Below are 92,257 nucleotides of genomic sequence, written 5' to 3'. Positions count from 1 at the left end.
AGTTCTTCTAATTTTCCCCATAAAAAATCCCCTCCATAATAAACAGTAAAGTAACTTTCTTTCAACTGTCTACTATAAGGGGATCATATCAATGAGGATCGGATTGCTGAAATGAAGGTGACTACAAAAGAAGAGCATTCTGTTATTCTTCGTCTAGTAGTTGATTTAGAAAGTAAAACTATTAGGGCGACGAGTGCGGAAATAGTGAATGGATTCTGCCCTCTGTGCAAACAGAAAAGGGACGAATGTAGTGAACTTAATGACTTGCAAAACAAAATGGAAATTTTAGAAGAAGCCTACGATTGGGTGAGAGAACATCCGGAATATCGTTTTCAATTATCTTTTTACGAGTACAATAAATTTGAAGTAGTAAAGTGAATTTTGCATCTTAACAACTTATAGAAGGACTTGGTCAACTAGAAATAAGCTTGTATAACAAGGAAGGGATGTATTTGATTCTGCAACAAATGTCATCTTGCATCAAAAAAATTTGAAAATAAACATGTTTTATTATAAAGCAGAAAAATCGATTCTTAGTAGAGTCGGTTTTTAATATAAATAAAAGAGCGCTTATTAAAAGCGCCCAGTAACAACAGTTATATGGAAGTATTTATCCCGTAAAAGCCCGATTGGTGAGGGTTAATAATTAGTGGGGGATGAACAAAACCCCACTGATTAAAGTTTCACTTTATTCAATACCGCTCGGATCAAACGAATACTGCTGCTTATTCTCAATCCGCTCAATCACATCTTGCAGCTCATCCGGCTTCAGAAACTCAATAGGAGAGAAGCCTTTTTCAAATGTAAGTGTGTCTGCTTCAATCATAAGTACATATCGATCATTTACCTTCGCAATATGTATTTGATCCCCGAAATCCGCAAGCAACGCCTTCACAGAGATATGATCGGCTTTTAGTTTTAATTCCACTTCAGGAGCATGCTCAACGATTTGAGCGGTAGCTTCCATTACTTCTTCGGTTGAAAATTGTTCCATAATTTCGCGTTTCGGACTGGCAGCCCATACTTCCATTGCTTGGTCGAATTGTTCGCGTTCTTCCGTACCTTCTTCAAATACATCTTCAATTTGGTCATATACCATGTCCATTACTTGTGTTTTCATAATTTCAGGCATAGAGCGTTCATACTCGACGAATTTTAAGAAGTCTTCAAAATAACGGGCGTGTGATGCTTGATGAATTTTTAGTTCGCCTACTTCAACCATCCCTTCTTCAGGCATGTACGGATATTGGATAGATTTCATATTCTTTGTTGTGATGGCCATTTCAACGTTACGAATCAGTGTTGATTCATCAGAAATAGAAGCAACCTTTGGTTCAAAGCCGCATTTCATTACGAATACGAATGGATCATCAAAGTATTTGCGTAGTTTTGCCTGAGCAATTAAAAATACACCACTACGTACAGCGCTTGTGTCAAGATATGTATAAACGAGAGGTTCGCTCATATCTTTAAAGTTTTCTTTTGTTTCTGCAAAGCGAATACGATTAAAAAGGTTGTAATGAGGGTTTGAATCAAGTTCGTGCCCTTCTTCTACAATAAAGCGACCAATTTTTGTTGGGGCTTGTTCTGTTTTTGCATGACGTTCTACTTTTCGCTTCGATATTTTTAATAACTCACCATTCAAAAATTCTTTTAAGGAGCTATCTTCATATTCTTCAGCGTCTAAAGTTTGAAAATGTTTGTAGCGTTTATCAACTGCTTCACCTTTTCCTTCTACTTGTACAACATAAAAGGAAAGATAATTTATTTCAAAATCCATATTTATCACCTTGTTTCATTTCATTAACTCTTATCAGTATAGAGATGGAAAAAACTTTCGTCAATTTATATAAGGAAGGGGGAGCCCCTTCCTTATATAATTTTTATTTTTTCAATTAAAATCCGTCTTCTAATGCTGCGAAAGGAATATTTAGTCTGTTTTCTACTGTGCGTAAACGTTGGTTTAAGCGGTTGAGTCTACGTGTATGGCGCTCAACTGTATTTTCTAGTTGACGTACTCTTTGTTCAAGCTCATTTACGCGTCTTTCTAATTGACGATTTCCAGTGCCAGGAAAAGAGATTGGAAGTTGGAATTGTCTATTTTGGTCGTATGGATTCGTGTGCTCTGCTTGATCTATATAAGATTGATATTGTGTTTGTAAGTCATACTGTGGTTGTTGGTACGCATATTGATTATATGGATCATATGGATTGTAGGGATACATAATAACATCCTCCATTTCTTTAAAATAGGTTGAATACACCATAATGTATGTGCAAAAGCGGAGCGGTGGCACGGCAAATACCTATTTATGTTGACGGGATTTCTCTTTATCCCGCTATTTGCTGGGCAATAAGACCCCCATGTCAAAATTCAGCAGAAACAAAGAAGGTCGGGATGCCCGTAAAACCCCCACTGATTACAATTTCACTTTATAAAAAATAGCTTGAGGGTTTTTGATTTGTATTTCTTTTGTTTAATGGTATATACTGGATAAAAGGGGGAGTTTACATAAAAGTTACAATTCTATCAAACTCAAACTTTTATGTAAATATGTATAGACATTTATAAAAGAAAAGAGTAATTTATATAGAGTGAAAAATAACTTGTAACATTTTATAAACATATTGTAAAATGATTGTAACAAAACATACATAAAAATGAAATAAATACATAATAGTGATGTTGGGGAAAGGGAGAGAGTATATTGTTCCGTAAAGTAAAGGGTATATTAGTTGGGGTGTTATGTGTAGCTATAATGAGTGGCTGTGGTGCAAAAGTAAGTGATGTTGCATTGGTAAGTGATATTGGTGGGCACACTGTAGAGGCTAAAGCAGAAGTACAGGATATTATTAGTTTAGTTGATGGTCGAACTGGTACTGAAGTGAAAAAATTAGATTTATCTGGTTTAGGCTATTTTGAAGATGAAGCGAAATTTAAAAAGTCTGTAACAAAGGTTGTTGGTGAGGTTGGAAAAAGCGTCGACAAAAAAATGGTTCCTTCACGTATAGCACCTGATGGAAGTTGGCAAGAAGGAAAACCTTCTTATGAATTAATGGAAAAAGAATTAGTAGATAAATTGTTAAACGTTGGTATGTGGGATGCTACGTATCAGTTGCCGATCGTGGAGAAAAAACCAGTCGCAACATTAAGTGATGCGCAAGGAAATGGTACGGTAATTGGTAGATATGAAACGAACTTAGGTGGTTCAACAGGTGGCCGTATTGAGAATATTCGTTTGTCAGCAGCGAGCATAAATGGAGTTGTGTTAGCAAAAGGAGACCGTTTCTCTTTTAATTCATTAATCGGTGATACAACACCAGATAAAGGATATCAATTAGGGAAAGAAATAGTTGATGGTAAATTAGTAGATGGATATGGTGGTGGTGTTTGTCAAACATCTTCAACTTTATACAATGCAGCAGATCAAGCTGGCCTGAAAATGGTGGAGAGAACTACACATTCTAAAACGGTAGGTTATGTTCCACAAGGAAGAGATGCTACAATTGCATATCCATATTTAGATTTAGTATTTGAAAATACGAATGATGCACCTGTGAAGCTTTATATGGGCATTCAGGGTGGAAAACTAGTTGCTGAAGTACATAAAATGAGATAAGAGTTATAAAGCCACCTTTTCTGAAATTTAGAAAAGGTGGCTTTTTTATTATGAAAATAAAAATGTATGTAAATTCTGACTTTTCTTATTTACATAGGATGATTTTAGTTGTATCCTTCATAGTAACGGTTATATGTAATGGAAAAATATAGGGATAAGGAGATGGAGTTATTCATGGTACAAATTCATCCGAAAACACGTATTGGTCATATTGAATTTAAAGTGAAAGATTTAGAGCGTCAAATTGCTTTTTATGAAAATGTTGTAGGATTAGAGGTAATTAAGCAAGAGGGGAATAAAGCATATTTATCTGGAAAAGGTGGAAAGAACGCGTTACTTGTTCTTGAAAAGTTAGAGGACGGGGTACTGCAAGAACCGCGTACGACTGGTATATATCATGTAGCCTTTTTAGTTCCGACTCGTGAAGCTTTTGCTTCTGCGCTATTTGGGGTTCTTCGTAATAAAAATGTAATTGACAGCCCGGATGAGCAAGAAGGGCGTTATACATATTCAAATGAAATTTTACCAATTTCAAGGTTTAATAGTGCAAGTGATCATACATATAGCGAAGCTTTTTATTTGCAAGATTTAGAGGGGAATGGTATTGAAATTTATGCAGACCGTCCGCACGATCAATGGGGAGAAGGGCCAGGAGGAAGTACACCACTTGATTTAAAAGAATTGGCAACACTCGTTGATTATGAGTTTGATGGTTTGCCTGCTAATACTGTCGTTGGGCACGTACATTTACGAATAGCTGATGTAGAGAAATCACATGAATTTTATGTGGAAACAGTAGGTTTTGAAGTACAACAGCGTGAAGAGGATTGCTTATTTATTTCAGCAGGGGGATATCATCACCATATTGGTGCAAATACGTGGAACGGAGTAAACAACCCACACCCACCAGTACATGCAACTGGGCTAAAAGTGTATACGATTGTACTACCGTATAAAGAAGCGTTAGATGAAGTGAAAGAAAGATTAATAGAAAAACAACATGAAATAAATGAAACTACAAATGGGTTTGTGGTGGTAGATCCAAGTGGTATTACAGTGCAGTTTGAAATAGAAGCAGTGTAAAATAAGCGAGAAAGTGTATAATCACTTTCTCGCTTATTTGTGATCATTCATAGCTCAATCCAATATCTTCTTACTACATTCCCATCTTCCTCAGTGAAATCATCATCACGAAGTCCGCCGTTATGTAAAATCGTTTTTTCAGAAGCGGTATTCACTGCGTCGCAAACGACAAGTACTTTCGTGATGTCTAATTCCTTCGTTTTTTCTAATGATAATGCTAGTAATTTCGTAGCATAACCTTTTCTTCTTTCAGAAGGGCGAATGCCATAACCGATATGACCGCCAGCGTTAAATAAATGTTTGGTTAAACTATGACGTATATTAACAGCTCCGACAATTTTATTTTCATCTGTAACAAGCCAATATGTAGAGTCTGGTACCCAATTTTTAGGGATATTTATTCCTTTATGCGCATCGAGAAGTTCTTGAACCATAGCTGGGAAGTTGGCAGGATTTTTTGAGATAACCCACGGGATCATTGTTTCACCGCTATCTTTCCATTCGTTATAGAAATCTAAGTATTCTTCTTGTAAATCAGTAGTAGGCGTAAGTAATGAGACGTTCATTGTTAGTAAGCTCCTTTGTTTATGTAGTATTTATAAAAAATTATGATACAAAATGAAAGCGTTTTCTGAAGTTTCTCAACCTAATTTCATGTAATCCATCTTTGTTTTTTTAGAAAATTAGTGGAGGTTTAAAATTAGAAGTTATTTATTTTATGTTAATATTTTAAATATTAACATAAAACAGTCGGAGTATTAAGTGTATTTTAGTAGTATTCCTTCATGTTGATAAATGGATATTTGTGATAATTTTTGTTTTATCTATCTATAATGAATGAAAGGGGGAAGTGCCCGTGAGTGTAGATTTTGATTTTATTATACGAATCGGTGTTGCTGGCTTGTTAGGAGCAATGATTGGTATTGAAAGAGAAATTCGATCGAAAGAAGCTGGATTAAAGACTCATTTCCTCGTAGCGGTAGGAAGTGCGTTAATAATGGTTGTTTCGAAATATGCCTTTTCAGATATTGTGTTTGAGGAGCATATGTCTCTAGACCCAAGTCGTATTGCAGCACAAGTCGTTAGTGGAGTTGGTTTTTTAGGTGCAGGCACAATTATTATTCAAAAGCAGGCGGTGAAAGGATTAACGACCGCGGCTGGTTTATGGGCTACTGCCGGTATAGGATTAGCAATTGGAGCGGGAATGTATGTAGTAGGCATTGGAGCGACGATTCTCGTTTTAATTGGTTTAGAAATTGTAAGTCGTATTTTTAAGGTGCAATTTTTATTTCCACAAAATATAACAGTGCAAATGTTTGTAAATAAACATGAAGCGGTACAACAAATATTAGAAACACTACAAGTGAAAGACATCCCAATACTCTCATATGAGGTGGAAGCTTCACAGCAAAGTACAGAAACTGTTTATAAGGTAGGGATGCAACTGAAAAATATATCGTCAGAAGAAAAGAATGAGTTTATTCAGCATATGCAAACATTACCGGAAGTTACGTTTATAAAGTTAAAATCATAGTGTTGAAAAAGAGGATAGATGTAGCAGAAATTTTGCTATTATCTATCTTTTTTTTGATATAAAATGCACGGAAAGTCAAGCGTTAATTTTACAGGGAATGGATACATGTGTGAACGTTACCTTGTTTTTTTCTCAATACAGGACAAAAAGTAAAAATAGTAAAATAATGGAGCGGGACACTAAAAATGTAAGGTAGGGGAGAGCATGAAAGGCTATTCAAAGAAAATGTTAGTAGGGGTAAGTTTTGCTAGTTTAATGTTAGGGAGTTTTCAAGGGGTAAGTTTGGCAGAAGATACTAAGGGAGAGCAAGTTTCTTATCGAAATGTGCTAAAAATGGAGCCAGTCGGTGTACAACTACCAGTACAAGAATTAGCTCATTCATCGAAAGTGCTCGAAAGCAAGTCTTTTGAGAAAAGGTTACAATTTGCCGATTTATCACAAAGACCACCTGAGGTGAAAAAAGAAAGTAAGCAATTAGCTGTAGCGAAAACTTATACAATTGCTGAATTAAATCAATTAAGCAATCAGCAGTTAGTAGATTTACTTGTAACAATTGATTGGGAGCAAATTACGGGGCTATTTCAGTTTAATACAGACAGTCTAGCATTCTATCAAAATGATAGTAGGGTGCAGGCGATTATTGATAAATTGAAGCAGCAAGGACAAGCCTATACGAAGGATGATTCAAAAGGGATTGAGACATTAGTAGAGGTATTACGTTCAGGATTTTATTTAGGATTTTATAATTCGGAACTTAGTAAATTAAATGAACGGAGTTATCATGATAAATGCTTACCTGCATTAAAAGCGATGGCTAACAATTCAAATTTCAAGCTGGGTACATTAGAGCAAAATAGAGTGGTATCATCATACGGAAAGTTAATAGGAAACGCTTCGAGCGATGTGGAAACGATAACATCGGCTGCAAAGATTTTTAAACAATATAATGATAATTTTTCTACATTAGCAGATAATCTTTCAGCTGGAAATGCTATTTACGATATTATGCAAGGTGTTGATTACGACATTCAATCGTATTTGTACGATACGAGGAAAGCACCGAAAGATACAGTATGGTATCAGAAAATAGATAGTTATATTAATGAATTAAGTCGTTTTGCATTAATGGGAACGATTACAGCAAAAAACGGTTGGCTTATTAATAATGGCATTTATTATACAGGTAGACTCGGTACGTTCCATAGTACAGGAACGAAAGGGTTACAAGTTGTAACAGATGCGATGAAAATGTATCCGTATTTAGGGGAGCAATATTTCGTAGCTGCTGAGCAAATTGCAACAAATTATGGCGGAAAAGATGCAAATGGTAAAGTGGTGAATTTAGATCAAATAAGAGAAGATGGAAAGAAAAAATATTTGCCAAAAACGTATACGTTTGATGATGGGGCAATTGTTTTAAAAGCTGGAGATAAAGTGACAGAAGAAAAAGTAAAACGTTTATATTGGGCGGCAAAAGAAGTAAAGGCACAATTCCATCGTACGGTTGAAAGTGATCAACCTTTAGAAAAAGGAAATCCTGATGATGTATTAACGATGGTTATTTATAATAGCCCAGCAGAATATCAATTTAATCGTCAATTGTACGGTTATGAAACGAATAACGGTGGTCTTTATATAGAAGGAACAGGTACGTTCTTTACTTATGAGCGTACGCCAGAAGAAAGTATTTATAGTTTAGAAGAATTATTCAGACACGAGTTCACGCATTATTTACAAGGTAGATATGAAGTACCAGGGTTATGGGGACAAGGGAAAATATATGAAAATGAAAGATTATCTTGGTTTGAAGAAGGAAATGCTGAATTTTTTGCAGGGGCAACGAGAACGGATAATGTTGTACCGAGAAAGAGTATTATAGGAGGATTATCTTCAAATCCAGCAGAGCGTTATACGGCAGAGCGAACGTTAAATGCAAAGTATGGAACGTGGGATTTCTATAATTATTCCTTTGCTTTACAATCATATATGTACAATAAGAGATATGATATGTTCGATAAAATACATGATCTTATTAGGAAAAATGATGTAACAGCATATGATGCATATCGCTCTACATTAAGTAAAGATGCGAATTTAAATAAAGAATATCAAGACTATATGCAAATGCTAGCTGATAATCGTGAGAAATATAATGTGCCATTAGTATCAGACGATTATTTAGCGAATCATGCATCGAAGCCAGTTTCAGATATTGCAGCAGAAATAACAGCGGAAGCAAAATTGAAAAATGTATCAGTGAAGAAAAATAAATCACAGTTCTTTAATACATTCACACTACAAGGAACATATACAGGAACTGCAGCAAAAGGAGAATATGAACATTGGAAAACAATTACACAAAACGTTAATGATACGTTAAAACGTTTAAGTGCAAAGGAATGGACAGGCTATAAAACAGTAACAGCATACTTCGTAAATTATCGCGTGAATACATCAGGACAATTTGAATATGATGTTGTGTTCCACGGTATTAATACAGAAGAAGGTGCAGAGAATAAAGCACCAGTTGCAGTTATAAACGGTCCGTATAGCGGAAATGTAAATGAAGCAATTTCATTTACAAGCGACGGATCAAAAGATGAAGACGGGAAAATTACTTCGTATAAATGGGAGTTTGGTGATGGAGCAGTAAGTAATGAGCAAAATCCAACTCACGTATATACAAAAGAAGGAACGTATACGACGAAATTAACGGTAACAGACGATAAAGGAGCAACTAATACTGCTACAGCGACTGTAACTGTTCAAAAGAAAGAAGATAACAGTGTAGAAAAAGAACCGAATAACTCATTCCAAACAGCAAACAAATTGCAGTTAAATCAAGTTTTACGTGCTAGTTTAGGAAATGGCGATACAAGTGATTTCTTTGAAATTAATGTGGAGACTGCTAAAAACCTTCAAATTAACGTAACGAATGAAAATAATATCGGAATGAACTGGGTACTTTATTCTGAAGCAGATTTAAATAATTATGTTACGTATGCTCAGCAACAAGGGAGTAAACTAGTAGGTAGTTACTATACGTATCCAGGGAAGTATTATTTACATGTGTATCAGTATGGCGGGGGGACAGGGAATTATACGGTGGAAGTGAAGTAGTAAAAGGGGAGTTGTCTTGTTCAATGAATGGAAAAGGGTCTGTACTTTAATGAAAAAACAACTGCAGGCAATGTCTCTAATGATAATAACAAATTAAGTGTCGCGAGATGTTATATTTATATTAAACCAATCTAATCAGTAAATAAGATAAAATTGATGAACTAGTATTTCATCACGATGTAAGAAAAGTTATAAATATTAAGTGTTTTTAATTGAATTAAACTAAAGGATCAGAGTGTATCTGTAACAATAGATAGGCTCTGATCCTTATTATATTTAATTAACGCATATGAATTTAAGATAATTAATAAATAAGCTAGCTAGCGGGATTCTTAAAATTCATTTATGTAATTAACTAAACAGAAAATTGTTATCACATTAGCAAGGGATACTAATAGAAAAGCGTGTCCCTTTACCTAATTCACTCTCTATTTCTATATCTCCGTTTAATTCTCTAATAATACTATAAGCAATCATAGTACCAAGCCCAGTTCCTTTTTCTGTTGTTGAATAGAATGGCAAAGCAATTCGTTTTATTTGTTGAGATGACATCCCAATTCCTGAATCAATAATATCAATTATGATATTTCCTTTTACTTTTTGTATATTTATTTGTAATAATCCACCATTTTTCATAGCCTCAATTCCGTTTTGGATGATGTTGTTTAGACAGAGTTTGAATTTTTCGGGGTCCCCATTTATATAAAAGGAATCTGTACTATTTTGTTTGATTTCAACTTTGTATGATAGAGCGAGTGGTGAAATAGTATCTTTCACCTGATTTAAAATGTGATTAATATCTATTTTTTCTTTTAGGGTGTTCTGTGGTTTGGTTAAAGATAAATAGTTATTAATAGTAGATTGTATTTGCTGCATTTCAATTAACATGATTTCTAAGTATTGATCCTGAGATAGCTTAGAGGCATGTTTTTCATTTAATAATTGAGTGAATCCATGTACCGTGGTTAGTGGATTGTGGATTTCGTGTGCAATTGACGCTGCTAGTTCGCTAGCTATATAAAATTTTTCAGCCCGTTGCAGTTTTTCTTTCATTTTATATTTCTCAATCATTTCCTCTATAAAATAAACTGATAATAATACTGTGAAAATATTAATGACTATATAATTTAATAAAAATTCTATGAGAGTAGAGTCTATTTTACCTCCTGTATTTATTTGAGTTACAATACCGCAAATAGAAAGGGAAGCTGTACATACTAAAATAAGAAGTAAGCTTAATAATATCTTTTTTTCTTTAAAATACATAGGTAATAAGTAACGAGAGAGCATTGTTATAACAGAAATGATAGTAAAGATAATAAATGATGGAAGAACGCCATTTCCGCCTAAGTAAAACCGGTAAGAAAGATATAAAATTCCTATAAAAACAATGTTTTTTGTATTTCCATATAGAAAAACTAATATTATAGGAATAAAACGTAAATCATAAATAAATCCCACATGTAAATGAAAAGGAAAAGTCATACAAAAAATAATAGCAATGGAGGAAAGGATAGAAAATAACATATTATTACATGTTATTTTTTCTTTAAACTCTAGCCAAAATACGTGATAGCTAAGGATACAAATTATTATAATAAAGGTATTTAATAAAAGAGTAGAAATTCCCATAGTTTTGCATCTCCGATAGTTTGTAAGTAGAATTATGTATGAGTTGGACATAGATGTTTAGTATTAGTAGACTTTTTATCTAAAAAAGGAAGGGTACTTGAAAAGTGCTGTCATATTACTCGTATTAAAATTGATAAGGAAAATAGAAAAAATAATAGATAAAAAATCTATTTAAATTTATGTACATATGAAATTATAAACTAACTTTTGTATAGGTGAAATTTGGATTGAGTTACTGATAAAATAAGTCTTTTTAAGTATGAATATTCTGTGAAAATGATATGCGTGGTGACTCCTGTTTTGTAGCCTTCGTTATATTAACATGGAATATATCAAATTACAAAGTGAAATTTTAGAAAAATTTTATTAGTACATTTTATCTGAAATAGAAATGCTATTCATTTGAGTATTTTGGTACTTACTCGTATAAAACTTTGTTAGAAAAAGACTTTAAAATTTACATGTTTTTTATGAAGTGTAATATTGTAGCTTTATCTATGTGGCTTTCTCAATAACTATTAAGGCGAAAAGTTAAAATATATAGGTTTATAGATATGAATTATTACATAAAAACGCACTTAAAAAAGGATGTATGATGGTAATAGAATACAAACATCAAGGGGGAACTTAAAATGAAGTTAAATAAACTAGTGCTTAGTTGTGGAGTAGTTTCAGCATTAACACTTGGTGTGTTAGGGAATAATACTTATGCTGAAGAAGTACACAAAACGAATGATCCAATTCATGTAGTTGAACATGTTTCTGCAGACTTATTATTAACCCAAACAATGAATTATAGTGGCGAGGCTGTAACTTCTTTCGTATATGATGGGAGTACTGACTTAAGCTTTTCTATGAAAAATAATGGTCAAAATACAATGGGATATAGTGTAAAAGGTCCAAATACAGAGCTAATTGTTGGTGGTTATATAAAACCTGGAGAACAACAAATTAATGTTACAAATGTACGGAATGCTTTATCTCCATTACCGAATGGAACATATAAAATTTACGTTTCAAATGATGATGGTTCTAAGGGGCAATTCCAAGTTTCAGTAAGATCTATGAATTAAATTTAAAACGCTTTGTTTTTAAGTTAATTTAATCTTTGCTTATTGGAAAGAAGCTAAAATGAATTGAGAATTACCGATAAAAATGAAAACGAGCACCTTATCTAATTGTGAGAGGGTGTTCGTTTTTTGCTATTAAACAGAAAATAATTATAAATATATTTTGATATCCCCATTGCTAACCTACTAGATTGTGTCAACGAGAGAATGTCTACTATAAAAGATATTAAAATAAAGATGATGTAACATTCCGCTAAATTATATGGGGAAATAGAAAAACCACCCTTATATGAGTGGTTTTTAGTAATTATTTTTAGGTTATACATTTAAAATTAGGCTAAGTTATAGAAATAATAAACATTTAATCCGTTGTTATTATTTTGGTTCTGGATAATGATTGTAGTATGAGATTCTAATAAATTCTTGGTAGACATTTGTTAATTTGGCATCTCTAAGAGCATCGTCGAATTTTTGCATACGTACACTCCCTTGAGCGTAGCCTCCACCTGGAGTATAAGGGTTTCTAGCTTCAAAGTCATCCAAAAATACTTTTAATTTTTTATAGTCTTGAGATTGATAGAAAGCCACGGCCTCTTCAGGAGTGACGTCAAAGTAAGAGGATGACGTTGAGTTATAAGAAGCTGCTTGAGCAGTAGGTGCCTCTAGCATAGTTGCAGCTCCACCGAACATAGTAAGCGCCATAGAAGATACAATAATTTTTTTAAACATAATAAAACCTCCATGTAGAATATTAGATTAATAGTAATCCTGTAATCATTATAGTTACAATTAAAATGATTATCAAATGCAATATTGCATAATATATCCCGTTATTTTTGGGCAGTAAGACTCCCGCCCAAAAATTCAATGAAAGCAAAGAAGTTAGGTGGGAATCGGGCGGATTAAAGTTTCACTTTATTATTTGAACGAGAAGTCACCTTTATATTTAAATGGAGGAGTGTAATAGATTAAAAGAGGTGTATAAATTACTCAGGTTAACAAGAAAATGAAAAGGCTATTTTTAATAGGGGAAAGCTTAATAACTGGAGTAAAGGAATTGCTATTTATATATTTAACATACATATTTGTCTTTTAAATTGTAGGCGTGTTTTAGAATTTGTATATAGTAAATTCGTTAAAAAACTTGATAAATAATAAAATGTGTAAATTTTTTGACTATTTCATTAAAATTATTTAATATTTGTAATTTATTGTTTTATAATGATAATTGGGTCGATCGTGAATGTTTTAGATATTGCGATATATACTCGGATTAATTTATTCTAGGGAGGTTACAAAATTGGGTAAGAGAGTCATTATAAGAGTTTTTACATTATTATCAGTACTGGCATTATTCCTTAATGTATTTTTACCTAGGGCTAGTGCAGAGGTTATGACGCATGAAAAATATTCAATGGACTGGAGTTATAGTAATAGTCTAGGTAAGTACATTCGCACTGAAATGATTAAAAATTCAAGTGGTCAAATTGCTTATTGCTTAACCCTTGGATTAAAATCACCAAATGGTGAAGATCTTCCTGAAATGGGGAAAACAGATAATGTAGTATATAGAGTCTTATTAAATGGTTTCCCGCAAAAAAGTGCTGAACAGCTGGGAGTAGCTAATAAAAATGAAGCGCATTATGCAACGCAACTTGCGGTTTGGAATGCATTAGGTCAACTCGATGTAAATGAATTAAAACATGAGAATAAAAATGTTGAAAAAGCAGCTAAGACAATTATTAATGCTGCTAATAATAGTGGGGATACGCAAGATATTTATATGAATGTTATCCCAGCTGAAAAACAAAAAGCAGAATTAAAAGGTGAATTCTTCGAAACGAATCTATATACAGTACAAACAAATGCTAAGAGTGGTTCTTATAAAGTAGTAGCGAAAAATGCACCTAATGGAGTTAGAATTGTTAGTGAAAATGGAGAAGTGAAAGATCAGCTTTCAGTTGGAGAAAAATTTCGTATCCAAATTCCTAAAAATACAAAAACGGGTGAATTTAATTTAAGTGTTGCTGCTAATTTAACTAAAGTTCAAGCAATTGCTTACCGTGGTACGGATACTGTTCAGAATGCTACAGTACTATTAGAAAGAAATGAAGAAAAGCTTAGTAGTGATCTTGCAGTAAATTGGGAAGCAGCTGGTTCTTTAAAAATTAAAAAAGTTGGAGAAAATGGAGAAGTTTTAGCTGGTGCAGTATTTGAGGTCTTTAATGCAAATAATGAATCAGTCGGAAAAATCACGACTGATGCTGATGGTATGGCAGAATTAAACAACTTACCAATTGGTACTTACACATTAAAAGAAATTAAAGCACCAACAGGCTATGTTTCAGATGATAAACCACAAACTATTGAAGTTAAGACAGGGGAAACAGGAGCTGTCCAAATAGTAAATAACAAAGTAAAAGGTAACATCGAAATTAAAAAGCTTAGTGATTCAGGAAAGATTTTACCAAATGTTGAATTCACAGTCTTCACTGAAGATGGAAAAGAAGTGAAAAAAGTAGTAACAAAAGAAAATGGAATTGCAAACGTTGAAGATCTTACGTATGGTAAATATTATTTCTTAGAGACAAAAACACCTAATGGATATATTGGAAATAAAACAAAGTATCCTTTTGAAATTAAAGAGCACAATAAAACACTTACTTTTACAGTGGAAAATACCGAAGTGAAAGGTAGTGTAAAATTACTAAAAGTAGATAATGAAGATAGTAGTAAAAAATTAGAAGGTGCAGCATTCGAGCTAAAAGATGCAAGTGGAAAAGTAGTTGGGGAATATAAGACAGATAAAAATGGTGAGATTAACGTCAAAGATTTAGCGTATGGTAAATATTCATTTGTAGAAAAGGCTTCTCCAAATGGTTACGTTCTTGTTAAAGAACCGATTACGTTCGAAATAAAGGAACATGGAAAGATTATTGAGTTATTGGCAGTTAATCATCTTATCAAAGGTGATCTAGAAATTACAAAGGTAGATGTAGCTGATGGAAATAACAAGCTTCCAAATGCAGAATTTACAATTTATAACGAAGCAGGAAAAGAAGTAGTAAAAGGTAAAACAGATGATAAAGGTATCGCTAAATTTGAAAAGCTACCATTTGGAAAATACACATATAAAGAAACTGTTGCACCAAACGGTTATATCTTAAATGAAGAGACGTTTTCTTTTGAAATTAAAGAGAATGGTCAAATCATTAAACACGTTGTCAAAGATGAGAAGATTCCTTCAATTAAAACAACAGCATCTGATAAAAAAGATGGTACAAAAGAAATGCACACTTCTAAGTCTGTAACAATCCAAGATAAAGTGGAATTCAAAGACCTACAAGTAGGTAAAGAGTACACTTTAAAAGGTAAATTAATGGATAAAAAGACTAATAAACCATTCGTTGTAAATGGTAAAGAAGTAACAGCTGAAACGAAGTTTACACCAAAAGAAGCAAATGGTTCTATTACATTAGACTTCACATTTGATGCAACTGCTTTAGAAGAAAAAGAAGTAGTAGTATTTGAAGAGTTACTGAAAGACGGAAAAGTTGTTACGACACATGCTGATATCAATGATAAAGGTCAAACAGTTAAGTTCGTTAAGCCATCAGTAAAAACGACAGCAACAAATAAAGCTGATGGTGGAAAAGAGATTCATTCAAAGGATTCTATCACTATTCAAGACAAAGTGGAGTATACTAACTTAGTTGTAGGTAAAGAGTACACTGTAAAAGAAAAGGTAAACTAATGAACAAAGCTATTAACAAACCATTATTAATTGATGGTAAAGAAGTAACAGCTGAAACGAAGTTTACTGCAAAAGAAAAGAATGGGTTTGTAACATTAGACTTTACTTTTGTTGGTGCTGAACAGCAAGGAAGAGAAGTAGTCGTGTTTGAAGATTTATTACATGAAGGTCAAGTAATTGCAACTCATGCTGACATTAACGATGTAGGTCAAACAGTTCGATTTGTAGAACCTTCTATTAAAACGACAGCAACAAATAAAGCTGATGGTTCTAAAGAGTTAGATGCTTCTAAATCTGTAACAATCCAAGATAAAGTGGAATACAAAGACTTAATCGTGGGTAAAGAATACGTAGTAAAAGGCAAACTAATGGATAAAGCAACCAACAAACCATTATTAGTTGATGGTAAAGAAGTAACAGTAGAATCTAAGTTTACTGCTAAAGAGAAAAATGGTTCTATCACACTAGATTTCACATTTAATGCTTCTGCATTACAAGGTAAAGAAGTAGTAGTATTTGAAGAACTGTATCAAGATAATATATTAGTAGCTATTCACGCTGAAATTGAAGATAAGGGACAAACAGTGAAATTTAAAGAGGGAAAATCGGAACAACCTAAACCAGAACAGCTAAATTCAGATGAAAATACGCCAACACCAGAGCAACCTAACGAGCAAGTAAAAGAACAACCACAACTTAAGAAAGAAATTCAATCTAAAATTGGATGGTTACCGCAAACAGGTACTAATCTTACAAGTTGGATTTCTATGGCTGCAGGAGCATTACTGTTAATTGCTGGTGGAGTTATTTTCTTAAAACGTAAAAACGCATAAAAACTAAAAAATAAGCACATCTGTTTTTATAACAAGATGTGCTTATTTTTATCATTTTAGCCAAGAAGACTCCTATATTTAAGCGTGAATGGCATTTAAAATAGCAACTTTATTTGTAGTAAACAATACATAATTTTGTTTTACTGTTTTAATTAAAATACGGTCTGTTGTCCCATAAGCTGTTCCAATACGTATTACATCTACTTCTTCAACACCAGCATAGGTAGCATCTTCGGTAACCTCAATCACATCACGTAATGGAATTGTAATCTCCGCCAATTGCCATGAAATAATTAACTCTTCATTTGTTTTTTTTACATTAATGCCTAGCATTATACCAAGACCTTTCAATAATAATAATATGCTACACTTCTAATCTTATTATATAAATTTTTAGATTATTTATCTATATATAGGAATAGAATTTATTTCTATTTGTGAGCATCTTAATGATGTCAAACAAATAGAAGGATATACAGTCTTTCTATTAAGAAATATGTTAAGAACAAAATTTTACTTCAAATTAATATGAATTTGATATGGTTGAGATATTATGAACGAGAAACAGTAAGAGTTGCAGGAAGGAAATGAATAATGAGACTTAAATTAGTAGGGATTTTCATTTGTGTAATTATGATGTTAGGTATCTTTATAATTTACACCAATCAATCTATTGGTAAAGAATCAGATAAGATGAACTATGAATCTCGTGAAAACTTCATAAATAAAGAGAAAGATAGTAGAGGAAAAAGGCAATCAAAATACAATGAAAGTTCTTTTGCTAGTATACAGGCTGTAGTTAATAAGGAATATGGATTACCCGAAGACTTAGTGGACAGGATTGTTACTGCATTAACAGATAAACTTAATGTGTAAATTATTCAGTGTTTATGAATTCTATTATTACTATTTAAAGCCTAATTTCTCAATGTATTGTAGAGAAATTAGGCTTTTTTTATCAATTCATTAAAGTTTTTATAATTCAAGGACTCAAGTTAATGATTATATTTTCAAGTATTCGTTTTGAGCTACATAGATATAGTTTTCGTTGCAACTGTTTGTTGAAATATTTTATCATGCTCAACAATAACCATTGTGGGATTAAATTGTTGAATAAGTTCTTCAATCTGCATGCGGGAATAGATATCTATAAAATTTAGTGGTTCGTCCCATATATATATATGAGCTTTTTCACATAAACTTTTAGCGATAAGCAGTTTTTTCTTTTGTCCACCAGAATAATGAGATATATCTTTTTCAAATTGAATTCGGTCAAAGTCCATCTTACTTAGGATGGACTTAAATAAGGTTTCATCAATCTTGTGCTCTTCAATAAAGCCTGATAGTGATCCCTTCAAATGAGAAGTATCTTGTTGGACATAGGAAATGATGAGTCCTGTACCTAAAGTAACTAAGCCTGTATGCTGTATCGGATGTCCTAGAATTAGTTTTAGGATACTACTTTTTCCGCTCCCATTCGTTCCATCAAGTACAATTCGGTCACCTTGTTCAACTATGAAGCTAATCGGCTCATTCACAATTTGATCATTGTACTTAACGGACACGTCAACTAAAGTAACCAATTCATTTGATTTAAATTGCAATTGTTCCAATTTTAATGACTCAGTTTTTTCCACATTTTTTAGTAATTTTGATTTTTCCTCAATAGCTTTTTGTTGCCTTGATTCAAGGTTTTTTGCTCTTTTCATCATCTTGGCTGCTTTATGTCCTACAAACCCCTTATCCAACTTAGAGCCTGAATTCCTCGTTCCATTTTTTGAAGCTTCCACGTCATTAGACCAACTTGCTGAACGTTTGGAAGACTGTTTTAATCGCCCTATGTCTTTTTGTAGACGCTCATTTGTAGCCTTCTCGTGTTCTTGCTGTCTATCAAAATTTAACTTCCAAGAAGAATAGTTACCACTTTGAACCTCAATATTTGCTCTATTAATAGATAGGATATGGTCAACGCACCCATCTAAAAAGATTCTGTCATGTGAAATTAAAATAAATCCTTTTTTCTTCCTTAGATAATCGGAGATTATCTTTCGTGCATCTGTATCTAAGTGATTTGTTGGTTCATCAATTAATAGAAATTGACCCGCATTTAAAAACAGTGCAGCAAGCAACACTTTTGTTTGTTCCCCATTTGATAATGTTTTAAATGGTCTGTACATGACCTCAGCATCAACATTTAAATAGGATATCTCACGTAGAAGTTCCCAATCTGCGGCTTGGGGACAAATTTCTTCAAGGATTTCATGAGTGAATTTGTTCTTATCTGAAACAGAGTAGGGGAAGTAATTGAATTCTACTGAAGCAAGGATTTTCCCGCTATACTCATAATTCCCTAACAATAAATTAAAGAATGTCGTTTTACCTCGTCCGTTTCTACCAATAAATCCTAGCTTCCAATCCGTATCTATTTGGAAGTTTACACTTTCAAAAATATTATCAAAGCTACCTGGGTATGAAAAAGTTAAGTCTTGGACCTTTATCATTGACATAATAATTCCTCCTTTATATATCGAAACGTTTCATATAAAGTCGGAACATCCATCCATTTTTTAATTCCTCTATATAAGTTTGATGGATATTAACGACTTATATAGAGCATTACATGTGTAACAATAGTATCTGAAGTACTCATTTTTCTCGCTCCTTTATTTGTGAAGTACATTTAACAATTAGTAAGTTTCAACTAAGACAAACGGGAATAAAAAAATCCCCCAATTTGTAATCGGAAGGATTAGTCTTTCGTCTATACTTAATAAGTACTTATTAATCATTTGAATCATGACAAATAAAGTATGAACTGAATTTTAAAAATGGATAGACTAACCCTATATTTTGTAGTTTGAAGTTATAAAATTCAACTTAAAATATAAATTAGTTAATCATTATTCATCCATCATTCCTTTCATAATTCTATTTTTAGAGTAACATTCTTTTTAGGGAGATGCAATATTGGCTTCAATTTCATCTAATTCTAAATCATTTATAATTCTTTGAGTAAGGAGATAAAACTTTACCGCCCTTTTTATAAACATCACATTTTTGTTCAATAGGTCATGTCTTTTGTCCGTTAAAAAGGGAGGATATGAAATTGACATCAACTTTTTGTGTAACTATAATAGTTACAGTTGGTTTCGTAAACTAATTTGAATTTCTATTTTAATGATAGTATATTTTCATTCCTTTTTAAGTGTGACAGATAGCAACTATAATCCAATAGAGGAGTAGATTCTATCTCATATGTAAAGAGTAGATAAGTTGTACCCGCCAAATTTACGATGCTCAAATACTTAAAAAATTACATTTTTCAGCTTATCCTTTTTAGAATCCTCAGTATTGATAATTGTAAACATCTACAAAAAGTTAATAAGATTGTTGTGTGTAGAAAGAAATCTTTTAAAAAGGTCATAATATGGATAATAGATAGCACACATTTTAATTAGTAGGACTTGTGCCACCATCAAGCCATTTTTTAATAAAAGTATAGAAAAATCAAGAAGGTGAATCCATTGCGTAAACATGTATATGTGCAATTTTATGTATTGATATTGGCTTTAATAACTTATATAAGCTTTTGCTTTATATTTTTATTTGTTTTTCCGAATCATTATTTCGTATCAGATTTTAATATCCGACTATCATCTTTAGTCGTTGAAACTACTGTATTTATCTCATTACTGTATTCTATATTATCCCAAAAAATTAAGTTAGGAGTATTCTGGGTTTGCATTACTATTGCAATAGGGTGTTTTTTGATAGGAAATTTCATATCCGATTTTCAAGTACTTAATGTAGAATTACCAATACAAAATTTTAATATTTCTGATGTATTTCTACTGTTTTTCTTATTCTTCTTTCTTTTTGCGTTCTTTTATAAAATTATGATGGAATGTAACAAATGGGAGAAAGCGTATTTACTTTGTGATTTATGCATTGTTGTTACTGCTATTTTTACATTAGAGTGGTACCTATTTAATAAACCATCTGCAAATATTTTATTCTTATCAATTGGAGATGTTTTTCTCTCATTTATTTTTCCGATTATAGATTTATTGCTTCTATTACTTGGAGTTACACTGATCTTTCGACCTGCTATTTTCAATGCAAAAAGTAAATTGTTTATTTTTATCCTAGTATTAACTGGATTGGCTATTACGGACTATTTGTATTTTTACTTACAAGGTGATTTGTCAGAGCGTTCAGTTATATTTTTAAGGTGTTTGTATAGAGTTTTCCTATTATTTATCGCTATTGCTGCTACAATCCCAAAGAATACTTCTTCTAAAAGAAATTATTTTATTATTAATCCGACATTTGGAGAGAAACTTCTTGGTATATTCCCTTATCTTGCAGTTGCAGTCTTAATTGGCTTTACTTTGAAAGAGCAAACTTCTTCAGCTACATTAATTACGGGAAATTGTATTGCTTTTGTATTTGTACTGATTCGTCATACAATCGTACGAATGCAAAACAAAGAGTTAACTAAAACATTAAAAGTGTTTAATAATCAATTAGAACAAACAGTATCTCAAAGAACAAGGGATTTAATAAATAAATCTAATGATTTAGTAAAAAATCAAGAGAGATTTAAGTCATTATATGAGTATCATCCGGATCCTATTTTAACGATTGATTCAAACGGTATCGTATTAAATATAAACCAGGCTGGAAGTATGTTATTAGGAAAAGAAAGTGCTGCATTGATAGGGAAAGAGTGCTTCTCTATTTTTTTAGATGAAGATAAATCTGAATTGGAAGCAGCTATAAAGAAAGGGAAACGATGTAGTTCATCTTCACTACAGTTACGTGTGAAAAATAACAATGAGAAAGATATACTCTTTTGGTATGTCACTATAGTTCCTATTATGATAGAAGGACAAACCTTTGGGAGCTATGTAATGGTAAAAGACATAACAAGGATGAAACAACAACAGGAAGAGATAAATTACCTTGCATTCCATGATACGGTGACGGAGATTGGAAATCGTATATTCTTCCAACAAGAATTAGATAGATCTATTAAGCGTGCACAAAAAACACAGGATAAGTTTGGGCTCCTGTATATTGATTTAAATCGCTTTAAGACTATTAATGATACATTGGGTCATTCGATTGGTGACAAGGTTTTAAAAGAAGTTGCCAAACGTTTTAGGACATGTCTGTCACCGACTATTCCTCTAGCAAGAATAGGTGGTGATGAGTTTGCGATCATTGTCCATAACCAAACAGAGCAACAGCTATTGGATTTGTGTAAAACTCTATTTCGTATAACTGAAGAACCATTTGTAGTAAATCAGCATAGTTTTTACTTATCTCTTAGTATAGGAATAGCAGTGTATCCATTTGGAGGAATAAATACTACTACACTTTTACAACACGCTGATATCGCTATGTATAGCGCAAAGGAAAAAGGTAACAATGCTGTTTGTATGTATGACGAGACATTATCTCAAAAAGTAACTCGTCGATTACGATTAGAACAGGATTTACCAAATGCAATTGAAAATAATGAGTTGTTTTTATTGTATCAACCACAAATTGATAGTAAGGCAGGTAAGGTTATTGGTGCAGAGGCTTTAATACGTTGGCAACATCCAGAGCTTGGGCTGATTTCTCCTTTTGAGTTTATACCTATCGCAGAAGAAACGGCGCAGATTATTTCAATTGGGAAGTGGACGTTACAGAAAGCGTGTCAACAACTGAAAGAATGGCATTCTGCGGGCTTTTCAAATCTAAAGATGGGGATAAATTTATCAGCTATAGAGTTTGAACAGAAAGATTTTGTTCAAACCATTATATCTACCATAGAAGAGATAGGAGTACCTGCTAATTCGATTGATTTGGAATTAACAGAGCGAATAGCAATGGTAGATGAAAAGGAAACCTTATCGAAGTTAAAAGCATTAAAATCATATGGTGTACATTTATCAATTGACGATTTTGGTACAGGTTATTCTTCATTAGCGTATCTGCCTCTTTATCCAATTGATACTTTGAAAATTCCAAGAGAATTTGTTAATAGGATTGGAACTTCTACTGATGGAGATGAAATTATACAAACCATTATTTCACTTGCTCATACTTTAAACATGAAAGTGATAGCAGAAGGGGTAGAAACGAAGGAACAATTAACAGTGTTACAACGTAATGCATGTTATCTAATTCAGGGCTATTACTACAGTAAACCTGTAAATGAAGATGAATTTATTGGTTTTTTAAGTACAATACAAAATGAATAAGTGAAAAATCAGTATATGTATGAAATAAAGTGAAAAGACGATCTATCCATATGGATTTGAACGTCTTTTCACTTTATTTTCAGTAGTTATGCAGCAAGGTTTCAGCCTTTGAAAGTAAAATAAGTATCTATATTCCTTGTATTTAGGGCTAATGGGATATGAGGTGAAAGTTGCTTCTTGTGAAACCGCATTAGGGACAGCTCGTATATTCTTAAAGCAATTTGAAAAAGCGGAAGAACATTTCAATCGGTCCATTGACCTTTTGCAAAAACATAATAAAGAAAAATTGATTTTAATAGTAAAGCATAATCTAGGACTATTATATGCAACTCAAAATTTATCTAAATTAGCAATTCGTCATTTATCAGAAGTGACAGAGAAGAATATTGTCCATTTTAAAGCATTGTTCTTACAAGCGCGTGAACACTATAAGCTAAGAAAAACAAATATTGTAAAAGAACTTATTGAAAAAGGATTAGCAGTTTGTATGGAATTAGGAAATGAAGAGTATGTATATCATTTCAATATTTTACGTTCTCTTAATGAAGATGAAGCAATTAAACTCTTAGAAGAAGTGAAAAAAGTATTTCTTACTTCGAAAAGCAAGGTTTATGGGATTTCGTAGAAGAATATGCAGATCTAAAAAAGGAAGAAATTATACAATAATCACATGCTATCATTTTTAATAGCTAATTAACAAAAGGACTCCAATTATGGAGTCCCTTTGTTAATGGGATAATGCTTTAGTTTATCTAATTATAACAATATTTGTAAAAAGTGTAAAGGGGTCCTAGTTTGGAGGGGGAATTATTTAATCTTTTTTATTTAATAAAGGGATGATATTTAGTTATCTGCGTTTCTTAATTATGTTTTTTATCACAATTTGAAGTAAATTTCAGTTAATCTTATTTATTTTATAGGAATTATAAGTTATACTAAAAGTAGGTGCAAAATGTACCATTTGAAAAAGAGTGCATTGCAAAAAGGAATCCGTAAAGGATTCCTTTTTTGTTTCTTTTAAAATGAAGCAACGTTCTAATTATCTCTTTCTTTTTTTATGAATGAACTACCAATGTATAAATTTAAAAGGTATTTTTGGAAAATTGCCATATTCCTGTAACAAAACAAAGGTATGTTATGTGTGTTAAATATAAAGAGAAAGAAGGAAAAGTTGTGAAAAAAGTTTTGCCAATTGTTGCGTTATTAGGCATGATGAGTTTTGGAGTACAGGAAATGAATGTAAGAGCTGATACATACCACAAGGGCGATTCAAAAATTAGTTTTTGGGATTCGAAAAGAAAGGGTACTAATTTCATGAATAGTACGTCATTACCTGAAAACTATAAAAGTGCAAAAGAAGCTAATATTGAATATGTACGTTTAGCACCTGATAAATGGGCAAAAGATAAAGATTTTCTATTTGAGGATAAACCAGATATTTCTGGAAAAGTTTATCTTATATAATGGTGGAGACAATAGGATATATGTATTACAAGCACTAAGTAATGGTAGATATATATCAGCAAATGGTGGTAGAGAATTAACAGCTACTAGTTATGTAGCTGGAAGCTGGGAAAGATTTGTTATTGTATACTTCTAAACTTTGAAGTGTTATATATCTAAATGATAATGGCATGTTTAGTTGGTATAAATACCTAATACAATAAAGTTTTAAGCATGTAATACAAGTGTATATTAACGTGTAAAAGGGCTGCAAATAATTAGCAGTCCTTTTTGCATGGACTTACTGAGGTTATAATGAGAAGAAAAAGAACCCTATAGGGTTCTTTTTCAAGGCATATTAACAGTAAGGAGAATCATGAAATGCTACTTCAAATCTTTATTAGGGGAAAGATTTTGAAAAAGCTTAACATGTATTTATTTTTACATAAATGTAAGATGTAGTAAATTGATAATGTTTATACTTACTATTACTAATATTCAATTAAGATAGTTAATACTATTTATATAGTGTTAACTGGTGTATAGTACAGTATAGATTTAGAAATTTAATATTAGATTACATTTGTTAAAAAAGTTAATAGATATATTATTTCAAATTTTAACTAACATTTAAACGGTTTTAATTGAAATTGGTTGTGTATTAACCCTTATAAGCCAATAAAAGTAAATAAAATAAACAAAGACCCTGTAATAAATACAGGGCCGGATACAGGGTTAAGGGAACGCATAGTTTCTTAATATCATAGTAGCATATATTCTTTGTATAGCTACATGAGGATTTTGACAGAATTAAGAACAAGACAGAAAATCTGTAGGAAAGCAAATATAGTGCTGGAAATGTGATTTTAAATTAAGCTATAGGTATATTGAAATGGATGAAAACTCTTGAGTACCATGATTAAATTGCCTTTAATTATGAGGTCTAGGTTAGAGGGATAATTGGATCTTACTGAAAAGAAAAAATATTTTTTAGATTAAAAGAAGAAAAGACACCTTTTGGGTGTCTTTTCTTTAGGTAAACAGTTCACATATTGCTGAATTAGATACGAAACCATAATTCGACTACGAAGTAAATCCTAACATAATCTGAACAGAAAAAATATGTAATATTACATTTTTAGTTTTTAATTATTTTATTCAATATAGAGAAACAACGTAAATAAAAGGGCATGCAGTCGTATCTGCAGCCCTTTTTAGGAGGAATTCAAGACACCATTAGGACACGTATTGGTAAACAGGTTCAAAAATAGTATGTGTGAAAAGAAAAAGTCCTATACCAAAAGTAGACAGGACCTCATCTTTTTACATTTTAAAAAATGAAATTCTGTCCTTTTGAAATCAGTACAGCACACACTTGGTTTGAAATGAAATTAGAAAAAGTATACATGAAAATGGCAGACAACTATTTTGTTGCCTGCCGGTGCCAGTGGGTTGAATGAGTTAGTCAATTCAATAAATTGTGCTATCCCATTACCAGAAGAGTGAAGCCGCTAGTTCAAACGGCTTAGACATAGTTTGTCTAATAAAGAAAAAATTATGAGTAAAGATTTTGTTTGCTCTATATGAAAAGATAAATAGATATTCATCAGACAAGGATAATTTAGCATATCTTGAATAGGGTGTAGGAACGAATTAAAGAAAGGGATATTTGTTTAGGAAGGGACTGACTCAGGAGTGGGACTTTCGGACAGGGTTTGGGGAGCGGTGATTGCCTTTGGCATTGCGACTAATATCGTTGCTTGTATAATGGCAGTATACATTCAAAAATATGAGCTAATGATAAATCATCTTACAAATATTTTATTTTTAATAATTATCTCTTTAACGTTTATAAAGATGAAAATTAACAGATGGGTGGCTTTAGGATTTACATTAGTTGTAATAGAGAAAGGTATTAAAGCGGGCTATGACTTCTACACACATAATTATTATAGTGTCAGTTGGAGTTTAGCTATCATTGTCTATTGCATATACGAGATGGAAAAGTATCATATTGAAATAAATGAATAGGCGCAACAAAAAGGTGTTAGTAGGTGGAATTCTTTTTAAAATACTATAAAAAAGACACTACAAGAGTGTCTTTTTTTTGAAAATACTCTATAATTAACTTTGGGGAAGGTAATGTTAGAGTATTCGTTTAGCATTATCTTTATATTTGATAAACCATGAAATCGAAAGATTTTGTGGTTTATTTTATGAACAATAGATATTACAGTATTGGCAGTGAGTTATTAACCATTTTAAGCATTAGGGGAGAATGGATTAAAAGTCTAACATCGAATAACGGTTCCGGAATATAGTGTTGCGAAATGATCTCCCATATCCCAAACGGTACTTGCCTGTATATAGCCCTTAAAGCCTTCTGAAGAATAATAAATCTCTTTTGGTATACTTTCTTTAGTTTGGAAATGTGCTTTAGAGTACTTTACATAATGGTCTTTAACAACTTTTGCTTCTGGAACAATAGTGTTTTTTTGTTCCAATTTTGGCCTAGCACTAGAAGGTGGTATGAATTTTATATTGTCTTGGTAATTAGGATCTAAGGTGTCAGCTTGTACACTGTGTGACGAAACAAAGGTGCTTAGACTACTTCCCGCGATTAAAGTTGCAAATACTAACTTTGAGAATTTTGTTAATCTACTCATTCTATAATCTCCTTTTTATTATTTTGTAAGGTATCTCCTTACACCTCACAGTCTATATCCACTACAAAAGGGTGTACATGTACATACATATTGATAGACAAAATTCTACAAAATACCGCATGTTTTTGGGATTTATGTATAATAATCCAATGTCTAATAATCTATTAAAAGTAAAAAGGTAGGTCTTATATAAAAGAAAATGAATAATTTATGCAGGTAATGTATATGGAATTATTGTTTAAATATTCTAAAATGAGTTGATAAAGATGTTGGTAGGTTTTTTGGAAAACAAATAATTCCCTAGGTGAAATTTGGAAGGAAGATTCTCTGTTAGAGTTTTTATAAGGGAATTCATTTTCGTAGATTCAAAATGTAAAAATAACTAAAAGAGCAAGTGTTTCAATGGGTAAAAAGCTATGTTGAATCTTTTTTCTCTGTCGGTGGTCGTCTAATCAATGAAATGACGGATGCTTATGATAGTTTGTGTCTAGCAACATTCGTGTATAAACGAATGAATTAAGAAAAGGGTGAAATATTGGATAACTCGAAATGGATGCCTTTAAGTAATGTTGATGATGATGAGGAAATTTGGGTAGGAGCAAGAGTTAGGTTGTACAATGTTGGTATGAATAGAGAAGATAAAGAAAATAATTTCTATGAATATATTATTTCTTATATCTACGACAACACTAACTACTTACAACTAACTAATTTAACAACAGGAAAAGCAGGTTATATTATTTGTGTCATTGAAAAAGAATTACCAAATAATTATGCTTTGGGCAGAACATTAAAGCAAAGAATAGGTTTAGAAAATACCTATTTTAGATTTGAATAATCAACAAATAAGGGAAGCACCAACTCTAAGGTGTCTTCCCTTATTTAATACTTTTTATCAATAATCAATATTAACAGAGCCTAAATAAAAAAGTGAGAAAAATGATAAACACTCTTCTCACTTTCATCAATTAGGGTGGCATATACATAAATATGCGTTTGGGTGGATTTTGGATGAAAAATCCACATGCATAGTATAACAAAAAAATTATGGCTTTTCGCATGTAATATTGCATATGAAAAATAGTAAAGTTTTAAATTTTAATATTAACAACTTATATATATGTGTTACAATGTAATTCTCTAATTTATTTTATTCTCCTATTTAGAATTTATAGTTTAGTGATTTAATAAAACAAAAGTGGTTGTAATAAATAGATAAAACGATGAAATAATACAGTTAGAATGGTTAAAAGGCAGTTAAATATAAGTATTAAAAGAAATAAATTTACTTATTTATGTTTAGTGAATGTATTATGGTAAGAATTTCATCCGATTGGATTAGCGCTAAACTAGATTTTTATCCAAACAAATCCAATAATTATTTTTTAAATGAAGTATTTGTTGCATCAAGTTTATTTGGAATAATTCGTAGTCTAATAATTGCTGAATCTAGAAAAATAACATATTCGAAAGGAGAACAGATAAAACTCTGTCTGTGAAAATTAAATCTTTAAATTATAAATTATGGATAATAGGATGTAATTGTGGTTTCATTTCGAATGGTACCATAAATGAATGTGGAAAAGTAAAGGAGAAAAATTTAAATAAACTATATAAGTAGTAAAAATGAAAAGGAGAAGTAGCTAGTGTTTAATATAAAAGAAAGATTGGGGCAAATAAAGCTTAAAACGAAGTTGTCTATGGCATTTATAGCAATATTAATTATACCAAGCCTTATCGTAGGAGTATCATCTTATAATAAAGCAAAAACAGATCTTAATGAAACAATTCTACAATCTGCAAAAGATAATATAAGTATTTTAGATAAGATTGTTGATGATGAATTAGAAAATAAGCATACAGATATCACGCATTTTGCAAAGGTACTCACACAAGGGGATTATAATCCTGAACAATCGCAAAATGTACAGAATAAATTTGATCAATATATACAGTTACATCCAGAGATAGAAACGATTTATACGGCATCCAGTAACAATCAATTTATTCATGCACCTGTTGGAAAAATACCAGAAGGGTTTAATCCGTTAGAAAGTAGTTGGTATAAGGATGCAGTAAAAGCAAATGGAGAGATTATTGTTTCATCTCCCTATAAATCAAAGTCTACAGGAAATATGGTAATTGCAATTGCAAAGCAGAATGCAGATAAAAGTGGTGTCATTGGCGTAGATTTGAATATTAAAGATATCGTAAAAACATCCAAAATGATAAAAATTGGGAAGCAAGGATTTGTATCTATAGTTAGTCAAGATAAAACTATAGTTGTTCATCCATCACTAAAACCTGGAGAGAAATTAGATAAAACTTTAGTGGATGAATTGTACAAGACAGAAGATGGAGTAATTACTTATAGCCTCAATGGTGAAGATCGAAACATAAGCTTTAAGACAAATAAAAAAACAGGTTGGAAAATAGCTGGCGTAATGCCTACGAAAGAAATTGAAGAAGCTACCAATCCTATTTTTTATAAAACGCTCACTATAATAGGTGCTTCATTATTGTTAGGTGGAATTGTAATTCTATTCATACTCAAATCTATAATTACTCCACTAAGACAATTAGTCATTTCAGCTCAAAGAATTAGTCAAGGAGATTTAACCGAGAAAATAGATATTCGTTCAAAGGATGAACTTGGTCAATTAGGTGGTAGTTTCAATACAATGGCAGAGTCGTTACGTAATATTATTTCTCAAATTAACACATCTGCAGGACATGTAGCTGCGTCTTCTGAGGAACTAACTGCTAGTGTAGAGCAAGCAAGTGTTGCGACAGAACAAATTACAAAAGAGATGGAAGAAATCTCGAACAGTGCAGAGGTTCAAAATAATGAAGTTGAGTCTGGAGCTGAATTAATTGGTGAGGTAACACGAAATATTCAATACGTAGCTGAGAATGCTTCTGAAGTATCGACTTCATCCATATACACTAAACAAAAAGCCAATGAAGGTGAACAATTAGTAGAACAAACTGTAACACAAATGCAGTCTATCCATCACTCTGTTTCTCAATCCGATAATGTCATAAAATTATTAGATAAGAAATCACAGCAAATTGGCAGTATATTAGAAGCGATTCAAAATATTGCGGAACAAACAAATTTATTAGCATTAAATGCAGCGATTGAAGCAGCTAGAGCTGGGGAACAGGGGAGAGGGTTTGCAATTGTTGCTGATGAAGTTAGAAAGTTGGCGGAGCAATCATCCGAATCTTCAATGGAAATTGGAAGTTTAATTAAGGAAATACAAGCAGACGTACATGAGACTGTAAAAGCTATGAATGAAGTAGGCGTAGAAGTACAGTCGGGAATTAAGGTTGCGAATGATACAAAACAAAGCTTTTATGAGATTTCAAAATCTGCAAATGATATTGTATCAAAAGTGCATGGTATGGTAGAACTATCAAATAAAATGACAACTGATGCAATGAAAGTTGATACATCGATTGATCAAATAGCTATGGCTGTAAAAGAAAATTCTTCAAGTATGCAAACGATAGCTGGTTCATCTGAGGAACAACATGCTTCTATGGAAGAGATAAATTCTTCAGCAATACAATTAGCACAGATGGCGGAAGAACTTCAAGAGTTAATTGGTGGATTTAAGATTTAAGTTGAGATTCTAGGAGAGAATGCTAGAATCTTGTTACAGAGTGGAAATGAAAAATCTTATAACATAGTAAATAAGTATAATATGTACTCTCTATGCGTATTGAACAGGCAGATAAGCCATTTACATTAAATTTGTGGTGGTGCACCACTATAATTGCCAACACTATATGAAGGAGCAGGATAATGCCCATGAGTAGCAAGCTGATCTGTTTTAGAAAACTGAAAAATTCCCACCGTTAATACCCCAATAAAAGCAATGCCTGATAATAATAAACTAATTTTTTTCATTATTTTAACACTCCTTTTGCGATTGATTTTTGTCTTGCTTGATAACAAATATGGAAATAGTCACTTACTTTTTGGTGGTTCTCTAATTGTCTACATTTTGTGGCAAATAATTCGGCGTATTCGACAACATATTCCCATAATTCTTCTTCCTCAAAGTATAAGATTCCTTCTTGAATGATTTTTTCTAATTCTTCCAATGGAATATTTTCGTTTAATTTTTTTAAAATAGAGAAGTGGTGTGTATATTCTTCGTTATGAATTTCTCTGCAAATCTGTAGTCCCTTATCAATGAGTTGGCTGGCCGTTGATTGTTCTCCTAACTTATAATGTTCCTTAGCTTGTAGGAAGATGGCCTTGAAGTGTGTAGGGATTTTCTCTGTTACTTCTGAAAGGTGACGAATAGCTAAAGTAGACATACTTTGATCAGAATACAGCCACCCCATAGTATTTTTTACGTATAACAAGGAATCTTCTTCCCTATTTTTTTGTAGTAAATCAATTGCACAATGTAGATATTCTTCTGCTTGTTCGTACTGTTTTAAATAGATGCAGCAACCACCTAGCAAACTATTACCAAAAGGCTGTTTTTACTTCATAACCTTCGTACTTTGAAAAGATTGCTCTCGATTTATTTGCGTATTCGATAGAAGCGAGATTGTTATAGGTATGGTGATAGAAAGTAGCAATTCTATAGTAAAATTCAGCATGTTCAATTTCATCTGGTATAGCTACCAATATTTTTTCTGCTAGTTTATAATGTTCCTCTGCCTCAGTATAATTTGATATAAAAGTGGAATGAATGGATTTGAAAAAATGATAATAGAATTGTAGAAATTGATCTGTAGGCATATCATAATCGCTAATAGTATCAAAACTATTTTGTTGAATACCAAGGCTATCTGTTAAGACCTTGTAACGAAATTCGAGTAGTGAATAGTATAGTAACAAATTTTGATCCTGATGCTCTTGATCCGGTTCAATGCTTAACTTATTAATTTTTTCATCAATTTTCTTTTTTAGATTAGTAGCTTTTATAACTTGCTGAGATAGCATAGATCGATACCAGTCGTTCAATAGAGAGGTTAATTGCTCATTTCCTTTTACTGAGACACTCATAATATACGCCCCCATTTTCTAAAAAAATCCTAATCCAATTTAATTATAAACATCATAACAAAATAGAAGAAAAAATGGAGTGATATTACAATATTTTTCAAGAAAATTCATAAAAAACAATCAATTTGTGTCGAATATACGTAGAATAAAACATCCAAAAATAATCAAAAGATGATATGAGTCTTTATACGTTCTATTAGGTGAACTAAGAAACTGTGATTGAAGATTTATGAAATCCCTTTTTCTTAAAACGATCAATTATGTGTTAATTTTTAGATTATTTTATCGGATAAATATAGTATGTATCACCACCAAATGTATAAATCTTGCGTATGTAAATAAGAAGAGAATAAAGGAAATAAAAAAGAACTTGTAAGAATTCCTACAAGTTCTTTTTTTAGATAATGTAAAAAGGTGAAACAGAACATCTCATTATTTGTAATAGTGAAATTATCTTACTTATGGTTTTGTTTTATAGAAGAGGTACTATATTGAAGATCTGTTCTTATTGTTGATTAAAGGCAAATTAAAGACTGATAGGGAAGAAGTGCATAAAAGAGAAATCCTTCTTTACTTATTCTGAAAAGATAATTCAAAAAGCAATTTGTGTATAGAATAAGCAATGCATGAATTCATCAACATTGGTGATAGTAAATTAGAGAATCAATATATAAGCATGAAGTTTAGTGGAATAGCTACAAGAAGGGGATAATTCTATAATAGTAGATATAATTATCAAAATTTTCATCTTAGTTACTTTTCAGGTAGGATAAGTAGAAGAAAATAGGAAGTTTTTCTTTGAAGAAAGCTCTTTTGACAGGAATAGATTTTTTTCATAACTAGAACAAATAAATTAATAATCGCATATACTGTATTGTCGTTAAAGCAAGACATTATTTTCTCAGAACAGGGAAATCACTAGAAAAATATGTGATTCCTTTATTCTTCAATATAATGTCAATAGTTGATTTGAAATAACCGAAGAAATAAAATTTTTGTTAATGGACAATCACATAATTTTAGGTATAGTAGGTTTATAATTTAGACTATAAAAATTAATGTATCTTTTATTATTTTAACCAAGAAGACTCCCTCCATAAGGAACTCACAGCAAGTATGGGTAAGTGGGAGTAGTTCAAAGCATGCAATATTGTTTGATTTGGCTAATACATAGATTTCTCATCTCAGAACTGGTGTAAGAATTATAATGTTTATACCATTCTATTGTATTTTCTAAAGTCTGTTGTAGGGACCATTTTGGCTGCCAATTAAGATTGAATTTTGCTTTGCTAATGTCAAGGTTTAGTAAATTTGCTTCATGAAAATTTATTGGACCTATATTTTCTGCTGTCCAATCCCCGCAGCTCCAAATATCTAGTAAACTGGTCACTAATTTTTCTACTGAAACAATATTGCTTAGGGATGGCCCGAAGTTCCATGCTCCTGAAAAAAGGATACCATTATTTATAATTTTTTCTGTAAGGAGTAAATACCCGCTTAAAGGTTCTAGTACATGTTGCCAGGGTCTAATAGCAGTAGGATTTCTAATAATAATCTTTTTGTTTGATTCTAATGCTCGTATACAATCGGGAATAATTCTATCTATTGACCAATCACCACCACCAATTACATTACCAGCTCGAACACTTGCAATTATTTTCTTGTGTTGAGAAAATTTTTCTTCTGAAAAGTAAGAATTACGATAGGAAGAAATTAAAAGTTCGCAGCATCCTTTGCTGGAGCTATATATGTCATGGCCGCCCATAGGGTCAATTTCACGATAACCCCAAGGCCATTCTTTATTCTCATAGCACTTGTCACTTGTCACCATAATTCCTATTTTAGCTGATTCATGTAATCGAATTGCCTCTAGTACATTCATAGTTCCTACAACGTTTACCTCGTATGTTTCTCTAGGATATTCATATGAATACTTAACTAGAGGTTGGGCAGCTAAATGGAATACAATTTCAGGTTTATAATCTGTAAAAACCTTATTTAATTTATTAAAATCTCTAATGTCTCCACGAATATCAATTATATTATTTTGAAGGTTAGTAATGTTAAAGTTATCATTTTTATTTTTAGGATCTAATGAATATCCGATTACAGCAGCACCTAATTCATTCAAGCATAGGGATAACCAAGAACCTTTAAAACCAGTATGTCCAGTAATTAAAATTCTTTTTCCGTAAAAAGCATTATTAAAGTTTCGGTTTAACAATTAGTCCACCTCCTTTAGTACCCTATTTTTAGGGGGTTAGGTATAAATGTTTATTATTTTTATACCAATTAATAGTTTTTATAATTCCTTCTTCAATATTAATTCTAGGTTCCCAGGAAAGAGAGTTTTTTATTTTTTGCACATCTGCTTCAGGAACCCATCTTTCATTTGTTCTAGAGGAAATTGCACCGTAATTTGGTCTGGAATTGGTTTTCAAATGTTTGAATAATAATTCTACATAATGTTTCAAGGGGTGAATAGTGCCGCTCCCAATATTAAAGATTTCATTTTGTACAGTAGTATTTTCTACTGCTAGGATACAGGCATCTATTACATTTTCTATATAACAATAATCTCTTAATTGATTACATAAAGTTAAATTTACATCTTTGTTTTGTAATACTCGCAAGATTATATAGCTAAAAATTTTATGCGGCTCTTCGCCTTCTCCGAATATGCCAAAAGGTCTTAATGTTATAAGATTAATATTGTTTTCGCTAGCAATTTGATGGGCGAGTATAGTAGCAGCAGCTTTGGTACTTCCATAGATGTCCACAGGAGTTAGTAACATATTTTCATGAATAGGTTCCATCTTGTTACCGTATTCAGAACTACTCCCAAAATTGATGATTTTTTTACAATTCACCAATTTTGCTGCTTGAATAATGTTACAAGTCCCTATAACATTTGTTTCTATAGCATGGATGTAATCTGTATGGGCAGAATTTACACCATAGGCTGCCAGGTGAAAGATATAATCGGGATTAATTTTCTTTATTGCATCTTGTACTTGTTTTTTATCTCGTATATCTATTTCATAGGTTTCAATATATTTTAGAATATCCTTTAGTCTCCAAGAATTTGATGGTGTTCTTATGAAAAGAACAATTTTTGCTTGTAAATTTAAAAGTCTTCGTGCCAAGTGAGAACCAATAAAACCGTATCCACCAGTAATAAGGAAAGTTTTATTTTTAAATGAAGCAATCATAGTGATAATCTATCCTTTATTAAGATGAATTTTTAGTTGCTGAAATAAATAGATTTATTTTTAAATAAGGAAAGTATCAGTCTTAATTGTGATGAGGGGAGGGGTATTTAAAATAATTTTTTATTGTTGTTGTATCAATTTGGTCAGCAAATAAAGAGGAGGGAGATTTTTGAAAAGTATTATGAAGGGTATGACATGTCTTGTTCAATTGTTCAATATAAGGAATGTATATATAATCTAAAACTGCTGGAGGTAATTCTAAAGTTTCTTGTTTCCATAAATCGAACTCATTTGGATTAATAATTTGCATACTTCCAAAATGAAAAGCTATTAATTCATCTTGATCAATAAAAACTTTATTATCTGTTTTGGATATAGAACTGCTATTTAAAATGACATTCCAAGGTGCTGCATCAATACCTTTATGAGTCATGATTTTTATATTAGAAAAGATGTTAGGAATGTGATTTAAATATTTTTGGTCACCCCATCTATTCATTTCAACATCATATTGATTATTGCAATATTCTAGGCATTTATCTTTCCACCATGTTAAAATTTCTTTACTATTTTGATCATTTTTGAAGCCTACTAAACCAGCTTGGTATATACCGTGTATGCTTTCAATTTCAGTAGAGCTTCTTTGAGGGCAAAGAAATACAGAGTACTTCCACCATTCATCAAGAATGATATTAGGTGCTGTAAAGAAATACATATCAGCATCACAATATATAATGTGATCAACTTCCGGATAAAGACTAAGGACATGTAGACATAGGGGCGCTTTTAATGTCCAACAATACTCTTGTAAACTTCTATCATTTTTTATACTGAGGAGTTCATGATTTTCAATTTCTTTTACCGGAATTAGTATGGCGTGCTTTAATTTTAATTTCTCTAATATTTGATAAGTTAAATCATCCATACAACAGATCCATACAGTAAATTTAGCGTTGAAATTTTCTAAGGAATAATAAGAGGTCAATCCTTGAATTAATCGTTCTTTACTTATAATCATGGAAAAGTTCATAAAATGATTGGATTGATTCATTTTTCTTCTTAATTGTGAATCTTTATATAAAGTTTGAGCTTTATTTATATCTTTTTTACTTAAAAATTGTTTAGTATCTTTATTGAATTTATCCTTTAATTGCTTTAAAACAAATTGAATTCTCTCTAAATATGGAGTGTAAATATGGTTTAATATATTATTGGGTATTGAAATTTCTCCCAAAGACCAAAGATCAAAATCATTTTCAGTAAAGATAGTAATACATGCAAAATGGTAAACAACTAGTTTGTCGTTTTCAATAAATATATCGTTTTTAGTCTTGTCAATTTTATAATCGTTATTATATATACAGTTCCAAGGCGCAGCATTTATACCTAAGTTATTTGAAATTTTTACTTTTGGAAAATATATAGGGATATAATCTAAATACTTTTGGTCTCCAAATTTCCCCTCCTCAGCCTCGGCACTGCACCAATCTATACATTTATTTTTCCACCATCTTACACTTTTTAATCCATAGAGATCATTCTTAAATCCAATTAGACCAGCCTGATATTTTCCATACATTTTTTCTACCCAATCACGATCTCTTTGGGGGGTTAGGAAAATAGAATGGTCACCCCATTCCTCAAAAATAATATTAGGGTCAGAGAAAAAGCATAAATCACCATCACAATATAGAATAGATGGTAAATCATAATTGACCAATAAATATTCTATCAAGACAGATTTTAAAGTCCAACAATATTCATTTACTTTTCTTTTTCTCTTAATTGCTTTTAATTCACGATCTTCCAATTCTTCAACTTGTAAAAGGTTTACATTAATTAAACTCATTTCTTTTAATAGTGAATATACAAAAGGATCTATACAACAAATCCACAATGTGAATTTTTCTGAGTACTGCATTAATGATTGCTGTAAAGCAATAATTTTCAAGACATACTCACTACCTACAATGACGCAGAAATGATTATTTAGATCATGTTGTTGATTATAGAATTGGGGATCAATTCTTTTTTGAGTATTTTTTTTGGAGAGATTTGAAGCTTTAATTCCTGTTGAAAGTGGGTTAACTATTTTCTCATTAGAGGGGATATACAATCGAGGTAAACTTATTTTTTTATCATTAGAGTTCAATGCTTATTCAGTCCTCTCCACTAAAATTTATTTGGATTCCAACTTTCATTTACAGTTTTTAAATCTTTAGGTGTATCGACACTAGCCCAAAAGTCATTGTGTTCATAGACTGCGAGCTCATTGTCTTTTATTAAATTTCGAAGAGGATCTTCTTCTAGAACACAATCATCATTATTACTTAAATAATCGAATATTTCTTTGTTAAATACAAAAAAACCGCCATTAATTACTTCATCAAGTAATGGTTTTTCTTTAAAATCAATAGCAATTCCATCTTCGACCGCCAATAGGCCGTATTGACTATTTTTTTTAATTCCAGTTAATGTAGCAATTTTTCCTTTTTCTTTATGGAATGCTATTAGTTGATCAATATCTATATTGGCTAATCCGTCACCATAAGTTAATAAAAAGGTTTCACCCTGTACAAAGGATTCAAGTTTTTTTAGTCTTGCCCCGGTCATTGTATCAATTCCTGTATCTATAAAGTGTATATTCCAATTTTCTAATTTCTGAAGTAGCGTATATTGACTGGTTTTAAAATTCAAACTAAAGTCATTCTCTTTCCAGCTAAAGTCCATAAAATATTCCTTAATTTTCTCACCTTTATATCCTAAGGGCAAAATGAAATCAGAATGTCCTCTAAAATCCCTTGCATCCGAAGCCCTTTTCCGCCACACAAAATTATGACTTTCATAGATTTATTTCCTTCCTCTCTATATATTTTACTAATTTAAACTATGTAATTTGTTTGGTAAATGTATACACGGTTGTACCATAATGACAATCAACTAAAAAAAATATGTTAGATTTATAATTCAGATGCTGATTAAACGTGGAGAATACACATTGTAGTTTATCATTAATTATATGTAAATTAGGTTCTTTTAAAATCTATGCTTTAGTTTATTTAATATTAATGAAAGAAATTGCTTGTTCTTAAGATAAAAGAAGGGGAAGGAAATCAAGGGAATTGAAGAAGCTTATAATGAAATATCCAAGAAGACAAAATATAAGATAAAGTATGGAAGTAAGTAGTCGTGAATGCACTACATAAGCAGAATATGCTGATCGCATAAATGATTATACAGAAATCAACAGAAGAATAACAAAGGGAATTAGCCATTTGAAGGAAAATGGAACAACTATTTTTACATTTTATAAATTCAAAAAAGAGCACCGCATAAAGGTGCTCTAGTGATAGAACTAATTTTGTAAAGAACTATTTATTCAATAAAGAAGGACTTACGAATTATTATATGAACGTTTTGTTAATTAAGTGTGTATCAATTAGACAGGAATTTTATTTCTCTACACCTATTTGATTTTACGGGCCAAATCATGTTAAAAGTAAGAAGAAAATTATTAAGTTAATGTTATTTTGTTTAAAATAACATCCCAATCGGAATCATCACCTTCCCATCTATCCTGATAACGTGGGAGTTCAATTGAACAAACCCGCGATATTCCCCAATTTTGTTCAACAATATTAGATATACCCTCCTTGAAATTAACAATAAGGATATTAAAATCCTTATTTGTAATTTTAGATAATACGTTTTGTAATTCAACCGCTTCATCTCGATTTCCCCAAATTCTAATGAATAAAATGGATCCACTACTATTTATTTTTTCAAGGAATTGATTAATTCTAGTGTCTAATTTAGCTTTAAAAGAAGGATAGGTTGATTTCAAATCCTTTTCTGAATTAATAGGAAAATCATGCATTGAAAAACAATTATAATAAGTGTCCTTTATACAGTAGGTAATTCGTTCTGCCCATTTAATTTGATTATCAAATTCTGATTCAATAAGACCGTAACTTTCTGAACCTTCTATAATCATATTTTCCAACTTCATAAATTTTTTAAATCGATTTTGAAGTAATCTGTTTACATCTGAAAGTGATGGATAATAAAACCAATCTAGAGGGCCAGAAAATGTTCTTAAATTGTGTCTTTTGATTTGGTTGGTGACTTGACACAATCCTCCTAAACTTACAATTACGCCATAGGATTTTTGTATATCTTCTAGGTTCATCCTCATCATCCTTTATAAAAGTAATTTAAATTATCTGTTCAGTATATGATGCAATAACATATTGATGTGGACCTATATATCACAGTACATAGAGCTAAGACATTTGTATAAATTTAAAAAGTCAAATACCTAAGTTGAGGGATTTCATCTTTGATGTTATATCATGGAGTTACTATTGGAATGAAAGCTGGTAGGGATATTGCGCCAGAGTTATATTTTCTGCAGTAACTTAATTTAGAAAACTGTTCTTGATTACTGTAGTAAAATTGTTGTTTTTTAAACATTACTTATCCGGATTCATGAAAAGTATTTTAATGTATTATTTTATATAACAATATTTAGTTTTAATATTAAAACTAAAATATGGAAGTAACATAGGGGATTCACGCATATAGTAATGTTAATGATAAAATTAACAAAATTTTCATTTAAATCAGATAAAACTATGATGTTTTTAACTTATAATAATGTTACTACGATGAAAAAATGGCTACTAATTAGTTAATTTAAAAATCAATTTTAGATAGGAAGAGGATAATGAAGACCAGAGATAGTTATAAAATTATTGTAATTGGTGCTGGGACAGCAGGACTATCTTCTACTGCACATTTATTACGAAATGTACCCCTATTGAAAGAAAGTATAGCAATTATTGATCCATCAAAAAAACATTACTTTCAGCCACTATGGAGTTTAGTGGGGGGAGGAATTGTTTCAAAGGAAAGTACGATGCGTAATCAGGAATCGCTTATTCCAAAAGGGGCAACGTGGATCCCTAAAAGTGTTGTTAAGTTATTTCCATCTGAAAATAAGATACTTTTAGATGACGGACTGCTACTTGAGTATGAAATTCTTATTGTAGCAGCTGGTATACAAATAAATTGGGACAGTATTAAAGGCTTAAAAGAGTCTATTGGCACTAATGGGGTATGTAGTAATTATTCTTATACATATGTTGATTCTACTTGGAGAGAAATCGAAAAATTTAAAGGAGGAAATGCGCTTTTTACCCACCCTAATACTCCTATTAAATGCGGTGGTGCTCCACAAAAAATTATGTACTTAGCAGAGGAGTATTTTTGTAATAGTGGTGTAAGAAACAGAAGTGAAGTAATGTTTTATTCTGCAAACAATAACATATTTCAGGTTCCACGATATGCAAATACTTTAGAACAAGTACTAGAAAGAAAGCAAATTATAACGAATTATAATAAAAATCTAGTGGAAATTATCGCCGAAAAGAGAGAGGCAATTTTTGAAGATACGCAAACACTAAAAAGAGAAACCGTACCATATAGTATGATACATGTTGTTCCGCCAATGGGGCCACCTAATTTTATTAAAGAGAGTGAGATAAGTGATCATCAGGGGTGGGTAGATATAAGCCCTTATACTTTGCAGCATGTGCAATATAAAAATATTTTTGGACTTGGAGATTGTACCAATTTACCTACCTCTAAAACTGGAGCAGCAATTCGAAAACAAATACCCGTCTTAAAACAAAATATTATGGACGTACTTAGCGGAAGAGATTTACAGGCTAAATATGATGGATATACATCATGTCCGATTGTTACAGGATATAAAAGTCTTATACTTGCTGAATTTAACTATGAACATGAGCCTCAAGAAACGTTTCCATTTAATCAAGCGAAAGAACGGTATAGTATGTTTTTACTTAAAAGATATATGTTGCCATATATGTATTGGAATTTAATGTTGAAAGGGATTCTATAGGAGAAGATAAAAAGTGGTTACAAAAATTGAAAATTAATTTGAAATAACTAATTGGAGGGAATAGCTATGCTTTTAAAATATTTTTATGATGAAAAATTAGCACATGCTTCCTATTTAGTCGGTTGTCAGAAAGAAGGCGTAGCAATCGTTATTGATCCCAGTCGCTATATAGAACAATATATAGAATTTGCTAAGAAAGAGGGGATGGAAGTAATTGCTGCGGCTGAGACTCATATTCATGCTGATTTTCTTTCTGGGTCTAGAGAACTTTCTAATCTTTACCATGCAAATTTATATGTATCTGATGAAGGAGATTGTGATTGGAAATATCAATATCTTAACGAAGGTCGATACAAATTGGTTAGAGAGGGCACAGAGTTTAAAGTAGGTCATATAAAATTTAATGTAATTCACACCCCAGGGCATACGCCTGAAAGTATTTCTTTTTTAGTAACGGATACAAGTCAAAATAATTATACGAATGATAAGCCGATAGGGATATTCACAGGTGATTTTATATTTGTAGGAGATATAGGAAGGCCGGATTTATTAGAAACTGCTGTCGGTATGAAAGATACTGCAAAAATAGGAGCGAAACAATTATTTGATTCTATACAAAAAATAAAAATACTTCCTGATTATTTGCAAATATGGCCATCACATGGTGCGGGAAGCGCATGTGGAAAAGCATTAGGAGCAATTCCAACTTCTACATTAGGTTATGAAAAGATGTTCAATTGGGCATTTCAGTGTAATGAAGAAAGTGATTTTATATCGACTTTATTGACGGGACAACCAGAGCCTCCAAAGTATTTTTCATTAATGAAGAATTTAAATAAGTATGGTCCGCCAATTCGTAAGAAGAGAAAAAGTACTGCTATTAATACAGTAGAAGAACTTCAAGAAATTTTGAAGAGTGTTCATCAAATAGTTGATATAAGGGATGTAGAGAGTTTTGCTGCAGGTCATATCGAGAAATCAATTAACATACCTTATAACAATTCTTTCACAACTTGGTGTGGATGGTTATTAGATTATAAAAAAGAAACTTTAATAATTCTAGATGAGGAAAAGGTTAAAGTAGAGGCGGTTATTAGAGAATTTGAATCTATTGGGTTAGATAATATTATTGCTTTTGCACCCTTAAAAGTAATACAAAGACTTGATAGATTTGAAAGTTACAAAGAAAAAACATCGATTGAATTATATCCGCATATAAAAGTTGGAAGCGTTAAGGTTATCGATGTGCGTAGTAAAAAAGAGTGGGAGGAAGGACACCTTCATGATGCAATACATATCACTTTAGGTAATCTATTTGAACAACTAGATTATATACCGAAAGATTTTCCAATAGTTTTGCAATGTCGAACCGGATTACGTTCCGCTATAGCAGCTAGTATTTTACAAAGAGCTGGTATAAAGGAAGTAGTGAATTTAAAGGGAGGATTTCTTGCATGGAAAGAAGAAGGGCTTCCTTATACAACATGCAATCTCAATGTGTAGGAAAATATTATATGCTAGGTAAGAATAATTAAAAGAAGTTATAGATGACGTGTTAGAAAAGGGAATCATAATTGTCGCAGATTCAGGAAATACATTAGGATTATTAATTGATTATCCAGTTAAATATGAAAATGTAATATTTGTTTTAGCATTAAATAATTTAACATTGGATCCATCTTTTATGGAATGGCAGTGTTGGAAGTACTTAGGTATTATCAATAAGAACCCAATTTAAAATTCTCTTGGATGCAAGAGAATTTTTTTATTGGGAATAGTAAGGGGGAGGGGAGGTGCATTACATATGGGAAAAGGTAGAAGTAATAATGCTGGTAAAAAGCAACCGAATTTTGATGATTCATCTAATTTTGCTAAACAAAGCCAACCGACAGAAAAGAAGAAGAAATAAGAACAGGAGCTCTCTTGATAAAGGGAGCTCCTGTTAAAAGTGGACTGACGTTTCAGAATAACATATCGATGGATTAACCCAATAGCCATAAATACAAGGTTTTAATTTTTACGAAGGGCACCTAATTTAATATTATTGTCCCGCTTTTTTATACGTATTGACGCGTTAAATCCATTTGAAATGCTCCTTAATGGCGTTGGGCGTGACCTTCATTAAAATTTTTTAAACCTAATGGGACTTACCATTAAGAGGGCGAGGATTAAAGTAATCCATGCATTACTATATGAAAACAATGCCATACCAGCCAATGATAATCCTGCAGCTGGAATAGGTAATCCCTTAAAATATCCAATAGTTGGTTTAATACTAAATTTAGCTAATCTTAAAGCACCCATTGTTGGGAATAGGATAAATGCCAAAGAAGTTAAAATAGAAGGTGTTGCTATCGTATGAAATAAAAGCGCAGGAGCGACGCCGAAACTAACAATATCAGCTAAGGAATCCAATTCTACGCCAAACTCACTGTTCACTTTTAATTTTCTCGCAATTCTTCCATCAAGAAAATCTAAAACAGCTGAAAAGAAAATGAGAATGGAGGCTGTTCCTAAATATTCACTCATATTCAAGGTGATTGAGAAAACACCGCACAATAAATTTCCAATCGTAAATAAATTCGGTATAATTTTTACAAGCTGATTAAACAAGTTTGTTCCTCCTAAATTAATTAAACTTCACATTTCTGTAGCAATTTCTATATATTCTTCCGTTATTCTTAAAAATATATGACCACTGTATTACTGTAAGCTAATTAAATTTCGATAAGAGAAAAATTGATTTCTTAAATGTTCCACTGGTTTATAAAAATGTTTAATCATTTTCAGTACGCGTTATTGAATATTAGCACTTGATAGTTGATATTTCGAGTAGTCAGGGATTTTCCGGTTCTGGTGCAAAAAATTCATGGTAATTAAAAATAATCTCTAAAAAGGAGACATAATGATACTATTATTTTAAAAAGGTTCGTGGTTGGTATCGAATATAAAAAAATAGAATTTTTATACAAAAATCACCCGAAAGGGTGCCTTTTGTACCTCTTAAAATGACTGAAGATGTGTTTACTTGAGTTCATTAGGTAGTTAGAGGTTGATAGACTATCTTTAACGAAAATGTTGAGTAGTTCATTTTCATTATATATCAATTTAATAATGATTTGGGATTTAGAAAGTTCCATGGAAAGTACATATCAACCTGATTGGAAGATTGGAAATTTAATAACTAGTGATACATTTTACTTAACGCAACATTTTGGTGCGCAAATGAAAACTTTTAAAGTCCACACAAATGGTACCCTAGAACGATTCCAAACAATAGAACCAGAATTAAAATAAAATTTTTGCAGGATCAATTAAATTCATTCCTTGTTATGCAAACACATTTTCAGCGGAAATAACTTCTTCACTATTTTGCGCTAGACATACTTTACAAAAAAATGGTTAAATTTCCTGGTCTTGAAATAATCCTTTCAAATTGCAATCCTACTTTTTCTACAAATTTTACTGCATCAACAATATTTATAGAAGTAAATGCTACAAAATTTTTTCAAATGAAATTTATAAAAGCTTGATAGGCAATACCAAGGGGAAAAGACCGTAGCTACCATATGTGCAGTCCATTTAGGAATATTTAAATTCAATACGGTATTGTACAAGATTCCATATACGATACAAATGATTAATACAAATGCAATGAATTGAAGAGCTAACAAAAATAGTGGTTGTTCCATCTATTCTCACTTTCTTTGTTTAATATATTAATATAATTTATTTGAAAGTGGAAGTTTTATTTCTATAAAGTTCCAAAAATGTGATATGAAAGGGATATTAGTAATCACAAGAATTGATGCAACTATAATGTAACTAAAAATAGTATTACAAAATCAGTAAAATAGTAAAGAAGGTCGCGATTCACGGCGACCTTCTTTACTATGCGTTATACCCAAATAATTTTAAATCTTCTCCTGAATCTGAAATGATTTTCTCAAATCGTAATCCTACTTTTTCTAAAAGCTTTCCTGAGGCGATATTATCTATAGAAGTAATTGCTACAATTCGTTTCATGCCGAGCTTTTGTATACCGTATTCGATTATTGCAGAAGCTGACTCGTAGCCATATCCTTTTGAACGGAATGTCTCTAAAAAGGCAAATCCGATATCAACGTCTTCTAATGAATCTCTTTTAATAAGGCCACACATACCAAGTGGAGTGAGATCTTTTTTTCGTTCTACTAAGTAAAGGCCAAATCCAAGTTTGTTATACATATCGATGGGACCGTTTACAATATAATTTTTTGCATCTTCTAAGTTACTAACTCCTTTGTCACCGATAAACTGAATCCATGCAGGATCGTTTACTAATTCAAGAATAAAAGGAGCGTCTTTTATATCAAACCAACGAAGATTAAGACGTTCGGTTTCAAGAACTATCAATAATTACACCACCTTTAAAAAGTTATAACAATTAGTATGGATTGTGTAAAACAAAAGTGCAACATATTTTAGTGGGGCTTTGTTTGTTCACATAAAGTTCGTTTGTTTTGTATAGAGAGATATTTTATAATTAGGATTGATTGTAAAGAGTGAGATGCTTATACAATGACTCCTAGGTGACTAGGAGTTTTTACTATATAACTATCATTATTACTAAATATGACACACTACACATTCTACTCAAGGAGGTACATAATGAAGAAATTATATAATGCATCGTTTACGTATTTGATTATCGGTTTATTATCAGGGATTTTCGCTAGGGAGTATGGTAAGTATAAAGGGATTTTAGGATCTACTTTGTTAAATCTTTTGCATACACATACACTTGTACTTGGCTTTTTCTTCTTTTTAATTGCTTTAGGATTAGCAAAAGTATTCGCGTTTCATGAAGTGCAAGGGTTTAATAAGTGGTTTGTTTTACATAACATTGCATTAACATTAATGTTAGGTTCGCTAGCAGCGAGAGGGCTTCTTCAGTTAAATGGAGCTGACTTTAAAGGGTTAACTTATATTGTAGGGTTTTCTCATTCGTTGATGGCAGTTACTTTAATTTGGTTTATGTTGTTAATAAAGAAATCGTTTAAAATGTAGTGAAAAAGAACTTGTAGCGTGTGCTGCAGGTTCTTTTTTGTATGTTCAGTTTTAATAATCTTATTTTTCTAATTATTTTGTATAAAGATGGTATACTTGTTTTAAAATTAAAAAGGAGAGTTGATTATGGAAATAACAATTGAACATGTAGTAAATGAATTAAAAGGTATACTTCCTGAAGATCGAGTAGTAATAAATATGACAGTACGAGAGTTACATAGTAAAGATGAATCTTACCACGTTAGTAGTTTACCTGATGTAGTTGTTTTTCCAAAAACGACCGAAGAAGTTAGCTCGATAATGAAAATAGCGAGTCAGCACGGAACAGCTGTCGTTCCATTTGGAGTAGGGTCCAGTTTAGAGGGACATGTAATTCCTTACGAAAAAGGAATTACAATGGACTTTTCTCTTATGAACAAAATACTTGAAATAAGAGAAAAGGATTTTCTTGTGAGAGTACAGCCAGGAGTGACGCGCTCTCAGCTTAATAAAGAATTGAAAAAGTATGGATTATTTTTTAGTGTAGACCCAGGAGCTGATGCAACGTTAGGAGGAATGGCTGCTACAAATGCGAGCGGAACGACAGCGGTAAAGTATGGGGTAATGCGTGATCAAGTTCGAGATTTAGAAGTCGTTCTTGCTGATGGAGGAGTAATACATACCGGGAATTTAGCGGCGAAGTCATCATCAGGTTATCATTTAAATGGTATTTTCATAGGCTCAGAAGGAACACTTGGATGTTTCACGGAGTTAACTTTAAAAGTATACGGTATACCAGAACATGTTATGGCTGCGAGGGCATCGTTTCCAACTATAAATGATGCAGTAGAAGCTGTAATTAACATATTACAAGCAGGTATTCCAATCGCGAGAATTGAACTCGTTGATGAATTATCTATGAAACAAGTAAATTATTACAATGAAACAAGTTACAGAGAAGAACCGACACTGTTTTTAGAGTTTCACGGCAATGAAGCAGGGTTAAAGCAAGATATTGAATTTACGAAAGAAATCGTTCTTGATCATAAATGTATAGAAATTGCGTTTGAGATGGAAACAGCAGCGAGAAATAAGCTGTGGGATGCAAGACATAACTTAGCGTACTCTTACGTGCATAGTTATCCTGGTAAAAAGCTAATGAGTACAGACGTATGTGTACCAATTTCGGAATTAGCTGGAGCGATTCAACATGCGAAAGAGGTATTACATAAAGTAGGGCTTATTGGCGGTATTCTCGGTCATGTTGGGGATGGGAATTTCCATGTACTCTTAATGATTGACACAAATGATAAGGAGGAAGTGAAGAAGGCAGACGAAATAAATGAAAGTATCGTTCAGTATGCTCTTAAACGAGGAGGAACGTGTACAGGAGAACATGGCGTTGGAATCGGAAAACGAAAGTATCAAGAAGAAGAACATGGGGCGGCATTATTTGTAATGGAGAAAATAAAGAAAGCTCTTGATCCGCAAAATATTTTGAATCCGAATAAGGTGTTTCAATTAAAAGATAGGGGCTGAGTGGATGAAAGTACTAGAAGCGATAAGTAATATAGCTGGAAAGTATTTTGCATTTTGGACCGGTTGCTGCACTCCCAAGTGTATTAGCGGCAGTATGGCATAACATTGCAGGGCCAATATTAGCAACCATCTGGTCAAAAAATACAAAGAATACTTTCAGCGATGAAAATGTATCAATAAATATAGAAAAATAGGAATGATAAATAATGCAAAAACGTATTGTACATTTTGAAGGAATGGTTGTATTTTTAGCCACGATTTATATGTATTCGATATATGAGTTTAGTTGGATTATATTTTTTGTATTCCTTTTAGCGCCGGATCTATCAATGTTAGCATATGGGATTAATAATCACGTTGGTGCGAAAATATATAATGTATGTCATACATATATCATATCCATATTAATTGTTCTAATAGGTGTCTATTTTAAGATAGATACCGTTATAATGATTGGCTTAATATGGACAGCACATATTGGAATGGATCGAATGTTTGGATATGGATTGAAATATGAGACGGATTTTAAGGATACTCATATTCAGAGGTTATAATTTGTTTTGAGAAGAGGGGTACGTTGAAGCAGAGAATTGCTATCGAAGAATATAATGTCAAATGGGAAAGTGAATTTAATAAGCTACAAACTCTCATTAACGATGTGATGGAAGACAGTATTGTATCTATTGAACATGTTGGGAGTACATCTGTTAAAGGGCTTGCATCAAAACCAATACTAGATATTGATGTTGTAATAGAAGAGTACGAAATTTTTCATGAGGTAGTAAAAAAACTTGAGAAGATAGGGTACTATCATCAGTTAGAATGGAGCTTTAAAGGAAGAGAGGCGTTTGGAAGAAAGGATACGTTCGTTCCATGGAACGAGGGAAATACAGTTTGGATGGAACATCATTTATATGTGTGTGATAAAAATAGTGAAGAGTTGAGAAGGCATATAGTGTTTCGAGATTACCTTCGTGAACATACTGAAGTAGCTAATGAGTATGGAAACTTGAAGGAAGAGTTAGCAAGAGAGTCGAAAAATCGATCTAGTTATATTGAGGGTAAGACCGTATTTATTACAAATATATTAGAAAAAATAAACTAAAGCAGCATGGAATACATGCTGCCTATTGTTTTGAAATAGAAAGCTGCCATTATAAAACAAATACAAACTGGCCCTGTTGATTGATGCGGTTACTAAATATAATAGGAAATAAAATAGAAAAGAGCGGAAAAGAGGGAGCTTATGTACATACCAAAATATTTCGCAATACAAGATGAAGAGATGAAGTACGAAATAATGGAACAAAATAGCTTTGCGACATTATTTTCTCAACATAACGGAGAACCATATGCAACGCACTTGCCGTTGTTATTAAATAGGGAGACCCTTACTTTACATGGTCACTTCGCACGGCCGAATGAACAGTGGAAAGATATTGGGACTCAGCAAGTACTAGCTATATTTCAAGGACCACATAGTTACATCTCTCCGTCATGGTATGAAACAAACAATGCAGTACCAACATGGAATTACGTTGCAGTGCATGTATATGGTGAATTAGAAATTGTTGAAGATGAGAAGACATTAGTAGATTCTCTTCAAGATTTAGTAAATAAATATGAAGATCCAGAGAGCACCTACTCACTTAATGATGTAGATCCGAATTATATGGGAGGATTAAGTAAGGGAATAGTTGGATTCAAAATAAAGATAAATAAAATAGAAGGAAAAGCGAAGTTAAGTCAAAATCATTCTGTAGAGAGACAGAATTTAGTTGTGGAGAAACTTGAGAAAGTTGGTAGTGAGGAGAGTAAGAGGATTGCGGAGTTGATGAGAAAATAAAGCCTACATGAAAGGGAAATATTCTAAATAAGCGTATTTAAAAAGACCTTCTTAATTGAAGGTCTTCCGTTTTTTAAAGTGCTTTTTCAGTTGTTGTTGAGTTGTAGTCTTTACTTACGTCAACGGATTGAACAAGGTCAGGTCTTTGTGGTGCAGGGGTGTCCCCAATGTTTAATGCTACATATCCTAACTGTGTTTTCGGTGTTTCTGAGGTGAAGCTTAATCCAAGAGTTGTGATGCTAATAACAGCTAAGCCAATGATGCTCAATTTAATCTTTTTCATTATATCAAAGCTCCCTTTTCTTCATGTTTTTTTCTTGCTTGATTGGCCATGTAAAAGTATTGACTAGTTTTTATATGGTCTTCTTTTTCATAAAACATATTTGCTAGAACATCAGTGTACTCTTGTATACATTCCCAAAGGTTTTCTGTTTTAAAGTAAGAAATTCCTTCCAAAATTATCATTTCTAAATCATTTATAGAAGTTTTATTATTTAGTTCTCTTAAAATCATGAAACGATATTGAAACTCTTTGTTTTCTAGTTTATTTGAAATGTTTAATCCTTTTTTATAAGTTCTTTAGCCTGGGTATATTCTCCAAGCTTGTAGTATTCACGTGCTTCAACAAAAAGTGCTTTAAAGTGATTTGGTTGCTTAGTTGTAACCTCTGAAATATGACGCATTGCTAACTCTGAAAGGTTTTGACTTGCATATAGCCAAGCTAAATTATGTCGTACTCTTAATGATAAAGTCTCCTCTGAATACTTCTGTAGAATATTTAATGCTGAATCAAGTCTAATTTCAGCTTGTTCAAACTGTTTTAAATCAATACAAGATAAACCAAAGATGTTATCACACAAAGCAACATTAATTTCACAGTTTATATGTTTTGAAAAAATCGCTTTAGCTTCATTTGCAGATTGGATTGCTACTAATGGTTGATATGTTTGATAATAATAGGAAGCTAAGCGGTAGTTAAATTCAGCATTCTCTAGTTCGTCAGATACGTGTATTAGCAGCTTTTTAGCGTTCTCGAAAAGGTGTTTTGCTGCATTGTATTTTCCAATAATTGTATTGTGAATAGCCTTAAAAAAATGATAATAATAAGAAAATAGCCCATTCTCTGGAAGTGGGAAAGAATCAATTTTATTAAAATCATCTTTATTAATATTTAAACCATCTGTTAAAATTTTGTATCTGAAATTAAAAAGTGAATAATACAATTGTAGGTTTGTATCTTCTTCTGAATTAGAGATGATATTTTCAATATCTTTTTTTATTTTTGTTGCATGGGTAGTTTGATGCTGTAACATAGCTCTATACCAGTCATTAAATAATTTTGTAATTTGTTCATTACCTTGTAGTTGAACGTTCATGAAATCCCCTCACTTTTTGAATATTCTTATAAAATGTAGTATCAAAAATAAAAATATTTAGAAATGATGTTTTATATTTCTCAATATTTGTTTAACAAGCTTACGAGTAAGTCTATTGGAATAGTGTAGAATTTGTTTTGGATTAAAGAAATGGCATCGGGGGATGTGCATTTTAAAGTTTTAGTTGAGTGGGGGGATATAAAAAGGGTGCGTTCACACAATTTATATGAACGCACCTTTTTACATATTAAACAATCAAGTCCCACAAAAAGTACGATAAGGACGATTCGTCGGTGCAGGTGGAATGCAGTATTCTTCTTGATCTGTAGAATACGCATAAGGATTTGATAAAGCTTCAAGAAGTTTCTCCATTACGCTATAATCGCCATTTGTGACAGCTGCTTCTAGTGCTTCTTCTACACGATGGTTTCTTGGGATGATTGATGGGTTATTATTTTTCATCATTTCGTAGGCGTTTTCTTTCGATTGTTCTTGTCTTTTTAATCGAGATTGCCACAGTTTGTACCAATCTTTATAGTCAGGACTTTCAAATAGAGCTGTATTTTCGATAGCATCAAGAGTTAATGAACGGAATGTATTTGTATAATCCGCTTTATATTTCTCCATCATTTTTAAAAGTTGCTCAATAAGTGGTTGATCTTGTTCTTCGGTACTAAATAGTCCTAATTTCTTTTTCATTCCAAGGAACCAATGGTTTTCATACTGTACGCTAAATTTCGAAATTTCGTCTTGGGCGATTTTTAATGCTTCTTCTTCATCTTCGTGCAGAATTGGTATTAAAGATTCTGCTAATCGAGCGAGGTCCCATGCGGCCATATATGGTTGATTTCCATATGCATAACGACCTTGTGTGTCAATAGAGCTAAATACGGTTCCTTGATCGTAATTGTCCATAAATGCACAAGGACCGTAATCAATTGTTTCGCCACTAATCGTTATATTGTCAGTGTTCATTACACCGTGGATAAATCCAACAAGTTGCCATTTTGCGATAAGACTGGCTTGTCTTTTAATGACTTCTTGTAGTAATGCAGTATATCGGTTTTCATGAGCTTCAATTTCTGGGTAATGCCTTTTTATCGTATAGTCAGCTAGTGATTTCAGGTCCTCTATTGAACCACGAGCTGCAGCATATTGAAATGTACCGACGCGTATATGGCTACTAGCTACTCTAGTTAAAATTGCTCCAGGTAACTTTGTTTCACGATATGTTGCTTCACCAGTTGTGACAACTGCTAAACTGCGAGTAGTCGGAATATCAAGTGCATACATTGCCTCACTAATGATATATTCACGTAGCATCGGACCGAGTGCAGCACGGCCATCTCCTCGGCGTGAATAGGGAGTAGGGCCAGAACCTTTCAGTTGAATATCGAAACGCTCACCTGAAGGAGTAATTTGTTCGCCAATTAAAAGAGCACGACCGTCGCCTAACATATTAAAATGTCCGAATTGATGGCCAGCATATGCTTGAGCTAATGGATGAGCTCCTTCTGGGAGTGCATTACCAGCGAAAATAGCAATTTCAGCTTCCTTTTTCAGTTCTTCAGGGGTCAAGCCAAGAGATATCGCTAATGAATGGTTTAGTTTAACTAACTCCGGTGAACTTACAGGAGTAGGGGGGATTTCTGTATAAAATGATTGTGGTAAAGTCGTATAACTATTATCTAAATTCCAACCTGTTTCATTATTTTTAGTCATTGTATCTCCTCCTTTTTGTATTTTAAGTTATGTATTTGTACGTATGTATTCTTTGTAAAGTTAACTAAAAGTATAATATAATATTTCCCCTTGCAATCTATTGTAAGGACTTCATTGCACTATGTCTATTTAACAGCAAATTTAAAACCTCCATTTTAAGAAAATGGAGGTTTTTATTATTATTTAATTTTTACAATTATTTTTCCTTTTGCTCTTCCAGACTCTGAATATTCCATTGCTTTTTGAGCATCTTCAAAAGGGAAAACTCGATCGATTACCGGTTTGATTTTTCCGGCTTCAATATAGTTTGCAATAGTACGTAATTGATCCCCGCTTGGCTTCATAAATAAAAATGAATATTGAGCATTATGCTTTTTTTCAAGTGCAGTAAGTTTTTTGCTGGCTAATGAAAATAAGAGAGTTTTAAAGAATCCTGAACCAAATTCTTTACCGAAGCGAGCATTCGGCATACCTGAAACGGAAACAATGTTTCCTCCGCTTTTTATAATATTGAATGATTTTTCAAGTGTTGCACCGCCGATTGTATCAAATACCGCATCATAATTTTTTAGTATATCTTCAAATTTTTCTGTTTTGTAATTAATAATTTCATCTGCGCCAAGAGACGTTACTAAATTTGCACCAGCTTCACTAGCAGTCGTTGTAACAGTAGCACCCATTATTTTTGCTAACTGAATTGCGAAAGTACCAACACCACCGGATCCAGCGTGAATTAAAATCTTTTGTCCTTTTTGTAATTGCATGATGTCATGTAATGCTTGATATGATGTTAAGCCAACAAGTGGAATCGAAGCCGCTTCCTCAAAACTTAGATTTTTTGGTTTTAAAGCAATATCATCTTCATGAATGGCTATATACTCCGCAAAAGTACCAATCTTATTTTTTCTTGGACGAGCATATATTTCATCACCGACTTTAAAACGAGTCACTTTTGATCCAACCTTCGTGATGACGCCGGAAAAGTCATTCCCAAGGATTAGAGGCATTTCATATTTCAGTAACATTTTAACTTTTCCATCACGTATTTTAAAATCAATTGGGTTAATACTAGCTGCATGAATTTCTGCGAGCACTTCATACCCATTAATTTCAGGAGTAGGTACCTCTGCCATACGCATTGGGACTTTTCCATATCTATCAATTATCATTGCTTTCATTTCTTATACCTCCAAGTTTTAATAAAAGTTTTGCAATAGCTTCTCAATATCTAATACAAGATTTTTTAATAAACCTAATTTTGTACGTATATCAATATAATAAAAATTCTTTGTACCTTCTTTTCTCATTAAAATAATGCCAGCTTCTCGTAAAATCTTAAGGTGATGTGATACTGCTGGACGGGAAAGGTGTGTTTGCTTCGTAATTTCTCCTACACGTAATCCTGTTTGACATTCCGTTTCCATTAGCACTAATAAAATAGCTTGACGTGTTTCATCACCAATTGCCAATAATACTTTTTGAGAATCAATAAAATCTTTTTTTATAATATTTAATTGTTCTTGTTTATTCATTTCAATCACTTTGCCTCCAGGTAATTAGTCGAAAGGTTTAAGATGATGAACCATTACTTCGATACGGTAATGCTACATGATTGTTGCATGAGGTGCAATATTGAGAAAGAAAATCGAGACGAATGAATTTTTTATTGTTGAAAATTATAGGGAGATAGAAAAGGGATTGGAAGGATTACATAACACAATAGATGAAGTTTTAAAAACAAAAAATGATGTAACAATAAAATAAGCGGTCGTAACCTTGTATAATCCATAAGGTTACGACCGCTTATAATGTTTGTATTATTTTTGATTTTTACGATAGAACATGGTTCAACGTAAAGTACATTCTTTTGTTTTACACTTTCATACAGACACAATTCAGGTGGATTATAGATGTATGAAAAGGTAAAAGGAATTTTGGGGCGTAATCTATCTATATGATAATTCAAAATGAAATATAAGTCTATATTTTAATGTTTTTTTTGATTATATTTATGTCACTGAGCTCAGAACAATGATGTGGAGGGTAAATATATGAAATCGAATTATGTACCAGTTTTAATTGTTGGAGGGGGATTATCTGGGTTAGCGTCTGCGTTATTTCTTGCAAAACATAATATTGAGTACTTACTTATTGAAAGGCATCCGTCTACTGCCATTCATCCGAAAGCAGGCGGTCTTACTTTACGTACAATGGAGTTATTTCGAGAATTAGGCTTGGAAAAAAGAATTAAATTGGCAGGTAAAGCATTAGAGAACTGCAGAGGAAGAATAGCGGTTCATACAATAGCTGAGGCGAATAAAGAAGAATTGGAACAAATGAGAGCGACGCAATACGGAAACGATGAAGAGTTACTTCAAAAAATAGAAAAGATTAGTCCATCAAAACAAACTGCGTGTTATCAAATTATTTTAGAAGAGATGATGTTACAAGAAGCGAAAACATTAGGCGAGCAACTATCTTTTTATCATGAATTAGTTGCATTTGAACAAAATGAAAACGGGGTAAAAGCAACGATTCGAAATCGTGAAACAGAAAAAGAAAGTGTCATACATTGTGACTATGTAATTGCAGCGGATGGAGCGAAAAGTAAAATACGTGAGCAGTTAGGGATTAAAACTGAGGGTCGTGGAACCATTGGTGGCTATTATATGAATATTTATTTTGAAGCTGATTTAAGTGAGTTTATACAAGGAGATGCATTCGGTTTTTCGATGGTACTTCATCCGGAGGTTCTTGGTGCACTTATCCCGGTTGATAACGTAAAAAAATGGATTTATCATGTAGCCTACGATCCATTAAAAGGAGAGGGGCTAGAGGACTTCACTATAGAACGTTGTAAACAAATTATTCAAATAGCAATTGGAAGTACAAATGTTGAATCAAAAATATTAAGTGTTTTACCGTGGGAAGCAGCCGAAAGTACAGCGGTGAAATTTCAAGAAAATCGAATTTTTCTAGTTGGAGATTCAGCACATATTATGCCGCCAACAGGCGGATTCGGTTCAAATACAGGAATACAAGATGCGCATAACTTGGGTTGGAAATTAGCGGCTGTTATAAAAGGGAAGGCAAAACCAAAATTGTTAGAAACATATCATGAAGAGAGACACTCTGTTGCAAAATTAACGACCGCTTATGCAAGTAGTTTACTGTTTCGTGCTGCGAATAGAGAGGAAGGCAGTTTGAATAATATGGATGGTTTAGCTGTTACAGTTGGATATCAGTATTGTTCAGAGGCGATTATAGATGATTCAGTCACTCCGCATAGAATGGATAGCATAGAGTTGAACGGAAGACCTGGAACGCGAGCGCCACATTTATGGGGAACGTATGAAGGGAAGAAAGTTTCTACATTAGACTTATTCGGTAACAGTTTTGTATTACTTACAGGAGTAGAAAATAGTTCTTGGGCTGAGGCAGCACATACTGTTTCAGCTAAATTAGGAATAAATATAAAAGGGTATCGTGTTGGCTTAAGTGGAGACTTTGTTGTTCCAGAAGATATTTTTAGCAAATTATATGGTATAGAGAATGGAGGTGCTGTATTAATTAGACCAGATGGCTTTATAGGATGGCGTTCGGAAAAAACGGTAGTAAATCCAGATATAGTATTGGAAGAGGTAATGAGAAATTTATTATGTAATTTTTAAGTAACTACAGAAATATTGTTTTATGTGCTTCACTGTACTGAAAAAATATTCACAAATTTCAATAGGTTTGATATGATTAAATTCGACAAGTTAATAGAGGCCGGAGATATTTGAGAAAAGCCATAAATTTATTTAGGGACACAGGAGTGTATTCTAAATAATTTATGGCTTTTTTTATTGAATGAACCGTACAAAATAGGGAGTTACATGTGAAAAGGAGGGCTATAGGAATTAAATAGGATAATACTAGTTTTCTATATTAATAATATAGAGAAAGTATATTTGTAAGATTGGAATTTTAATATAGGTTTATAAAAATAATGAAAGTGTGTCTTCTATTTCGTGTAAATCTCATTAGCTTGTTGAAATTTACAACGTAGGAAGGGTTTGAAGGATGAGAAAGATTATTAGCGTTTTAGTTATTTTCTTTATGACGGGAAGCATCTTTGCTGGGGGAGCTGTTCATGCGAAAGCAGAAGGAAAGCATGAATGGAATACGAATAAGTTTTTAAATATTGCACATCGCGGAGCAAGTGGACATGCACCTGAGCATACTTTTGCTTCTTATGATTTAGTGAAAAAAATGAAAGCGGATTATTTAGAGTTAGATATTCAATTAACAAAGGATGGCCAATTAATTGCAATGCATGATACAGCAGTTGATCGCACTACAAATGGAACAGGCGAAGTACGCGATAAAACGTTAAGCGAAATAAAGAGTTTAGATGCTGGATCATGGTTTAATAAAGCGTATCCAGAAAAGGCTAAGCAAGAGTATGTTGGGCAAAAGGTTCCAACTCTTGAAGAAATCTTCCAAAAGTATGGGAGAAGTATGAAGTATTATATTGAAACAAAATCACCAGATGTGTATCCAGAAATGGAAGAGAAATTGTTGGCGTTGTTACAAAAATATAATTTAGTAGGTCAAAACATGTCTTCTAGCCGTGTTATGATTCAATCATTTAGTAAAGATAGTTTGAAAAAGATTCATAGTATGAATGAAAATATTCCGTTAGTTCAATTGCTTTGGTATTATCCAAATGAAAACAATGAAATTGTTGAATGGTCTGGCATTACACATGAACCGAAAAGTGTAACAAATGATGATTTTCAAGAAATTAAAAAGTATGCAGCTGGTATTGGACCAAACTTACGTAATGATAACGGGGAACTAATTATTGATGAGTCATATATGAAAATGGCTAGAAAAAATGGACTGTTAATTCACCCTTATACAATTAATGAGAAACCAGATATGAGACTGTTAATCAAATGGGGTGCTACAGGAATGTTTACAAATTATCCGGATCGATTACATAGTGTATTGAAGGAAAAATAAGTGAAAAAGGGTATACCAGTGTTTTAGGTATACCCTTTTTAATCTAACTCCCCGATAAACAGAATCTCTTTTTCATAGCATTCATCTGCATCATAAATAATTTCTTGAAAGTGAAGCGTTTTGAAGGAATGATAAACTGACATTTCCCATGTCTCCCAAAAATCAATTTCATTTGAAAGAAGAATCCATTTTTGAAATTCACTATCTCTATTAAAGAAATTATGAAAGTAGTCCTCATTTTTAAATATAATGATTTGCGAATCCCACAAATTATTTATAGAAATTAAAACAACAACTCGATATGTATGGGTATCGCTCGGTTTCATATTTATTAAATGATTTGCTTGGTTTAATAAGGTTTGAATACATAACCGTTTTACTTTTCTAGGTGTTTTACGAGAGTCAATAAAAGCTTGCGAAACTGGCAATAGCATATTCCAATATTCATCGTTATAGAAAGTAGAAGGGAACGTTTTTATATGTTCCTCAATTCGCTTTATCATAGTGTTTGTTTTTCGTTTCATACCACGTATTTTCTTTTCACGCATTGTGAGTCATCTCCATAAATTTTTGTAATGCAGCAGAGTGATATATATCTTTTCTAGTAATAAAAGTAGTAGGAACTTTTTTGAAGCTATTTGGTAAAGGATTGAATGATATGTCATGTTTATGACCATTTAAAATAGACTTCATCATAATTGCTATGCCCATACCTGATTTTACACATGCGAGTATCGCTTCAATTGTTCCAAACTCAAATACTCGCTTAGGTGAAATTCCTTCTTCTTGAAGCCAATCTTCTAATAAATTTCTATAATAGCACCCGTGACTAAATGCAAGTAAATTCATGTCTCCTATTTCTTTAAAGGAAGATAAAGGCTTTTTGCTAATGAGAACTAATTCTTCGTCACGAAATATATTTGTATGAAGTTCAGCATGCTGAGTAGAGCCAGCTATAAACGCTCCGTCCAGTTTTCGTTCTAGTACAAGCCTAATTAATTGTTCTGTCGTATTTGATTCTAAAATCAATTCGACTTTTGGGTATTTCTCATAATAGGCCGTTAATATAGATGGAAGTCTTACAGCGGTTGTAGATTCTGTACATCCAATTTTTAAAGTGCCTCTTGGTTCGATCCCATTACTTTGAACTGCTTTAACAGATTGATCCATTAAGTGGATAATTTGTTTGGCGTATGTTAATAAAATCTCACCGTTAGAAGTTAAAGTTACACCTTTTCCGTTTCGGTAAAATAAAGGCACACCTAATTCGTTTTCTAGTTGTTTCATACGCATTGTTACGCCAGACTGTACATAGTTTAAATTTTTAGCTGCGTGAGATATGTTTTTTTCTTTCGCAACTTCGTAAAATACAGTTAAATCTTTTATATCCAAGTATCATCCCTCCAGAAAAGGTATCATTTTTTTTGATGGATTACATGATAAATCTTTATTTTATATGATATCAGAACTTTCATACAATGGAAGGGGATGGAGGGATTATTGTGTTAATGGAAGGAAGGGTGAATAGTACTTATAAGTGGGTTATGTTAATTTTTGCGACGGTTGCTCAAACAACAGCAACACTTATAACGTATGGTGTTGGAGCGTTTGCTTTATTTTGGAAAGAAGAATATGCACTTACGAATACGGAGATCGGATTGTTAGTAAGTGTTGTAAATATAGGGCCGCTATTTTGTATGCTTTTTGTCGGGCGGCTACTTGATCAATACAATGAAAAGTTGTTAATTTCGATAAGTTCATTTTTATTAGGAGGTTCGTTTTTACTGACTAATATGGTCAATGGATTTAATGGGTTACTTTTTGTACTTTTATTAGTAGGAACGTTTTATAGTGTTTCGCAGCCAGGAGGAAGTAAGGTGATAATGAAGTGGTTCTCAAAAGAAAATCGCGGGTTAGCGATGGGAATTAGACAAGCCGGTATACCGATTGGTGGTACATTAGCGGGAGTGTTGATCCCGTTTCTTACAATAAAATATAATATGGCTTACGCGGTAAATAGCATTGCATGTATTTGTATAATTGGAGGGTTTTTATTTTTTATATTTTATAAGGAACCATATATTCAAGAGAAAGTTAAACAAGAACGTAGTAAACTTTCTTTTTGGATGCAGTTAAAAGAAGTGATGTGTAAAAAAGAGTTGTATGCAATTTATATAACTGGCATTTGTATGATTTCATTGCAAATGGTGTTAGTTGCACACTTTATAAAATTTTTAGTATTGAAACAATCAATCACGCCAATTTTAGCTGGAAAAGTATTTTCCGTTATGTTCTTTTCTGGAATGGTTGGTAGGGTTATATTAGCAGCTACTAGTGATTTGTTTTATAAGGGAAATCGGCGTATCCCCTTATTTATAACTGTTTGTATTTCTATTTTCTTCATTCTAATATTAGTAATGAGCATACATACAATAACGAATGTATTGTATGGTGTAAGTGCATTGTTAGGTTTCTTTTCAATTGGATGGTTTAGTCTTTATATAGCTGAAGTTGCGGAATCAGCAAGTGAAGAATCAGTAGGGATGACAGTGAGTTTTGCACTTACATTAAATCAAATTGCCATTATTGTTGCGCCTGCTTTATTTGGTTATATTGTAGATAAGAAGGGATATACGTATGCGTGGTTATGCATAGTTGTATTACTAACTATTTCAGCGGTCAGCTTATATAGGAAGTATAGAAAATGAAGGAATGGTAGCAATGTAAATTTTTTATGAAGAAAGTCTAAAGAAATGTTGAATGAGCGACATTTCTTTTTTTATTTGTTGTATAATCAAAATGTAAATGAGATTCATTTTCAATTTCGTTCATTGCCTCTTTTGAAATTACCTGTAATTTTAGCCATAATTACCTGTTTTTCTTTATCGTTATTTGCATGATTTATTTTATTTAAAAATTTTTCAGCATCATTTCCTTTTAATATCACAATCTATTTTCCGTAATATTCAATTAATAACATGTTATTTTTGGTTATCCGATAATGAAACATCTTATCATCTAAACGATTGCGTTTATCGGTGTTTTTCATAGTACATCTCCATTCTTTTTAGTATGTAACAAATGTTACAAAAGAATTTGAAATTATAGTGTAATGCATCCGATTGTATGTTGGAAATTTTGCAAGAAAGAAATACAATAGAGAGTAGTCAAAATTGAAAATGAGAAAAAGGAATCTAGTTTTAACAGAGTGAATATTAAATAATATTATAATATACTTGATAATTAAAAGATATAAAATAGAATGGATATACGTTAAGTGAAACTAGATAAAAGAGGGTTCCTAGTATGTTAAAGAAATGGTTAATCATTTTCTTTATTTTTGCTGTTTTTTGTGGAAGTGTTGTTACACTAATACATGCAAATAAAGGAAAAAAATATGATGCAAAGGCATTTTCTAATGTAAATAGTAAGCAAAAAGATGTTAAGCAGGAAATTGATGCGAATGAGAAAAAGCGTTATGAAATTGCAGCTGGAAAACTAGATCAGTACTTAAAAGATAAAGGATTTAATGGGAGTGTTCTTGTAGCAAGTAAAGGTCATGTCATTTTACGAAAAGGCTACGGTTATGCGAATGTGAAAGACCAAGTATTAACAACGCCAAGAACGAAATATCGCATTGGCTCTATTACGAAAACAGTTGTTGCAATATCTATTATGCAACTAAAAGAAAAAGGGAAGTTGAACATTGAAGACAATGTAAATAAATATATCCCATCGTTTCCAGCAGATAAAAACATTACGTTACGAAACTTGTTAACACATACGTCTGGATTACCAGAACAGGGACAAGGTAGTGTTGACGCAGCATCACGGTTAAAATTAGTAACGTGGATTGGGGCACAAACGTTACAATTTCCAGCAGGGACAGGATGGAAATATACAGATTATAATTATATGGTGCTTGCATATATTGTAGAAAAAATATCAAATAAACCACTTGCTGAATATGTGAAAGAAAATATTTTGACTCCTGTTGGAATGAATGAATCTGGAATGGGCGCAACACTCCCAGAAGATATTTTCTTAGCAGAAGGGTATACGAAAAAAGATAATAAGTTAATAGCCACACCTCGCTTAAAAATGAACTGGCTGTATGGTTGTGGTGAAATGTATACGACTGTTGAAGATATGAAAAAGTTAGATGAAGCTATTATGGATGGTAAACTACTTTCTAAACAAAGTGTATCAGATATGTTTTCTGCATCACCTGCAAGAAAATATGGATTTAGTTTCTATATTTATCCAGATTATTATCATAACCACGGTGTATTAGCTGGCTGGAACACTTTTAATAATTTTAACTGGGATAAACGAACGTTTGTCATATTATTTTCTAACGTCCAAAATGGTATGAATGATGCATTTAATCAAGAATTTAGGAAAATGGCGAATGATTTAATAGAAGGAAAATAATTATAAAAAATCGGTATTGATATGTAATTATCAATACCGATTTTTTTATTTTGTAAAGTTTTACTTACTGAATAAAGTGAAAATTTACTCAGTGGAGGGGCTTTGTTCATCCCCCACTGAGTAGAAGCCCTCATCAATCTGGCTTTTACGGGCAACAGGGCCCCCACCTAACTTCTTTGCTTCCGCTGAATTTTGAGGTGGGGGTCTTACTGCCCATAAATAGCGGGATAAATAGGTAAGAAAGGTGATTTGTGTATGAATAAATCTAAATAGATAGTTAAATGCTAAGTAATGCAAAGAAAAATTGGTAATTTTTACATTGATAAAAAAGCTTGAGCTTCACACTATGTGAAGCTTTACATTATTGAAGACAAGAACAGGAGGTTGAAAAAATGAAAAAAGCAATAAAGTTTTGTTTAATAGCTACATTATCTACAACGATTATTAGTGGGTGCTCTTTTGAGGGTAACAATGAAAATGTTAAAGGGAAAGAAGGGGAAAAAGTAGAGGCACAGAAAAATGCTGGGAAATATACGATGCCAGATGAAAAAGATAAACATGAAGGTACATGGCTGCAATGGCCACATGAATACACATATGGTGAAGAGTATAAGAAGGAAGTTGAACCTATTTGGGTTAAGATGGCAAGTGCTTTAACTGAGGGTGAGAAAGTCCACATTGTTGCATATGACCAGGAAGAAAAAGAAAGAATCAATAACCTTTTAACAGATGAAGGGCTAAATATGGAGAAGATTGATTTCTTTATCGCGCCTACTGATGATGTATGGGCAAGGGACAGTGGACCAATTTTTGTTTATGACAGCAATAAAAATCTCAAAATATTAGATCCAGCATTTAATGGTTGGGGGAAGAAAACACCTTATAAAAATGATGCTCAAATACGTAAGGATGTCAGTAAACAATCAGGAATTGAAAGAGTTGATTGGGGGGAATTTGTCCTTGAAGGCGGCGCAATTGAATTAGACAGCAATGGGACTGCTTTATTAACTCGAAGTGCAGTAACGAATAAAAATAGAAATCCTGATTTATCAGAAAAGGAAATTGAAAAATATATAAGTGACCTTGGGGTATCAAACTTTATTTGGTTAGACGGAGTACCTAATTTAGATATTACGGACTTTCATATTGATGGATTTGCTAAATTCCATAATAAATCTACCATTGTAACGATGAAAGAAGATGACCTAGCCGAATGGGGTTTATCTAATAAAGATATGGATACATTGTTAGATGCAAAAAATGCTTCAGGACAGAAATATAAGTATGAATACTTACCGCTTAGTAAAGAAAAGGTTGCTTTAGAAAATGGAAAAACTCTCGATTATAAGGGGGCATATATCAATTATTATATCGGAAATACAGTTGTATTAGTGCCTAATTATAATGATCCGAATGATAAAATCGCAAACGATACGATTCAGAAGTTATACCCAGGTCATAAAGTAGTCGGTATTGATGTGAGAGAGTTGTATAAAAACGGCGGTATGATTCATTGTGTGACACAACAACAACCCATTGCATTGAAGTAATTGATTGTAATTTCGTTGTTCTGCTATATAGACAAAATAGGTGGAATCTTATTACCTATTTTGTCGTTCCTTATTATTTATAATAATAAAATTTAATATAATGATAAATTGATTATAGTGTATATTCGCTTTTCGTTTTATATGGTAAAGGAGAAAAATGTTTGTGTTAAAGAATTTTAAAATAGTGTTTTCGTATTTCCCTATCGTTTTACAGTACATTTTAAATCTAGCTTTAATTTGCTTAGGGGTTATTCTAAGTGTGTTTCTTATGAAAGAAGTCATTCAGTTTATACAAGAACTGAAATTGGATGGTAATGAATCGAGTTATCATTTAATCATTTATTGTTGTTTTAAAATATGGTATTTAAAAAACTTGTCAAGAGTCAATATAAGGCTTAACGTCAGCCTTATATTTTTTATATAAATATATAATATTTCTCCATGCTATAATCCATTCATAAAATGTACATGTTGCATGAGTTGTAACGAAAAAAGACATAAATTTAGGAATAGTTGGCTTTGTAAAATCAGTTATGTAACTACTATTAAAAAGCGAGGTAAATAATATGGAACAAAAACATAATGGCATTATTTTTACTGCAATACCAGACGAATTAAATGAATATTATCAACCATTTTATGAAGACTTGATTTACTTTAATGAATGTTTAAATGAAAAGAAATCAATTGCGGATCAACTTATATCTTTATCTGTTGAAGAACAAGACTTTCATACGAGCTGTTTTGAGTATGATGATATTTGGCTAAGAGATGTTGCACCGTTTGTCACAAATCATTTAGTTAAATTTAAATATCGACCAAATTATTTGCCAAATGATCAAGGGCGATATTTAGATCAACAATTTAATAAATGGTTGAAAAAGAATGACTTTGAATATGTAAAATCCCCATTAATATTAGATGGTGGTAATCTTATTTGGAATAAAAAAGATACTGTAATATTAACAGAACGCATATTTGATGATAACGATGATTGGATAGAAGAGGAAATTATTGAGCAGTTAGAATGGGATTTAGATGTGAGCCGAGTTATTATTATTCCTGCTGAGGAAGGGGATGTACTAGCACACGCAGACGGAATGGTTAAATTTATTGATGAACATACAATGTTTATTAGTGATTTTTTAGGAGATCATGAATTTAGATATAGTGTTCAAGAGATTATTAAAGAACAAATGCCAGAAGCTGAATTTATAGTTGTTCCTTCATCATATACAGAGAAAGGACAATATGATCAAGAGATAGCATCGGCAAAAGGGTTGTATATAAATATGTTAGAATCATGTGATGCTCTTTATGTTCCTAAGTTTGGGCTAGCTAAAGATGAGGAAGTTTTACGATATATTCAACAGTATACGGAGAAACAAGTTATTCAAATTCATGTAGGAGAAATATCAACAATGGGAGGCGCGATGAATTGTTTAACGTGGTATTGTCCAAGTCATTTGTTACCTTCGAAAATGAGAAGATTGAAAAATCAGAATGAAAATTTTTCAATGAAGAAGATTTTTGATTGGTTTTAATAAATAAGTAATGAAAAGAAAATATATTCAAGGAGTATTGATATGTATACCATCGCTGAGTTTTCTCGGATTTGTAAAATGAGTACGCGGATGTTAAGACATTATGACAAAGAGGAGATATTAAAACCGGCATATGTGAATCCGGTTAATGGGTATAGGTATTATGAACAAGAGCAGCTGGAAGTAGCATTGAAAATAAAAAAGCTAAGGGAGTATAAATTTCCTCTTCCAAAAATTAAAATTGTTTTGCAGTCATCGGATCAAGATTCGTTTGTTCAGCATATACAATCACAAATTATCGAGTTGTCTCAGGAAGTGAAGCAAAACTTACAGGTTATTTCAGAAATGAATGAAATGGTAATGGTGAATAGTAGTCTAAATATTGCTCGCCATAGAAGTTACGATATATTAATGGGAATGAGGAACGAAGTAACGTTAATTACTCAAAGAGTAAAAATAGATATAGATGATATGGATGATTATTTTTATGACTTATATGAAGAGGTACAAAAAAATAACTTTCAAATAGCTGGTTCTCCATCTGCAGTCTTTTATGATGAAGAATATATTCCAAGTAACAGTGATATTGAGTTAAGAATTCCGGTTATGCAGGGGAATGATGAAGACGTAGCACAAGAGTATGAAATGAAACAACTAAGTCCACATCATATCGTTACTACTATGCATTATGGAAGTTACGACTATATAGGTTACGCTTATATAGCGTTAGAAGAATGGATTGAAAGAAATGGGTATGTAATAATTAATTCGCCATATGAAGTTTATATAAAGGGACCTGAATGTGATTGTTTAGCAGAAGAGTATGTGACACAAATTTGTTTTTTAGTTACGAAAATAGAATGAGAATAAGGATTGACATTAACATTATGTCAATCCTTATTCTATGTATGAAAGCAATTTATCATAATAAAAAGGAGAAGTAAAGAATCACCTTATAAAGTTGCTACAAGTAAATGAAGATATTCCTGTTGACCTTAACACGATGTCAAAGTATAGACTGTACGTACATTCATATAAGGGGTGAACACGTATGAGAAATATAGAGAATAGTTTGTTTTATATGCCTGCGGAATGGGAGAAACATGAAGGTACATGGCTCCAATGGCCACATGATAAAGCACATAGAGGTGAAGGCTACAGAGCTAAGTTAGATGATATTTGGATATCGATGGCAAAGGAGCTTCACTATGGAGAAAATGTCCATATTGTTGTATGTGATGAAGAAGAGAAAATACATGTCCAATCGAAGTTAATTGAAGCTAATGTAAATATGGATAAAATTGATTTCTTAATTCAAGAAACTGATGATATTTGGATACGAGATAACGGACCAATCTTTGTAACGGATAAGGAAGGGAATCGCTGCCTAACGCACTGGATATTTAATGGTTGGGGAAATAAATATCCGTACGAAAAAGACGCTAATATTCCGAATAAAATAAGTGAAATGTATCGTATTCCAAAAGTTGAATCTAGTGTCTGTCTAGAGGGTGGGGGAATTGAGATAAACGGAAACGGGACCTTAATGGCGGCGAAAACGTCTATTATAAATGAAAATCGAAATCCCACACTAAGTCAGAAAGAAATTGAAATGGAGTTAACGAAATATTTAGGAGTAACAAATTTTATATGGATAACTGGTATACGCGGAGAAGATAATTATGATGAAGATACGGATTATCATATTGATGGCGCGGCACGGTTTGTAAATGAAAATACGATACTGTATGAATATGATCCTTTCGATGAAGGAGAGCCATACCTTTTGGAGGCGTACGAAAAGCATTATCAAGAATTGCGGCAAGCGAAAAATATAGATGGAAAGCCATTTCAGCTCATTCCAGTACCAGTAACAAGAAAAGTGGTAAAAGAAGCAGATTGTAAAGGATCGTACTTAAATTTTTACATTGGTAATGAAGTTGTATTGGTACCTATATACGGTGATGAACATGATAAATTAGGGCTTCAAATCATTGAAGGTCAATTTCCAGGGAGAAGAATTGTCGGTATATATGTTAACGAATTGTATGCATACGGTGGTATGATTCATTGTGTGACGCAGCAGCATATAGAATAGAGTAATTCAAATAAAAAGCATGCAGAGTATATACTCTGCATGCTTTTTATAATGTTGAAAACTCCTCAACAAGTTGAGTGAATTGTTTTAATGCACTTTCAATCGGTTCTGGCGTTGTTAAATCGACGCCAGCTTTTTTCAATAAGTTTAATGGGTAGTCTGAACTTCCGCCTTTAAGGAATTCAATATAATTTTTCTGAGCATCCGGATCACGGCTTAATAGTTTATCAGCGATTTGAATGGCAGATGCGAATCCAGTTGCATATTTGTATACGTAAAACGGGCGATAGAAATGAGGGATTCTAGCCCATCCGTATTTTACTTCTTCATCAAATACAAGTGAATCACCGTTATATTCTTTAAATAGCTTTTCATAAATTTCACTGAAGACTTGTGCATGTAATGGTTTACCTTGTTCAGCCATTTCATGTGTGATTTTTTCAAATTCTGCAAACATAATTTGTGTAAAGAAAGTACCTTTAAATTTCTCAATAAAATGGTTAACTAAATGGTTACGCACGTTCGTATCTTTTGCTTCTTTTAATAAATAGTGAATTAATAACACTTCATTTACTGTAGAAGCGACTTCTGCGACAAAGATAGAATAATGTGCAGAAATTCTTGGTTGGTATCCATGTGAATAGTGCGTATGCATACCGTGACCGCATTCATGAGTAAGAGTGAACAGGCTGTTTAAATCATCGTGATGATTTAAAAGAATGAAAGGATGAACGCCGTATACACCAAAGTTATAAGCACCAGAACGTTTCCCTGGTGTTTCTCTTACGTCTATATATCTTTTATCTTTAAAACTTTTTAATGTCTCAATATATTCTTCTCCTAAAGGAGCTAGTGATGCAATCATAATGTCAAATGCTTCACTATATGGGATGTCTTGTTTTGCACCTTCTACTAAATCGACGCCTAAGTCGTATTGTCTTAGTTCATCTACGTTTAATTTTTCTTTTCGAATTTCATTGTATGTATGTAATGTTTGAATGTTTTTTTTCGTTGTATCAATTAGGTTTTCATATACTTCTTTCGGAACCATATCGCCAAATAATGATTTCTCTAGCGCTGATGGATAGTTTCTTAATTTCGAAACAGTAACATTATTTTTAATAGCAGCGGATAAAGTAGATGCGATGGAATTCTTTAACTGAACATATGGTTTGTAATATGCTTTATAAGCTTCTTTACGCTTTTCACGATTCGTATCTTCTATTAACTTTGCATACATTCCGCGTGTTAAGTTCACTTTTTCTCCATCGTCAGTCGTCACTTCACCAAATAATATATCTGCATTATTTAACATACCAAATGTGTGCTGTGGAGAAGAAAGAGCTTCACCCATTTGTGATAAAATTTCTTCTTGGTCCTTATTTAATACGTGTTTTTTATAACGGTATAATTCAAATAAGTCTTCTTTATAATATTGTAAGCCTTCTGTTTCTTCTATGTAAGAATGTAATGTGTTTTCGTCTATGCTAAGTAAGAAGGGGGAAAAGAAAGATTTCGCTGCACTTACTTTCACGTGTAATTGTGATACTTTATCGACAAGAGATTGCGCGTCAGTATTGCGTGTATCAAGGTCAGATTGTAATCGTGCATAAGCGAACATAAAAGATATTATGCTAGAAATTTCTTCACTCTTCGTTAAATAAGCTAATAAACTATTGCCGTCGTGAATATTTCCATTAAACTCGTGTAATTCCTTCGTTAATACTTCAATTTTATGAAAATCACTTTCCCAATCTTCAATTGTATGGTAAATGTCTGTTAAATCCCATTTTTCTATATCAGCTACTTGTAATCGATCTTTAAGTTCTGTCATAATCATTTCCTTTCTAAACATGTAGTTATATTTCTATATAACTATGAAATACAACAAATTGCAAAAAATCCCTGCTGAAAATTGAAAAGCCCTGCTAAAATAACAAGGCTTACTTACTTATAGTGTAATTCCGAATTTTGAATGTAAAAGGTTTGTATATTGCATGTTTGTAACGGTTTCTTTCGTTTTTTTACCATTTTTCGCTACTGTAAGGCTATCTTTCGTTAAAGAGGCATGCCCATCTTCAGTTAGTTTTACAATAAGAGGTACTTTATTAAAGGGTGATCCTTCATGTTCAACGATAATTTTTTGTGCTGTATTTGCTTTTTCTTCATCCACTTCTTCTATATAAAATGCATAGCCTAACGTCCAATCATCAGCAGAAGATTGATCCAAGAACTCATTGTTTTTCCGCATCTCTAAAATGTAGTTTCCCTTTTCGGTCATTTCTTTACGAATACGATAATCTCCTGTAACAGAGTGAATGACTTCACCTGAGAAAGGGACAGGGGCAAGAGGTAAGTATGATCCGAATCCTACTTCAATTAAATAAAGTTCATTATGATGTGTTAAAACGATTGCGATATGGCCAGAATTAACAGCCCATATGGAGTTTGCAGCGTTATAAACTGTTCCTGAAACGAGATGAACATCGAATCCAGAATCTTTCAGGAAGTAATACATAGTAGGATTGAGTTCATAACAAAGACCGCCACGGTTATTTACTAAAATTTTCTCTTTCAAATTTTCTTTTGATATTTCTTTAAAATTCTTTTCGAGAATATTTAAGTTTTCAAAAGGAACAGTTTGTGCCATTGCGTACATAATGTTAGATAAATCTTCAAATGAAACTGTGTCTTTTTCTTCTATATGTAATCGTGCGAAAAATTGTTTTTGAAAGTCTGTCATCGAAATCCCTCCGTTATGCTTTTATAGGTAAATTGTAAACAATCTTGAATAGGATGTGAAATTAAAACTACGTTGAATATTTGAAATTAGATTAAAAATAATATGAGAGAGTGAGAGATTGCTATTTTACTAACGGTGGGACGAATATTATAATAATTCTGATAAACTATGCAAACGCTTTCTTGTAAGGGGATGGTGTACAGATGTTTAAAAGAATAACAATAGTCGGATTGTCAGTTGTTATGTTTTTACCTAGTATATATGAGGGGAGTAAAGCATATGCAGATACAGTTAACAATGGAACGTTAATGCAGTATTTTGAATGGTATGCTCCGAATGAGGGAGATCATTGGAATCGTTTGCGTACTGATGCTGAAAATTTAGCGCAAAAAGGAATTACATCTGTTTGGATACCACCTGCATATAAAGGAACTACGCAAAATGACGTAGGATATGGAGCATATGATTTATATGATTTGGGGGAATTCAATCAAAAGGGAACAGTGCGGACGAAATATGGGACGAAAGCACAATTGAAGTCTGCAATTGACGCTTTACATAAGAAAAACATCAATGTATACGGTGATGTAGTTATGAATCATAAAGGTGGGGCTGATTATACAGAAACTGTCACAGCAGTTGAGGTAGACCCGAGCAATCGGAATATTGAAGTATCAGGTGATTATGAAATTAGTGCGTGGACGGGATTTAACTTTCCAGGGCGTGGAGATTCTTATTCTAATTTCAAATGGAAATGGTATCATTTTGATGGAACGGATTGGGATGAAGGAAGGAAATTAAACCGAATTTATAAATTTAGGGGCATAGGTAAAGCATGGGACTGGGAAGTGTCTAGCGAGAATGGGAATTATGATTATTTGATGTATGCGGATCTTGATTTTGATCATCCAGATGTTGCGAATGAAATGAAAAAATGGGGAACGTGGTATGCGAATGAATTAAATTTAGATGGTTTTCGTTTAGATGCTGTTAAACATATTGATCATGAATATTTGCGCGATTGGGTAAATCACGTTAGACAGCAAACAGGGAAAGAAATGTTTACAGTAGCTGAATATTGGCAAAATGATATCCAGACTTTAAATAATTATTTAGCGAAGGTTAATTATAATCAATCTGTGTTCGATGCACCACTTCATTATAATTTTCATTATGCTTCAACAGGAAATGGAAATTATGATATGAGAAATATTTTAAAAGGAACGGTAGTTGCGAATCATCCTACACTTGCGGTTACTCTAGTTGAAAATCATGATTCACAGCCTGGTCAGTCATTGGAATCTGTAGTGAGCCCTTGGTTCAAGCCGCTGGCATATGCATTTATTTTAACGCGTGCAGAGGGGTATCCTTCTGTTTTCTATGGTGATTACTATGGTACAAAAGGAAATAGTAACTATGAAATTCCAGCGTTAAAGGATAAAATTGATCCGATTTTGATGGCACGAAAAAACTTTGCATATGGTACGCAACGTGATTATTTTGATCATCAAGATGTGATTGGCTGGACAAGAGAAGGTGATAGTGTACATGCTAATTCTGGTTTAGCAACATTAATCTCTGATGGACCAGGAGGGGCAAAGTGGATGGATGTTGGAAAGAATAACGCAGGGGAAGTATGGTACGATATTACGGGTAATCAAACAAATACTGTAACAATTAATAAGGATGGTTGGGGACAATTCCAAGTAAGTGGAGGATCAGTTTCCATATATGTTCAGCAGTAATTTGGTGATGAAATAGGAGAGGGAAATATAAGTTTTCCTCTTCTTTTTATATTGTTATCCTTCCTAAATCTTTATGTTTATAAATGAACTAGTCGGCTTTTGAAACACCAAGAGATGCATTGGAATAAATAATGTCATCTTATTCGTACTCGAGGAACATCTCCTTACTGTGATTGCTATAGAACTAAATATTAGTATGTTTTTAATGTGATTTTAATAGATATTATATTTGCTTTACGATAAAATTATTATAATGCAAAATTACACTATTATCATAAAATGATAGTTAATGGGTATTTTTATACTTGTGGTTATTAGTGTTTTCTAAAGCAAGATGATGAGTTTTTATTATTCAAGTTAGCGAAGATAGTTTGATGTAGCGCTTTTTAGAAGAAGTTCTTTATATAAATCGTAATTTAAAATCCATAGGCACATTTCTGTATAGGTGGTAGTAGCAAAAGGAGAGGCAATATGAAAAGAACAATAATGAAATATAGTATAATGTTTAGTTTATTACTATTAACATCATGTGATATATCGAATGAAGAAATTGAACAAAAAGCACAAAGTTATACAAAATCGGAGTATGGTATGGTTGTTAAATTAAACGGAGTTGAAACTCTGGATAACGGAAAGGACTTCCTTGGTCCAAAGGGGCGGATAGTTACTGTGCAGCAAGTCGATGAACCACACTTGCAATTTCAACTGTACTTCGAGGGGCAAATCTCTCCAGAAGTAAATAATGATAACTATGAAAAGAAAAAGGAAGCAAATAATTTACAAGGAAGATTTAATACATATTATGGAGAGAAAAACACTATATTTACTTTTGATCAAATGCAGACTGGGGATAATGTTTCCGATAAGAATACTGAGGAACAAATAGCGAAGAAAAATTTGCAACAGTATTATACGGCAGTTTTTAAAAGTAATACTGTTTTAGATGTAAACAATTCTGTACATATGGAAACATTAGCGGGGGTTGCAAGAAGTATTCAGGAATTTAATAAAACGATTGAAAATAGTAAAAGTAATGTAGAAGATATAACGATTCAGTTGCCAAATATTAATAAGGATGTACTACAAAATATTCCTGTAGATTATATAGTAACGGCTGAAGATGCGAAAAAGACCCTTGAGAAAAAGGTTGATTATATGAACATTTTACAGTCTGCAAGGAAATAGTTTGACACCTTTACTTCTTACAAAACATATAGTATGATGATTTCAGTAAATTAGATTTCAATGACTATAATATAAATTAATGAGAGGTGCTTTTTGTGAGTGCGGTAGGTACTAAATAGGAAAAATTTAATGAAATAAATCGGATAAGACCAGGGGATTTTTATGTACATCATACCCCTAATTTTGTCATGCATTTATTTCAAAACCTATGAAGATACCTACAATACTTTATAAAGCGTGTAATAAGGGACTGCCATCTATTTTTTTATGGCTTATTTCCTCATATGTTATTACAAATGCCTTGTAAATGTAAAAGCTGCGGTATCCCCGCAGCTTTTTTGTATATGTTTTTATTGTATAATTATGGGATTTTATATATGACTCATTGGAATCTAATGAGTAGGTATCTTCATTTATGATAAAAATCAATCATAGTGAGGAGAAACAAAATGAATACGATGACTTTTGAAAAGCTACAATATAACGAATTAAAGGATATAGTGAAATCTTATTGTGTAAGTGGATTAGGTAAGGAATTATTAAACAAATTAGAGCCGAGTACGAGTATAAAAGTAGTGAGAAATCGGTTGAATGAAACGACAGAAGCACGAGCTATATTAGATGCAGAAGGGCATGTTCCTTTCTTCGGCATTTCTAATATTGCTAGTACAATTCAAAAATTAGAAAAAGGGATGATTTTAGATCCAGAAGAATTAGTCAGTGTTTCAGACTTTTTACGCGGATGTAGAAAGATTAAAAAGTTTATGTTAGATAAAGAATTTTTTGCACCAGTATTAGCTTCTTATGCAAATTCAATGACTGAATATAAAAGTATTGAAGAGGAAATTAACTTTTCAATTAAAGGAAATAGTATTGATGCAGCTGCAAGTAAAGAGTTAAAACGAATTCGAAATAATATCGATTCTGTAGATGGGAAAATAAAAGAACGTTTAACAAAGTTTTTAAATAGTAGTGCAAATAAGAAATTCATTCAGGAATTCTTTATTAGTAAAAAGGATGACCGTTATACGATTCCAATTAAATCTTCCTATAAAAACCAAGTTGCTGGAAGTATTATTGAAGCCTCGGCAAAAGGTTCTACTGTATTTATAGAACCGCATACGGTTACGAAATTGAATGCGGAACTAGCGGGTTTGAAAGCAGAAGAAGCGGTTGAAGAATATCAAATTTTAGCGACTTTATCAGGAATGGTGTTAGAAAACATTTATAGTATAAAGATTAACATGGAGCTAATTAGTCAGTATGATATGGTATTTGCAAAAGCGAAGTTTAGTAAATCAATTGATGGAATAGAGCCGAAGTTAAATGATCATGGCTACATTCATTTAGTGAATTGTAAGCATCCGCTTTTAACAGGGCAAGTTGTACCCTTAAATTTTGAAATTGGTCAAGAGTATCGTAGTTTAATTATTACAGGGCCGAATGCGGGCGGAAAGACAATTGTGTTAAAAACGATTGGATTGTTAACATTAGCTACAATGTCAGGTCTTCATATTGCAGGAGATAAAGGTACAGAAATCGCTATTTTTGAAAATGTATTTGTAGATATTGGTGATAATCAAAGTATCGAAAATGCACTAAGTACATTTTCATCTCATATGAAAAATCTTTCTGAGATTATGAGGATGTCAAATAATAATACGTTGTTATTATTTGATGAAATAGGAAGCGGGACTGAACCGAATGAAGGAGCAGCACTTGCAATTTCTATTTTAGAAGAGTTGTACCTTGCGGGATGTATTACCGTTGCGAGTACGCATTACGGAGAAATTAAACGATTCTCAGAAATGCACGATGACTTTATGAATGCAGCGATGCAGTTTAATAGTGAAACGCTAGAGCCGCTTTATAAATTAGTTATCGGAAAATCAGGAGAAAGTAATGCACTTTGGATTGCGAATAAAATGAGCGTAAAAGAACATGTGCTGAAAAGAGCGAAAGAGTACATGGGAAATAAAGAGTACGCCTTAGAAAAAGTGAATGAAAGTAAAATTAGAAAACCGAAATTTGTACAAGAAAAAAGAGAATTTCATTATGAGTACAAAATCGGCGATCGTGTGAATTTATTAGATTATGATGATTTTGGTATCATCTATAAGGAAAAAGATAATTTTTATAACGTTGTTGTATATTATAACGGTGAATTCGTTGAAGTAAATGTAAAACGTATGAATTTAGAGGTAGCAGCGAAGGAATTATACCCAGAGGGATACGATTTAAATACACTATTTGTCGATTATAAAGAGAGAAAAATGCAACATGATATTGAGCGCGGATCGAAAAAAGCACTGCGTAAAATTCAAAAAGAAATAAGAAAGAATAGAGGATAAGTTAAAATGGTAACGATTAGACAAGAACAAAAAAATGATTATAGAAAAACAGAAGAAGTCGTAAAAGAAGTATTTTCACTTGAAGAATTTAGTGATAAAACAGAACATGAACTTGTAAAACGTATTAGAGAATGTGAAGCATTTGTTCCGGAGTTATCAATTGTTGCGGTAGATGAAGATATAGTTGGTCACATTATGTTATCGAAAATTACAATAGAACAAGGTGGAACTTCTGTAGAATCGTTAGCACTTGCACCAGTTTCAGTTGCTAGGGGTCATCAGAAGAAAGGAATTGGTGGAAAACTGATCACGGCGGCTTTAGAAAAAGCGAAAGAACTTGGATACGGATCAGTTGTAGTATTGGGACATCCAGAGTACTACCCGAAATTTGGTTTTAAGAAAGCAAGTGAGTGGAATGTAAAAGCACCGTTTGAAGTGCCTGAAGAGGTATTTATGATAAAGGAATTAACAGAAAATGCTCTTCGAGGTGTAGAAGGAATTGTACAATATTCGAGTGCTTTTGCTGAGTAGGAGTACCGGTTAAGAAATGTAATCATAAAAGATGCTATCTTTTTGTATGGATATACAGAAAGATAGCTTTTTTTATTAAGCGGATCTACTGACGTATATTTTGCTCAATGAATAATTGAGGTGGTAAAATTGATATAGAAACGTAAAGGGAGAGAATGAAATGAATAAGCGAGAAACAGATAGCAATGAGAATGTAGTGACGTTATATGTTACAAGACACGGTAAAACAATATTAAATACGAATCATCGCGCGCAAGGTTGGGCAGATTCTCCTTTAGTAGAAAAAGGTGTTGAAGTTGCCACAAATTTAGGAACAGGATTAAAAGATATTCATTTTATGAACGCATATAGTAGTGATAGCGGCCGCGCAATTGAAACTGCTAATTTAGTATTAAAATATAGTGAGCAATCAAAAGTAAAACTTGAGCAAAGAAAAGATTTGCGAGAATTAAATTTCGGTATTTTTGAAGGTGAAAAACTTGAGAATATGTGGGATGTGGTTGGAAAAGCTGCAGGCGTTGCATCACCAGAAGAACTCTTGAAGCTTTCTATTCAAGAAGTGATTAATCTTATTAGAGTAGCAGATCCGACAAAACAGGCGGAAGATTGGGAATTGTTTTCTACTCGTATAAAAACAGAGATAGATAAAATTAGTGAAGAATCTGCTGCAAATGGTGGCGGTAACGTTTTAGTTGTCGTTCATGGGCTTTTGATTACTACCTTAATAGAAATGTTAGACAGTAGCAAAACAAAACTTGGAGTGGAAAATGCTAGCGTGACGAAGATTGTATATCAAGATGGAACATACACAGTCGAGTCTGTTGGAGATATGAGTTACGTTGCAAAAGGGAAAGAAAGTGTGGAAATATAAAAATAAGAAAAGGAAGGTAGAGAACTCTAGCTTCCTTTTTATTTTTTTATATATCATTTATTAATTCGAATCGGAATATTCCGTTAAAAATGAACTATGAAAATTATTGTAATGGTATAATTAGAGAGTAGGAACAACAAATTAGTTTGCAGTGTATTGGAGGGACATTAGCCTTACATTTCATCTCGGAATCTAAAGTAAGTATACGAGAAATAAAGTGAAACTTTAATCAGTGGGGTTTTCTTCATCCCCCACTGATTATCAGCCCTCACCAATCGGACTTTAATGGGCAGCCCGACCCCCACCTAACTTCTTTGCTTTCGCTGCATTTTGAGGTGGGGGTCTTACTGCCCATTAAAGTGGGATAAAACAAAGTAAGGAATGTGTGAATATGGGTGGTACATGGTATGTGATTTATGTTCAATTCTAAGAAGAAAAGAATATTAACAATTATATGGAGAAGGGATTATGTTGATTAAATTCGTTCATTTGTTATTTGGGAAACCGTGTGAAAAAGGTGATTCGTTCCAAACTAAGTTTCCACGTTTTATTTATTGGAGTGCAGTTGTATTTTATTTTTTTGGAATGCTATTATTTGGGATTCTTTCTTTTATTGATACTGTATTTATTGGATCGTTGATATCAGGAGGTTTGTTCTTTCCTTTAATATTTAGATTCATTTATTATATAAACTTAAAAATGAGGGGCCTAGAAAGAGAAGCGTAGAGAAAAAATATAAATAACAGGGTTATTGAAAAGAAGCGAGATTGATGTTAAGAGATAATAAAGTTGTTTAATTTACAATAAAGTCCTTTGAAAATAATAAAGTTGTTTAATTCTTATTGAATTAACGGTGCAGGATAGTTGAATAAGGATGATGATATACTTAAGGGGGAATTTACTTTATTTTATAGTTTATGAGGTGGAAAATGGACTCTTTAGAATTAAACAAATCTAAATATATTGTCTCTAATATCAAAGAAATTTTGCATAAAAAGCTTATTCTTGATAAACCGTTAACTAAAGATGAGGTAAAAAAATTAAAACTAGTTAATCCCCCTGTATACGAAAAAGAGAAGTATCTCATTCAAAAACGGTGGTTTTATAGTATTAATATCGGAGAATGGGAAGATGTGGAGATTATTATTCAGGGGAATAATGAAAATCCCGATATGGAGATTATCGAAATGGCAGAAAAAACATTCGATGAACTCCATCTACATATAAGCTGTGCATTAAAATATTTACAGAAATTCTTCCCTAATCAAGAAATGAAGAACTACTATCTATCCACAATATTTTTTGGAAAGATGGTTAATTTTGACGATTATATATTTTCTGGGTTTAGTTTAGCTTTTATTTATGATGGTCACTTTGAGTTTCAGTATAAAGTAAAATTTAAAAACGATGGATGGCCTATTGGTTTTGAAGGGGGGCCACTTTAATAATAATAGATAATTTTTTCTTATTGAACTAACGGGTGCTTTAGTTCAATAAGATTTAAACAACTTTATTATTAATTTTTGTCTACAAGCACATTTAAATGGTTAGAAATTAAACAACTTTAAAGAGCTTTACTACAATATGATTTGTAGCCAGGCTCTTATATTTTTAGATCAGAATTAAATAACTTTATTATCACTTTACAATTGAACATAAATAACGTTAAAAAAGGAAGCAAGGAAATACATTCTAGCTTCCTTTTTTATTGGAACGATTATGGGATCAATAAAATCTTCCCTGTGCTTTTTCGGCTCTCTAATAATTCATGAGCACGGGCACCATCTTGTAAAGAGAATGTAGTAGAACTTGCGATCTTTAATTTTTCGGTCGCAATCCATTCGAATAATTGAGAGGAGCGTTCTATTCTCTCTTCATAAGATGTAAGCACGTTCCAAAGGTCTCCGCCAGTTAAAGTTTTCGAAGTATCCATAAGCATACGTGGATCAACTGGCGCAGGATTACCGCCGGCCATTCCGTAAAATACGACAGTACCGCCAGTTTTAGTAGCATTAAAACTCTCCTCTAATGTAGAACCTACTGATTCATATACAACATTTACTCCATCACCATTTGTTATTTCAACTACTTTTGTATGCCATGCTTCCGTATATAAAAAAACGTGATCAGCACCAGCTAATGTAGCTATCTTTGATTTTTCTTTTGATGACGTTAGGCCGATTACTTTTCCGCCTAGTAGTTTAATTATTTGAATAAGAAGTTGCCCAACACCACCAGCTGCAGCGTGTACTAAAGCTATATCACCTTGTTTTATCTCATAGCTATCTTTCGTTAAATAATGTGCGGTTAGACCTTGCAATAAGACAGAAGCGGCTGTTTCAAAAGAGATAGAATCTAAAAGCTTAATTGCTTTCTCAGACGGAACAGCAACTAGCTCTGCATTTGCAAATGGGACATCAGCAAATGCAATACGATCTCCAGGATTAATATTCGTAACGTCAGCTCCTACTTTTTCAACAATGCCAGCCCCTTCATAACCTAATATAAAAGGCGGGGTACCAGCGAGATGATAATCACCGCGGCGTCTATAAATGTCGGCGAAATTTAAACCGATTGCTTTCGTGCGGACAATAATTTCATTTGGATTTATGATTGGATCATTTAGTTCTTTATATTGTAGTACATCCGGATTTCCGAACTGTTCGAAACAAAGTGCTTTCATATGGAATACCTCCATTTTTATTGTTTGTAGATGCTCTTTATCATACAATACAAATATCAATAGACAAAGAGGATTATTTCGATGAAATCAATCGGGAATATCGATTGAAAAGAGGGACGATAAATGGAGATAAAACAATTAATTACATTTAAAGTAGCGGCGGATACTTTGAATTTTACACAAACTGCGAAGAAATTAAACTTTGCTCAATCGAGTGTGACAGCGCAAATTAAAACGTTAGAAGCTGAGTTAGGTACGCCGTTATTTGAAAGATTAGGAAAACGCCTTTTCTTAACTGAAGCAGGTAGGAAGTTTCAACTATATGCCGACAAGATGATTGCGCTCAGCAACGAAGCAAAAATGGCTGTGAAAGATGATGAAGAAATAGCAGGTACGTTAATAATCGGTGCGCAAGAGAGTCAATGTACATATAGACTTCCTTCTATATTAAAGAGGTTTAAAGCACAATTTCCTCAAATAAAGCTTATATTTAAACCAGCGCATTCCAATAAAGATGCGAAGGAACAATTGATGGAGGGAAAAGTCGATCTTGCATTTATTTTGGACGAATGTAAAACAGAAGATACTTTACATGTGGAGCCGCTTATGAAAGAAGAATTAAAAATAGTAGCTGCTTCAGGGCATCATTTACTCGAGAAAGCTTCCATTTCTACAAAAGATTTAGAAAGTGAGACGTTGTTGCTAACAGAGCTAGGGTGCTCGTACCGGACTTTATTTGAAGAGCTACTTCGTACAGAAGATGTGTATCCAGCAAATAAAATTGAGTTCGTTAGTGTAGAGGCAATTAAACAATGTGTTATTGCAGATTTAGGAATAGCTGTTTTACCAGCGATAGTAGTAGAAAAAGATATACGAGAAGGGACGATAGAAGAGTTACATGTAGAAAGTGCAATCTCACCGATTTATACACAAATTGCTTGGCATAAAGATAAATGGATGACATTGCCACTGCAGCAATTTATTGATGTAACGAGGGAGTTTTTTACAACGGATTAAGTGGAGAAATATTTATTTTATATAAAAGAAAAAATGGCAATTTTGTATAAAGAACCGATGCTTGCATGTAACAAGTATCGGTTCTTTTATGTTTTAAATAAAGGATGCTATAAAATGTGTATTTCTCAACTTTTTTTCTTATAAGGATAAGTAAAGTTCTTCGTATATTCCAATAATCATAAGGGAATTTACAACGTTAATTCGTTTCTGTAAGATGCCTCTAGGAAGCATGGAAGGAGGGCTGACACAGCAGTATAGGTTGTGTTTAGTATACATAATCATTTTGAGGGGGAATTTAAAATGTTTAAAAAGTTAATGAAAGTATGCGTGTTAAGTGCGGCAAGTATAGGTGTATTATTTAGTTTTCAAGGAAGTACATTTGCAGCTACTGATTTAAGTAGTTATTATGACGGGAAAAATCCAGCAACAACGAAAGTATACGGGGGAAGTACAACGTGTGATGCAGATGGATTTAATGCAAAGTCTACAGCAGTTTATGAGGGTAGTAAAAAAGTAGGGACAGTGTATTTACGTTACAGTAATAAATGTCATGCAGCATGGTCTAAGCTTGTTTTAGATCAACCAGCTCCTTCTGTTTCTGGAGGGGTATATGCTTACGCTGTTATTAATAAATATAAAAATGGTGTATTCCAAAAATCAGTAGACTCTAATAGTGGCAATGGAGCAATTAAAACAGGACAAACGAGTACGTATACAGGAATGGTGTTTGATTTAACTGCTGATTTTGGTTATACAGCTGATGCCGAAGCGGTGACGATTAATAATGGTTACGGGAAAACAGCACGTTATTAATAAAGGAGTGGAATTCTATGAAGCTTTTTAAAAAGGTAAGCGCATGTCTTTGTCTGGCATTGCTCATCGTAACTAGTGTGTTTAGTACGACCAATAATGATAAAGCATACGCGGAAGACCATTCATATGATGGAAAAAGTCCTTATTATAATAGCTGTAATCAATCCGCAGTAACGAAAGAAAAGAAGTGGATTGATTCAAACTCTTATGTGGAATTAAAATTTAGCACGACGTGTAAGACAGCATGGGCAAAAGTTACTGTAACTCGCCTGGCAGTTTATAATAATGAAGCTGATGCAAGGATTGTTAGAAAAACAGATGGAAAGGCATACACTTGCGGAAGTGCTGGAGGAAATGGTGTTGTAAATAAAGGGCAAACATCATGCTATACACCAATGGTATATGATTTAGATCCAAGAAAAGCACAAGCGCAGGGGAAACATGCAATTCCGAATAGCGATGCATATAATTATGCGGAGACTATTTGGTATTGATGAGGAAATGGGAGAATGTAAGATAGAATATTTTAAGAGCATGTTTTGATTGGATTTCAAAACATGCTCGATTTGCATTCAGTCTAATTTTTTTAGTAATCATGGACCATTGAATTAACTAAGGTCTGTATCAGGAGGAGTATATCCAAGGTGCCTAGCCATTGATACAATTTGTCCTTTATGGTGAAACTCATGAGTCTCCGTATGAGTTAAAAGCCATAGCGGAGTTGTACTCCAAAGCTCTTTTTGCCACTTTACTTCATTTGCTATATTTTCGAGCCAACGGTCATTGTATTCATCTAAAAAACGTTGTACAGTCTCATCTACTAACTTAAATCTATCACGGACTTTCTCAACATCTGCATGCTCAATTTCATCATCATTAGCGAATGAAAAATTTGCTCGTTTTTGCTTGAATGCAAATGATCCAAGCCAGTATCGATAGCAATCGGCTACATGAATATGTGTCTTTATAATGCTACCGCTCCCGAAATTCGGAACAGTGCTATGTAATTTTTCTAGTGGGATTTCTTCCAAAAATGAAAATAGAGTTTCTCTTGTAGAGCTAATAAGATTATATTGTTGTTTTAAAATATGTAACATGTAAGTACACTCCTCTTTTATTTACATAGTAAGTAATTCTATATTTACGAGGAGGGAACCTTTTTATTATTTTTAATAAGCATATTAGATGTATTTCTTATTTATTTCTGATAGATTAAACAAGGTAAAACTTTAATGAATTGAACATTCTTAGTTCATAATAAATTGTACATCAAGAAGGAGAACGATAAAGTGAATAGACTAGTTGGCTTAAAACAATTTGAAATAACGCGCGGGGCATTACTTAAATTTATGGAGACGCTAGATGATAAAATTGCAGATATGCAGCCAGAGGGTTTTAACAATACAATTCGTTGGCATATTGGTCACGTGTTAACAGCAGCAGAAGTTTTCATGTTTGGAAAAGAATTCAAACAATTACCAACTGAATATCCAGGTATGTTTGGATATGGATCAAGACCATCTAAATGGAAAACAGAAGGACCATCATTAGAAGTGTTAACGACTCAATTAAAAGAACAAGCAAAGCGTATTAACGAAATGCCAGCAGAAGCATTTGAAGATAAACTACCAGAGCCGTTTTTAGGATTGGAAACTGTTGGTGAGCTTTACGGTATGATGCTTTATCATGAAGCAGATCATATTGGGCAAATGAAGGCGATGGAACGTATTATTAAAGCTCTTTAGTCTTAATTGCATATAACAAGCAATACAGTTGTAATGTTAAATAATATATACAAAAAAGGTAGATAAATTATTATCTACCTTTTTTGTATAACTTCTTGAAGGATTAGAGAATTTTATAATTTTTTAGGTTGTGATTATTAATTGTAGTATTCCTAAATATGGAATATAAGTATAATGATAGAGAAGAACTAGAAATAGGGGTGAATACTATGATTACATTAGAGCAAAAGTTAGAGCAATATAAACATACATATGTACAGTTAAAGGGAGAACTAAAATGGAAAACGAGTGATTCTCGAACAGGAATGATGATTGCTGCTATGTATGCAGGTAGTGATAAATTGTTTAATCTCGAACGTTTTTTAGAAATTAGTAGTTATATTAAGAATGAGGTAGGGATGTTTTCATACTTAAAGTCTTATCATCGTTTTGTAGTGGCCGCAACATTAGATATTCACTTTACAGATTACAAGGAAGCTTTTCGGACGTTTTTAGATTTATATGAACAATTGGTCACTGGTGGCTTTAGCCGGAGTATATTTACTTATCTCGCAGCAGCTGTGCTTTTAACAGAAGAAAATGAACAGCATGGCGCGCACATTCAGCGTTCGATGCAAGTATATAAACGCATGAAAAAGGATCACCTCTTTCTGACAAGTACAAATGATTATCCGCTCGCAGTTTTATTAGCAGGACAATCAGAGCATGTAGAAACACTTATGGACCGAGTGGAACGTCTTTATCAGAAACTAGCGACAGCTGGTTTGCGTAAAGGGAATGATCTTCAATTTTTGAGTCATATTCTTTCACTAAAGAAGGATGTCAGGGAAGAACTATTAGTTGCAAAATGTACAAATATATGGAATTTGTTAAAGCAAGAAAAGGTAAAAGTAAAACAGATGCATTACCCAGCTATCGGGCTACTAGCGTTACTCGAGGACGGAGAAAAAGAGATTCATTCTATTAGAGCATTTATTGAAAAATTGCAGGGGGATAAATTGTTCCGTTGGCATACAGATACAAATATTCTTATTGCTATTCAACTGTTCGTAAGTCAGAAAGGTGAGGAAAGTAAAGCTACTAACACAGGTTTACAAACAATGATAGAAGTCCTCATACAAGCACAACAGGCAGCCATGATGGCAACGATTGCCGCTTCATCTGCAGCAACATCTTCTGCTAGTAGTAGTTCATAATGTGCAACTGCTTATACTCTTGTAAATTATAAATTCTTTGATAAGGACGTTTTAAAAAATATTACTAAAAAAAGCCCATCACTCTCTAATGATTGATGGGCTAACTGTTTTTACATAATTAGCATTATCTTTTTGATTGCTTCAAATGTTTGAGTTGCGTAACAATCATAATGCTAATAACAACGAGTAAAAACCATGAGCTAATTTTGCTTAAGTGAACGAGGTTCCATGCTTCCCGTTGATTTGGATATTGCCATGCACTGAAAAATGTTGCGATGTTCTCTGCAATCCAAATGAAGAATCCGATAAGGAAAAAGGAGAGAACGAGTGGCATTGTATATGTAACGCCTTGTAATGAAAATTGTACAAATGTGCGAGAGAAAACAAGGAATAGTAGTAAAGTTAATATCCATCTAAAATCGTATGTAAAGTGGTGTGTGAAAAAATTGAAGTAAATCATAGCTCCTAACGGCACGGCAAAAATAGCTTTCGGCCAATGATGCATTTTTAAATGCAACCTTCTCCACGCTTGGCATATGTAACTTGCGACACTTGCGTACATAAAGCCGCTGTAAAGTGGAACTCCAAAAATCTTTGAATACGCCTCTTCAGGATAACTCCATGAACCAAAATGAACTTTATATATTTCTAGTAAAAGGCCGATGAGGTGAAAGACAGTAATTACTTTTAATTCGTCTTTCGTCTCAAGTCCAGTCTTGTACATAATCCACTGCATAAGAAGACATGCAATGAGTATGAAATCATAGTGATATAACCCTGGGATAGAAACGATTTTTGAAAGGGCTAGTGTTAAGAAAATAACGACTGGGAATAAGCAAGATAATGCTTGCTCGTAAGTGAAGTGTAGTAGTTGTTTTATATATAACATTGGGTCACCTTCGGTATTTTTATTTGAAAACTCGAAATAATGATTAAGTATACTACACTTTTAAAAATAAGCTAGTAGTCTATTTTGCGTGTATTTGTAAGTTTTGGAAGGGAATTGAAATAAACATTTTAATATTTAGCGAAGTTAAAAAATAGTTTGCTATTTAAAAAAAGTGGCGATATAATATCTAAATGAAAATGATAATTATTATCAATAATAATTACAAATAAAAAATAATTATAAAAAACAACTGAATATAAAGGATGAAATGAAACATGTTACATAAGTCTACTGTACATGCTGGTAATAACCGCTGGATACATATTAAGTTCATATGTTTCATGAGCTTAACAATTTTATGTTTAATTGGATCTATATTTTTAGCCATTTCATTTGGTGCAAAAGATATTCATTTACAAACGGTGTGGGCAGCGGTTTTGGATTACAATCCGAAACTAACACAGCACCAAATTATTTATGAATTAAGGCTCCCGAGAGTAATTGGTGCAGCAGTTGTAGGGGCAGCTTTTGCGGTTGCTGGTGCTGTTATGCAAGGTGTAACACGAAATCCTTTAGCTGATGCAGGTGTACTCGGAATAAATGCAGGTGCGATGTTTGTAGTAGCACTTAGTTTTGCTTTTTTCCCACATATGCCGTATTCCTATTTAATGATTGTTTCCTTTATTGGAGCTGTTTTAAGTACAGTACTTATTTTTGTTATTGGATCAGCAACATCAGGCGGGTTAACACCAATGAGGTTAACGATTGCTGGAGCGGTTATGGCAGCGCTTTTACATTCATTAAGTTCAGGTGTTGCGATTTATTATGATTTAAGCCAAGATTTAGCGTTTTGGTATGCTGGTGGTGTTGCAGGGGTTAAGTGGGAACACTTGAAATTTTTAGTCCCTATTATTCTTATAACGATTATTTTTGCGACAATGCTAGGGAGATCTATTTCACTCATATCAATGGGAGATGATGTTGCTACAAATTTAGGAGTGAAAACGAACCGAACGAGAATACTAGGGATGATTATAGTAGTTATTCTGGCGGGTGTTTCTGTTTCAGCTGTTGGTTCTATTGGATTTGTAGGACTAGTTATCCCGCACATTGCTAGAAAATTAGTTGGTGTTCATTATAGACTCATTATTCCTATGTCAGCATTATTAGGAGCTATGTTATTAGTTGTAGCTGATTTAGGGGCAAGAACAGTAAACCCTCCTAAGGAACTTGCGATAGGGATTATGGTAGCTCTTGTTGGAGTTCCGTTCTTTCTCTATATAGCACGTAAAGTTGGGAGGGAATTATAAGTGAAGGATCTTTTTAACACGGATAAAAAGAGAGCTATTACTGTAACTACAATCTTCGGATGTATAAGTATCGCTGTAATTTTAATTAGTTTAAATACAGGGACACTGAGTATAGCGCCACTTAGAGTAATTGAAACACTTTTTGGTTATGGTGATTTTGAGAGTGCAACCGTACTATATGATTATCGTATGCCAAGAATAATAATCACGATGTTAGCCGGTATTGGTCTTGGTATTTCCGGTGCAATTTTGCAAGGGTTATCCCGTAATGCACTTGCAGATCCTGGTATCTTAGGATTGCATTCAGGTGCATCTTTCGGTCTTATCGTATTTGTTACTCTCTTTCATTCTATTAATGAGAGTGCATCCATTTTAATACCGTTATTTACATTTGGCGGAGGAGTATTAGCTGCATTTCTTATTATTTTACTTGCGAGTGATCGGTCAAAAGGCTTATTTCCGATTAGACTTATTCTCGTTGGTATTGCAGTTTCAGCTGGCTTTAGTGCAATTTCGTTATTTTTCTCTCTCAAGTTAAATGATGAGACGTATACATTCGCTTCTAGATGGCTAGTTGGTAACGTGTGGGGAAGGGATTGGATTCATGTCTTTGCATTATTACCTTGGATTTTCATACTAACCCCTTATGCGTGGCTAAAATCTAAAACGTTAAATGCATTGTCACTAGGTGATAGTGTAGCAGCAGGACTTGGTGTTTCTGTTCAAAAAGAACGGTTATTACTTTTAGCTACAGCGGTTGGATTATCTTGCGCAAGTGTATCGATGGCAGGAGGAATTGGTTTTATCGGTTTAGTTGCTCCGCATATCGCAAGGAAGTTAGTAGGTACTACATATCAACACTTTCTTCCTTTAGCTGGCATTATCGGAATGATTATTTTAGTGCTAGCAGATACGATAGGTCGTTCTATATTTGAGCCAAACTCTATTCCAGCTGGTGTAGTAGTGGCAGCTTTAGGAGCACCGTATTTTCTTTATTTACTTACAAAAACAAAATAAATACTTCAAAGAGGAGAACATATGAAAAAGAAACTTACTATTTTATTTAGCATGATGTGTATTTTAGTATTAGCAGCATGTGGTCAAACGAAAGCTAATGAAGAGGCAACGAAAAAAACGGAAAAAAGTAATGACCCAAAAATTGCTTCAATGTCTATTCATTTAACGAATGATTTACTTGCATTAGGAATTACACCAGTAGGTTCTGTTATTGGTGGAGATTTAAAAGATTTCTTACCGCACGCTAAAGAGAAGTTGAAAGATACGAAGAAGCTTGGTGTTGTAACAGATCCGAATATGGAAGCGTTACTTCAATTAAAGCCAACTGACATTTATGTTGATGAAAAATATGCTGGTAAAGATGTAGCGAAATACGAAAAAATTGCAAAAACACATTCTTTCAATTTAGATGAAGGTACGTGGAGAGATCATTTAAAACAAGTTGGTAAACTTGTAAACCGTGAGAAAGAAGCAGATAAATATATTCAAGATTACGAAGAGCAATCAAAACGAGTAAAAGGTTTAATAGATAAAGAGCTAGGTAATAACGAAAAAGTAATGGCAATTCGCGTTACTGCAAAAGAATTGCGTGTATTTAGTACGAAAAGACCGATGGGACCAATTTTATTCCAAGACTTAGGGTTACAGCCTGCAAATGGTGTAGAGAAAATTGATGGAAACCGCCCTTTCGAAGTCATTTCACAAGAAGTATTACCTGACTTTGATGCAGATGCGATTTTCGTTGTTGTAAATAGAGATGATAAAGCAAAAGCAGCATTTAAACAACTTCAAGAAACGCCAATTTGGAAAGACTTAAAAGCAGTTAAAGGCAAGCACGTATACATTATCAATGATCAACCATGGCTGGACTATTCTGCTTTAGGAAACAAAATGGCAATGGATGAAGCGGAGAAAATGTTTACGAAATAATATAGTTTTGCTATTAGGAAAGGCCCTCTAAATTTGGAGGGCCTTTCTATTATTGTTAGAATAAATAAAAAATTATACAATGAAGTTAATTCAATATGGAGGAGATGTGCCAATGTCAGCGCTTATTGTAAGTATCCCATTTATGAAACAGTTTATGGAATAAGGGGATAAATAGTCTAAAATAAGTATCCCCGTTATTTAAAAGGGGGAGTTTGAAATGACAATGAATCTTTTTCGAAATAAAACGATTAAATTATCAGCTATGAGAGAAACAGATGCTGAAGTAATGGCTATGTGGCAAGAAGATAGTGAGTATTTAAGACATGTTGATACAGATGTAGCATTCCCGCAATCTTTAAATGAAATAGCAAGTGATGAGTTATTAAAAGGACGGAGATCGAATAGTGTTTCTTTCATGGTAAGGACAGTTCAAGAAGATCGCTTAATTGGTTTTGTGGCGATTCATGGTATAGAGTGGAACAACAGAACAGGTTTATTAGCCATTGGTATAGGAGATGCGAATGATAGAGGAAAAGGATATGGGAAAGAAGCAATACATCTTATTCTAAAGTATGCTTTCTATGAATTGAATTTACACCGCATCGGTCTCGATGTTATTTCGTATAATAAACCTGCCATTGCATTGTATAAAAAGATGGGTTTTCAAATGGAAGGCTGTATGAGAGAAGCGGTTCAAAGAGATGGGAAGTGTTTTGACCGTATGATTATGGGGATATTGCGGGATGAATGGATAGAGCTGCAAGGTTAGAAAGTACATTCGAAATTATATATGTAGTATGCAGGAGATATAATGGTAATTGGCGAAAATTTACAGTGTGTTGATTGAATTTATAAGGAGTCATGCAAAATGAATTTAGAAAAGGCAAAACCAGTAAATGAAGAGGTCGCCGAATTAAAAGAACTTATTAAAGAGTTACACGGAAGTGTGCACCAACTTCAAAGTGAAGTGCAGCAACTAAGGCACGAAAGACCAGTTGTTGAAGTGAGAAAAGGTGTTCAATTATCACCAACAATTGTCGGACAAATTGGGGGTATGATTTTAGGTGGTTTAGCAATTATCGGTATATTTTGGTGATGAAAAAAGGTTTGCAGCACGGATGCTGCAAACCTTTTGTATTTGACGATATAATTTCATGCAATACAACTTTTACATTAAATAACGTAAATATATATAAGCATGTGATAACAAGAGTGCAACAATAGTTAATGGTAAACCAATTTTTAAGAAGTCCATATAAGAGAAGCCATGTCCTTCACGTTTTGCAATACCAGCAACGACTACGTTTGCAGATGCACCGATTAGTGTTCCATTTCCTCCTAAGCAAGCTCCAAGAGATAACGCCCACCATAGTACTTCGATTTGCGGAGAATCGACAGATAGTCCGAGTCCTGTAGCTAAGTCTTGAATAAGAGGAATCATCGTTGCGACAAATGGGATGTTGTCGATTGTCGCAGATGCGATGCCAGATACCCATAAAATAAGTATAGCTGCGAATCCGATGTCACCGTTTGTTACGTCGATTACTTCTCTTGCAAGTGAAGAGATAAGTCCGATATCAATTAACCCGCCAACGAGAACAAATAATCCGGCGAAGAAGAAAATGGTTACCCATTCAACGTGGGCAAATACATCTTCAATATCATGTTCTTTCACGCCGATTAACATAAGAAGTGTAGCGCCTGTCATCGCGATAACAGCAGCGTCTACATGAATAATCGAATGAAGTACGAAGCCTAAAATAGTTAGTCCTAAAATCGAAATAGATTTTAAAAGGAGGCTTTGATCTTTAATGTAATCTTTTTCGTTTAATGCCATTAGTTTTTCGATTTGTTCAGGTGTTGTTTTTAGTTTATTACGATACATGAAGTAAATAATGCCAAGTGTCACGATAGAAATAATAATTACGATTGGAGCTAAGTTAAGTAAAAAGGCGTTAAAGTCTAAATGCTTGTTTGCTGATCCAATCATAATATTAGGTGGATCACCGATTAATGTTGCTGTTCCGCCTATATTTGAAAACAGCACTTCTGAAATCAAATAAGGCACAGGATTTACTTTTAAAATACGTGTAATGGATAGCGTAACAGGAACGATTAATAAAACAGTCGTTACATTGTCCAAAAATGCTGATCCGACAGCAGTTAATAGGGATAGTAATAATAAAATGCGAATCGGTTTTCCGCCAGCTGCTTTTGCCGCTTTAATGGCCACAAATTCAAAGACGCCTGATTGACTCGTAATATGTACGAGAATCATCATCCCAATTAAAAGGGTAATCGTTTCCCATTGAATATGTGATGTGAAAGCAGTATGTAAATCTACAACTCCAAAAATAATCATAATAGCAGCACGATTCAATTTCTCAGAAATAATAAATCCGTACGTGATTAAAAATACGGCAATTGCAAAATAATATTGCCAATTTGCTACTTCATGTGCTGACTGTTCCAATCATGTCACCTTCTTTAAATTATGTATTCAATTGTCGAAATGTATCTCGCTGCAATAATACGGATAAAATATATTGTAGCAAATTCAAAAAAGAAAGAAAACTATTTAACAAAGTGAAGGAAAAAATGTATTTTTTACATATCATATAAAAAATATAAAAAACACAGTGCAAATTATTAGGAAAAGTGAGCGTTGTCCTCTAATATAGAGATAGCAATTTACATTATTTTTGCGTAAAATGGTTTAAAGAGGTGAATTCCGATGGAAATAGTAAAAGATAGTTCTCTTATTCAAAATGAAATTGAACGTTTTGTAAATAAAGATGTATATATTCATTTAGAAACGACAAACGGAGCGTATGCATCACACATAAATGAAAAGATGATGACAGTTGGTGCTTTCATTCGAAATGCGATTATCCGTTTTGAACGCGGGAAGATAACTGGAACAAATCCATACCGAGTTGGTCTGAAAATGGATCACGGTTGGGTATATGCTGAAGGTATTACGCACTGGGAAGTAGACGATCAAGAGCGTTTATTACTAGCTGGACATGATAATTTAGGTCGCTTAGCAGTTGCACTTGAGTTAAGCTTAACACCATTTAAGTAAGAAGGAGGGAAACTTATGGAGAGACATGTACTTGTTGTATTTCCGCATCCAGATGATGAAGCATATGCTGCGGGAGGAACAATTCGCTTATTAACAGATCAAGGAGTACCTGTAACATATGCATGTGGTACTCTAGGACAAATGGGACGTAACATGGGTAAGAACGTATTCGCTAACCGTGAAACGATTCCACATATCCGTAAGAAAGAATTGAAAGATGCTTGTAAAGCGATGGGTATTAAAGATTTAAGAATGCTTGGCTTCCATGATAAAACGTTAGAATTTGAAGATGTTGATTTCGTTGCTGACAAAATTGAAGCAATCATTCAAGAAGTAAATCCATCTCGAATTATTACATTTTATCCAGAACACGGTGTACATCCAGATCATAATGCATTTGGCCGCGCTGTCGTTCGCGCTGTATCACGTATGCCAAAAGAAGAGCGCCCAGTTATCCATGCTGTTGCGATTACGAAAAATCGTGAGGCCGTATTAGGAGAACCGGATGTTGTAAATAACATTAGTGAAGTATTTGATCATAAATTAACTGCATTAGGTGCGCACCGTTCACAAACAGAAGCAATGCTTGAAGACACGCATGCAAAAATAAAAAACAAAGATGCAGCAACATTAAAATGGCTGCAACTTGAACAGTTTTGGACTTATAAATGGGAGTAGGCTAGAAGGATACCTTCTAGTTACTCTTACATAGAAAAGCGCCGTCACTTGTGAAGTGCACCCCAATTGTTAGACACATAACTAACAATTGGAGGTGCATTTTTTATGGCTAAATTTTCTTCAAAAGATAAAATAAAAGCAG

Annotated in this window: 75 protein-coding genes and 9 pseudogenes; 52 read left to right on the top strand and 32 right to left on the bottom strand. The window is 32.8% G+C overall.

What is annotated here, in order from left to right; genetic code table 11:
- Window positions 1-111 precede the first annotated feature (111 nt).
- Window positions 112-378, top strand: coding sequence for a hypothetical protein (locus MR169_RS13695; protein ID WP_242319539.1), 267 nt, complete (start codon window positions 112-114; stop codon window positions 376-378).
- A gap of 310 nt (window positions 379-688) precedes the next feature.
- Here the strand turns inward: MR169_RS13695 and MR169_RS13690 are convergent, their stop codons facing one another.
- Entirely contained in the window at window positions 689-1,780 is a 1,092-nt protein-coding gene (locus MR169_RS13690) for a DUF3900 domain-containing protein (RefSeq protein WP_242319538.1), read from the bottom strand.
- A gap of 115 nt (window positions 1,781-1,895) precedes the next feature.
- Complete coding sequence (locus tag MR169_RS13685; protein WP_000283715.1) at window positions 1,896-2,225, bottom strand: hypothetical protein; 330 nt, start codon at window positions 2,223-2,225, stop codon at window positions 1,896-1,898.
- 483 nt (window positions 2,226-2,708) lie between these two features.
- Between MR169_RS13685 and MR169_RS13680 the strand changes: the two genes are divergently transcribed.
- Together MR169_RS13680 and MR169_RS13675 are read left to right on the top strand one after the other, a co-directional pair.
- Entirely contained in the window at window positions 2,709-3,620 is a 912-nt protein-coding gene (locus MR169_RS13680) for a VanW family protein (protein ID WP_242319537.1), read from the top strand.
- 174 nt (window positions 3,621-3,794) lie between these two features.
- A complete protein-coding gene (locus tag MR169_RS13675; RefSeq protein WP_044795258.1) occupies window positions 3,795-4,703 on the top strand; it encodes a VOC family protein in 909 nt (302 codons plus the stop codon).
- 47 nt (window positions 4,704-4,750) lie between these two features.
- Here MR169_RS13675 and MR169_RS13670 read toward each other — a convergent pair whose 3' ends face one another.
- Window positions 4,751-5,269 (bottom strand): GNAT family N-acetyltransferase, encoded by a 519-nt coding sequence (locus MR169_RS13670; protein ID WP_001103116.1) that lies wholly within the window; start codon window positions 5,267-5,269, stop codon window positions 4,751-4,753.
- Window positions 5,270-5,559: 290 nt separating this feature from the next.
- Here MR169_RS13670 and MR169_RS13665 point away from each other — a divergent pair, with 290 nt between their 5' ends.
- Together MR169_RS13665 and colA are read left to right on the top strand one after the other, a co-directional pair.
- Entirely contained in the window at window positions 5,560-6,237 is a 678-nt protein-coding gene (locus MR169_RS13665) for an MgtC/SapB family protein (protein WP_044795257.1), read from the top strand.
- A 204-nt stretch (window positions 6,238-6,441) separates the two neighbouring features.
- Window positions 6,442-9,357, top strand: coding sequence for a collagenase ColA (gene colA / locus MR169_RS13660; RefSeq protein WP_242319536.1), 2,916 nt, complete (start codon window positions 6,442-6,444; stop codon window positions 9,355-9,357).
- A gap of 378 nt (window positions 9,358-9,735) precedes the next feature.
- On the opposite strand, the gene MR169_RS13655 is transcribed toward colA, so the two are convergent.
- Window positions 9,736-10,989 carry a sensor histidine kinase gene (locus MR169_RS13655; protein WP_000513019.1) on the bottom strand — a complete coding sequence of 418 codons (1,254 nt, stop codon included), beginning with the start codon at window positions 10,987-10,989 and terminating at the stop codon, window positions 9,736-9,738.
- Window positions 10,990-11,621: 632 nt separating this feature from the next.
- On the opposite strand from MR169_RS13655, the gene MR169_RS13650 reads away from it, so the two are divergent.
- A complete protein-coding gene (locus MR169_RS13650; RefSeq protein ID WP_000773525.1) occupies window positions 11,622-12,062 on the top strand; it encodes a hypothetical protein in 441 nt (146 codons plus the stop codon).
- 372 nt (window positions 12,063-12,434) lie between these two features.
- On the opposite strand, the gene MR169_RS13645 is transcribed toward MR169_RS13650, so the two are convergent.
- A complete protein-coding gene (locus tag MR169_RS13645) occupies window positions 12,435-12,788 on the bottom strand; it encodes a hypothetical protein (RefSeq protein WP_242319535.1) in 354 nt (117 codons plus the stop codon).
- Between the two features lie 571 nt (window positions 12,789-13,359).
- On the opposite strand from MR169_RS13645, the pseudogene MR169_RS13640 reads away from it, so the two are divergent.
- Window positions 13,360-16,646 (top strand): annotated as a pseudogene (locus MR169_RS13640) (VaFE repeat-containing surface-anchored protein).
- Window positions 16,647-16,724: 78 nt separating this feature from the next.
- Here MR169_RS13640 and MR169_RS13635 read toward each other — a convergent pair.
- Window positions 16,725-16,979, bottom strand: a complete 255-nt coding sequence (locus MR169_RS13635; RefSeq protein ID WP_000900695.1) for a SunI/YnzG family protein — start codon at window positions 16,977-16,979, stop codon at window positions 16,725-16,727.
- Window positions 16,980-17,240: 261 nt separating this feature from the next.
- Between MR169_RS13635 and MR169_RS13630 the strand changes: the two are divergent.
- A pseudogene (locus MR169_RS13630) lies at window positions 17,241-17,474 on the top strand (hypothetical protein); the annotation flags it as partial.
- A 200-nt stretch (window positions 17,475-17,674) separates the two neighbouring features.
- Here MR169_RS13630 and MR169_RS13625 read toward each other — a convergent pair.
- Entirely contained in the window at window positions 17,675-19,153 is a 1,479-nt protein-coding gene (locus MR169_RS13625) for an Lsa family ABC-F type ribosomal protection protein (protein WP_242319534.1), read from the bottom strand.
- Window positions 19,154-20,170: 1,017 nt separating this feature from the next.
- Here MR169_RS13625 and MR169_RS13620 point away from each other — a divergent pair.
- From MR169_RS13620 to MR169_RS13605, 5 genes and pseudogenes are all read left to right on the top strand, one after another.
- The gene (locus MR169_RS13620) at window positions 20,171-22,900 is read left to right on the top strand and encodes a sensor domain-containing protein (protein WP_242319533.1); all 2,730 of its coding nucleotides are present in this window, start codon (window positions 20,171-20,173) and stop codon (window positions 22,898-22,900) included.
- Between the two features lie 151 nt (window positions 22,901-23,051).
- On the top strand, window positions 23,052-23,525 hold the full coding sequence (locus tag MR169_RS13615; RefSeq protein WP_255846472.1) for a tetratricopeptide repeat protein: 474 nt from the start codon (window positions 23,052-23,054) through the stop codon (window positions 23,523-23,525).
- 512 nt (window positions 23,526-24,037) lie between these two features.
- Window positions 24,038-24,361: pseudogene (locus MR169_RS13610) on the top strand (cellulase); the annotation flags it as partial.
- Window positions 24,345-24,500: pseudogene (locus MR169_RS28480) on the top strand (fascin domain-containing protein); the annotation flags it as partial. The pseudogenes MR169_RS13610 and MR169_RS28480, both read left to right, overlap by 17 nt.
- Before the next feature lie 1,538 nt (window positions 24,501-26,038).
- A complete protein-coding gene (locus MR169_RS13605; RefSeq protein WP_000524431.1) occupies window positions 26,039-26,374 on the top strand; it encodes a hypothetical protein in 336 nt (111 codons plus the stop codon).
- A 260-nt stretch (window positions 26,375-26,634) separates the two neighbouring features.
- Here MR169_RS13605 and MR169_RS13600 read toward each other — a convergent pair whose 3' ends face one another.
- Window positions 26,635-27,009 (bottom strand): hypothetical protein, encoded by a 375-nt coding sequence (locus MR169_RS13600; protein WP_044795252.1) that lies wholly within the window; start codon window positions 27,007-27,009, stop codon window positions 26,635-26,637.
- Between the two features lie 553 nt (window positions 27,010-27,562).
- On the opposite strand from MR169_RS13600, the gene MR169_RS13595 reads away from it, so the two are divergent.
- Together MR169_RS13595 and MR169_RS13590 are read left to right on the top strand one after the other, a co-directional pair.
- On the top strand, window positions 27,563-27,847 hold the full coding sequence (locus MR169_RS13595) for a hypothetical protein (protein WP_002024558.1): 285 nt from the start codon (window positions 27,563-27,565) through the stop codon (window positions 27,845-27,847).
- Window positions 27,848-28,655: 808 nt separating this feature from the next.
- Window positions 28,656-30,638 carry a methyl-accepting chemotaxis protein gene (locus MR169_RS13590; protein ID WP_242319531.1) on the top strand — a complete coding sequence of 661 codons (1,983 nt, stop codon included), beginning with the start codon at window positions 28,656-28,658 and terminating at the stop codon, window positions 30,636-30,638.
- 125 nt (window positions 30,639-30,763) lie between these two features.
- Here MR169_RS13590 and MR169_RS13585 read toward each other — a convergent pair whose 3' ends face one another.
- From MR169_RS13585 to MR169_RS13555, 7 genes and pseudogenes are all read right to left on the bottom strand, one after another.
- Window positions 30,764-30,925 carry a hypothetical protein gene (locus MR169_RS13585; RefSeq protein ID WP_242319530.1) on the bottom strand — a complete coding sequence of 54 codons (162 nt, stop codon included), beginning with the start codon at window positions 30,923-30,925 and terminating at the stop codon, window positions 30,764-30,766.
- Window positions 30,925-32,041, bottom strand: a pseudogene (locus MR169_RS13580) (response regulator aspartate phosphatase). The gene MR169_RS13585 and the pseudogene MR169_RS13580 overlap by 1 nt, the downstream one beginning before the upstream one ends.
- A gap of 1,135 nt (window positions 32,042-33,176) precedes the next feature.
- Window positions 33,177-34,265 carry a CDP-glucose 4,6-dehydratase gene (gene rfbG / locus MR169_RS13575; protein ID WP_242319529.1) on the bottom strand — a complete coding sequence of 363 codons (1,089 nt, stop codon included), beginning with the start codon at window positions 34,263-34,265 and terminating at the stop codon, window positions 33,177-33,179.
- Between the two features lie 28 nt (window positions 34,266-34,293).
- A complete protein-coding gene (locus MR169_RS13570) occupies window positions 34,294-35,253 on the bottom strand; it encodes an NAD-dependent epimerase/dehydratase family protein (RefSeq protein WP_000561951.1) in 960 nt (319 codons plus the stop codon).
- An 82-nt stretch (window positions 35,254-35,335) separates the two neighbouring features.
- The gene (locus tag MR169_RS13565; protein WP_001087526.1) at window positions 35,336-37,405 is read right to left on the bottom strand and encodes a hypothetical protein; all 2,070 of its coding nucleotides are present in this window, start codon (window positions 37,403-37,405) and stop codon (window positions 35,336-35,338) included.
- A 20-nt stretch (window positions 37,406-37,425) separates the two neighbouring features.
- Window positions 37,426-38,099: pseudogene (locus MR169_RS13560) on the bottom strand (sugar phosphate nucleotidyltransferase).
- Window positions 38,100-38,767: 668 nt separating this feature from the next.
- A complete protein-coding gene (locus MR169_RS13555) occupies window positions 38,768-39,442 on the bottom strand; it encodes a papain-like cysteine peptidase (protein ID WP_242319528.1) in 675 nt (224 codons plus the stop codon).
- 537 nt (window positions 39,443-39,979) lie between these two features.
- Between MR169_RS13555 and MR169_RS13550 the strand changes: the two genes are divergently transcribed.
- Both MR169_RS13550 and MR169_RS13545 read left to right on the top strand, forming a co-directional pair.
- Window positions 39,980-41,179 (top strand): FAD/NAD(P)-binding oxidoreductase, encoded by a 1,200-nt coding sequence (locus MR169_RS13550; protein WP_084064067.1) that lies wholly within the window; start codon window positions 39,980-39,982, stop codon window positions 41,177-41,179.
- A gap of 66 nt (window positions 41,180-41,245) precedes the next feature.
- Window positions 41,246-42,682, top strand: a complete 1,437-nt coding sequence (locus MR169_RS13545; RefSeq protein WP_016118411.1) for an MBL fold metallo-hydrolase — start codon at window positions 41,246-41,248, stop codon at window positions 42,680-42,682.
- Window positions 42,683-43,300: 618 nt separating this feature from the next.
- Here MR169_RS13545 and pssA read toward each other — a convergent pair.
- A complete protein-coding gene (gene pssA / locus MR169_RS13540) occupies window positions 43,301-43,792 on the bottom strand; it encodes a CDP-diacylglycerol--serine O-phosphatidyltransferase (protein ID WP_000483075.1) in 492 nt (163 codons plus the stop codon).
- Window positions 43,793-44,293: 501 nt separating this feature from the next.
- Between pssA and MR169_RS28330 the strand changes: the two genes are divergently transcribed.
- Window positions 44,294-44,476, top strand: a complete 183-nt coding sequence (locus MR169_RS28330) for a DUF5065 domain-containing protein (RefSeq protein ID WP_142668987.1) — start codon at window positions 44,294-44,296, stop codon at window positions 44,474-44,476.
- A gap of 211 nt (window positions 44,477-44,687) precedes the next feature.
- Here MR169_RS28330 and MR169_RS13535 read toward each other — a convergent pair.
- Both MR169_RS13535 and MR169_RS13530 read right to left on the bottom strand, forming a co-directional pair.
- Window positions 44,688-44,871, bottom strand: a pseudogene (locus tag MR169_RS13535) (hypothetical protein).
- A gap of 199 nt (window positions 44,872-45,070) precedes the next feature.
- Window positions 45,071-45,574: a GNAT family N-acetyltransferase gene (locus MR169_RS13530; RefSeq protein WP_061664919.1), complete on the bottom strand. Its 504-nt coding sequence runs from the start codon at window positions 45,572-45,574 to the stop codon at window positions 45,071-45,073.
- 255 nt (window positions 45,575-45,829) lie between these two features.
- On the opposite strand from MR169_RS13530, the gene MR169_RS13525 reads away from it, so the two are divergent.
- From MR169_RS13525 to MR169_RS13500, 6 genes and pseudogenes are all read left to right on the top strand, one after another.
- Window positions 45,830-46,228 carry a DUF2871 family protein gene (locus MR169_RS13525; protein ID WP_000737896.1) on the top strand — a complete coding sequence of 133 codons (399 nt, stop codon included), beginning with the start codon at window positions 45,830-45,832 and terminating at the stop codon, window positions 46,226-46,228.
- A gap of 126 nt (window positions 46,229-46,354) precedes the next feature.
- Window positions 46,355-47,746 carry an FAD-binding oxidoreductase gene (locus MR169_RS13520; protein WP_242319527.1) on the top strand — a complete coding sequence of 464 codons (1,392 nt, stop codon included), beginning with the start codon at window positions 46,355-46,357 and terminating at the stop codon, window positions 47,744-47,746.
- A gap of 50 nt (window positions 47,747-47,796) precedes the next feature.
- Window positions 47,797-47,940: pseudogene (locus MR169_RS13515) on the top strand (bile acid:sodium symporter family protein); the annotation flags it as partial.
- Between the two features lie 12 nt (window positions 47,941-47,952).
- Window positions 47,953-48,300: a DUF4260 domain-containing protein gene (locus MR169_RS13510; RefSeq protein ID WP_001172063.1), complete on the top strand. Its 348-nt coding sequence runs from the start codon at window positions 47,953-47,955 to the stop codon at window positions 48,298-48,300.
- A 23-nt stretch (window positions 48,301-48,323) separates the two neighbouring features.
- The gene (locus MR169_RS13505) at window positions 48,324-48,851 is read left to right on the top strand and encodes a GrpB family protein (protein ID WP_016118409.1); all 528 of its coding nucleotides are present in this window, start codon (window positions 48,324-48,326) and stop codon (window positions 48,849-48,851) included.
- A 141-nt stretch (window positions 48,852-48,992) separates the two neighbouring features.
- Window positions 48,993-49,592: an FMN-binding negative transcriptional regulator gene (locus tag MR169_RS13500; RefSeq protein ID WP_000275795.1), complete on the top strand. Its 600-nt coding sequence runs from the start codon at window positions 48,993-48,995 to the stop codon at window positions 49,590-49,592.
- A gap of 73 nt (window positions 49,593-49,665) precedes the next feature.
- Here MR169_RS13500 and MR169_RS13495 read toward each other — a convergent pair whose 3' ends face one another.
- The 5 genes and pseudogenes from MR169_RS13495 to MR169_RS13475 form a co-directional block, all read right to left on the bottom strand.
- Window positions 49,666-49,875 carry a hypothetical protein gene (locus MR169_RS13495; protein ID WP_000721431.1) on the bottom strand — a complete coding sequence of 70 codons (210 nt, stop codon included), beginning with the start codon at window positions 49,873-49,875 and terminating at the stop codon, window positions 49,666-49,668.
- A pseudogene (locus MR169_RS13490) lies at window positions 49,875-50,968 on the bottom strand (response regulator aspartate phosphatase). Before MR169_RS13490 ends, MR169_RS13495 begins: the two are co-directional and overlap by 1 nt.
- Window positions 50,969-51,223: 255 nt before the next feature.
- Window positions 51,224-52,690, bottom strand: coding sequence for a protein adenylyltransferase SelO (locus MR169_RS13485; RefSeq protein WP_201144481.1), 1,467 nt, complete (start codon window positions 52,688-52,690; stop codon window positions 51,224-51,226).
- A 179-nt stretch (window positions 52,691-52,869) separates the two neighbouring features.
- A complete protein-coding gene (locus MR169_RS13480) occupies window positions 52,870-53,868 on the bottom strand; it encodes an NADP-dependent oxidoreductase (protein WP_044795242.1) in 999 nt (332 codons plus the stop codon).
- An 18-nt stretch (window positions 53,869-53,886) separates the two neighbouring features.
- Window positions 53,887-54,231, bottom strand: coding sequence for an ArsR/SmtB family transcription factor (locus MR169_RS13475; RefSeq protein WP_000571870.1), 345 nt, complete (start codon window positions 54,229-54,231; stop codon window positions 53,887-53,889).
- A 91-nt stretch (window positions 54,232-54,322) separates the two neighbouring features.
- Between MR169_RS13475 and MR169_RS28215 the strand changes: the two genes are divergently transcribed.
- From MR169_RS28215 to MR169_RS13465, 3 genes are all read left to right on the top strand, one after another.
- Complete coding sequence (locus MR169_RS28215) at window positions 54,323-54,454, top strand: hypothetical protein (RefSeq protein ID WP_001227549.1); 132 nt, start codon at window positions 54,323-54,325, stop codon at window positions 54,452-54,454.
- Window positions 54,455-54,741: 287 nt separating this feature from the next.
- On the top strand, window positions 54,742-56,361 hold the full coding sequence (locus MR169_RS13470) for an FAD-dependent oxidoreductase (protein WP_242319526.1): 1,620 nt from the start codon (window positions 54,742-54,744) through the stop codon (window positions 56,359-56,361).
- Window positions 56,362-56,755: 394 nt separating this feature from the next.
- The gene (locus tag MR169_RS13465) at window positions 56,756-57,700 is read left to right on the top strand and encodes a glycerophosphodiester phosphodiesterase (protein WP_001226334.1); all 945 of its coding nucleotides are present in this window, start codon (window positions 56,756-56,758) and stop codon (window positions 57,698-57,700) included.
- 38 nt (window positions 57,701-57,738) lie between these two features.
- Here the strand turns inward: MR169_RS13465 and MR169_RS13460 are convergent, their stop codons facing one another.
- Together MR169_RS13460 and MR169_RS13455 are read right to left on the bottom strand one after the other, a co-directional pair.
- On the bottom strand, window positions 57,739-58,248 hold the full coding sequence (locus MR169_RS13460; protein WP_086391361.1) for a DUF3916 domain-containing protein: 510 nt from the start codon (window positions 58,246-58,248) through the stop codon (window positions 57,739-57,741).
- On the bottom strand, window positions 58,241-59,092 hold the full coding sequence (locus MR169_RS13455; RefSeq protein WP_242319525.1) for a LysR family transcriptional regulator: 852 nt from the start codon (window positions 59,090-59,092) through the stop codon (window positions 58,241-58,243). The genes MR169_RS13460 and MR169_RS13455 overlap by 8 nt, the downstream gene beginning before the upstream one ends.
- 86 nt (window positions 59,093-59,178) lie before the next feature.
- Here MR169_RS13455 and MR169_RS13450 point away from each other — a divergent pair, with 86 nt between their 5' ends.
- A complete protein-coding gene (locus MR169_RS13450; RefSeq protein WP_137070395.1) occupies window positions 59,179-60,408 on the top strand; it encodes an MFS transporter in 1,230 nt (409 codons plus the stop codon).
- A 110-nt stretch (window positions 60,409-60,518) separates the two neighbouring features.
- On the opposite strand, the gene MR169_RS28325 is transcribed toward MR169_RS13450, so the two are convergent.
- The gene (locus MR169_RS28325) at window positions 60,519-60,650 is read right to left on the bottom strand and encodes an ABC transporter ATP-binding protein (RefSeq protein WP_307863089.1); all 132 of its coding nucleotides are present in this window, start codon (window positions 60,648-60,650) and stop codon (window positions 60,519-60,521) included.
- A gap of 356 nt (window positions 60,651-61,006) precedes the next feature.
- On the opposite strand from MR169_RS28325, the gene MR169_RS13440 reads away from it, so the two are divergent.
- From MR169_RS13440 to MR169_RS13420, 5 genes are all read left to right on the top strand, one after another.
- A complete protein-coding gene (locus tag MR169_RS13440) occupies window positions 61,007-62,134 on the top strand; it encodes a serine hydrolase domain-containing protein (RefSeq protein WP_016118398.1) in 1,128 nt (375 codons plus the stop codon).
- A 392-nt stretch (window positions 62,135-62,526) separates the two neighbouring features.
- Window positions 62,527-63,684 (top strand): agmatine deiminase family protein, encoded by a 1,158-nt coding sequence (locus MR169_RS13435; RefSeq protein ID WP_137070179.1) that lies wholly within the window; start codon window positions 62,527-62,529, stop codon window positions 63,682-63,684.
- Between the two features lie 566 nt (window positions 63,685-64,250).
- The gene (locus MR169_RS13430) at window positions 64,251-65,228 is read left to right on the top strand and encodes an agmatine deiminase family protein (protein WP_242319524.1); all 978 of its coding nucleotides are present in this window, start codon (window positions 64,251-64,253) and stop codon (window positions 65,226-65,228) included.
- 42 nt (window positions 65,229-65,270) lie between these two features.
- Complete coding sequence (locus MR169_RS13425; RefSeq protein ID WP_086391364.1) at window positions 65,271-66,092, top strand: MerR family transcriptional regulator; 822 nt, start codon at window positions 65,271-65,273, stop codon at window positions 66,090-66,092.
- A 187-nt stretch (window positions 66,093-66,279) separates the two neighbouring features.
- Window positions 66,280-67,326, top strand: coding sequence for an agmatine deiminase family protein (locus tag MR169_RS13420; protein WP_001244183.1), 1,047 nt, complete (start codon window positions 66,280-66,282; stop codon window positions 67,324-67,326).
- Window positions 67,327-67,372: 46 nt separating this feature from the next.
- On the opposite strand, the gene pepF is transcribed toward MR169_RS13420, so the two are convergent.
- Together pepF and MR169_RS13410 are read right to left on the bottom strand one after the other, a co-directional pair.
- The gene (gene pepF / locus MR169_RS13415) at window positions 67,373-69,160 is read right to left on the bottom strand and encodes an oligoendopeptidase F (RefSeq protein ID WP_242319523.1); all 1,788 of its coding nucleotides are present in this window, start codon (window positions 69,158-69,160) and stop codon (window positions 67,373-67,375) included.
- A 117-nt stretch (window positions 69,161-69,277) separates the two neighbouring features.
- The gene (locus MR169_RS13410; protein ID WP_000129196.1) at window positions 69,278-70,069 is read right to left on the bottom strand and encodes an arylamine N-acetyltransferase family protein; all 792 of its coding nucleotides are present in this window, start codon (window positions 70,067-70,069) and stop codon (window positions 69,278-69,280) included.
- 203 nt (window positions 70,070-70,272) lie between these two features.
- Here MR169_RS13410 and amyS point away from each other — a divergent pair, with 203 nt between their 5' ends.
- From amyS to MR169_RS13375, 7 genes are all read left to right on the top strand, one after another.
- Window positions 70,273-71,814, top strand: coding sequence for an alpha-amylase (gene amyS / locus MR169_RS13405; protein WP_242319522.1), 1,542 nt, complete (start codon window positions 70,273-70,275; stop codon window positions 71,812-71,814).
- Between the two features lie 471 nt (window positions 71,815-72,285).
- Window positions 72,286-72,999: a hypothetical protein gene (locus MR169_RS13400; RefSeq protein WP_000831441.1), complete on the top strand. Its 714-nt coding sequence runs from the start codon at window positions 72,286-72,288 to the stop codon at window positions 72,997-72,999.
- 449 nt (window positions 73,000-73,448) lie between these two features.
- A complete protein-coding gene (locus MR169_RS13395; protein ID WP_033693031.1) occupies window positions 73,449-75,350 on the top strand; it encodes an endonuclease MutS2 in 1,902 nt (633 codons plus the stop codon).
- Window positions 75,351-75,356: 6 nt separating this feature from the next.
- On the top strand, window positions 75,357-75,881 hold the full coding sequence (locus tag MR169_RS13390; RefSeq protein WP_000256479.1) for a GNAT family N-acetyltransferase: 525 nt from the start codon (window positions 75,357-75,359) through the stop codon (window positions 75,879-75,881).
- Window positions 75,882-76,041: 160 nt separating this feature from the next.
- The gene (locus MR169_RS13385; protein WP_001042052.1) at window positions 76,042-76,752 is read left to right on the top strand and encodes a histidine phosphatase family protein; all 711 of its coding nucleotides are present in this window, start codon (window positions 76,042-76,044) and stop codon (window positions 76,750-76,752) included.
- A 468-nt stretch (window positions 76,753-77,220) separates the two neighbouring features.
- Window positions 77,221-77,478, top strand: a complete 258-nt coding sequence (locus tag MR169_RS13380; protein ID WP_000905655.1) for a hypothetical protein — start codon at window positions 77,221-77,223, stop codon at window positions 77,476-77,478.
- Between the two features lie 203 nt (window positions 77,479-77,681).
- The gene (locus MR169_RS13375; RefSeq protein ID WP_030026782.1) at window positions 77,682-78,197 is read left to right on the top strand and encodes a hypothetical protein; all 516 of its coding nucleotides are present in this window, start codon (window positions 77,682-77,684) and stop codon (window positions 78,195-78,197) included.
- 272 nt (window positions 78,198-78,469) lie between these two features.
- On the opposite strand, the gene MR169_RS13370 is transcribed toward MR169_RS13375, so the two are convergent.
- Complete coding sequence (locus MR169_RS13370) at window positions 78,470-79,435, bottom strand: quinone oxidoreductase family protein (RefSeq protein WP_242319521.1); 966 nt, start codon at window positions 79,433-79,435, stop codon at window positions 78,470-78,472.
- Between the two features lie 123 nt (window positions 79,436-79,558).
- On the opposite strand from MR169_RS13370, the gene MR169_RS13365 reads away from it, so the two are divergent.
- The 3 genes from MR169_RS13365 (at window position 79,559) to MR169_RS13355 (ending at window position 81,759) form a co-directional block, all read left to right on the top strand.
- Entirely contained in the window at window positions 79,559-80,452 is an 894-nt protein-coding gene (locus tag MR169_RS13365; protein ID WP_000403880.1) for a LysR family transcriptional regulator, read from the top strand.
- Between the two features lie 300 nt (window positions 80,453-80,752).
- Window positions 80,753-81,265, top strand: coding sequence for a DUF2690 domain-containing protein (locus MR169_RS13360; protein WP_000473735.1), 513 nt, complete (start codon window positions 80,753-80,755; stop codon window positions 81,263-81,265).
- A 17-nt stretch (window positions 81,266-81,282) separates the two neighbouring features.
- Window positions 81,283-81,759, top strand: coding sequence for a DUF2690 domain-containing protein (locus tag MR169_RS13355; protein WP_000765223.1), 477 nt, complete (start codon window positions 81,283-81,285; stop codon window positions 81,757-81,759).
- Window positions 81,760-81,873: 114 nt separating this feature from the next.
- On the opposite strand, the gene MR169_RS13350 is transcribed toward MR169_RS13355, so the two are convergent.
- Complete coding sequence (locus MR169_RS13350) at window positions 81,874-82,362, bottom strand: DinB family protein (protein ID WP_016118386.1); 489 nt, start codon at window positions 82,360-82,362, stop codon at window positions 81,874-81,876.
- A 171-nt stretch (window positions 82,363-82,533) separates the two neighbouring features.
- Between MR169_RS13350 and MR169_RS13345 the strand changes: the two genes are divergently transcribed.
- Entirely contained in the window at window positions 82,534-83,010 is a 477-nt protein-coding gene (locus MR169_RS13345) for a DinB family protein (protein ID WP_170964303.1), read from the top strand.
- Between the two features lie 158 nt (window positions 83,011-83,168).
- Window positions 83,169-84,206, top strand: a complete 1,038-nt coding sequence (locus tag MR169_RS13340) for a DUF4003 domain-containing protein (protein WP_016118384.1) — start codon at window positions 83,169-83,171, stop codon at window positions 84,204-84,206.
- Between the two features lie 124 nt (window positions 84,207-84,330).
- Here MR169_RS13340 and MR169_RS13335 read toward each other — a convergent pair whose 3' ends face one another.
- Window positions 84,331-85,095: a DUF817 domain-containing protein gene (locus MR169_RS13335; protein ID WP_201144472.1), complete on the bottom strand. Its 765-nt coding sequence runs from the start codon at window positions 85,093-85,095 to the stop codon at window positions 84,331-84,333.
- A gap of 275 nt (window positions 85,096-85,370) precedes the next feature.
- Between MR169_RS13335 and MR169_RS13330 the strand changes: the two genes are divergently transcribed.
- The 5 genes from MR169_RS13330 (at window position 85,371) to MR169_RS13310 (ending at window position 89,448) form a co-directional block, all read left to right on the top strand.
- Window positions 85,371-86,405, top strand: a complete 1,035-nt coding sequence (locus MR169_RS13330; RefSeq protein ID WP_016118382.1) for a FecCD family ABC transporter permease — start codon at window positions 85,371-85,373, stop codon at window positions 86,403-86,405.
- Complete coding sequence (locus MR169_RS13325; RefSeq protein WP_016118381.1) at window positions 86,406-87,422, top strand: FecCD family ABC transporter permease; 1,017 nt, start codon at window positions 86,406-86,408, stop codon at window positions 87,420-87,422.
- A 21-nt stretch (window positions 87,423-87,443) separates the two neighbouring features.
- Window positions 87,444-88,352 (top strand): iron-hydroxamate ABC transporter substrate-binding protein, encoded by a 909-nt coding sequence (locus MR169_RS13320; protein WP_000728216.1) that lies wholly within the window; start codon window positions 87,444-87,446, stop codon window positions 88,350-88,352.
- A 217-nt stretch (window positions 88,353-88,569) separates the two neighbouring features.
- Window positions 88,570-89,121, top strand: coding sequence for a GNAT family N-acetyltransferase (locus MR169_RS13315; RefSeq protein WP_016118380.1), 552 nt, complete (start codon window positions 88,570-88,572; stop codon window positions 89,119-89,121).
- A gap of 99 nt (window positions 89,122-89,220) precedes the next feature.
- Window positions 89,221-89,448 (top strand): coiled-coil domain-containing protein, encoded by a 228-nt coding sequence (locus MR169_RS13310; protein ID WP_001047304.1) that lies wholly within the window; start codon window positions 89,221-89,223, stop codon window positions 89,446-89,448.
- Between the two features lie 72 nt (window positions 89,449-89,520).
- Here MR169_RS13310 and MR169_RS13305 read toward each other — a convergent pair whose 3' ends face one another.
- The gene (locus MR169_RS13305) at window positions 89,521-90,825 is read right to left on the bottom strand and encodes an ArsB/NhaD family transporter (protein WP_242319520.1); all 1,305 of its coding nucleotides are present in this window, start codon (window positions 90,823-90,825) and stop codon (window positions 89,521-89,523) included.
- 261 nt (window positions 90,826-91,086) lie between these two features.
- Here MR169_RS13305 and MR169_RS13300 point away from each other — a divergent pair, with 261 nt between their 5' ends.
- Window positions 91,087-91,437 carry a YojF family protein gene (locus tag MR169_RS13300; RefSeq protein WP_000407045.1) on the top strand — a complete coding sequence of 117 codons (351 nt, stop codon included), beginning with the start codon at window positions 91,087-91,089 and terminating at the stop codon, window positions 91,435-91,437.
- 15 nt (window positions 91,438-91,452) lie between these two features.
- On the top strand, window positions 91,453-92,115 hold the full coding sequence (bshB2, locus tag MR169_RS13295) for a bacillithiol biosynthesis deacetylase BshB2 (RefSeq protein WP_000439486.1): 663 nt from the start codon (window positions 91,453-91,455) through the stop codon (window positions 92,113-92,115).
- The last annotated feature ends 142 nt before the right edge of the window (window positions 92,116-92,257 follow it).

It is taken from the genome of Bacillus cereus group sp. BfR-BA-01349 (genome assembly GCF_022663795.1).
GTDB lineage: Bacteria > Bacillota > Bacilli > Bacillales > Bacillaceae_G > Bacillus_A > Bacillus_A cereus.
The sequence above is the reverse complement of the archived record's forward strand: the minus strand, read 5'-3'. Positions and strand labels throughout refer to the sequence as shown.

Excerpts from the sequence above, each read along its gene's own strand:
- MR169_RS13695 (WP_242319539.1), top strand. The coding sequence starts at position 112 with ATGAAGGTGACTACAAAAGAAGAGCATTCTGTTATTCTTCGTCTAGTA.
- MR169_RS13690 (WP_242319538.1), bottom strand. The coding sequence starts at position 1,780 with ATGGATTTTGAAATAAATTATCTTTCCTTTTATGTTGTACAAGTAGAA.
- MR169_RS13685 (WP_000283715.1), bottom strand. The coding sequence starts at position 2,225 with ATGTATCCCTACAATCCATATGATCCATATAATCAATATGCGTACCAA.
- MR169_RS13675 (WP_044795258.1), top strand. The coding sequence starts at position 3,795 with ATGGTACAAATTCATCCGAAAACACGTATTGGTCATATTGAATTTAAA.
- MR169_RS13670 (WP_001103116.1), bottom strand. The coding sequence starts at position 5,269 with ATGAACGTCTCATTACTTACGCCTACTACTGATTTACAAGAAGAATAC.
- colA (WP_242319536.1), top strand. The coding sequence starts at position 6,442 with ATGAAAGGCTATTCAAAGAAAATGTTAGTAGGGGTAAGTTTTGCTAGT.
- MR169_RS13655 (WP_000513019.1), bottom strand. The coding sequence starts at position 10,989 with ATGGGAATTTCTACTCTTTTATTAAATACCTTTATTATAATAATTTGT.
- MR169_RS13650 (WP_000773525.1), top strand. The coding sequence starts at position 11,622 with ATGAAGTTAAATAAACTAGTGCTTAGTTGTGGAGTAGTTTCAGCATTA.
- MR169_RS13645 (WP_242319535.1), bottom strand. The coding sequence starts at position 12,788 with ATGTTTAAAAAAATTATTGTATCTTCTATGGCGCTTACTATGTTCGGT.
- MR169_RS13635 (WP_000900695.1), bottom strand. The coding sequence starts at position 16,979 with ATGCTAGGCATTAATGTAAAAAAAACAAATGAAGAGTTAATTATTTCA.
- MR169_RS13625 (WP_242319534.1), bottom strand. The coding sequence starts at position 19,153 with ATGTCAATGATAAAGGTCCAAGACTTAACTTTTTCATACCCAGGTAGC.
- MR169_RS13615 (WP_255846472.1), top strand. The coding sequence starts at position 23,052 with ATGGGATATGAGGTGAAAGTTGCTTCTTGTGAAACCGCATTAGGGACA.
- MR169_RS13600 (WP_044795252.1), bottom strand. The coding sequence starts at position 27,009 with ATGAGTAGATTAACAAAATTCTCAAAGTTAGTATTTGCAACTTTAATC.
- MR169_RS13595 (WP_002024558.1), top strand. The coding sequence starts at position 27,563 with ATGCCTTTAAGTAATGTTGATGATGATGAGGAAATTTGGGTAGGAGCA.
- MR169_RS13585 (WP_242319530.1), bottom strand. The coding sequence starts at position 30,925 with ATGAAAAAAATTAGTTTATTATTATCAGGCATTGCTTTTATTGGGGTA.
- MR169_RS13570 (WP_000561951.1), bottom strand. The coding sequence starts at position 35,253 with ATGATTGCTTCATTTAAAAATAAAACTTTCCTTATTACTGGTGGATAC.
- MR169_RS13555 (WP_242319528.1), bottom strand. The coding sequence starts at position 39,442 with ATGAACCTAGAAGATATACAAAAATCCTATGGCGTAATTGTAAGTTTA.
- MR169_RS13550 (WP_084064067.1), top strand. The coding sequence starts at position 39,980 with ATGAAGACCAGAGATAGTTATAAAATTATTGTAATTGGTGCTGGGACA.
- MR169_RS13545 (WP_016118411.1), top strand. The coding sequence starts at position 41,246 with ATGCTTTTAAAATATTTTTATGATGAAAAATTAGCACATGCTTCCTAT.
- MR169_RS28330 (WP_142668987.1), top strand. The coding sequence starts at position 44,294 with ATGATTTGGGATTTAGAAAGTTCCATGGAAAGTACATATCAACCTGAT.
- MR169_RS13525 (WP_000737896.1), top strand. The coding sequence starts at position 45,830 with ATGAAGAAATTATATAATGCATCGTTTACGTATTTGATTATCGGTTTA.
- MR169_RS13520 (WP_242319527.1), top strand. The coding sequence starts at position 46,355 with ATGGAAATAACAATTGAACATGTAGTAAATGAATTAAAAGGTATACTT.
- MR169_RS13510 (WP_001172063.1), top strand. The coding sequence starts at position 47,953 with ATGCAAAAACGTATTGTACATTTTGAAGGAATGGTTGTATTTTTAGCC.
- MR169_RS13500 (WP_000275795.1), top strand. The coding sequence starts at position 48,993 with ATGTACATACCAAAATATTTCGCAATACAAGATGAAGAGATGAAGTAC.
- MR169_RS13495 (WP_000721431.1), bottom strand. The coding sequence starts at position 49,875 with ATGAAAAAGATTAAATTGAGCATCATTGGCTTAGCTGTTATTAGCATC.
- MR169_RS13485 (WP_201144481.1), bottom strand. The coding sequence starts at position 52,690 with ATGACTAAAAATAATGAAACAGGTTGGAATTTAGATAATAGTTATACG.
- MR169_RS13480 (WP_044795242.1), bottom strand. The coding sequence starts at position 53,868 with ATGAAAGCAATGATAATTGATAGATATGGAAAAGTCCCAATGCGTATG.
- MR169_RS13470 (WP_242319526.1), top strand. The coding sequence starts at position 54,742 with ATGAAATCGAATTATGTACCAGTTTTAATTGTTGGAGGGGGATTATCT.
- MR169_RS13465 (WP_001226334.1), top strand. The coding sequence starts at position 56,756 with ATGAGAAAGATTATTAGCGTTTTAGTTATTTTCTTTATGACGGGAAGC.
- MR169_RS13460 (WP_086391361.1), bottom strand. The coding sequence starts at position 58,248 with ATGCGTGAAAAGAAAATACGTGGTATGAAACGAAAAACAAACACTATG.
- MR169_RS13450 (WP_137070395.1), top strand. The coding sequence starts at position 59,179 with ATGGAAGGGGATGGAGGGATTATTGTGTTAATGGAAGGAAGGGTGAAT.
- MR169_RS13440 (WP_016118398.1), top strand. The coding sequence starts at position 61,007 with ATGTTAAAGAAATGGTTAATCATTTTCTTTATTTTTGCTGTTTTTTGT.
- MR169_RS13435 (WP_137070179.1), top strand. The coding sequence starts at position 62,527 with ATGAAAAAAGCAATAAAGTTTTGTTTAATAGCTACATTATCTACAACG.
- MR169_RS13430 (WP_242319524.1), top strand. The coding sequence starts at position 64,251 with ATGGAACAAAAACATAATGGCATTATTTTTACTGCAATACCAGACGAA.
- MR169_RS13425 (WP_086391364.1), top strand. The coding sequence starts at position 65,271 with ATGTATACCATCGCTGAGTTTTCTCGGATTTGTAAAATGAGTACGCGG.
- MR169_RS13420 (WP_001244183.1), top strand. The coding sequence starts at position 66,280 with ATGAGAAATATAGAGAATAGTTTGTTTTATATGCCTGCGGAATGGGAG.
- pepF (WP_242319523.1), bottom strand. The coding sequence starts at position 69,160 with ATGACAGAACTTAAAGATCGATTACAAGTAGCTGATATAGAAAAATGG.
- MR169_RS13410 (WP_000129196.1), bottom strand. The coding sequence starts at position 70,069 with ATGACAGACTTTCAAAAACAATTTTTCGCACGATTACATATAGAAGAA.
- amyS (WP_242319522.1), top strand. The coding sequence starts at position 70,273 with ATGTTTAAAAGAATAACAATAGTCGGATTGTCAGTTGTTATGTTTTTA.
- MR169_RS13400 (WP_000831441.1), top strand. The coding sequence starts at position 72,286 with ATGAAAAGAACAATAATGAAATATAGTATAATGTTTAGTTTATTACTA.
- MR169_RS13395 (WP_033693031.1), top strand. The coding sequence starts at position 73,449 with ATGAATACGATGACTTTTGAAAAGCTACAATATAACGAATTAAAGGAT.
- MR169_RS13390 (WP_000256479.1), top strand. The coding sequence starts at position 75,357 with ATGGTAACGATTAGACAAGAACAAAAAAATGATTATAGAAAAACAGAA.
- MR169_RS13385 (WP_001042052.1), top strand. The coding sequence starts at position 76,042 with ATGAATAAGCGAGAAACAGATAGCAATGAGAATGTAGTGACGTTATAT.
- MR169_RS13380 (WP_000905655.1), top strand. The coding sequence starts at position 77,221 with ATGTTGATTAAATTCGTTCATTTGTTATTTGGGAAACCGTGTGAAAAA.
- MR169_RS13375 (WP_030026782.1), top strand. The coding sequence starts at position 77,682 with ATGGACTCTTTAGAATTAAACAAATCTAAATATATTGTCTCTAATATC.
- MR169_RS13370 (WP_242319521.1), bottom strand. The coding sequence starts at position 79,435 with ATGAAAGCACTTTGTTTCGAACAGTTCGGAAATCCGGATGTACTACAA.
- MR169_RS13365 (WP_000403880.1), top strand. The coding sequence starts at position 79,559 with ATGGAGATAAAACAATTAATTACATTTAAAGTAGCGGCGGATACTTTG.
- MR169_RS13360 (WP_000473735.1), top strand. The coding sequence starts at position 80,753 with ATGTTTAAAAAGTTAATGAAAGTATGCGTGTTAAGTGCGGCAAGTATA.
- MR169_RS13355 (WP_000765223.1), top strand. The coding sequence starts at position 81,283 with ATGAAGCTTTTTAAAAAGGTAAGCGCATGTCTTTGTCTGGCATTGCTC.
- MR169_RS13350 (WP_016118386.1), bottom strand. The coding sequence starts at position 82,362 with ATGTTACATATTTTAAAACAACAATATAATCTTATTAGCTCTACAAGA.
- MR169_RS13340 (WP_016118384.1), top strand. The coding sequence starts at position 83,169 with ATGGAATATAAGTATAATGATAGAGAAGAACTAGAAATAGGGGTGAAT.
- MR169_RS13335 (WP_201144472.1), bottom strand. The coding sequence starts at position 85,095 with ATGTTATATATAAAACAACTACTACACTTCACTTACGAGCAAGCATTA.
- MR169_RS13330 (WP_016118382.1), top strand. The coding sequence starts at position 85,371 with ATGTTACATAAGTCTACTGTACATGCTGGTAATAACCGCTGGATACAT.
- MR169_RS13320 (WP_000728216.1), top strand. The coding sequence starts at position 87,444 with ATGAAAAAGAAACTTACTATTTTATTTAGCATGATGTGTATTTTAGTA.
- MR169_RS13315 (WP_016118380.1), top strand. The coding sequence starts at position 88,570 with ATGACAATGAATCTTTTTCGAAATAAAACGATTAAATTATCAGCTATG.
- MR169_RS13310 (WP_001047304.1), top strand. The coding sequence starts at position 89,221 with ATGAATTTAGAAAAGGCAAAACCAGTAAATGAAGAGGTCGCCGAATTA.
- MR169_RS13300 (WP_000407045.1), top strand. The coding sequence starts at position 91,087 with ATGGAAATAGTAAAAGATAGTTCTCTTATTCAAAATGAAATTGAACGT.
- bshB2 (WP_000439486.1), top strand. The coding sequence starts at position 91,453 with ATGGAGAGACATGTACTTGTTGTATTTCCGCATCCAGATGATGAAGCA.